Consider the following 102,653-nt stretch of genomic DNA (forward strand, 5'->3'; position numbering starts at 1 on the left):
CAGCCGCGCCCAGCGTTCACGTGTCACATAGTTCGTTTCGGGATCGATGCCCGGCACGGTCAGGTCTTCGTCGCGGTGATGCTCGAGGTGCGTGTCGCGATACAGCGTGTACGGATACCAGACCGTCAGCGGCGGATAGGCGAGCAGCTTGTTCACGAAGGCGGAACGCGTCGGATGGCCGTGCAGCAGTTCGTGTTGCAGCGACAGGTGCCACGCGCCGAGCAGGATCAGCGGCGGTGTCGCGGCGGCGAGAGACAGGTGCCCGGCGCGCACGAGCAGCAACACGGCGAGCCAGCCGCCGTAGATGACGACGACGAGCAGCCAGGTCGGCCACTCGGTGCGGGCGGTGAAACGGGCGTCGAGCGCGGCGATCGCGCGCGCGTGATCGACGTCGAAGTATTCGGCCATGGCGTTGAGGCAGGATGGATCGGGCGGTGCGGGGAACGAGCGATGGAACCGGGGCGCTCGGCCCGGGTGCGCTGGTGTCTCGCGGATCACGGTCGGCCCGCCCGGCATCGCGCACGATGGCGGCGCCGGCAGGCATTCGAACGGTACCGGCACGGCGCGGCTACGCCAACCAATCGATTCGCATTTGCTTATCGTGTGGCAGCCGATAAGCATCCGGCCCCTCGCCGATGCGTAAAATGCCCGCATGAGCTCCTGGATTGCAGTTTTGCCGATGTACAACGTGACGCCGCGCCATGCCGCGCTGTGGCGCGCGTTGCTGCGCGACGTGCTCGCTGCGTTCGCGGACGCAGGCGGGCCGGCCGACGTCGCGCAGCCCGACGCGCCGCTCGACGACCTGCCTGCACTGTGGCGGCGCGACGATCTGCTGCTGTCGCAGACCTGCGGCTACCCGTATCGGATGCTCGGCTTGCGCGATGTCGTGCGATTGGTTGCGACCCCCGTTTTCGACGCGGACGGCTGCGACGGTGCGCGCTACAGCAGCGTGCTGGTCGTGTCGGCGCGCGTGCATGCGGGCGGCGCGACGACGCTCGCCGCCTGCCGGGGGTTGCGGGCCGCGTTCAACGGCGAGGATTCGCACAGCGGGGTGAACGCCTTCCGGCACGCAGTGGCGCCGCATGCGCACGACGGACGGTTCTTCGGCTCGGTCACGCCGTTCGGTTCGCACCTGAACGTGCTGCGTGCGCTGGCATCGGGAGAGGCCGATTGCGCGGCGATCGACTGCGTGACTTTCGCGTATGTGCGCGACGCGCTGCCCGATCTGCTCGAGGACATCCGCGTGATCGGCATGACGGCATCGGCGCCGGGCTTGCCGTTCATCGCATCGCGGGCGCTGGCGCACGTTCGGGTCGGCGCGTTGCAGGATGCGCTCGATCGCGCGGTCGCCGTCGATGCGGAACGGGCGCGCGTGCTGAGGCTGAAGGGATTCGACCGGCTGTCGCCGGCCGACTACGACACGATTGCGCGGTTCGCGCAGGCAGCCGCCGCGCACGGCTATCCCGAACTCGCGTGACGCACGGAACGGGCGCACGGCGGTGCGGCGACCACCCCGCGCCGCGCCCCGCTTACTCCTCGTCCATCAAGCGGACCTTGACCCGCTTGCCCTTGATCTTTCCCGCATTGAGCTTGCGCAGCGCGTCGCGCGCGACGCCGCGCTCGATCGCGACATAGGTCGAGAACTCGGTCACGTTGATCTTGCCGATCTGCTTGCCGTCGAATCCGGCGTCGCCGGTCAGCGCGCCGAGCACGTCGCCCGGACGGATCTTGTCCTTGCGCCCGCCAAGGATCTGCAGCGTTTCCATCGGCGGCAGCAGCACGCTGTCGTCCGCGGGCTTGAGCTCGGCGAGCGGATGCCATTCGACCTCGCGCTTCTGAGCCTGTTCGATCGCGCCGACGCGGCCCATCTCGTCCATGCTCGCGAGGCTGAGCGCCCAGCCGTCCTGATCCGCGCGGCCCGTGCGGCCGATGCGGTGCACGTGCACTTCCGGGTCGGGCGTCACGTCGACGTTGATCACCGCCTCGAGCTGCGCGATGTCGAGCCCGCGCGCGGCGACGTCGGTCGCCACCAGCACCGAGCAGCTGCGGTTCGCGAACTGGATCAGCACCTGGTCGCGCTCGCGCTGGTCGAGCTCGCCGTGCAGCGCGAGCGCGTGGAAGCCCTGCGCGTGCAGCACGTCGAGCAGGTCGCGGCACTGCTGCTTGGTGTTGCAGAACGCGATCGTGCTCACCGGCCGGTAGTGGTTCAGCAACTGGCCGACCGCATGCAGCCGCTCGTCCTCGGTCACTTCATAGAAGCGCTGGCGGATCTTGCTGTCGTCGTGGCGTTCCGCGAGCTTGATTTCCTTCGGATTGCGCAGGAACTGCTGGCTCAGCTTCGCGATGCCGTCCGGATAGGTCGCGGAGAACAGCAGCGTCTGGCGCGTCGTCGGGCACATCCGCGCGACCTTCGCGATGTCGTCGAAGAAGCCCATGTCGAGCATCCGGTCGGCTTCGTCGAGCACCAGCGTGTTCAGCGCATCGAGCTTCAGGTTGCCGCGATCGAGGTGATCCATGATGCGGCCCGGCGTGCCGACGACGATATGCGCGCCGTGCTCGAGGCTCTGTGCCTGCGGACGCATCGGCGTGCCGCCGCACAGCGTCAGCACCTTCACGTTCTCCTCGGCGCGCGCGAGGCGGCGCACTTCCTGCGCGACCTGGTCGGCGAGTTCGCGCGTCGGGCACAGGATCATCGCTTGCACGTCGAAACTGCGCACGTCGAGGCGGGCGAGCAGCGCGAGCGAGAACGCGGCGGTCTTGCCGCTGCCCGTCTTCGCCTGCGCGATCAGGTCCTGGCCGGCGAGCGCGACCGGCAGGCTCGCGGCCTGGATCGGCGTCATGTCGACATAGCCGAGCTGCGCGAGGTTCGCGAGCGTGGCGGGCGTCAGCGGCAGCGCGCTGAACGGCGTGGCGGTCGGTGGGGTCAAGACAGGTCTCCGAGGTAGGGGCGGCCTTCCATCTGCTCGTAGACGACGTTGCCTTCATCGTCCTCGAAGCGTTCGAGATAGTTGCGGGCGCCGCACAGCGGGCAGCGGAACAGCAGCCCCTGGCCTTCGTCCTTGATGACGACGTCGGACTGCTCCCACTGCGTGCCGCAGCTCTGGTTTCGGCAGGTAAACACGGTCTTTCTCCAGCTGAATTCGGTTGATGGCGCGCCCGGGCGGGCGCGGCCACGGCGGGCGGCGCTCGCGCGGCTCGGGCGCGGGCCGCACCGGCGGTGGCTCGGGTTGTGTCGATGCGGATGATGGATCGGGCGGCGACGGGGTCGCGCGTGCCGCAATTCTAGCGGAAGCCGGTGCTTCCGCCCGGCGCGCGCCACGAAAAACGGCCGCCCCGGAGGGCGGCCGTGTCGGGCGGCATGACAGTGGCGCGCGGGTGCCGGGCAGGTGCCGCGCGGCGTCGGACGCGTTACAGCGCCATGTCGGCCGATGCCTTCGCCGGGCGGGCCGGCGCGGCGCCGTTGGCCTGCGACGGCACGCCGAGGTCGATCTTCGGCGGCGGCGACAGTTGCAGCACGTCGCTCGTGTAGGTCCATTCGTCGACGACCTTCGCCGGGCTGTCGTTCAGCTTCGTGCCGTAGCTCGGCACGATCTGGCGGATCTTCTGCTGCCACTCGGGCGTCGCGACCTTGTCCTTGAACACCTTCTTCATGAGATTCAGCATGATCGGCGCGGCGGTCGACGCACCCGGCGACGCGCCGAGCAGGCCCGCGATGCTGCCGTCCTGCGACGCGACGATCTCGGTGCCGAGCTTCAGCACGCCGCCCTTGACCGGGTCGCGCTTGATGATCTGCACGCGCTGGCCGGCCTGCCACAGGCGCCAGTCTTCCTTCTTCGCGTTCGGGAAGTATTCCTTCAGCGCGTTGAAGCGGTCGTCGTCGGTCAGCATCAGCTGGCCGGCGAGGTACTGCACCAGCGGGAATTCGTCGACGCCCACGCGCATCATCGGCGCGACGTTGTGCAGGTTGGTGCTCTTCGCGAGGTCGAAGTACGAACCGTTCTTCAGGAACTTGGTCGAGAACGTCGCGAACGGCCCGAACAGGATGATCTTCTTGCCGTCGATGATCCGCGTGTCGAGGTGCGGCACCGACATCGGCGGCGAGCCGACCGACGCCTTGCCGTAGGCCTTCGCGAGGTGCTGCTTCACGACTTCGGGGTTGTCGGTCACGAGGAACGAGCCGCCGACCGGGAACGCGCCGTAGTCCTTCGCTTCCGGGATGCCCGACGCCTGCAGCAGGTGCAGCGCACCGCCGCCCGCGCCGATGAACACGAACTTCGCGTCGACGGCTTGCGGCGGTTCGTCCGAGTGCAGCTTGACCCACGACACGTGCCACGTGCCGTCGGCATTGCGCGAGATCTCGCGCACTTCGCTCGACAGCGACAGCGTGAAGTTCGGCTGCGTCTTCAGGTAGCCGACGAACTGGCGCGTGATCTCGCCGAAGTTCACGTCGGTGCCGATCGGCGTCCACGTCGCGGCCACCTTCTGGTTGCGGTCGCGGCCTTCCATCATCAGCGGCACCCACTGCTTGATCTGGTCGTAGTCTTCCGAATACTGCATCCCGCGGAACAGCGGGCTCGCCTGCAGCGCTTCGTAGCGCTTCTTCAGGAAGCGGACGTTGTCGTCGCCCCACACGAAGCTCATGTGCGGCGTCGAGTTGATGAACGAGTGCGGGTTCTTCAGCACGCCTTGCTTGACCTGCCATGCCCAGAACTGGCGCGAAATCTGGAACGACTCGTTGATCTCGATCGCCTTCGAGATGTCGACCTTGCCGTCCGCCTTCTCCGGCGTGTAGTTCAACTCGGCGAGCGCCGAGTGGCCGGTGCCGGCGTTGTTCCAGCCGTTCGAGCTTTCCAGCGCGACGCCGTCGAGGCGCTCGACCATCGTCATCGACCAGTCGGGCTGGAGTTCGTGCAGCCAGACGCCCAGCGTCGAGCTCATGATGCCGCCGCCCACCAGCAGGACGTCGACCTTCTTCGTATCGGCGGCGTGCGCGGACGATGTCACGACGCACAGCGCGAGCGCCGACAGTATTACCCGTAACGTTTTGATCACAGCAGATCCCTTTTTCAACTTGGATGCATCGATTTGCCATGCCGCCCGGCGCGCGGTCCCGTTGTGCGGAAACACGGGTCCGGAGATCCGGATCGCGAATCCGGAATTCCGGATCGGCGCTGCACGCCGTTGCATTTGCGCACGCGAAGCCATTCGGAAGGACACCTTCGGATTGGCCTCCCGGGAGCGGGCAAGCGCATGCGTCGCGACGGTGCGCCACGCGCAGGGCCCTGACGGCAAGCCCGAGCGGACGGCGTTTCAGGCTGCGTTGAACGAGGCCGCGCGCGACGCGTTTTGCGGGGGCGGGGTGGCAAGGGGCGCGTAATATAACCGAACTCGGACAATGTGTCGCAGACGACGAATATCCCTGTTTTCGTGGGGTTTTTTGTGCGCCCGGGTTTCCGGAATGACGGTCCGCGGCGCGGGAAAATCGATCGGGATCGGCGGGATGGAATGTGTGCGGTGGGCATGCGATGCACCAGACCGGAACCTCATCGGATCGCGGCGTTGCACCGCGATCCGTTCACAGTGACATCAGTTCACTTCGCTTCGCTCCGCCGTTCCGGCAGATGTGACGTCGTGGGCAGGGCGTCGTGCGCCGCCTTGCGACACCCGCATGCGCGCGCCGTCCGCCCGGCGCTCCGCGTCGTGCACGATGTGCAGCTCCCGCGTGCGGATCGGCAGCGCGCAGTCCGCATCGGCGAGCGTCTTGCGTACCTGGCGCGCGAGGCGCCAGCGCAGCGCCCAGAACGTGTCGGTATGCGTCCACACGCGCATGTTCGCGACGGCGGTGCTGTCGTCGAAGCGCATCACCATCACGTCCGGCGCGGGATCCTGCAGCACGTCGGGATCGGCCGCGGCCAGCGCACGCAGCGCGTCGAGCGCGCGATCGATATCGTCATGCACGGATACTTCTACTTCAAGATCGAGACGGCGCGTCGGGTTGCGCGTGTAGTTGCGGATCGAGCTGCCCCACAGCGCGCTGTTCGGCACGTACTCGCAGATGCCGTCCGGCTTCGTGAGGCGCGTCATGAAGAGCCCGACTTCGTCGACGGTGCCCGCGACGCCCGAGCCGCCGTCGATGTAGTCGCCGACCTTGAACGGCCGCAGCAGCAGAAGCATGATGCCGGCCGCGATGTTCTGCATCGTGCCCTGCAGCGCGAGCCCGATGGCGAGGCCGGCCGCACCGAGCACCGCGACGATGCTCGCGGTTTCGATGCCGAGCTGCGACAGCGCGCCGACGATCGCGACGATGCGGATGCCCCACACCGCGACGTCGCAGAGGATCGGCCGCAGCGTGTCGTCGACGCGTTCCTTGTTCGAGAGCAGCCGGTTCAGCCAGTTGCCGACGCGTTTCGACAGCCACCAGCCGGCGACGAGCAGCGCCAGGCCGGCGGACAGCTTGACGGAGAGGGTGGACAACGCGTTCCACAGGAACGTCCAGCGTTCCGGATGAAGATGATCGAGAAACATGACGGGATTCCGGTGTTGAAGACAGAGTGCGCGGCGCATGTCGCGCGCCGGCAGCCCTCGACTGTACACGGCGCCGCGGGCTTCGCGCGAATGCGTGGCGTCCCGGTTGCGTTGATTTAGTACGAGTATTAAGCGGCTTTTCAATAAAATAAGACGAGTCCTATTCAGCCGTTTCGACCACGCCGATACACTCGCTCTCGAGTAGCCGGATCGCGACGATCGTTCCTCCGCGATGTCCGGTTTTTTCCCGATTTTTCATCGAATAGCGAGTGACGACGTCATGCGGTCAGACCTGCGTTTCCGTGTCGCACGCGAGCAAGGTCGACCCGCCCCCCGCGGCGTCCACCGTTTCCCGATTGGCCATGCGTTACTGCGCGGCATCGTCGCGGCGGCCTGTGTGGCCGGCGCACAGGGCGCGGCAGCGCAGGCGTTTCACGACGCCGCGCCCGTCGCGCCCGCGACGGCGGAAACCACCGACCTTGACGACGTGCCTTTCTTCAATTCCGCGCGTACGACGTGGGGCCGCCTGCATGCATCGTCCGCGCCGCTCGACGTCGCATACGTGTCGCACGCGTTGAACGTGTCGACCGGCGCCGGGCGCGGCGATCCGGAGGCCCGCTTCGGCGCCTGCGTCGCGTATCGCGTGCTGTGCGAGACCGCGCGCGACGCGGTCGAACGCAGCTATGCGTCGCGGTTCGATTACAGGCTGGCGTCGGCGCTGCCGGCGCCGGGCGCGCAACCGGCGTTCGCGCGAGGGGCGGGCGATCTGGCATCCGCCGAGCCGTTCACGCTCGCGCAGCCGGATCGCGGTACGCGGGCCGGTGCGATCGTCGGCAGCCTGCGCGCGTCGCTGGCGCGCGCCGATCTGCCGGCCGGCGTCGCCGCGCAGATCGTTCGCATGCTGGCCGGGCGCGTCGATCCGAAGCAGCACGGCGCGCATGGCGATACTTTCCGCGTGGCATTCGAGCCCGACCACGACGCAGTGCGGCCGGGCCGCGCACGTGTGACGGCGCTCGACGTCCGCTTTCGCGGGCAGCACGTCGCGGCCGTGTGGTTCGCGCCGCAGGCCGGCTCGCCGGGCGCCTATTACGAACTGGACGGCATGCCGCTCGCCGGCGCGCGCTTCGCGATGCCGGTCGCCGCGACGCGCATCAGCTCGCCATTCGGCACGCGTGTGCATCCGGTGAGCGGGGCGCGTCACGTGCATTCGGGCGTCGATCTCGCGGCGCCTGCCGGCCGCGCCGTGCATGCGGCGGAGCGCGGCGTGGTGACGTTCATCGGCACCGAGCCGAGCGGCTACGGCAAGTACGTGGTGATTCGCCACGACGGCGGCTACGCGTCGTACTACGCGCACCTGTCCGCATTCGAGCCGACGCTGCGCACCGGCGCGCGCGTCATGCGCGGTCAACGCGTCGGCGCGGTCGGCAGCACGGGCACGGCGACCGGCCCGCATCTGCATTTCGAGGTGCGCAGGCATGCCCGCCTCGTCGATCCGATCGAACTCGTGCAGGCAGCCAAGGCGGCGAAACTGAAGGGCGCGCAGCGCGTGGCGTTCAACCGCGTGGCGCGTGACGCGCGCACGCAGCTCGCGGCGGCCGTCTGGTCGCAGCCTGTTGCGATGTCGAAGCGCGCCGCATCGCATGCCGGGTGACGGCTAATCGCCGATCTCCCCGTCATGCCGGCCGCGATGGCCGGCATCGTTGCATGGGCCAAACCGGCGTCCGCCATGGCGGCATGCCGGCAACGGTGACGCGCACGCGGCCGGACTGGTCCTACATCCCGTCGGCGATTTCAGCCTGGTCTGATGGTCCCGTTTTTACCTCGTCGCTAAGATTTTCGTATCCAAGCGCGTAGCGATTTCCGCAGCGGATCATCGCGACCGCGTTCGTACCTCAATCGACTCGATCGTGGGCGCGCGTGAGCGCGCCCACGCGCTTCATGCATCGACGGCCGCCGCGCCACGCGAAACACGGCGCGACACGCACGACGACACAACGGGATGAAACACCATCTATGTCAAAACTGGATCTCACATCGAAACGCACGTGGGGAGCGCTGGCGGCGATCGCCGTCGTTGCCGGCGCGTTGACGTCGGCCTTTGCGTGGGCGGCGGGTTGGATCGGCTCGCGCACGACCAGCGTATCGCTGGTGTCGGAAACCCCGCAGCCGTTTCCGCCGGGGTTCCGCCGCGCGCACGGCAAGGGCGTCTGCTTCGCCGGCACCTTCCGTCCCGACCGCGCGGCGGTGCCCTTGTCGACCGCGCGTGTCTTCACGCAGGCGGACATCCCGGTCGTCGGGCGGCTCTCGATCGGCACCGGCAGTCCGTACGCGGCGGACAGCTCCACGACGACGCTCAGCATGGCCCTGCTGCTGACGACCGACGACAAGCAGCAATGGCGCATGGCGATGAACAACCAGCCGTACTTCCCGACGCATGAACCGGAGGGTTTTCTGGCCATGCAGCAGGCGACCGCGCCTGATCCCGCCACCGGCCGGGCCGACCCGGCGCGCGTATCCGCCTTCCTGAAGGCGTACCCGGAGGCGGAGAAGTTCATGAAATGGGCGGCCCGGGAACCGGCGCCCGGCAGTTTCGCGGGCGCGACGTTCTACAGCGTCAATGCGTTCTATCTGGTGGCCGCCGACGGTCACCGGCAGCCGGTGCGCTGGATGATGCGCCCGCATGATCCGTTCGTGCCGGTGAGCGATGCGCAACGGCAGCAGGCCGACCACGACTTCCTGTTTGAAGGCGTGCGCGAGCGGCTCGCGCGGAAGCCGCTCTATTGGGACTACGTGCTGCAACTGGCGCGGCCGGGCGATCCGGTAGACGACGCATCGCAGCCGTGGCCGGCCGATCGCAAGCAGCTCGTCGCCGGCACGCTGGAAATGACGCGTGTCGTCGAGCAGGCCGAGGGCGCGTGCCGTGACATCAACTTCGATCCGTCGATCGTGCCCGCGGGCGTCGAGGTGTCGAACGATCCAATCCTGAACGCGCGTTCGGGGGCGTACGCGCATTCGTTCAATCGCCGCGAGCGGGAAATCGGCTACGGCAAGGCGACCGAGGCGGTCGGCAAGCAGGAGGTCAAATGACGAGGCGGAAGACCACGAGCGGCGGCGCACCGCGCCATTTCAACGCGCTGGCGCGCGGTTTGCACTGGCTGATGGCCGCGATGATCCTGGCCATGCTGTTCATCGGCGCCGGCATGATGACGTCGTTGCATCACCGGATCTGGCTGATCGATCTGCATCGGCCGCTGGGTATCGCGATTCTCGTGCTGGCGCTGCTGCGCGTCGCGAACCGGCTGTGGAGCCGGCCGCCCGCACTGCCGGGGAGCCTGCCGCGGTGGCAGGTGCTCGCAGCGAAGACATCGCATTGGGCGCTGTATGCGCTGATGCTGGCATTGCCGGTGATCGGCTGGGCGTTGTTGTCGGCGGGCGGTTTCCCGATAGTCCTGTTCAAGGGCGTCAACCTGCCTGCGATCGTACCGGCCAGTCCGACGCTCTTTGCATGGTTGCGCGATGCGCATGGCCTGTTGGCGCGGCTGCTGTTCGTCGTCGTGCTGGCCCATCTGTCGGCTGCCCTGGTCCATGCGTGGATTTATCGGGACGGCGTTTTCTCCAGCATGGCAAAAGGCGGACGGCAGCGCGGGTAAGCCGCCCGCTGTTCGAGCGTCGTCGCGCCTGCCGAGTGGCGGGCGCGACGGCGATCGTCCAGCTATCCGAAATATGGGTCGTCCGGTTGGACGATCGCATGGACCGGAATGTCCGGCGACGCCGTTGCCCGGACGCGCGCGGCATCGCATCGTGCAAAGCAGCATCGGCAGCTTGCCGATAGGCAATGCGCGGCCCGTCGATTACGGGATCGCGTTATATTTTCCGATTTCCCGAATCCCGTTGCCCACGGTTTCTCAGGAATTGCGTGACAATCGGCAAGTTCAACCGGTTTTGCGTCATTTAGCGCCACGATGTCCGGCGCGCAAAGGGTTTTCGCATCGCAACAAAGCCCCCTTTTTCTTTATTTCCCATTCCGAAACGAATTGCGGCGTGATTTTCGATATTACGCATTTCGATCTTGCGATTGTTTCAAGACAGGTGCTATAACCCGTTCCACGCACCGATTTGCAGCAATAACGTCACCAATAAACGCGAGCGGAAAAATGAAAAGAAAGGCGCGGAACCTGGGTTTGGGCGGAATGGCGCTCCTGAGCGGCGCGGTACCGGTCAGTGCGTACGCGGCGTGTTCGGCTACCGCGCCGGGCAGCGGCACGACGGTGACGTGTACGGGTGCGAATGCGCCGTCGGTCGTGGCCGCGGCCGGCAGCACCAACGTGACGATCAACCTCGATTCGACCGTGACGGGCAGCTATGTGCTGACGTCCACGTCGACGCCGTTCTCCGTAGACACGTCGAGCACGATCACCAACAACGGCAACCTGTCGATGTCCGGCAATGGCACGGGCGTTGCGAATCGCGGCGCGGTGCTGCTCGGCGTGAACAACGGCAACGCGCTGACCAATGCGGCGACCGGCGTGATTTCGACGTCGGGCACCTACAACGACGGGATGGCCGCGAACGGCAACAACAACACGCTCGTCAACAACGGCACGATCACGACCACCGGCAACAACGCGTACGGGATGACGGCCGCGTGGGGGCAAAGTAATCCCGGCGCATCGGGCAACCAGATCGTCAACACGGGCAACGTGACGACATTCGGCAACAACGCGCGCGCCGCGTCGCTGCTCGGCGGCAACGGCACGATCGCCAACAGCGGCACGCTGACGTCGAACGGCCGCGATGCGCCGGCGGTCTATATGCAGGGCAATAACGACACGCTGGTCAACAGCGGCACGATCCAGACCACCGGCACCGCGACGAGCGGCGGCAGCGTCGACGCGGTCGTGTCGAACACGCTCGGCAGCTCGTTTACCGCGACGATCACGAATCAGGTCGGCGGCCGGATCATCAGCAACAACGGCATCGGCGTGCGTTCGACCAATGGCGCGACGACGATCACCAACGCGGGGCTGATCCAGGGCGGCGGCGGCACCGCGATCCAGGGCGGCAACGGCAACGTGACGCTGATCCTGCAGACCGGCTCGCAGATCGTCGGAACGGCCAATGGCGGCGCCGGCATCAATACCGTGACGTTGCAGGGCACGGGCACCGCGTCGAATCCGTTCACGAATTTCCAGAGCCTGACGATGGCCGGCACCGACTGGACGTGGGCCGGGCCCGGCACGTTCTCGACCGCGCTGGTGCAGAGCGGCACGCTGAACCTCACGGGCACGCTCGGCACGACGACGGCATCGGTCGTCGCGACCGTCAACGCGGGTGCGACGTTGCAGGCGAATGCATCGAACCTGCCGCTATCCGTCACCGACAACGGGCTCGTGCGCTTCCAGCAGGACAGCGCCGGCAAGTACACGGGTACGATCGGCGGGGCGGGCGCCGTCGAGAAAACCGGCGCAGGAACGCTGACGGTCGCGCCTTCATCGGCCGGCGGCAACACTTATTCGGGTGGCACGACGATCACGCAGGGTACGCTGGCGGTTGCCGCGGACAATGCGTTCGGCGCGGCGTCGGGCGGGCTCGCGCTCAATGGCGGCACGCTGCAACTCGGCAGCGCGTTCGATCTTGCTTCGAGCCGGTCGGTATCGATCACGTCGAACAACGGCACGATCGATACGCAGGGTTTCAACTCGACGCTGACGCAAGGCATCACGGGCGCGGGCTCGCTGACGAAGCTCGGCAGCGGCACGTTGACGCTGAACGGCACGAACGGCTACGCGGGCGGCACGAACGTCAATGCGGGCACCGTGATCGTCGGTGACGCGACGAGCGCGTCGGCGGCACTGGGCGGAGGCGGACCGGTGGCCGTGGCATCGGGCGCGACGCTCGGCGGCTATGGCAGCGTGACCGGCAACGTGACGAACAACGGCACGCTGTCGGTCGCGAACGCGCTGGCGAGCCTCGCGAGCGGCGCGACCGGCAATTTCCGGATCAACGGCAAGCTGACCAACGCGGGGCACGTGCAGCTCGGCGGCAGCGGCGTGGGCAACACGCTGACGGTCGCGGGCAACTACGTCGGCCAGAACGCGACGCTCGCGATGAACACGACGCTTGCCGGCGACGGAGCGCCATCGGACAAACTGATCGTCAGCGGCGGCACGGCGAGCGGCTCGAGCACGCTGAAGGTGACGAACGTCGGCGGCGCGGGCGCGCGGACGACAGGCGACGGCATCCAGGTCGTGCAGGCCGCGAACGGCGCGACGACGAGCGCGGGCGCGTTCACGCTCTCCGGCGGGACGGTCAGCGCAGGCGCCTATACGTATTTCCTCGCGAAGGGCGGCGAGTCGGCCGGCACCGGCGACAACTGGTACCTGCGCAACACGGTGCCGCCGAAGCCGGAATCGCCCGTTGTTCAGCCCGGCCAGCCGACGCCGCCGGCCGAGCCGCCGGTCATCGCAGCCGAAGGCACGCCCGAATCGATCGTCGAAGCGGTCGATCATGCGGGTATCGGCGGCCATCCGGAGCCGGTCTATCGCCCCGAAGTGCCGCTATACGCGGAAGCGCCGGCCGTCGCGCGCCAGCTCGGCCTGCTGCAGATCGATACGTTCCACGACCGTCAAGGCGCGCAAGGGCTGCTCGCCGAAAACGGCTCGGTACCCGCGTCGTGGGCGCGCGTGTGGGGCGGCAACAGCAAGCTCAAGCAGAAGGGCGACGCGACGCCGTCGTTCGACGGCACGGTGTGGGGGATGCAGGTCGGGCAGGACCTTTACGCCGATACGACCGCGAGCGGCCATCGCAATCACTACGGCTTCTTCCTCGGCTTCTCGCGCGCGGTCGGCGACGTGAGCGGCTTCGCGCTCGCGCAGCCGGACCTGGGCGTCGGCTCGCTGCAGGTCAATGCGTACGACCTCGGCGGCTACTGGACGCATATCGGTCCGGGCGGGTGGTACACGGACGCGGTGCTGATGGGCAGCGCGCTCACGGTGCGCACGCATTCGAATGACAACGTGAGCGGCTCGACGAACGGCAACGCGTTCACGGGTTCCGTCGAAGCCGGGCTGCCGATCGCGCTCGGCAACGGATTGACGCTCGAGCCGCAGGCGCAGCTCGTGTGGCAATGGCTGTCGCTCGATCGCTTCAACGACGGTGTGTCGAGCATCGCGTGGAACAACGGCAACACGTTCGTCGGCCGGATCGGCGCGCGGCTGCAATACGCGTTCGATGCGAACGGCGTGAGCTGGAAGCCCTACTTGCGCGTGAACGTGCTGCGCGCGTTCGGCGCCGACGACAAGACGACGTTCGGCGGCTCGACGACGATCGGCACGCAGGTCGGGCAGACGGCCGGGCAGATCGGCGCGGGGCTCGTCGCGCAGCTGACGAAGCGCGGCAGCGTGTATGCGACGGTCAGCTACCTGACGAACCTCGGCGGCGAGCATCAGCGCACGATTGTCGGGAATGCGGGTGTGCGGTGGGCGTGGTGATTTGACGAGGACGACACGGAGATCGACCGGCCGCGGCGTGTATCGTCGCGGCCGACCGCATGCGTGCCGCGCGAGCTTGGCTTCGCGGATGACGGACGCGCACCGGCCGGTCGCCACGCCGGGCGGCGTGGCGACGCTCGTCAGGCTGCCGCGTTCAACCCAGCGGCCAGTTCAGGATCGCGATGCCGTCGTTGTAGTCGCCGTCGCCGCCATCTTCGGATCCAACCAAACCGAAGTAGGTTTTCTTGAAGATGTCGACCTGACGCGAGCCGATCTTCGACGGCTTGCCGTTCGCCGTCACGACCACGCGCACCTTCCCCTTGCCGGAGTTCACGATCTGCGTGTTCAGGTTCGCGTCCTGCGTGCCGGCGCCCTGGAACGTCGCGGCCGGCTTCGGGTTGTCGTCGACGAAGACCTCGATCGTCTGCGGGGCGGACGAATTGACCAGCGCGGTCACGCCGAACGCGATGTTCGGCGGCAGGTTGAAGACGCCGTCGCGTTCGCCGCCGCCGGTCGGCACGGGCTCCGGCTGCACGGGTTGCGGTGTCGCTTTCGAGAAGTAATTGACGACCGCGCCGACGCCGAACTTCGCCGCGGCACCGGGCAACACACCGGGCGCGCCGGCCCACGTCACCGTGCACGCAACGACCTCGCCTGCCGCATCGGTTTTCACCTTGTTCTGCCAGCTGCCGACGTCGAAGCTGTACGGGATCGTCGCGATATCGACGAATACGTCGTACTGCGGCAGTTTCTCGACGAGCTGCGTGGTCATGAACTGACGCATCCGGTCGAGCACGGCCTGATCGCCGTTGGCCTGCACGGCGGTGGCGTCGTTGCCTGCGAGTTGCAGCAGCGCGTACAGGTCGTCGTGGGTAAAGGGTTGTGACATGTCGTCCTCGTCTCGATGGTAGGTCTCGCGTCGCGCGCCGGCGAACGGATTTCACCGGGCCGCGCGCGGAGCAAAGCGTGGGACTGCGAATGACTGCTCGAACGATTCGCAATGCGTGGTCGGCCCCGTCGCCATTGCGATGTTTCGCGATTGCCGCCGCTCAGCCGAGCGGCCAGTTCAGGAACACGATGCCGTCGTTGTAATCGTCGTCGGCGCCGTCTTCCGACCCGACGATCCCGAAGTACGACTTCTTGAAGAGATCGACCTGCCGCGAGCCGAGGCGCGACGGCTTGCCGTTCGCCATCACGATCACGCGCACGCGTCCCTTGCCGGAGTCGAGCACCTTCGTGCCGAGGTTCTGGTCCTGCACGCCGGCGCCCTTGAACGTCGCGGCGGGTTTCGGGTCGTCGTCGATGTAGATGTCGATCGTCTGGTCGTTCGCCGCGTTGGTGAGCGCGGTCACGCCGAACTTGACGTTCGGCGGCAGGTTGAACGTGCCGTCGCGTTCGCCGCCGCCGCCGATGTTGCCCGATCCGCCGCCACCGGTTTCGGCGCCCGGACTGCCGCCGCCTTGCGACGACGATGGCGCGGCCGTTTCACCGATCGCGGAAAGGCTCGCGTACGAATCGATATGCATCGCGCTGCCGCGCACGCTTTTCCACTGGCCCTTCACGAACGTGACGCCGCTGCCGACGTCGATCGTCGCGACGAGCGTGAACGGCATGCGTCCGGTGCTTTCGGGCACCTTCGACGAATAGGTGAAGCAGCCGTTCGCGACGACGCCGTTGTCGGTCGCGATCGCGAAATAGATGCCTGGGAAGTTGTTGCCCGTCGCGTAAGGCGTCGGCACGTTGAGGATGACCTGCAGTTTTCCGTCGCGAATCTCGGCCTTCGCGATGTCGATGTACAGGCCCGGGATATCGACGTAGGTCTCCGACGTCACGACGGGCGCGCTGACGATCGAAGCCGAAAGGAGGGGCATGGGAGTCTCCGGGGATGAGGCGGTATGAGGGGCCGCGGAACGCGGCGTAAACCCGCCGGCCGCCACGGAGGCGGCCGGCAGCGGTCGACCGTCGATCGCGCGTCAGGTCAGCCGATCGGCCACTGGAGCACGACGATGCCGTCGTTGTAGTCGCTGTCGTGGCCGTCTTCCGACACGACGATCCCGAAATTGACCGTGAACGGCGAGCCATCCGATTTCTTGCCGTTGATCGGCGCGAGGCGCGCGTCGGTCGGCGACGGCTTGCCGTTCACCGACACTTCGAAGCGGATCTTGCCGTTGCCGGAATTCAGCTTCGCTTCGCGCGGGCCGTCGCGCGTCGTCAGCTTGTGATACGCGGCGGGTTCCTGGCTGTCGCCGATAAACAGCTTGATGTGCTGTTGCTCGGCTGCATTCGCGAAGAAAATCGCGCGAAAATCGGTATTCGGCGGAATCGAAAATTCGCCGGCGCGGTTGGATGACGTTTGAGAATCGGCCATGCTTGCCTCCTGAGAAGTATTGGATAAGGCGCGAGCCTTGCCGCGCAAACGTTTGCCATTTGAAACGCGGCTTGCAAAGCATGGCAAAAAATAAATAAAAAAATATTCGGATGGGAATGGTTATTGTTCAGTAAATCGAAAGATGGCGCTAATCGATTTAATGAAATGTGCTTAATGAAGCCGATTTCGATATATTCAATAAATTATATCGATGTGTGTATCGATTTCTTGAACGATGCGCGAGCGCGCAACGCGGAGCGAGAGCGGCGAGGCACAATCGGGCTTCGGAGCAGACGCTCGGCGTTCGCATATGGCAGCGTTTCGTTTCAACATCGACATCTCTGTCGTGGCCGCGCCCACCGGCCACCGCCGAACGCCCACGCCGAAGCCCGATTGCGAGGGAGGGGTGTGCGGCGACCGGCGAAGAGGATGGACCGACTCACTCCGAACATGAATAGGACCTCACCGGCGCCGCACCCGTGAAGCATAGCGACGGGGGAGGCTGCCGCCTATCGGACGGGACTGATTCTGCGCGAATGCGCGTATCGCGGAATGGAGCGGGATGCAAGCGCACCCGGTTGACAGCCGTGGTCACCCTGTGATTTGATGCCGGCCATGCACGCCGCCCAGTTCCTCTTCTCGCTACGACTACTAGCCCGTTTCTCCGGGCTGGGTCTGCGGCTGCGCGCGTTCCATCTGCTTCTTTCCTGAAGCGCCAGATTTTCCCCGCATCACCGACCTGGCCCCGGTTGTCGACCGGCGCCTGAGTTCGTCTTTTTTCCGTCATCGCTCCGCTCCGTCCCGGTCGCTCAACCGTCAAGGCTGTCGTTTGCCGTACCGCTTTGCCGTTGTGCCGCTTTCTTGCCGTTTTCACCGCTGCGCGCGCAGCCGGCTTCTGACGCCGATGGCTACCGCGCCGCGCTTCACCGACAAACAGACCGAGGACCGACATCATGATGCTGAAAAATCCCGCGACGAAATACCGACCGTTCACGCCCGTCAACCTGCCCGACCGCACGTGGCCGTCGCGCACGATCACGCAGGCGCCGATCTGGATGAGCACCGACCTGCGCGACGGCAACCAGGCGCTGTTCGAACCGATGGACGCCACGCGCAAGATGCGGATGTTCAAGACGCTGGTCGCGATCGGCTTCAAGGAGATCGAGGTCGCATTCCCGTCCGCGTCCGAAACCGATTTCAACTTCGTCCGCGAACTGATCGAAGGCGGCCACATCCCCGACGACGTGACGATCGAAGTGCTGACGCAAGCGCGCGACGACCTGATCGAGCGCACCTTCGCATCGCTGCGCGGCGCGAAGCGCGCGATCGTGCACCTGTACAACGCGACCGCGCCGGAATTCCGCAAGATCGTGTTCGGCCTCGATCGTGACGGCGTGAAGCAGCTCGCGGTGAATGCGGCGCGCACGATCAAGCGGTGCGCCGATGCGGCGACCGACACGCAATTCACGCTGCAGTACAGCCCGGAAACGTTTACGGCGACCGAACTCGATTTCGCGAAGGAAGTTTGCGACGCGGTGTTCGACGTGTGGCAGCCGACGCCCGAGCGCAAGTCGATCGTGAACCTGCCGGCCACGGTGGAAATCGGCACGCCGAATTACTATGCGGACCAGATCGAATGGATGCACCGGAACCTCGCGCGCCGAGATTCGCTGATCCTGTCCGTGCATCCGCACAACGATCGCGGCACCGCGGTCGCGGCGGCCGAGCTCGCGGTGATGGCCGGCGCCGACCGGATCGAGGGCTGCCTGTTCGGCAACGGCGAGCGCACCGGCAACGTCGATCTCGTGACGCTCGCGCTGAACCTGTACACGCAGGGCGTCGATCCGGGCCTCGATTTCTCGCAGATCAACGAAGTCGCGCGCACGGCCGAGGAATGTACGCAGTTGCCGATCCACCCGCGCCATCCGTATGTCGGCGATCTCGTGTTCACCGCGTTCTCCGGCTCGCACCAGGACGCGATCAAGAAGGGCTTTGCCGTGCAGAAGCCCGACGCCGTGTGGGAGATGCCGTACCTGCCGATCGATCCGAACGACCTCGGCCGCACGTACGATTCGATCATTCGCGTGAACAGCCAGTCCGGCAAGGGCGGTATCGCGTACCTGCTCGAACAGGGCTACGGTGTCGTGCTGCCGCGCCGCATGCAGGTCGATTTCAGCGCGGCCGTGCAGCGCCTGACCGACGACAGCGGCCACGAGGTGACGAGCGCGCAGATCTGGTCGCTGTTCCAGCAGGAATATGTCGAAAGCGATACGCCGCTGCGCTATGTCGGCCACGAGCTGACCGAGCGCGACGGCCGCGAATCGATCGTGCTGACCGCCGACGTGCAGGGCGAGCGCCGGGTGCTGCGCGGCGAGGGCAACGGCCCGCTCGACGCGCTGATGCACGCGCTGCACACGCCGCTGCGAATTCAGCATTACGAGGAACGCGCGCTGTCGCAGGGCGCCGATGCGAAGGCGATCGCGATCGCCGAGCTGGCCGGCACGGGCGTGCGCGGCAGCGCGTTCGGTGTCGGCGTCGACGCGAACCTGACGACCGCGTCGATTCGTGCGGTGATCAGCGGCGTGAACCGCGCGTATGCGCGTGCGGACGCTGCGGTGCAGGCGACGTTCTTCGACGTGGCGCAGGCGGTGAAGGCCGTGGCGTAACGGCGGCAGGGGCGGTCGCGTCGGGATGCTTCGGCGCGGCTGCGTCGCCGGCAGGGTCGCTGCACCGCCTGCCGAGTGCAGCGCCTGCTTCACGAGATCCACCGCTGCGCGCGTCTTCGCATCGAGATGCCGGCGCGCGACGGATACACCAGGAACACCCCACGTCGTCCACGGCGCAGTGGCGGAGGGGGGGCGCGGCTGGCGCAGGGTGCGTGCACGCGTGGCGCGCCGACACGGGAACGAACGTGCTCGGACCAGTCCGATGGTGGCGGGCGCGGGGCTCTGCAACAATGCACGGTCGGCCGCGATGCCCCGTTTCCGCCGGCCGTGCGCGTGCATTCGTTCCGCAGCGCGTCGTGCGCCGCCGGCATTCCCGATCGTTCTCTCGTCCATGCTCCGGATTTCCACGCTGTTCTTCGCCGCCGCACTGTGTTTCGCGGCACTGCCGTCGGCCCGTGCCGACGACCGCGCACGCTGGCCGGATAGTCTCGACGGCCGGCCGCGTGTCGGCGTCCAGGTGAAGATCCAGTCGTTTACGCCCGACGATGCGCGGCAGATCCGGCAGACCGGCTTCGACTTCGTCCGCTTCGGCGTATGGACCGATCGTCTCGATCGTCCGGACTATCGCCGCCAGCTCGACGACGCATTGGCGGCGGCGCGCTCGACTCACCTGCCGGTGTTGCTGACCGTGCGCACGCTCGCGCCGTTCGGGCGAGCGGACGGGCAGCGCGACACGAAGACGGACCGCGCCTCGCTCGCGGCTGCCGGTGCCCGCCTTGCCGGCACGGTGACGCGGCTCGCCGCCCAATACGGCCATGCGCTGGTGGCGGTCGAGCTCTGGAACGAACCCGACCTGGGCCGCTATTGGCCGACCGGCGATGTCGTGCACACGTTTCCGCCGTTTGCCGAAGGGCTGTGCCGCGGCCTGGCCGCGCGCCGGCCGGACGTTCCGGTCGTCGGCTTCGGATTCGCCCGCCCGCCGCTGCCTGGCAGCGTGCCCGACCGTCTGCTGGCCGGCGTGTACGCCGCCGCACCGGCCTGTCTCGACGCCGCGTCGTACCACGCGTACGGCATGACGCCGATGCAGATCCGCGATGCCGCGCACGGTATCCGTGCACGCTACGGTCTGCCGGCACTCGTGACCGAAGACGGTGCAGCGTCGATGGGCGTCGATGGCAACGAGCGGCAAGCGCGACGTCTGCGCACGCTGCTCGACGCGCGCGCGACGCTCGGCACGCCTCTGTTGTCGATCTACGAATGGGCCGATACCGCGAACGCGAACGATGCGGCGCAGCGCAGCTACGGGCTCGTGCGTGCGGACCGGTCGCCGAAGCCCGCGCTCGATGCGGCCCGCGCGTTGCTGCGCGCGACGGCGTCGAAGCCGTAGCCGCCCGTCAAGCCGGCCCGCGCGTACGGATCGTCCACAGCACGACGGCGAACAATGCGACGCTGGACAGGTGCCGCAGGTAGCTGCCGAGATCCGGCTCGAACAGCATCGATACCGCGACATGGCCGAGCAGCAGGCACGCGAGCAGTTCGCCGTTGCAGGGCAGGCCGTTCGTGCGTTCACCGGTGCGCTGCGTCGGCGCGCGTCGCCACGCGGCGCCGAGAAACAGCGCGACCAGCGCCTGCATCGCGAATCCCTTCGGATCGAACGAGAACAGCACCGGCAGGTTGAGCCGCACGAGCGAATACGCATAGTTGCCCGCGAAATGGACGAACGAATCGGGCGGGAACGGGTTGTAGAAACTCGTGCGCGCGCCGAACGGCGACGCATACACGAGATAGTCGACCGCGAGGTCGCGCGGCTGCTGAAGCAGCGTATAAGCGGCATTCGGCAGCGCGAGCAGCACGGCCGCGACCAACAGCGCCCCGGCCAGCCTCGGCAGTGTCGATACCCGGCGCCACACCCATGCCGCAAGCGCGATCGCGACGATCAACGCGAAGTAGCTGCGGATCGTCGCCGCGTAGCCGAGATACAGCAGCACGGCGATCGTCATCGCCCCCGCCGTGCCGCGTACGCGCGCAGCGGCGAGGACGACGATCGACATCGCGACGACGAGCGTGTCCTTGCTCGCGACGAACAGGTTGAAGAACAGGCACGGCGCAATCAACGCGAGATGGGCGGCCAGCGCGCCGAGCCGCCGTGTCGCGCGCAACGCGATCCAGATCGTCGCGACGCCCAGCGCGACCACGAATACGGCCGTGCCGGCGCTGCCGAGCGCCTGGTACAGCTTGCCGACCGCATCGAACGACGAGCCGTCGTAGGTCGAGCCGCCGCCGATCTGCGTCTGGATCTTGTCCGAGTCGCGGAAGATGAATTCCGGCAGCAGCACGCGCGCGTTCGCATAGACGCCGACGTACAGCAGCGCGAGACACGCGGCGATCGTATCGCGCAAGCCGCGGCTCAGCAGCGGACCGCTCGCGATCAGGTTACGCAGCATCGGCCGCTCCGGGCCGGGTGGCGCGGCGCGCCGTCGGGGCGCGAGACGACACGATCCACACGAGCCACGCGGCCACCGCGATGCTCGCGACGAGATGCGCGACGGCCGCGCCGATCGCGCGCCCGTCATGCACGAGTGCGATCGTCATCGGGACGCACGCGAGCGTCAGAACGGCCATCACGCCGGCGACCACGCGGCCTGCCCTCAACGCGACGGCGGCAGCCCACAGTACGTCGCAGATCGCGCGCAGCACGAACGACAGCAGCAGGATCGCGAGGAGGACGGTTGACGGCAGGTCGCCGCCTTCGTGCGCGAGCCGGAACAGCCACGGATGCACCGTGACGATCGCGAGCGCGGTCGCACCGGTCAGGATCGCCGACCCGCGCAGCGCCCGCGCGAGTTCGCTGCGAAATGCCCGCGGTGCGCTTCGCGGACAGTCGAGCGCACGCACGAGACGCGGCGCGGCGACCGCCGCGACGGTGGCCGACGCGATCGTCTGAATCGCGTTCGCGATCGACCATACGAACACGTAGCGGCCGAGCTCGCTCGCGTCGAGTATCGCGGACGCGACGAAACGTTCGAGATACTGCAGCACCGACAGCAGCAGCAATGCGACGAAGAACGGCGCGCCGCTGCGCCAGACCGTCGCGAGCGGCAAGCGCGTGGCCGACAGCGCGGGCATCGCCGGCAGCCGGCTAGCCGCGCCCGATATCAGCAGCCCGCCGAGCGCGACGACGAGCACGTCGCCGGCGAGCCAGATCGCGAGCACGCCGTCGATCGACTCGACCACGCGCGCCGCGAGTGCGGCGACCGCGACGCCGGCCCACGCGCCGGTCCGCACGAACAGCAGCCACGACGCCGCGCGGACGCGATGCAGCGAGAACAGCCATGTATTGACCTCGAGCGCCGCATGTTCGGCGCATGCGACGAGCATCACCAGCGCGAGCGGCACGTCGGCCAGCGCGCCTGCCCGCGGCAGCCCGAAGAACGCGCCGACTGGCAGCGCGGCCGCGCCGCACAGCACGGCATAGACGCCCGCATACAGTACCGACAGCCGCATGCAGGCCCGGATCGCGTCGCGCGGATCGGGGCCGGCGAGCCGGCGGTTGATTTCGGTGCTGAAGCCGAGCCCGAGCACCTTCGATCCGACGACCGATACCGCCAGCGCGACACCATAGACGGCGACCGCATCGAAGCCGAGCATGCGCGCGGCGACGATCGTCAGCACGAACTTCAGCCCGAGCGCGGCGATCCGCAGCGCGAGGCGCGACGAGGCGGCCTTCATCGTGCGGCTCCGTCGTAGAGCGCGGCCCTCAGCGCGGTGACGATCCGGTCACGCTCGCGGCCGAGCCGCACGATGCCGGTGTCGGTCTGCGCCCAGAAGCGGCGCAGCGCATCGGGCGCGAACAGCGTGTCGCATACCGCATTCGCATCGAAATCGGCGGCGTTCGCGACCCAGTGGCCGACGCCGAGATCGGCATACGCGCCGAACCCCTTGCGCTCGTAGCTCAGGTGGTAGGCCGGCACGCCGTGCAGGATCGACTCGAGCGCGCCGTGCAGGCGCACGGAGACGACCGCGTCGGGCGTGTCGCGGGCGAGCACGTCCTTCAGCGTGCGCGTGTCGTCGAAGCCGCGTTCGCGATAGTACGCGGCGTCGTCGTTGCCGCGCCCGGTGCTTTGCACGGCGAACGTGATGCGACAGAACGCGCCGAGCCGTTCGATCAGCGCTTCCGTCTGCGCGTGGTAACGCGCGCATTGCGCGGCGCTCCACGCGGGCGGACGGCGCAGCACCAGCGCGATATGGTCGGGGCGGGCCGGCGGCACATGCGCGTGCTCGCGCTGACCGGCCGCACGCCGGCCGAATTCGAGCACCGCGAGATCGGGCGCTCGCCGCGTGTTCGGGTTGGCGGCGAGCAGCGCCATCGAGCGGTCATCGCGTACGAACACGGTGTGGAAGCCCGCAAGCAGCGACGTCAGATGGGCGGCGAGCATCGCATTGCCGGCGGCCGGGCCGATGCTCTGCGGCAGGTAGACGGCAGGCTTGCGCGCCGCACGAGCCGCACGCATCTGCATGAGGTGCCCGGCTTCGAGCTTGAGCGCCTCGACGCTGTTGCGCGCGCGCAGGTAGCCGCCGCCGACGCCGACGATCAGGTCGACCTGCTTCAGCAGGCCGCGCAGGTCGGCCAGTGCCGGATTGGCGCCGACGGGCAGCGCGGCCATCGCCGCGCCGATCAGCCGCCCGGCGCCGCCGGCAGCGAGCACGGGCGCGGGCCGCACGTCCGGATGACCGGGGAACGATGCGGGATCGGCCGCGACGACGGACACGCGGGTGTCCGTGCCGAACGCGCCGCGCAGCAACGCGACCGACAGTTCGACGAGCAACCCGTCGCCGGCGTTGCGTGCGCTGTACGCGTGCAGCAGGGCTACGTGAACGGGGCGGCTCATCATGCGTTCTCCCGGAGCAGGTCGCGATAGACGGCGAGCGTGCGATCGACCATTGCCTCCGCCGAAAAATGGGGGTAGGCGCGGGCGCACTGATCGCGCATCAGCCGGTGCGCGGCCGGGTGCTCGACGAGGCGACCGACCATCGACGCGAACGCGGTCGGGTCGTCGCTGTTCGATACCGTCAGCCCGACGCGATGTTCGGCAATCAGCTCGGTCGCGCCCGACACCTGCGTGGCCACGATCGGCACCTGTGCGGCGACGGCTTCGAGGCATACGTACGGAAAACCTTCGTAGCGGCTCGGCAACGCGAGCAGGTCGAACGCGGAGAAGTAGCGGCGCGCCGCGTCGACGCGGCCCGCGACGCGCAGGTTCGCCGGCAGGTCGTGCGCTTCGTCGCCAGCGGCCCGGTCGAAATCGCCGGAGCCGATCGCGACGACCTGCACGCGGTCGCCGAAGCGTTCGTCCAGTACGCGCGCGATCCGCACGAGGCGGTCGACGCCCTTCTGATGATCGAATCGCCCGACGAACCCGACGACGAACGGGTGATCGGCCAACCCCAGCGCGATCCGTGCTGCCTGGCGCGCGAGCAGCGTCGGCGGCGTGACGCCGTTCTCGACGAGCCGGATGCGGCCGCGCGCGATGCCGAGCGCATGCAGGTGATCGGCTTCGTCCTGCGACACGGCGATCACCGCGTCCGAGCACGCGTTGCCGAGCACGCGCTCGATGCCGCCGTAGAACGCGCGCTTCGCGGGCGACAGCGTCGGGTTCAGCGTATAGACCGCATGCGGCGTATAGACCTGCTGCCATGGCCCGCGGCACAGGCGCGCGAGCGCGCCGGCTTTCGAGCTGTGGCTGTGCACGATGTCGGGGCCGATCCGGCGCAACAGCCGGCGCAGCGCAAGTACGCCGCGCAGGTCGTGGGCGCCGACCGCGCGCTGCAGCGGCAGCCGGTGGAACGTCTTGCACTGCGCGGCCGCGCCGGCCAGCATCGCGTCGTCGAAGCGTTCGCCGCGCGGCGCGATCAGGTGGATTTCCGCGTGTCCGCGTGCGTGCAGCCCGGCGATCAGGTCGGTCAGGTGGACGGCGACGCCGCCGCCGGCCGCTTCGACGACGAGCGCGATGCGCAGCGGCGGCGCGGCGGTCGCCGGGGGCGCCGGCGGGTTCGTATCGGGTTGAAGGGTCACGCGATCGTCGAGTGAAGGCGCGAATGCGATGTCGCTCATGCGGACCTCCGCAGCAGACGTTGAAGTGCCGCGCGTAGGCGGGCGAGGTGCGTACAGCGCTGCGTGTCGCACGTGTAGCGGTAGGCTTCGTAGCGATAGCCGCCGTATTTCGAGCCGAAGGCCGATGCGCCCGCGCGCGGATCGAGGCCGTTCAGCACGACGCCGGGCTGTGCGTCGGGCCGCTGCGGCAGGCGTTTCGCGGCTTCGACGAGTTCGCCGGCCCGCGTCGAGCCCGCGCGTGCGACGAGCAGCGTCGCGTCGGCATGGGCGCCGAGCCAGGTCGAGTCGGTGGCGGCGAGCAGGGGAGCGGAATCGACGATGACGAGGTCGTAGCGCGCGCGCAGCGACGCAAGCAGCGCGCCGAGGCCGGCCTGCTGCAGCAGCGCGGTCGGCGCGGGCGGCAGTTCGCCGGTCGGCAGGAGATCGAGATTCGGCGCGACGTTGCGCTGGATGACCTCGTCGGCGCTCGCATGGCCGCCGAGCAATGCCGCGAAGCCCGCGCCGCGTGCGAGTCCGAAGTACTGGTGCAGGTAACCCTTGCGCAGATCGCCGTCGATCAGCAGCACGCGCCGGCCGCTCGCCGCGTGCACCGCCGCGAGGTTGACCGACACGAACGACTTGCCGGTGCCGGGTGCGGGACCCGTGACCAGCACGAGCGGATGCGCGCAATCGGCGAGCGCGAAATGCAGCGCGGTTTGCAGGCTGCGCAGCCCTTCGATCGCCGGCTCGTACGGATCGTCGTAGGCGAGCACATGCCGGCCAGCGTCGTGTTGCTCGATCGCACGCATCAGCTTGCGCTGGCGGGCGGCCGCAGGCAGCACCGCACGCACCGGCAGCGACGTGTGGCGTTCGATCTCGTCGACGGCGGTCAGGCCGCCGTACAGGAATTCGCGCGCGAACGCGGCGATCAGCCCGAGCGCGAGGCCGGCGAGCGCGGCGGCGGCGATCACGACCGGCCGGTTCGGCCGCACCGGATCGGCCGGCGCGACGGCCGCATCGACCACGCGCACGCTCGCCGTCCTGCCGGCCTGCACGAGTTCGAGCTGCTGGGTGTTGTTCAGCAGCGCGGTGTACAGGTCCGCGTTCACCTTCACGTCCAGGCGGGCGCGCACTTCCTCGCTTTGCTGCGCGGGCAGCCGCGCGATGCGCGCGTCAAGCGCGCCCTGCTGGCGCTTCAACGTCGCGAGCTGCGCGTCGAGCGCGGCCATGTCGGGGTGCGTCGGCAGGAAGCGGCGCGACAGTTCGTCGTGCTTCTGCTGCAGTTCGAGCACGCGCGTCTGCAGGTCGGCGCCCTGCTGCAGGACGACCTTGCCTTCTTCCTCGAGATCGACCGAGCCGGTGCGGCTGCGCAGGGTCGCGTAACGCGTTTCCGCGCGCTCGAGCTGACCTTTCACGATCGGCAACTGCTCGTTCAGGAACGCGAGCGATTGCGCGGCCTCGGCCGTGCGGCGCGCGATGTTCTGTTCGACGTAACGGTTGGCGATCGCGTTGAGCGTCGCGCTGATGTCGACGGGATCGTGGCCGCGCAGCGATGCGACGAGCACGCCCGATTGCTTCACCTTCTCCTGGACGTCGAGCGCATTGCGCAGCGTGTCGATCGTTTCCGCGCGCGATTGACGTACCAGCGCGAAGCGCGTGCCGGGCAGCGCGTCGAAGCCGGTGATGTCGATGTGCAGCGGGCCGTGGCGCGTGTCGAAGGTTTCCGCGCGGCCGATCGTGCCGACCGCATCGGCCTTCATGTCCGCGCCGGTGAGCCGGTAACGCGTGGCGTCGAGCCGCACGACCTGGAACGTGTCGCCTTCCGCACGCGTCGGGACGTCGAAGCGCACGACGTCGATCCGCTCCTGTCCCCATGCATAGCCGCCGAAGCCGAACAGGCCCGGCTTCACCGCGCCGTCGTTGAAGCGCGCGACGAACGCGCCGATCACCGGCACGCGTGCGGGCGTCGCGACGATATAGGCGCGCAGGTCTTCCACCGCGCGCGTGACGACGAGCCGCGACGACAGGATCTGCGCCTCGGCCGACGCGGGCGACGCGACGTTGAAGAACGACGCGGCGTCGCCGAGCAGGTTCTTCGATGCGGCGTCGGTCGCATCGTCGGTCTGGATCATCAGGTCGGCCTGGTAGGTCGGCGGCGCGACGAACGCATACAGCGCGCCGGCGGCGACGCAGGCCGCCGTGATCGACGCGATCGTCCAGCGTGCCTGGCGCAGGACGTCGAGCACGCGGATCAGGTCGATCTCGCGTTCGGGAGAAGCGGAACTCGTCATGGCTGGGATTCGGAGAAAGAGGCGGTGACGTGCGGCCAGCGCGCGGCGAGCCGCGGTAGCCAGCTGCCGACCGCGAGATCGATCAGCGCCGCGCAGCGCACGAAATCGTCGCGCGTGCCGCGATAGGGATCGGGGACGTCGAGGCCGATCGGCGCACCGTCGGCTATTCGCGCGTATTCGCCGAGACGGAACACGCGGCCGCGCAGGAACGGGTGACGCGCTTCGAGCACGCGGCGCTGCTTGCCGTCCATCACGAAGATCAGGTCGGCCTGCGCGCACAGCGCGGCCGTCACCGGCCGGGCCATGTGCGCGTCGAGGCTCAGCCCGCGCGCGGCGGCCATGTCGCGGGCCAGCGGGTCGGCCGGCCGGCCGTTCGGCGGCGCGAGGCCGGCCGAGCCGGTCCGCGCGTGCGGCAGCTTCGCCGCGAGCAGGGCGGCCGCCAGCGGGCTGCGGCACACGTTGCCTTCGCAGACGACGAGCAGGAACGGGGGCGGGTTCGGCATCATTTCGTGGCGATCCCGGCGGCGACGCCCGTGTTCACGCTGGGCAGCAACAGGCTCAGCACGCGGCTGATGCGGACGAGCCCGTTGCCGTCGACGTAGACGATGTCCCTCGGCTCCAGCTCGAACTGGTTCGCGAGCACCATCGCGACAGGTGAGCGCGCGTCGAGATGGAACACCGTCGGCGTGCGGCCCTGCGCGCCGCGGATCACGAACATCTGCGCGGCATCGGCGGTATTGGAATTGATGCTGCCGGCTTGCAGCAGCGCGTCGCTCAACGTCAGGCGGCCGTCGCGCTTCGGCAGCGCGAGCATCGGGCGGTTCACCTCGCCCATCACGTACACGCCGTTGCTGTCTCGCGCACCGACGCGCAGCAGGTCGCCGCCGCGCAGCACGATGCGCGACGGGTCGCGGTGGCGTTCGATCAGGCGCGCCAGGTCGATGCGCACGGGCGTGCCGTCGCGCACGATCGTCACGTCGCTCTGATCGGCGCCGGGCGTGAAGCCGCCGGCGCGCGCGATCGCGTCGGCGAGCGTCATCGGCACGTCGTTGACGGGCAGCGCGCCCGGCGTGTGGACTTCGCCGTCGACGTACACCTGCTGCGAACGGAACGACGCGATGCGCAGCGTGACCTGCGGCTCGCGGTAGAGCTTGCCGAGCGCCTGCTTCACGCGCGCCTGCGCGTCGGCGGCGGTCAGCCCGGCGACCTTCAGCACGCCGGCATACGGGAACGTCAGGTTGCCGCGATCGTCGACGACGAAGCCGGCAACCGGGTCGGCCGACCGCGGCGGCGTCTGCTGTGCGCCGCCTTGGGCTGCCGCGAGTTCCGGGTGATCCCACACGGTGATCTGCAGCACGTCGCCCGGCCCGATCCGGTAGGCCGACGACGCGCGCGATGCGGCCGGCGTGTCGAACGACGCCGCGGCCGCATCGCGGGCCGCGCGCTGGCGCGCGATCAGCGACGGATCGATGTCGACGATCGGCGGCGTGGCGACGGCATCCCCGCCCGCGGGCTGCGCACGAGCCGGCGTGCCGGCCGTGGTCGACGCGGCCGCGGCGCGTGCTTCGGCCACGCGCGAGTCGGCCGCGGCCGGCGCGGGCGCGCCGTCCTCCGGCGCGTCGGCGAGCCAGCCGAGATACGACGTGTTCATCTTCATGCCGGGCGCGAACGCGCATCCGGACAGCGCTACGCAGGCCGTCAGGACGAGCGCGAGCGCACCGTGGCGGCGCGCGGCCGCCGATGCGATCGAGGGTGTCATGAGTTCCTTCCAGTTGCGCCGCGCGTCGGGAGACGGCGGCGGCGCGGGAGCGGGTCTGCCGAAGCAGGGGCCGCCGGGTCAATCGAAGCAGCCGCGGCGGCGATGCCGCTGCGGCGAACGGCATGCGCCGTTCAGTACGCGTTGGGATGCACGATCCCTTTCAGCACCGTCGCGCCGATGATTCGCAGGTCGAGCGCGAACGACCAGTTGCGCAGGTAGTACAGGTCGTACTCGACGCGCGACTGCATGCTTTCGAGCTGTTCGGTCGCGCCGCGCAGCCCGTTGACCTGCGCCCAGCCGGTGATGCCCGGCTTGATCCGGTAGCGATGGATGTAGCCGTCGACGAGCGTGCGGTACTGCGCGTCGTGTTCCACCGCATGCGGACGCGGACCGACCACCGACATGTCGCCGAACAGCACGTTGATGAACTGCGGCAGTTCGTCGAGGCTCGTGCGGCGCAGGAACGCACCGACCTTCGTCACGCGAGGGTCGTTGCGGGTCGCCTGCTCGACCTTGCCCGGTTGCGCGGCATGCACGCGCATCGTGCGGAACTTGTAGATGTCGAACGTGCGGCCGTCGCCGCCGCGTCGCTTCTGCGTAAACATCACCGGGCCCGGCGAGCTCAGCTTGATCGCCGCGGCGATCGCGAGCAGCAGCGGCATCAACACGATCAGCACGGCAGTCGCGAATGCGCGATCGAATACCGCCTTCACCCACAGCGCGCCGCGCGACAGCGGCGGCGCGGCGAGCGAGATCGCCGGTTCGCCGAGGATTTCGTCGACCTGGCTGCCGAACAGCGCGTGCTGGCTCACGTCGGGCATCAGGCGCAGTTCGACGAAATCGCTGCGGAATTCGTCGATCACGCGCGTGATCGCGGCGTCTTCCGCGAGCGGCAGCGCGATCCACACTTCGTCCGCGCGCTGGCGGCGCGCGCATGCGGCAAACGATGCGAGATCGGTCGTGACGAGCGCGTCGCCGGCGAGCGTCAATTCGCGGCCGCCCGTGCAATACGCGCTGACGAGCCGGTAGCGCGTACTGCCGGCCGCGTCGAGCGACGCGACGATTCGCGCGAGGCGCTCGCCGCTGCCGACGACCGCGATGCGGGCGGGCGTCGCCGGCACGCGCAGGCTGCGCCGGCGCGCGATGCTCAGTGCGATCCGGAACACGACCAGCACGATCCCGACCTCGATCGTCCAGTCGAAGAACCACGTCAGCATCATCACGGTCGCGGTGGTCAGCGCGATCATCTTCAGGAACACGAAACCCTGCACGACGAGCCACAGCGCGAGCGTGCGGACCGCATAGCGCGTCGCTGGGCGCGGCCGGCCATCGAGGCCGATGCCCGCCAGGCGCAGCAGGAACGCCGCGAGCAGCGCGCTCACGCCGATCAGCAGCCATTCGATCGCAAGCGCGTCGAGATTCCACAGCGAACCCTGGTGCGTGAGTACCGCGATCGCGACGATCGCCGCGACATCGACCATGCAGACGACGATTTCGCCGCGCGGCCCGTGCTTCTTGTTCATTTCATCCGCCATCCTTGCCGTTGCGCACCGTCCGGAATGGCGGTGCGTCCGCGTTCGTGCAACGCTCCGCAGAGCGGTCTGCTGCCCGGCGTGTTGCACGATGCGTTCGGGCAGTACGGCGAGTCTAGGAGCGATGACGGGGCGAGACCATCGGACTGCGGGCGGTCCGCAAGGGCACTTCGATCGGACTGCGCCTCAACGGGCTAGGACTCGTTCCCGATGACGTCAGGGATTGTCAAACCGCCTGTGGACAGGCGATTGGCACACGCTGTCGGAACGCTGTGGCGATGGCGATGGCGATGGCGGCTCGCGATGCGGCGTCGTCATGCCGCCACCGACTGCGCGGCCAGCAACGGTGCGAGCGATCGGGCTTGCGGATGGCGGCCGATCGTTGCCAGCGCGTCGGCTTCGAGCCGGCGACGCTGCGCGGCATCGCGAACGAGTTCGGCGCAGGCATCCACCAGCGCGTCATATGGCGCCGCGCGGAAGCCGTTGGCGTAATCGGGATCGACCGACGTCGTCGGCGACACTTCGCCCACGATCGCCTTGCCGTTCGTCATCAGATAGAACGCGCGCACCACCTCGAAAATGTGCGACGCGTAGTGATGCAGATTCAGCACGACCTTCGCACGCGCGATGAACGCGTCGCGCTCGGCGCCGTAGATGCCGCCGCTGACGATCCCGACGTTCAGCCCGCGCGCCTGCAGCGCGTCGAGGATCGCCGCGCGGCGCGGGCCGATCGTGCCGTAAAACAGCACGTCGATATCCTGCTCGACGTCATCCGGAATGCGGCGCAGCTTCGGATGGAAACCGAGTTTCAGGTAGCGCGCATGCTCGATGCCGAGGCTATGCAGTTTCGCGAGATTGCGCGCGCTGTAATCCCAGGTTTCGTATCGCGACGCCCATCGATAGATGTTCCGGTTCCACGGCTGTTCGTCGACATGCAGCTGCTCGGTATTGACGACGATCGTGTCGTCCGGCACGTGCTCGGTCACGCCTGGATCGGCGAGATGGCAGCCGATCAGGATGTTCCGTGCATCGGACATCATGGTGTTCTCGTTGAAGTGAACCGCGTGGCCGAGATCTTCGAGCCCGTACGCGATCGCCTCGGCGAGTTCCGTGAAGGCGCCCGAATGCGCGTAGCCGGGCGGGCGGACGATGCAGAGGTTGTAATCCATGACGAATCTCCTGTCGGGGCGGCGACCGTCAGCCGGCCAGGCGGCGAAGATCGGCGGCGACCGCATCCATGACCGGCTGCCAGTCCGCGAACGTCGTCTGCCGATACAGCGACGCACTCGGGTAGAACGGGCTGTCGCGGCGGTCGTGCTGCCAGACCCAGTGCGGGTTCGCATCGAGCAGCACCCACGTGCGCTGGCCGAGCGCGCCGCTCAGGTGTGCGGCCGACGTGCAGACGGTGATCACGAGATCGAGTGCGCCGACGAATGCGGCGGTGTCGTCGACCGTGCGCCATTCGCGCGTGCAGTCATTCACGACGAAACCGGCCGCGCGGGCGGCTTCGATGTCGTGCTGCGCGCCCGGTTGCAGCGAGTAGAACGCGACGTCCTGCTGCAGGCCGCCGAACGCTTCGGTAAAACGCTCGAGGCCGACGCGGCGAAAGCGGTTGCGCTGGTGCGACAGACTGCCCGTCCACGCGAGGCCGACCTTCAGCCGCTTTTCGCCCGCGAGCGCCGTGCGCCACGCATCGGTGGCTGCCGGGTCGGCGTGGAGGTACGGCGCCGTCGTGGCGAGCGCGTCGCCGTCGAGGCCGAGCATTCCGGGGATGTTCATCAGCGGCAGCTCGACATCGAATGCGGGCAGATCCTCGATGCGCGTGCTGGTGTCGAACACGTCGACATGCGTTGCCAGGCTGCGCCCGAACAGGTCGCCCATCACCGGAAACGCATTCCACACGATCCGGCCGCCGTCGCGATGCACGCGTTCCGCAAGCAGCGGCATGTAGCGGCAGAATTGCAGTGCGTCGCCGAGACCCTGTTCGCCCCACACGAGCAGCGTCTTGCCCTTCAGCGATTCGCCGCGCCAGCGCGGAGCGGCAAACGCCGGCAGTTTGCCGCGCAGTTCGGCCGAGCCTTCCCAGCGCGCTTCGTAATGGGGCCAGCCCGACGCGAAGTCGCCGCGCGCAAGCTGGAGCAGCGACAGATTGTGGCGATACGTCGGGTTGTGCGGCGCGAGTTCGACGGCGCGTTGCGCGTGCGCCTCGGCCTGGCCCCACCATTGCGCTTCCTTCATGGCCGTCGCCGCGTTGTTCGCGGCCAGCGCGCTGTCGGGCGCCAGCGCGACCGCACGGGTAGCCGCGCGCAATGCGCCATCGAGATCGAAACGGTCGATGCGCGTGACGACCGCATTGATCCACGCGCGTGCGTCGTCGGGGTCGTCGTCGAGCGCGCCTTCGATGAGCGCGAATTCCAGATCGGGATCGCCTTCCGTCAGCCGGATCGCGAGCGCGAGATTGTTCTTCAGCGACGGCCACGCGGGTGCGAGTTCGAGTGTGCGGCGATAGGGCGCGATCGCATCCGCGTGGCGTCCCGCCATCTGCATCGCGTAGCCGCAGTTGAATGCCGCTGCCGGCGAGTCCGGACGCAGTTTCCAATGGGCGGCGGCCAGATGGGCGGCGCTCGCCGTTTCACCGCGATCGATCAGCGTTTGCGTGGCGGTGGCGACGGCGTTGTCGTCGATATCGACCGAGGCGGCATCGGCTCGCGTGGCGAGCGTCGTGTCGTCGGTGTCGGCGAGCGTGGGCGTGTCGTGGGGCGTGATCTGCATGTCGGGGCTCCGGAGGGGCCGGCCGCGTTCGAGGCAGCGGCCGGTGGCGGGGTTTGTCGTGAGGGCGCCAGCGGCTTGCACGCATGGGCACAAGCAGCATGGCGCCGGCTTGACGTCCACTTTATGGATCTGCACCCGGCAACTGAATAAGACCAGTCCGAATCGATGAGGCCCAGCGATGCGTCCCCCGGTCGCGAACGCGCCGTTCGGTCACGTTTGTAGTCCCAGTCCTATTTTTGGGTTCGCCGTTCGCCAATAAGACTCGTCTGATAGAGATCGCGTGCAGCGATCTTTGTAATACGCAGTATTCCGGCCGACGTCGTTCGGCAACTATCAGACAGGGAGTACTGACGATGAGCGCAGCAGATTTTCTGGTGAAAGGCACCGTGATCGGGATGGTCGCGAGCGCGGCCACGGTCGGGATGGTCCACGTGGCGGTCGAGTTCGGCACGCGTTGGTCGTCGAGCGGGATGGTCGTGACGACGGCGACCGCCTTGCTGATGGCGATGCTGCTGCTCGTGCCGCCGCTCGTTACCGCATGGCGGAACCGCAAGGACGTGGTCGATCCGCTCTACGAGCCGGCGGCATTGAAGCCGACGCTGCAAGGGCGGACGATCGGCATTGTCGTCGGCATCGTGTTCGGCATCTCGATCGTGACGGGGTGGTGACGATGTCGATGCCCGTTACCGATCTTCGCGACGCAACCATGGCGCCGGTACGCGCTTCCGCCGTCGATGTGCCGTCCGTCTTCAACACGCTTCGCGTGATCTCGCTGCAAGGCGAGCGTGGCCGCCGCGACGCGTTTCGTGCGAACAATCCGACGCTCGCATTCGAATTCGTCGACGCGGTCGACGGCCGTGCGCTGTCGGACGACGATATCGCACGAAGCGGCCTGTTCGCGCCGGCGCTGCCGTACACGCGCGGCGCGATCGGCATCGCGATGACCACGCATCGCCTGTGGACCGACATTGCCGCAGGCAACGAGCTCGTGACGATCGTCGAGGACGACGCGATCTTCCGCCCGGACTTCGACGAGACGGCGATGCAGTTCCTCGCCGCCCATGCCGGCCGTTACGACTTCGTCGCATGGGGCTACAACTTCGACTCGATCCTGCGCGGTGCGATCTTCAACAGCCGCGCGCCGGTGACGATGCGCTTCGACGAAGCGGCGCTCGCGCAGGCCGTCGACGATTTCCGCACCGACCGCGGGCCCGTGCTGGTGATGGACCTGCTCGAGTTCTACGGGATCTGCGCGTACACGATTTCTCCGGCCGGCGCGCGGTTCCTGCTCGACCATTGCTTTCCGCTGCAACCGGAGACGCTGTTCTCGCACGGGCTCGGCCGCACGCTGCCGAACTACGGGATCGATGTCGCGATGAACAAGTTCTATGGCGCGATGCGCAGCGTCGCCGCCTTTCCGCCGCTCGCCGTGACGATGAACGCGCGCGAGATGTCGACGATTCAACGGTGACGTCGTGCGGAATAGGACCAGGCTGATTGTGCAGACGCCGTATGCGCTTCGACAATGCGAACGTCGGGCAACTGCATGGTACGCGCCCGATACCTCGTATCCGAAGCCACGCTTCGTTGGACGCGCTGCCCGTTCGCCGGGCAGCGCATTTTTCTCCGCGCGAGGCCGACGCGAGCGACGTTGCCGGCGCGGCCCGGTCAGGATGGCGAGAGGTGAATGCCTTGCGGCGACCGGTGGGCTCGGTCGCATCTGCACCGTTCGGGTCGCAGGTTGGGAGAACGCTGCCACATGCGAGCGCAGGGCATTCATCTCTGTCGTTTCCTCCGTCGATCGTCGGTGTGCTGCCGGCGATGGCCGTTCTGCAAGACGACATGCGGCCGGTTCGCCCGGTTCGCACTTCAGGTCCGGCCGCGGCGCGATCGCACGCGCGGCCTGTCAGGCGCCGACCGGGTCGGTTGCCCGCGGTGAAGCTGCCGCATCTCCTCCTGGCCGCCATCGCGTGCGGCATCTCCCTCCATCGATGAAGGAATCGTCATGAAGAAGCATCACATTTCCATTATTTCCACGCTGATCGCACTCGCGTGCGCCTGCGGCGCCCCTGTCGCACGCGCCGCAGGCACCAAAACCGAAACGCCGCTGCCGCCGGGCGTCGAAGCGGTCGTCAACGACACCCCCATCGCGCGCAGCGACGTGGACAGCATGATCGAAGCCACCGGGCAGGCCGCCACGCCCGAATTGCGCGCGCAGGCCAAACGCGAGCTGATCGCTCAGCACCTGGTCGAGCAAGCGGCGGAAAAGGCCAACTATGGTAGCCGCCCCGAAGTGAATCGCGTCGTGATGCGGGCGCGCACGGTCGCGGCGACGGATCTCTACCTGCGCGACAACCTGCACCCGCAAGCGGTGACCGACGTGCAGGTGAAGGCGCGTTACGACGACGTCGTCGCGAATGCCGCGCAGTTCGAATATCGCGCGGACGTGATCGCCGTGGCCGATCCGGCCGAAGTGAACGCGCTGGTCGCGGAGCTGAAGCAGGGTGCGGCGTTCGACGCGGTGGCGAAGAAGTACAACACGACGCCGAACGGCGGCGTCGCGCAGTGGGTCGAGCTGCGCACGCCGGTGGCCGAGGGGAAGACGGGCGGTTTGCCGTTGCCGCTCGCGCAGGCGATCACGTCGCTGCAGCCGGGTGCTGTCGCAGGCCCGATCCGGGTCGGCAACGCGTTCGCGATCGTGAAACTCGACGAGAAGCGTGCGACGGTCGTGCCGACCTTCGAGGCGGCGAAGAACGTGCTGCGTCAGCAGCTGGAAGCGCAGGCGCAGCAGCGCGCGATGACGGCGCTGGTCGACAAGCTGGCCGGGCAGGCGACGATCCAGCAGTAAGCGGCTCGCGGTTCAGGCATGCCTCATGAATATCGGCCCGTTGCTCGAATCGAGTACGGGCCGATTTTATTTCGGCGCATGACCGAACAGTCTCGGGTCGAGTGTGAAGGGCACAGTGCCGACTACCTTGACGGCTTTCATGTCCGGATGCGACGGGTTCAACAATAGATTGAAATCGGTCGGACACACTACCGACGGCACACGCATAGCCAGTTGTTTGCCGGCCTCCAGCCACTGCTGACCCAGCTCCATCGTGGCTTCGGGATCGCGCGTCAAGTCCGCCCAGCCATCCGGTGGTGTCGGAATGAACGCCTCGTCATAAATGACGTCTGGTAATTCCAATGTCACTAAGTGATACCCGCCGGCCGGCATCAAGCCAGCCATGTGTACTAGCGCTTCGAGCAGTGCGGTTGAAGCATGAAGACATGTGTACACAACGCGCATTCCGCGCGGGTTCCAACGTCCGCCGGCCAACGCGGCACCATTGCCGCTCAAGTCATCGGCCCGGTAGTAGCCGCGCCGCTCCTTGGCGAGCCGATACAGTTTCATGCGCCAATTCCGTAAATGACGCGCATCAGCAGATCCCGTACTCGGTCATATCCAGGTTGGGAATCCAGGACTTCGAGCGGCCGCAACCCGGCAAGCTCGGCATGTGGCAGTTGCATCCATTCTGCGGCAAGCGCTTCGTTCTCGAATACGTCCATCGCGAGCCGAAAGACGTAGAGCACGCGTGCGACACGATCGGATTCTGCAGGGGATAGACGTTCCTCGCGCGCGATCTTGCGCAGGATCGTGGAACTCGGAAGGCCGAGTCCAGCGAGCAGCGTTTGGACTGGCACATTCAAGAGATTCTTCGCGACACGATCGATAATGCTGGCCTCCATCCCTTCACGAATTTGCCGGCGTTGCTCAAGGGCATCGAACTGGCCGAGGAACATCTCGATATCGCGACCGTGAGAGCCGAGTTGTTTAGAGCCGACGGTCGGCTTGGCCGCTTTCACGGCAGCCGGGCGAGTAGCTGATTGCCGGCCAGCGGATTGATTCCGTGCCATGATGATGTGCCTCTCAAATGAGAATTTCGACATTCTCATTGTAGAGTCGTTCAAGTGAGAGTCAAGACTTTCCCGTTTGGTAAGCATGCTGATGCTCCAGAGGTGGGGGCAACCGACTATGGCCAGGGGCAGCACTGTGGGAGAAGAATCAGCCCAGTCCGATTGGTTGTAACGATTGTTCACGTTAAATTGAACGAGTGTGGCGCCGAAGTCGCTTCGGCGGCGGCCGTTGGGCCCGGCCGTCGTCATGCTATGTATTTGATAGCACCTACTCCTAACGCTGCCTCATGCGAGCGCCGAGGCGCTTCCGGCCGCCACACATTTCTTTAAGCCTGCGTCGCAGGCCGTCAGACCGAAACCGTAATCCCCGCCGGCCCGAATTCCCCCGCCGGCTTCACCACGATCTCCACATGCTGGCCGAACGATGCCAGCGTCAGCATCAGTTGATCCAGCGTTACGTTCCGGAGCCGCTCGCGCTGCTCGGGCGTGACGACCGGCCGGGCCATTTCGGCGAGCGCCGCCGCCTCTTCTTCGGTCAGGCCGCGAGACACCATCAATGCATTGAGTTTCAGTACGAGCACGGATTTGGCCGCCAGTTCGCCGACGTCGTAATAGTCGAAATCGTCCGGCACGTTGTCGGCGTGTTGATTCGATGTGTCGTAGTTCATTACGCTTCCTCCGTCAACACCGACAGTTGCCGCTGTTGCCCGCTGCCGCAATCGACATCGGGGAATCCATCCTTTCCGGCAGGGCTCGGGTCCGCCTCATCGATCGGCGTGATCACCAGCCGCTTGTGCGATACCTCGATATGCAGACGCTGTTCGGGATCGAAACCCGCCGCCTCGATCCATCGGCCGGACAACTTCATCCACAGATGCACGACAGGCGGCGCCATTTCGGCGAGCCTGATATGCGGGACGATACGGCGGGATTGAAGAGACGAACGAGGGGAGACAAAACGATCGCGGAAATACATCGGTGCGTTATGATTCGCGCCAGCCATGATTAACTCTCCGGTGTGGAGTTGGTTGTGGTCAGCGGCCCGCAGGTGCTGTTTCACCTGCGGGCCGCGCTCGTTTACGCACCGGATTTCGAGTACCGCTCCGTCACATGCATCGCATGTCGAAGCGGCCTGAGAATCCTGGCGAAAACGTGCAACCACTGTAGTCGAGAACATCCGGCGTCAGGGATCAGTCACGTACGAATTCATCGGTGTTGGCCATCAGGCCAGTACGTCAAACGCTTGCTGCATAACGAATCCAGCGCGATCACGTCGGCTGACCACATCGTCAATTAATTCCCGATGTGTCAGAAATCGTTTCAATCGACGATTCGATCAGCCCGCCGCACGCCGCATCAGGATCTCGTTCGCGCTCTGTCGATAGCGCTCGAACTCCCGCGCGAACGCCGCCGCATCCCCTGCGAGCGCCAGCGCTTCCATCGACGCGCAGAGCCCTGAAATCTCCCGCTCGCCGATCATCGCGAATGCGCCGCGCATGCTGTGAATCTCCGATCGCGCGACCTTCAGGTCGCCGTCCTGCAACGCCCGCGCGATGGTCGTGCTCGAGCGTCGCGTCGCATCGACGAGCACCGTATGCAGGTCTTTCGGCAGCGGGCCGGACGCGCGCGCCGGTACCGGCGGATACACCGGCCGCCGCCACGTGCCGGCGTACTTCGCGATCGCCTGTTCGAGCGATTTCAGCGACGTCGGCTTCGTCACGATCTCGTCGATACCCGCTTCCCACGCCAGCCGCAACTCGTCCGGTTCGGCATGCGCGGTGACCGCCAGGACCGGCTGCACGCGGCCGCGCTCGCGCAGCACGCGGGCGAACGCGTAGCCGTCGAGGCCCGGCATGTTGAGGTCGGTGAGCACGACCGCATAGTCGTGGCGGTCCACCAGATCGAGCGCGTCGGCGACGTTCGACGCGATATCGGCCTGATAGCCGAGTACGTCCAGCTGATCGTGGACGAGCGAACGGTTGACCGGATTGTCGTCGACGAACAGCACGCGCACGTCCGGCGCATCCTCGGCCGACCGCGCTTGCGCGGCGCCGGGCTGGCGGTCGAGCGGCAGCGGCAACGTGACCACGAACGTCGAACCCACGCCCGGCACGCTGTTCGCGTCGATGCGCCCGCCCATCGATTCCGCGAGCTTGTAGCTCAGCGCGAGGCCGATGCCCGTGCCGCCGAAGCGGCGCGCGATTGATTCGTCGGCCTGCGCGAACGGCTCGAACACGTGCGCCAACTGATCGGCCGTCATGCCGATGCCCGAATCGCTGACGCGGATCGTCACGGGCGTCGCGTCGCCCGACGGCGCCGACACCGACAACGCGACCGCGCCGCGGTCGGTGAACTTGATCGCGTTGCTGACCAGGTTCACGACGATCTGCCGCACGCGCATCGGGTCGCCGAGATACGTGTGCGCGACCGCGGGATCGACGTCGATGCGCAATGCGATGCCTTTCGCGCCGGCCACCGGCTCGAACAGGTCCGCGACGTCGCGCATCAGCTCGTCGATCCGAAAGCCGGTCGCTTCGAGCGTCATCCGGTCGGCTTCGATCTTCGTCATGTCGAGTACGTTGTTCAGCATGTCGAGCAGCATCCGCGCGGCCGACGTGACCGCATGCAGGCGTGGTTTCTGCCGGCTCGGGTCCGGCGCCTTGTCGAGCAGTTCGAGATTGCCGAGCATCGCGTTCAACGGCGTGCGGATCTCGTGGCTGATCGTCGCGAGGAACGTCGACTTCGCGCGGTTCGCGCTGTCGAGCGCGCGTTCGGCGTCGGCGCGCGTCGTGATGTCGGAGAAGCTGCACAGCAGCGCGTCCTTGCCCTTGTAGCGCACGCGCACGAAGTTGACGAGCAGGTCGCGCGCGCGGCCGTCGCCGAGCGTCAGCGGCAGTTCGACGTCGAGCTGGACGGGCGATGCGTCCGCGTGTTCGCGATAGCGCGCCAGCAGTCGCTCGTGCAGCGGCGGATCGCCGGCCTCGCGTTCGTACAGTTCGAGCATCCGGTTGCGCAGCAGCACCTGTCGCGTGTCGGGTGATACGAGGCCGATGCCGAACGGCGCGGTCGCGACGATCGTGCGGCTCATCCGCTCGCTTTCGAACACGCGGCGCGAGCGGCGAAACAGCGGCGCGAACACCCGGAGATCGAACGCGATCACGAGCGTCCACAGCACGATGAGGATCGTTGCAGTGGTGCCGAACTCGCGCAGCATCGTCGACCAGATCGCAAAGGCGATCGTGCGCCACGAGTACGCATAGACGATCGCGTAGCCGGTGTCCGAAATCCGGTCGCTGATCGTGAACACGCCGTGACGGTAGCTTTCGTCGAAATGCGCGAGGCCGCGCCGCCACGTGCCTTCGGCCAGTGCGTGCTTCATCAGCGCGGCGCCGTCCTCCGCGTCGCCGGTGCGGTCGACATCGAGCAGCACGCGGCCGTTTTCGTCGATCAGCATCGCGACCGCGTCGGCCGGCGCGTGCTTCATGCGATCGGCGATCACGTCGACGTCGAAGTCGCTCACGAAGGTCATGAAATGTTGCTGACCGTCGAAGGCGGGCTCGACGAGACGGAAGACCGTCTTGCCGGTCAGCGGATCGATCGCCGGCGCCTGCCACGCGATCCGGCGCGACAGGCGCCAGTAGCGCGCGACGGCCGGATCGGACCAGTCGGCCACGTCGAACGCGAGGTGCTGGATCAACGCATGCGTGTCGCGCACGCCGATGCGCGCGAGCAGGTCGGGATACGGCATCGACGGCGGCGGCGTGATCGCGATCACGTTGCGGTCGGGGCTGTATGCATAGCCGCGCACCGCGCGGCCGGTCTGCCGCTCGGCAGCCGCGACCGAAATCGTCTGGCGCTCCATCAACTGCACGTAGCGATCGGTTTCGTGGTCGGCCAGCGCCTTCGGCGACGCGGCCACGAAGATCTCGCTCACGCCGGGCATCGGCGCGAGCAGCACGTGCCCGTCTTTTCTCAGTGCATCGGAGGCTTCGCGCGCATGCGGCGGATGGCCGTTCCACAACAGCTCGGCATTGATCACCGCGCGGCGCATCGATGCCTGTTTCGCATCCATTTCCAGTTGCACGAGCGCCTTGTGCGTCGCGAACAGGTCGCGGCGCTCGGCGATGTAGTCGCGCACCGACCCGACCAGCAGGATGCCGGCCGCGATCAGGATCACGAGGGACAGCACGACCGCGCCGCCGTACAGCGTGAAGCGCTGATACCGGTTCAGCAGGCTCAGGTCGTGCGCATCGTCGTCGATCGACGCGAACGGCGCGCTGGCGTCCGTATGGGACGCGAAGAGATGGCGGATGGGCATGAGACGAAGACCGGTGAATCAATGCGCAAATCGGGAGACGCGCTACGGCGATGCCGGAACGCGGACGATATCCGCGAGCCGCACGACGGCGGCGCGATGCGCGGCCGGCTCGGGGAACGGGAAAATTATCGGGATAGCGGGCGGGTCTGTATGTAGGGCAGTCCGAAACACTCGCGCGCGATGGATAGGACCAGTCCTATTCAGGCAATCGGCGGCGCGGTGCGTATATAAGGCTTGCCGCGCGCTCGTGTCAAACGGAATCGTTCAGGAAAACGGCGGGTCGTGCCGTGTCTGGCACGGCCGATTGTCAAGCAACGTCATGTTAGGACTGGGCCTACGAAATAAGTCGTTGCACGTCCAGCCGTCTGATTATCGAAATGACAGGCGATCAATACATTGGCATCTGTGGACGAGGAGCGTCCTTCTCCCTTTTTCTCTACAGAGGCAATCAGCATGAACAAGAGTTATCGCACCGTCTGGAACGCGACGACGGGTACATGGACGGCGGCAGCCGAAACGGCGCGGATGCGCACGAAATCGAAGTCGAATACGACGATGAAGTCGTCGGTCACGGCGGCGGTCGCGGTGATGGCCGGCGTGGGCGGCGGTGCGATGTCGGCCGATGCGAATGCGCAGGCGGCGAATGGCGGCGGGTCGTTGTCGCTGTGTGCGCCTGGTGGCACGCAGGGGATGCTCTTTGGTGGCGGCAGCGCGACCGGCACCCGCAATACGGGCTCGAACTGCGGTGCGCCGATCGCCAACTGGCGGCTCAGCGAAGGTCACGCGAGATCGTTCCAGCTGTACAACCATGCCAACGCCAATGGCTCCGGTGTCGGTCAGGCCAGCGCGGCGACCGAAGCCGGCATCAGCGGCACCGTCGACGGCCATCTGTTCCTGCTGGGCGGCTCGGGCGTGCACCTGCGCGGCCCGGTGGACGTCGACAGCAACTTCAACATGACGAACCACCGCATCAACAACTTGGCCGCCGGTACGGCCGGGACGGATGCCGTTAACGTCAATCAACTGAACGCGGCGATCAAGGCGGCAGGGACGGCGAACCCGTACGTCGTGACCAATACGGGTACGTATGCGGCCGCGACGGCGGCGCGCGCAGGCGGCAGCGCGACGGCAATCGGGGCGAACGCGAATGCCGGTGGTACGTCGGCCGTGGCGCTCGGCGGGAATACCGTTGCAACCGGCCAGAATGCCGTCGCGCTCGGCACGCTCGCGAACGCGACGGGCAGTGAGACCGTCGCGGTCGGCGTGAGCGCACGTGCGACGGGGAACAATTCGACGGCGATGGGCCGGGGCGCGGCGGCGGTGTCGTCCAATGCGACTTCCGTCGGCTATGGCACCTATGCGGGCGCCGACGGCGCTACGGCACTTGGCACGACGGCGAGCGCCGTGGGTGCGAACGCCATCGCAGTTGGTCGCGGCGCGAGCACCAGCGGAACCTACGGCTCCGCGATCGGCTATTCCGCCAATGCAACCACGAACGCCGTTGCGATCGGTGTGCTCGCGAAAGCGACCTCGGCGTCGAGCGTTGCATTGGGCGAGCGCGCGAGCGCGACGGGCGCGACTGCGACCGCACTCGGTCGCGGGGCGCTGGCCAGCGGGACGAATTCGGTCGCGCTCGGCGCGAACTCGGTTGGCGATCGCAACAATGCTGTGTCGGTCGGGTCGACGTCGCAGCAGCGACAGATCGTCAACGTGGCCGCCGGTACGCAGAATACGGACGCCGTGAACCTCGGCCAGATGAATACCGCGTTGTCGACCAAGGTCGACAACACGTACATCAAGATCGATACGCGCAACGGCACGGCCGCCGCGCAAGCAGGATCGGGCTCGGTTGCCATCGGCACGAATACGAGTGCGTCCGGATCTTACGCGACGGCGTTCGGCAATAGTGCGCGGGCCAACGGGGACAACAGCACGGCGCTCGGCTTCCAGGCAAGCAGTGCGGGCGGCGCCGCCGTCGCGATCGGCAATGGTGCGAACGCAAGCGGTTCGCATGGCGTTGCGCTGGGTGTCAACGCTGTGGCATCCCATACCGATTCGGTGGCGCTTGGTGCCCTGTCGTCGACGGACCGCAACAACAGCGTATCCGTCGGCTCGTCGACGCTGCGTCGGCAGATCACCAACGTGGCCGCCGGCACGCAAGAAACCGACGCCGTGAACGTCGGCCAACTGAATGCCGCGATCGCGGCAGGTTCGAACCCGTATGTAGCGGTGCGTGGCTCGACCGCGGCGCGCGCTTCCGGCAGCCAGTCGATTGCGATCGGCGACGGTGCGATTGCGAATGCCACGGACATCAACGGTGGTCAGACGAACATCGCCATCGGTGCCAAGGCGTACACGTCGGGCGGGTTCGGGCAACTGGCGATCGGCGAGGGTGCATCCACGACGAACACCAATGCCGGCGGGGCGATTGCGATCGGTCGCGGGGCCAAAACCACGCAACGCGGCGTGGCGCTCGGCGATGGCGCATCGGTGACGGCTCAATACGGTGTCGCGTTGGGTGACACGTCGGTCGCCGATCGAGCAAATAGCGTGTCAGTGGGTTCGGCGACGCTGCAACGGCAGATCACGAACGTGGCTGCCGGCACGCAAGACACGGACGCAGTGAACGTCGGCCAGCTGAAGGACTCGGGCCTGATCGGAGACGACGGCAAGTCGATCGCCGCGGTGACGTACGACCGCAATGCGGACGGCACGCCGAACTACGGCACGGTGACGTTGGGTAACGGCGCGGGTCCGACGCAGATCAAGAACGTCGCGGATGCGACGGACGACCACGACGCACTGAACCTCGGTCAGCTGAAGGACGCGGGCCTGGTGGGCGACGACGGCAAGGGCAACCTGACGTCGATGGCGGTGACGTACGACGGCGCCGCACGCGACAAGGTCACGCTGGCCGGCGCAGGCGGCACGACGCTGTCGAACGTGAAGGCGGGCGTGGCGGACATGGACGCGGTGAACGTAGGCCAGCTGAAGGATTCGGGCCTGATCGGCGACGACGGCAAGTCGATTGCCGCGGTGACGTACGACCGTAACGCGGACGGCACGCCGAACTATGGCACGGTGACGCTGGGTAACGGCGCGGGCCCGACGCAGATCAAGAACGTCGCGGATGCGACGGACGATCACGACGCACTGAACCTCGGCCAGCTGAAGGATGCGGGCCTGGTGGGCGACGACGGCAAGGGCAACTTGACGTCGATGGCGGTCACGTACGACGGCGCGGCACGCGACAAGGTGACGCTGGCCGGCACGGACGGCACGACGCTTGCGAACGTGAAGGCCGGCGTGGCGAACATGGACGCGGTGAACGTAGGCCAGTTGAAGGACTCGGGCCTGATCGGAGACGACGGCAAGTCGATCGCCGCGGTCACGTACGACCGTAACGCGGACGGTACGCCGAACATGGGTTCGGTGACGCTGGGCGGCGCGGGTGCAACGACGCCGGTCGCGCTGAAGAACGTCGCGGACGCGAAGGACGATCACGACGCACTGAACCTCGGCCAGCTGAAGGATGCGGGCCTGGTGGGCGATGACGGCAAGGGCAACCTGACGTCGATGGCAGTGACGTACGACGGTGCGGCGAAGGACAGCGTGACGCTGGGCGGCGTTGGCGCGACCACGCCGGTGGCGATCCACAACGTCAAGGATGGCGAACTGTCGGCGACGAGCAAGGATGCCGTGAACGGTTCGCAGCTGTTCGCGACGAACCAGAACCTGAGCGACCTGAAGGATTCGCTGAAGGATGGCGGCGTGATCGACCCGGTGACGGGCGAATCGCTGGCTGTCGTGTACGACAGCAACGCGAAGGACACGGTCACGCTGAAGGGCGCGGACGGCACGACGTTGTCGAACGTGAAGGCCGGCGTGGCCGACAAGGACGCGGTGAACGTGAGCCAACTGAAGGATTCGGGCCTGATCGGCGACGACGGCAAGTCGATCGCCGCGGTGACGTACGACCGTAACGCGGACGGCACGCCGAACTACGGCACGGTGACGCTGGGTAACGGCGCGGGTCCGACGCAGATCAAGAATGTCGCGACGGGCGTCGACGACCTCGACGCAGTCAACGTCAAGCAACTGAACACGGGCTTGTCGGACCTCCGCGACGAGATGTCCGGCGGCAACCTGCGCTTCGTCAAGGTCAATGCCGACCCGGTCACGGGCACGCCGGCTGTCGCAAGCGGCGCGCTCGCCGTCGCCATCGGCTCCGACGCACGGGCGACCAGCGCCAACTCGCTGGCGCTCGGCAGCGGCGCGCGCGTGACCGGCAACGGTTCGGTCGCGATCGGCTACAACTCGGTCGCGAACCAGAACAACGTCGTGTCGGTCGGCGACGTGGGCCGCGAACGCAAGATCGTCAACGTGGCGGACGGCGACGTCGCATTCCAGAGCACGGACGCGGTCAACGGCGGCCAGCTGTATGCGGCGCTGAACGACCTGTCGACGTCGGTGAGCTCGAAGACGCAACAGGCGATCGACAGCTTCTCGTCGGAGATCGACAAGAAGACGAAGGCTGCCATCGACGAGGTGAGCTCGCGCTCGATGCAGACGATGGACGTCAGCGACCCGCTCGTCGCGATCGAAGGCCTGCAGGGCAATAACGTCGCTTCGCTGAACGGCGCGGATCCGACCAAGGCAACGGCGGCCGCGATCGGCTCGTCGACGGCGGCAAGCGGCGCCAATGCGGTGGCGGTCGGCCTCCAGAGCGGCGCGGGTTCGAACAACTCGGTCGCAATCGGCAGCTTCGCGCAAACCGGCGCCGGCCAGGACTACTCGGTCGCCGTGGGTTCGAACGTCCAGACGAACGGCACGCAGGCCGTCGCGCTGGGTGCGAACGCGCAGGCGAATGGCGAGTACGCGCTGGCCGTCGGCAACAACGGTGCGCAGGCGATCGGCGACGGCTCGATCGCGGTCGGTAACGCCGCGAACGTGCGAGCCGGCTCGACCAACGCGATCGCGATGGGTACCGGTGCAAACGTGGCGCGCAGCGTCGAAGGCGCGATGGCGCTCGGCGCGAACACGACCGCGGGCGCGGCCAACAGCGTCGCGCTCGGCGCGAACGCGTTCTCGAATCGTGCGAACACGGTGTCCGTCGGTCGGGCGGGCGCGGAACGTCAGGTCGTCAACGTCGCGGCTGGTACGCAGGCGACCGATGCGGTCAACGTCAGCCAGTTGAAGGGCGTGACCGACGCGCTCGGCGGCGGTGCGGCAGTGGGCGCGGACGGCACGGTGACGAGCCCGACGTACTCGCTGGCAGACCCGGCGGATGCATCGCAGTCGAAGTCGTACAACAACGTGGGCGACGCGCTGTCGAACCTCGACGGCCGTACGACGATGAACACGCAAAACATCACCGTGATCAACAAGCAGCTGGCCGATTCGGGTCTGGTCGATCCGGTGACCGGGCAGTCGATCACGGCGGTGACGTACGACCGTAACGCGGACGGCACGCCGAACCTCGGTTCGGTGACGCTGGGCGGCGCGGGCGCAACGACGCCGGTGGCGCTGAAGAACGTCGCGGACGCGAAGGACAACCACGATGCGCTGAACCTTGGCCAGCTGAAAGACGCGGGCCTGGTGGGCGACGACGGCGCGGGCAACCTGACGTCGATGGCGGTCACGTACGACGGCGCGGCGAAGGACAAGGTGACGCTGGCCGGCACGAACGGCACGACGCTTGCGAACGTGAAGGCCGGCGTGGCCGACATGGACGCGGTGAACGTTTCGCAGCTGAAGGGCTCGGGCCTGATCGGCGACGACGGCAAGGCGATCGCCGCGGTCACGTACGACCGTAACGCGGACGGCACGCCGAACTACGGTTCGGTGACGCTCGGCAACGGCGCCGGCCCGACGCAGCTGAAGAACGTGGCCGATGCGACGGACGACGGCGACGCGCTGAACCTCGGCCAGCTGAAGGATGCGGGCCTGGTGGGCGACGACGGCACGGGCAATCTGACGTCGCTGGCGGTGACGTACGACGGCGCGGCGAAGGACAGCATCACGCTGGGCGGCACGGGCGCGACCACGCCGGTGGCGATCCACAACGTCAAGGATGGCGAACTGTCGGCGACGAGCAAGGATGCCGTGAACGGTTCGCAGCTGTTCGCGACGAACACGCGTGTTGGCAATCTCGAAGACTCGCTGAAGGATGGCGGCGTGATCGATCCGGTCACGGGCGAATCGCTGGCCGTGGTGTACGACGGCAATGCGAAGGACACCGTGACGCTGGCCGGCACGAACGGCACGACGCTTGCGAACGTGAAGGCCGGCGTGGCGGACATGGACGCGGTGAACGTTTCGCAGCTGAAGGGTTCTGGCTTGATCGGCGACGACGGCAAGTCGATCGCCGCGGTCACGTACGACCGTCTCGCGGACGGCACGCCGAACTATGGCTCGGTGACGCTGGGTAACGGCGCAGGCCCGACGCAGATCAAGAACGTCGCGGATGCGACGGACGACCATGACGCGATCAACTACAACCAGTTGAAGCAGTACGTCGCGGACAACTCGGGCGGTTCGGGCAATCCGCTGGCCGTCGGCTATGACGACGACACCAAGGCTCGCGTCACGCTGCAAGGCGGCGCGGACGGCACGACGATCACGAACGTGAAGGCGGGCGCGGTCACGGCCACGAGCACGGACGCGATCAACGGTGCGCAGCTGCACGGCACGGCGCAGAGCGTGGCCGATTCGCTGGGCGGCGGCGCGACCGTGGGCGCGGACGGCAAGGTGACGAACCCGACGTACTCGCTGGCCGATCCGGCGGATGCGTCGCAGTCGAAGTCGTACAACAACGTGGGCGACGCACTGTCGAACCTCGACGGCCGTACGACGACGAACACGCAGAACATCACCGTGATCAACAAGCAGTTGGCCGATTCGGGTCTGGTGGACCCGGCAACGGGCCAGTCGATCGCGGCGGTGACGTACGACCGTAATGCGGACGGCACGCCGAACCTCGGTTCGGTGACGCTGGGCGGCGCGGGCGCGACGACGCCGGTGGCGTTGAAGAACGTTGCGGACGGCGTCGATCGTCACGACGCGATCAACGTGGGCCAGTTGCAGGACGCGGGCCTGGTTGCGCCGGTCGACCCGGCGAACCCGGGCGCGGGCCTGACGTCGCTCGCCGTCGCGTACGACGGTGTCGCGAAGGACACGGTCACGCTGAAGGGCGCGAACGGCACGACGCTCGCGAACGTGAAGGCCGGCGTGGCCGATATGGACGCGGTGAACGTGAGCCAGCTGAAGGGCTCCGGCCTGATCGGCGACGACGGCAAGGCAGTCGCTGCGGTGACGTACGACCGTAACGCGGACGGCACGCCGAACTACGGTTCGGTGACGCTGGGCCACGGCACCGGCCCGACGCAGATCAAGAACGTTGCGAATGCGACGGACGACGGCGATGCGTTGAACCTCGGCCAGCTGAAGAGCGCGGGCGTGGTGGGCGACGACGGCAAGGGCAACCTGACGTCGATGGCGGTGACGTACGACGGCGCGGCGAAGGACACCGTGACGCTGGGCGGTGCGGGCGCGACGACGCCGGTCGCACTGAAGAACGTTGCGGACGGCACGGAGCGTCACGACGCGATCAACCTCGGCCAGTTGCAGGATGCGGGCCTGGTTGCGCCGGTCGACCCGACGAACCCGGGTGCGGGCCTGACGTCGCTGGCCGTCGCCTACGACGGCGCCGCGAAGGACACGGTCACGCTGAAGGGCGCGGACGGCACGACGATCACGAACGTGAAGGCGGGCGCGGTCACGGCCACGAGCACGGACGCGATCAACGGTGCGCAGCTGCACGGCACGGCGCAGAGCGTGGCCGATTCGCTGGGCGGCGGCGCGACCGTGGGCGCGGACGGCAAGGTGACGAACCCGACGTACTCGCTGGCGGACCCGGCGGATGCGTCGCAGTCGAAGTCGTACAACAACGTGGGCGATGCACTGTCGAACCTCGACGGCCGTACGACGACGAACACGCAGAACATCACCGTGATCAACAAGCAGCTGGCCGATTCGGGTCTGGTGGATCCGGTGACCGGGCAGTCGATTACGGCGGTGACGTACGACCGCAACGCGGACGGCACGCCGAACCTCGGTTCGGTGACGCTGGGCGGCGCGGGCGCGACGACGCCGGTGGCGTTGAAGAACGTCGCGGACGGCGTGGACAAGCATGACGCGGTGAACGTCGGTCAGCTGCAGAGCGCGGGCGTGCTGACGCCGATCGATCCGACGAATCCGGGCAAGGGCCTGACGTCGCTCGCCGTGACGTACGACAAGCACGCGGACGGTTCGGCGAACTTCGACCAGATCACGCTGAAGGGCGCGAACGGCACGACGCTGTCGAACGTCAAGGCCGGCGCGGTGAACGCGACCAGCATGGACGCGGTGAACGGCTCGCAACTGTACGGCGCGTCGAAGAGCGTGGCGGATGCGCTGGGCGGCGGCTCGACCGTCGACGCGAACGGCAACGTGACGAACCCGACGTACACCGTCAACGACAAGACGTACAACAACGTCGGCGATGCGATCGAGAACATCTCGAGCAGCCTCGTCCACGGCTCGATCGGCCTCGTCCAGCAGGACGCGGACACGCGCGAGATCACGGTCGCGAAGGACACGGACGGCACGTCCGTGAACTTCACGGGTACGGCGGGCGACCGCGTGCTGACCGGCGTGGGCGCGGGTGCGGTGAGCGCGACGAGCCGCGACGCGATCAACGGTGCGCAACTGCACGGCACCGCGCAGAGCGTGGCCGACGTGATCGGCGGCGGGACGACGGTCGATGCGGACGGCAAGCTCGCGGATACGTCGATCGAAGTGAACGGCAGCAAGTACAAGACCGTGGCCGAAGCAGTCCAGGCGGCGGCGCAGTACGGCGCGACCGATTCGCTCGCGGTGCGTTACGACCTGAACAAGGACGGCACGCCGAACTACGGCTCGGTGACCCTCGGCGGCTCAGGCGCGGCGCCGGTGCGCCTCGGCAACGTCGCGGACGGCTCGAGCCGGTATGACGCGGTGAACTTCGGGCAGTTGAGCGAACTGAACGACAAGATCGGCGGCCTCGACGACCGCGTCGGCGAACTGGAGCGGAACCCGGGCACGGGCAATCCGGGCGACGGCGGCGCCGGCAACGACTACTTCGCCGGCACCGACGTGGGTACGGACGGCACGACGAAGGCGAACGCGGGCGGCGGCACGGGCAACACGGCCGCGGGTTCGGGCGCGACGATCGGCACGGGCGCGAACAACGCCACGGTCGTGGGTTCCAACGCGAACGTATCGGGCAGCAACGGTACGGCAATCGGTTCGGGCTCGAAGAGCAGCGCCGAAGGCGCGACCGCGATCGGCAGCAGCGCGAACGCATCGGGCGAGAAGTCGACGGCGATCGGCGACGGTGCGAACGCGTCGGGCAAGAACTCCGTCGCGCTGGGCGCCGGCTCGGTGGCGTCGAGCGACAACACCGTGTCCGTCGGTACGGCCGATCAGAAGCGCACGATCTCGAACCTGGCCGATGGCGTGAACGCGTCCGACGCGGCGACGAAGGGCCAGATGGATCGCGCGATCGGCGGCGTGCAAGGTCAGGTCAACGACCTGTCGCGCAACGCGTACTCCGGTATCGCCGCGGCCACCGCGCTGACGATGATTCCGGGCGTCGATCCGGGCAAGACGGTGTCGTTCGGTATTGGCGGCGCGACCTACAAGGGCTATCAGGCGGTGGCGTTCGGCGGCGAGGCCCGCATCACGCAGAACCTGAAGATGAAGGCCGGCGTGGGCATGTCGAGCGGCGGCAACACCGTCGGTGTGGGCGCTTCGTATCAGTGGTAAGCCGCCGGGCGGGGCGCGAGCCCCGCCCGCTCTCCGGCCTGACTCAGGCCTGACCCAATCCATTCAACTTTTTTCAGGCGTCCGCCTTCACGGCGGACGTTTCACCATGACCATGAAAACCTTGTTGTTGCGCGCCGCGTCGATCGGCGCGATCGCGATGGCGCTCGGTGCGTGTACGACGCAATCGGGCGTCACCTACGACATCCGCGCGGTGTCGATTCCCGGCAAGCCGGACACCGTATTCCGCGTGAGTTGCGACGGGCTGCTCGGCAGCGCGAACGCCTGCGCCCGCGCGGCGGAGGAATTCTGCCAGGGCAAGGGCTTCACGCCGCTCGAGATGATCGACCGCGTGTACAGCCGCGCGCCGATGAAGGACCCGCGCGAAATCACGTTCATGTGCGGCAAGCCGCAGCCGGTCGTGCAGGCCGCGCCGCCGGCGCCGCAACCGCAACCGGCGCCGCAGCCGGTCCCGCAGCGCCAGGTGCTGCTGCAGGGCGATGCGAACTTCGCGTTCGACAGCGCGGTGCTGACGCCGGACGCGCGTAGCCAGCTCGACCGCTTCGTGCAGATCAACAGCGGTGTCGAATTCCGCCGCGTGGCGATCACCGGTTTCACCGATTCGACGGGCAGCAACACGCACAACCTCGCGCTGTCGGCTTCGCGGGCCCGCAACGTGATGAACTACCTGCGCAGCAACGGCTTGAAGGCGCAGTCGTTCGTCTCCGAAGGCCTCGGCGCCGCCGATCCGGTCGCGTCCAACGCGACCGCGGAAGGCCGCGCGCAGAACCGTCGCGTCGAGATCCGGATCGACGCGAAGTAACGCGCAACGGATGACGCTCCACCGGTACGCGCGGGGACCCGGTCGGCGCTGAGCCGACGGAAGGACGCTCCCACCCGCCCGCCCTGTACCTGGAACCGCCCGCTCGTCACGAGCCGGCGGTTTTTTTCATGGCGGTGCGCGGCGCGCCCGCCGCCGCCGGCCGGGGCGATGGCTGATGCGCCCGTTTTCGTGCGAAGATAGCGCCCAATTACGATCCACGACGCCGCGATGCGCGCCGTCGCCGCCCGCCGGGCGGCGAACCGGCCGCGACGATTGCCGCGCAAATCTGGACGACTATGGGAAGCTATCTGATACGCGTGGTACTGGCCGACGACCACCCGGCGATGCTGGTCGGTGTCGAGCACGGCCTGTCGTCGGTGCCGACGATCCAGTTGACCGGCAAGGCCGTCAATTCGACCGAGCTGATCCGGCTCGTCGAGGCCGGCGTGTGCGACGTCGTGGTGTCCGACTATGCGATGCCGGGCAGCGCGCACGGCGACGGCATCACGCTGTTCTCCTATCTCCAGCGCAATCACCCGGCCGTGAAGCTGGTCGTGCTGACCATGCTCGACAACCCGGCCGTGATCGGCGCGCTCACGCGGCTCGGCATCGAATGCATCGTCAGCAAGTCCGACACGATCGATCACCTGATTCCCGCGATTCATGCGGCCGCGACGGGCGGCACCTATTACTCGCCGTCGGTGGAGAAGGTCGTGCGGACGCTCACGTCGCATTCGAGCGCGCGGGCCGCCGACCAGAAGCGCGAGCTCAGCGACCGCGAACTCGAAGTCGTGCGGCTTTATGCGTCGGGCCTCACGGTCAACGAGATCGCCGACAAACTCAGCCGCAGCAAGAAGACGATCAGCACGCAGAAGGCGCGCGCGATGGAAAAGCTCGGGATCGACAAGGACATCGATTTGTTGCGTTACGCGATCGAGCACGGGATCGTCGCCGCATCGGCCAGCGAAGGGCGGGGCGGCGACGTGAAAGAGGAAGGTGGAGTCGATCCGGCCTGACGGCGCGCGACGAGGCCGGCCGCGCGGGATGGCGGCCATGACGAAAGGTGAGCGCGCCTGCCCGTACCGACGCACCGATGCCCCGGCACCATCAGGTTGCCGGGGCTTTTTGTTTCAGGTCGCGGCAGCGGCGTTACGCGCTGGCTTCGTCGCCGCGCACCGGCGGCGCATAGCCGTAGTCGGTCACGAGCCCGCACGCGATCGCATAGCGCACCAGGTCGACGTCGCGCTCGATGCCGAGCTTCTGCATTGCCGAGCTTTTCTGCGTGCTGATCGTTTTCTTGCTGCGATTGAGCTTCTCCGCGATCTCGTTGACCGACAGCCCCGATGCGAAGAGGCGAATCACCTCGACCTCGCGCACCGACAGCGCGGGCGCCCTGCCGCCGACGCTGCCGGTGTTGCGCAGGATCCGGTCCATCGACGGCGACAGGTAGCGGCCGTTCGTATAGGCCGCGTGGATCGCCATCGTCAGGTGATTGGGCATGTCCGACTTGCTGACGATGCACGCGATGCCGATGTCGATCAGCGCGCGCAGCGCCACCGCGTTCTCCATCATCGTCATCACGACGATCTTCAGCCCCGGAAACCGCTTGAGCAGGGTCGTGAACATCGCGAGGCCGTCACCGTATTCGGTGCCGGGCATCGCGTAGTCGGACACCAGCACGTCGCACGGATGAGTCGACAGCGCGTCCATCAGCTCCGTCGAGTTGTGCGCCGTCGCGACCACCGCGACGGTGTTCGTGGCCGACAGTTCGTAGCGGGCGCCGATGACGACGGCCGGATGGTCGTCGGCGATCACGATGCGAATGGGGAAGGTTCTGTTCATATTGGTCTCACGTGTCGCGCCGCGCCCGGCGGCGCGCGTGTCTCGCTCGGTTGAAAGAAGGGAATCGGCGCATGCGGGCTGCCGCGGGGCGCGCCATGCAAGGCCGCGCGTGATGCGGACGCGCCGACGGCCGATGGCGACTCCAGGCGGAATCGGCACCGGCCGTCGGCCGAACGGCGGGGGACGGGGCCCCCGCTTCGGGTCGATGCTCCGCGCGACGCGGAGCGATCGGGTCAGAACTCATAGCCGACTTGAGCACGGACGCCCACGTCGCCGACCGACGTGATCGACGTCGCGCCGTTCACGAGCCAGTTGCCGCTGCGCGACCGGTAGGTGGCGCCGGCGGCGATCGCCGAGCCGCTCTTGAAGTTCGCGGCGCCGACCGCGACGACGGTCTTGCCCGGCTGCGACGGCGTCATGTTCGGCATCGCCATCGCGGCCGCGATACCGGCGTACGCGTTCTTCGCGACGTCGTTGATCGCCCGGTTCGTGTCGTTGAAGCGTGCGTCGACCGATTCCATCGCGCGGTCGAGCTGGCCCTTCGTCGCCGCATCGCTGGCGTTGATGCCGTCCGCGATGTTGACGAGCCGGCGGTTGCCTTCTTCCGTGCCGTTGCCGAACGAAACGGTGTTGGCTTCCGTCGCCACCGAGCCCTGGCCGATCGCGACCGAGCCGCTGCCGGTGGCCGATGCGCCTTGACCCAGCGCCGTGCTGTCCTTGCCCGATGCAACCGCGCCCTGGCCGAGCGCCGTGCCGTTTTCGCCCGACGCGACCGCACCCTGGCCGATGGCCGAACCGTTGTTGCCCGACGCGACCGCGCCCTGGCCGATGGCCGAGCTGTTGCCGCCCGATGCCGTCGAACCCTGGCCGATGGCCGAACCGTTGCTGCCCGATGCGACCGCGCCCTGACCGACGGCCGAACTGTTCTCGCCCGACGCGAGTGCCTTCTCGCCGATTGCCGAGCTGTTTTCGCCCGATGCCACCGCGCCCTCGCCGACGACGGTCGAGCCGTCGCCCGTGCCCGGGCCGCCCGTGCCGGGGTTCGTTTCGAGTTCGCCGAGACGGTCGGACAGATCGTCGAAGCGGTGCGACAGGTCGCCGAACTGGCCGCTCAGCTCGCCGTACTGCTTCGCGAACTGCTCCTGCAGGTCGAACAGCTGGCTGCCGTTGATCGCGTCCATGCTCGTCGCGCTGATTTCGCCCGCGGCGACGCGCTGCAGCTTCGTGCCGAACGTGCCGGCGAACGTCACCGTGTCGAAATTCAGGCCCGAGTCGTACGTGACCGCGCCGACTTCCTTGCCCGTGTAGTCGATCAGGCCGGTGGCGCGGAGCTGCGACACGGTCACGACATCGTCGTCGTCCACACCGTTCGCGACGCCGGACAGCACGCGCGCGCCGCTGGTGCCCGCGAAGTTCACCACCGAGCCGCCGGTGTTCGCGCCGACCGTGATGTCGCCCGTCATCGCGTCCTGCTGGACGAGGCCGAGCGTGCCGCTTTCAAGCTGCTCGGAGAGCTTCTTAAGGCCGCCTTCGTTGGTCGTGACGCGGCCGTCGAGGTTGGTCACGACGTCGCCGACGGAGTTGACGATCTTCGTGCCGCCGCTGCCGTCGCCGACGGTGAAGGACGGGGCGGAGATCGAGCCGTCCGGGTTCACCGTCGAGCCGCCGCCGATCGCCGAGGCGACGCTTTCCGACACGCCGTGCAGTTGCGAACCGTTGACGGCTTCGGTGCTCGTCGCCGACACGTCGCCAGCCGCGACGCCCTTGAGCGTGCGTGCAGTGCCGCCGGTCGCGCTGAAGTCCACGGCGTTGCCGTCGGTGTTCGCGCCGACGGTGATGTCGTCGCCTGCCTTCGCCTGCTGGACGAGGCCGAGCGTGCCGCTGCCGATGTCGTCAGCGAGCTTCTTGATGTCGCCTTCGTTGGTCGTGACACGGCCGTCGAGGTTGGTGACGACGTCGCCGACCGAGTTGACGATCTTCGTGCCGCCGCTGCCGTCGCCGACGGTGAAGGACGGTGCGGAGATCGAGCCGTCCGGGTTCACCGTCGAGCCACCGCCGATTGCCTTCGCGACGCTGTCCGATACGCCGTGCAGTTGCGAACCGTTGACGGCTTCGGTGCTCGTCGCCGACACGTCGCCAGCCGCGACGCCCTTGAGCGTGCGTGCAGTGCCGCCGGTCGCGCTGAAGTCCACGGCGTTGCCGTCGGTGTTCGCGCCGACGGTGATGTCGTCGCCTGCCTTCGCCTGCTGGACGAGGCCGAGCGTGCCGCTGCCGATGTCGTCAGCGAGCTTCTTGATGTCGCCTTCGTTGGTCGTGACACGGCCGTCGAGGTTGGTGACGACGTCGCCGACCGAGTTGACGATCTTCGTGCCGCCGCTGCCGTCGCCGACGGTGAAGGACGGTGCGGAGATCGAGCCGTCCGGGTTCACAGTCGCGCCGCCGCCGATTGCCTTCGCGACGCTGTCCGATACGCCGTGCAGTTGCGAACCGTTGACGGCTTCGGTGCTCGTCGCCGACACGTCGCCTGCCGCGACGCCCTTGAGCGTGCGTGCAGTGCCGCCCGTCGCGCTGAAGTCCACGGCGTTGCCATCGGTATTCGCGCCGACGGTGATGTCATCGCCCGGGTTGGCCTGCTGCACGAGGCCGGTGGTCCCGCTTTCGAGCTTGCTCAGCTTGTCGTCGATGTCCCCGATCTGCTTGGTATGGCCGGCGACGGTGCTGATCGTCGACGACAAGCCGGTACTCAGGCCCGAGACGATGCTGTTGGTCGACGAGAGTCCGGTGCTCAGTCCCGCAACGGTGCTGTTGGTCGACGACAAGCCGGTGCTCAGGCTCGAGACCGTGACGTTGGTCGCGGCGATCGCGTTGTTCGTCTTCGTGAACTCGGCCGTCATCTGGCCGAGGTTCACGGCGTCCATGGGTTGCGTACCGTCAGCCACGTTGGTGATCTGCCGACGCAGCGCCGACGAGCCGACCGATACGCTGTTGTCGCGATCCGTGGTCGCGCCGGCGCCGAGCGCCACCGAATCGGTATGGGACGCCTTTGCGTTGACACCCAGTGCAACGCCATGCGAGCCGCTTGCGTTCGCAGCATTGCCGATCGCGACGGCGGCGCCGCCTGCGCTGCTGGCCTGGAAGCCGAGGGCCGTGCTGTTGTTGCCGCTGGCGAGTGCGCTGTTGCCGACGGCCGTTGCGTAAGATCCCGAGGCGCTGGTGTTCGTGCCGATCGCAAGCGCGGCCGTGCCGGCTTGCGCGGCGACCGTGCTGTTGCTCGTGTCGATCTTGACGTACGTATCGTCGACCTTCGTCGATAACTCCTTATTCATCTGGCCGACGTTCACGGCATCGTTGTCTTCCGTGCCTGCGGCGACGTTGACGATCTGGCGCGTGAATTTGTTGCCGTCGATATTGGGAACACCGGCACCTACGGATACGGTGTTGTCTCGGTCCGCAACCGTGCCGAAGCCCAATGCGACGGCGTTGTTGGCGCCGGCGCTGGACGTGGTGCCAATCGCGACCGAGCCTGTCCCTGTCGACACCGCAGCACGGCCTGTGCCGGTGGCGCTGCCGATTGCAACGCTATAGTTCCCTGTCGCCGTCGAATTGCTGCCGAGCGCCATGCTGGCTAAGCCGGTCGACGAGGCCGATACGCCCAGCGCATTCGAATAATTGTTCGATGCGAAAGCGTTGGACCCGATGGCGGCCGAGTTCGAATTCGCCACACGCGCGTTCATCCCGAGCGCGACGGCATTGTTTGCCCCGCTGGCGACGGCCGCTGTCTGGCCGATAGCTGTCGACCCCGTGCCGCCCGACGTCGCAGTGGCGCCGATCGCCACTGCGCCGGTGTTCGTCGCGGACGCAGCGTGTCCGAGCGCCAGCGCATCTTCGACCGTTGCCGATGCCTGATATCCGATTGCGGTCGTGTACCGCCCGGCGGTTTGCGCGAAACTGCCGATGGCGATCTGCCGGTCGCTGGCGTCGTTGTTCTTGGCACTTGCGCCCAGTGCGATCGAGTGCAGGCCGTTGGCCGTCGTGGCCGAACCCACGGCGACCGAACTCGATCCGCCGGACGTCACGGTTTGTCCGATGGCGACTGCATTGCTGCCCGATGCGACGGCAGCGGTACCGGTGCTATTGACCTTCACATACGTCGTATCATCCGCCGCCATCGTCCCGATCAGGCCCATCGTCCCGACCGCGCCGTCGCTGGCCGCCTTGCACACGCCCGCCGCATCGACCGTTCCGCTCGACCCGTCTTCCGTCGTGCACGTTTCCGCCGCAGCCGCGCCACCGATCGCCGCACCACCGAGTGCGATCGCGATCACCGCTTGCCGTGCCGCGCGCGCCGAGCCCTTCGAATGCGACTTCGCCGTTTCGGCCGCGGCCGTCCACGTGTTGGTCACGGCATTCCAGACGCTGCGATAAGTCTTGTTCATGTCCCTACTCCTTTCAGTTTGTCAGTTCACAAACCGATGGTAGGGATCGGCCTCGTCCTAATCAGTCGTCCCTGGCTGATTCGAGATAGCGACCGTGTAGGCCCAGTCCTACGCGCGCGGCGACGCGCCGCGGGCCTGCGCCGCGGAACGAAAGGCGATGGAGGGAGGAGGCCGGCGCGCGAGGGCCGGCCGTGCGGGAATCAGGCAGCCGGCGCCTGCGTCGAGCGCCGTTGCAGCGCTTCCCTTGCGAGGGTGTCCGCTTCGGCGAGCCGCGCCTCGAACGACGTCAGGTCGCCGCCGTGCACGATGGCCTCGGAGAAGTTGCACAGCTTAACGTCGGAATGACAAGCCGAAATTCGAACGCCGAGTTCGCCTCAACGCGAGTTGATTTTTCCTGAAACGCAGGCCTGCCTGCGACCCGTAGTAATAGCCTGCGGCGGGCACCGTCACGTCGATCGTTGGCGTCACATCGAGCGCTTTCGGATTTCGAACGGCAGCCTTTCTGTTCACCAAAAGCTCGATAGGCTGATGCAAAGGGCGCCTCCATGTGGACGACCTTATTCCCGACCGCGGCGCCTGCGGAGGCTCGCCGCCGCTTCCATTGCCACGGGTTGCGCCGCGCCCGAGCCGTCGGCCCACGATGCGTAGTAGCTTTTCATGTGCTCGACGAACACGCGCACTCTTGACGGCGTATGCCGGTGCCGTGGATAGACCGCGTAGTAGCTCAGCCGCCCGAGCCGGTAGCCGGGCAGGATACGCACGAGCCGGCCTTCGGCAATATCGCGCGCCACCGTGAGGTGCGTGAACGCGGCAATGCCGAGCCCCGCGACCGCTGCGGCGTGAGCGGCGGTAATGGCGTCGATCCGCAGCGCGGCTTGCCCTGCGATGCTCGTCGTGTCGCCGTTGTCGGCCGTCAGCATCCAGTCGCCGTCGCTTTGCGGCTTGCGATGCATCAACAGGTCATGGCCGGCGAGCTCGACCGGCGACCTCGGCAGGCCGCGGCGCGCGACATAGGCGGGCGCGGCGACGAGGATCTCGTCCGAACGCGTCAGCGTCCGCGCGACCAGTTCCGAATCCGACAGCGTCCCGGTGATGCGCAATGCCACGTCGAAGCCGTCCGCGATGAGATTGACGAACCGGTCGCTGCACGAAATATCCAGTTGGACCTTCGGATAGCGCTCCCGGAACGCTGGCAGCCACGCGCCCATTTCGAACGTGCCGACCGCCATCGGTATCGACACGCGCAGCAGTCCACTCGGCTCCGCACGTCCGGTCGACAGCGCGTCGGCTGCGGCATCGACGCGATCGAGAATATCGACACACGACGCGTAGTACCGCTCGCCGTCTTTCGTCAGCGAGAAATGGCGCGTGCTGCGCTGTACGAGCTGCACGCCGAGCACGGCCTCGAGCTGTCGCAACTGGCGCGAGACCGTCGAGTGCGTCATGTCCAGCCGATGGCCCGCGATCGAGAAACTGCGCGCCTCGACCAGCGTGCGGTACACGCGCATTGCAAGCAGTTGATCCATGGAACGGCTCCCCGCGTTTTTCCGGTTCGTCTGTCGGCCCGACGAAGATTGCCGGCGCACATATTATCCCGAGTCGCGGATACGGAAGAAACCGGCGGACTCTCGCCGGCGAACGAATAGGACCGGTCCTATTCAGTCGCCTTCACCGTTGATCGATACTCGATTCGATCGCACGGCCAGGCCCTCCGCAACTGTGCGCTGCGCGCACAGATCATGTGCGCACGCGCGGTAGCCGGATAGAGGCCCGTTCCCTAAACTCGCTTCGTCCATTCATGAACCGGAGTACGACATGTCTCACCCGACCATTCTCGCCATCGTCGGCGCTTCGCAGCCGACCGTCCTGTCCCGCGCCAGCACGGCGCTGCTCGTCATCGACTTCCAGAATGAGTATTTCAGCGGTCGCATGCCGATTCCCGACGGCATGGCGGCCTTGAGCAACGCGAAGCGACTCGTCGACATGGCCGATCGTTACGACATGCCGGTGTATCACGTGCAGCACGTGAACCCGGCTGGCGCGCTGGCATTCGCCGAAGATTCGCCGACCGTCGAATTCCACGATGCCCTTCGACCCGAGCCGCGTCATCGCATCGTGCAGAAGTCCAACGTCAGCGTGTTTCAGGGCACCGACATCGAACAACGGCTGAAGGCCGACGGCACCGGGACCGTGATCATCGCCGGCCTGATGACGCACGCGTGCGTCGCCGGCGCCGCGCGTGATGCGGCGCCGGCCGGGTTCGACGTGATTGTCGCGTCCGATGCGGCGGCGACGCGCGATATCGATTCGCCCGCCGGCGGAACCGTCGGCCATGCCGCGCTGCACGCAGCGTCGCTGGTCACTGTCGCCGATACGTTCGGTGCGGTGATGTCGACGGACGCGATCCTGGCCTTGCGCATGCTCTGATTGGAAGGTCGGCCCATTATCCGGTCGCTTATCCAACAATTTAAGGAATGCAAAATGAAATCGCTATCGAAGTATCTCGCAGCTGCCTCGGCCGTGTTTGCGGTCACCGTGCCGTTTGCCATCGCAACGCACGCCGCGGAACAGGTCAAGGCGGTCCCGCAGCCGCTCGTGTCTTTTCCCGTCTCCGACCTGAAATGGCGTGAGTTGCCGGGCACCGGCGGCATCAAGGTCGCCGACCTGCGCGGCAGCATCACGGGACACGGTCCGTACGACGCATTCGTGATCTTCCCGGCCGGCAAGGACAATCCGTATCACCTGCATACGCAGAACCTGCCGACGGTCGTGCTGAAGGGCACGTTCTACGCGATCATCGACGGCAAGCGTACCGAGTACCCGGCTGGCTCCTTCTACAATTTGCCCGCCGACGTGCCGCATTACAGTGGCTGCGAGAAGGGCGAGGACTGCCTGCTGTTCCAGTACCAGGCCGATCACTTCGATCTCGTATCGGTGGAAAAGAAGTAAGCCGGGCGGCGCTTCCGGAGGTGCGTCTGGATTCAGACGGGTTCTGATAGACGTTGCCGGGGCCGCCGTCGCTTCGATGTAAGGGTTTAGCGTATTGCTTGTGCCCGGAGGGAGCAGGACCGCGAGCGTCCTCCGGCAAAAAGCCGAGACGGATGAGAAAGGCTCTCCAGCCAAGGCTGGCCGAGCCGTATTCAGGCGGACGGCGCTTGCGTTGCACGCCGTTGAAGCGCTTCATTCGCGAGCGTTTCCACCTCCGCGAGTCGCGCATCGAACGACGTCAGGTCGCCGCCGTGCACGATGGCCTGCAGTTCGCCGATTGCATCGGCCACCGCATGTTCGTGAATCGTCGCGAACGCGCCGCGCAGCGAATGCAGTTCGTGACGCAGCGCGGCGATATCGTTGCGCGATGCCGCGTCGTGCATCGCCGCCACCGATTGCGCTCGACTCGCGTCGAGCAGCGCATGCACGTCCGGCGGCAGCGGACCTTGCGCGAGATCGACGAGCGTGCGCGCGGCGGGCGCCTGCGCGGCGGCCGTCTGCGCGTAACGCCGCACGGTGCGATCGATCGTATCGAGCAGCACCGGCTTCACGAGCACCGCGACGATGCCCGCTTCCGCACAGCGCGCATGCTCGGCCGCGCTCGCATGCGCGGTGACGGCGACGATCGGCAGCCCCGGATACTGCGCACGCAGCACGTGCGCGAGCGTATAGCCGTCCATCCCCGGCATGTTCAGATCCGTCATCACGAGGTCGTAGCGCGTATCCGCGCAGCGCCGCAGCGCCGCCGCGCCTTCGTCGGCGGCATCGGCCGCATAGCCGAGCGTGACGAGTTGTCCTTGCAGCAGCGTGCGGTTGACCGGATGATCGTCGACGACGAGCACGCGCGCGGTGACCGGCGGCAGCGCCGCATCGCCGGCCTGCGCGGCATCGTGCTCGGCGATCTGCGCGTCGGTGGCCGCGCGCAGCGGCAGCGTGACGACGAACGTGCTGCCCTTGCCGGGGTCGCTCTTCACGTCGACCGTGCCGTGCATCATCTGCGTGAGCTGCTTCGTCAGCGCGAGGCCGAGCCCCGTGCCGCCGTAACGGCGCGTGATCGACGTATCGGCCTGCGTGAACGGCCGGAACAGCGCCGCGCGCTGCGCGTCGGTCATGCCGATGCCCGTGTCGCTGACGCCGATCGCGACCGGCGATTCTGGGTCCGTATCGTCGCGCAGGTAGACCTCGAGCGTGATTTCTCCGTGGTTCGTGAACTTGATCGCGTTGCCGACGAGATTCGCGGCGATCTGCCGGATGCGCGTCGGGTCGCCGACGTAGCGCGACGCGAGCGCATCGTCGACGAACACGTCGAACTGCAACCCTTTCGCGGCCGCGAGCGGCTCGAACATCGCGCCGGTTTGCCGGATCGTTTCCGCGAGATCGAACGGGATCGCCTCGATCGTCATCTGGCCGGCTTCGATCTTCGACAGGTCGAGGATGTCGTTGATCAGATCGAGCAGCACCGACGACGCGCCCTCGACCGTATGCAGCCGCTCGCGCTGCGAATCGGCGAGCGGTTCGCGGCCGATCAGTTCGAGGTTGCCGAGGATCGCATTGAGCGGCGTGCGGATCTCGTGGCTCATCGTCGCGAGAAACGCCGATTTCGCGTCGTTCGCGGCGTCGGCGGCGCGCGCCGCTTCGTCGAGCCGGCGCTCGATGTTCTTCTGCGACGTGATGTCGGAGAAGTTGCACAGCACGACGTCCCTGTCGCGAAAGCGCGTGCGCACGAGATTGACGAGCAGGTCGACGGCCTCGCCGTCGGCGGTGGGCAGCGTCACGTGCAGATCGGGTTGCCACGCGGCGGCGGCGGGCGAACGGTCGAAGCGGGCGAGCAGCCGCGCCGGCAACGACGGCTCGCCGGCCCGCCGCGCATCGTAGTCGCGCATCGTGTCGTTCTGCAGCAGCACCGCGCCGTCGGCGAGCGACAGCAGCGCGATGCCGGACGGCGCCGCTTCGACGATCGTCCGGTTCAGGTTCTCGCTGTCGATCACGCGGCGCGTGCGCGCGTCGTCGGGCTTCAGCACACGGCGGTCGAAGCGCACGAGCAGCCACCAGACGAGCGCGATCACGGCCAGCATGACCGCGACGTACCAGCCGGCACGCAGGCCGATCGTCGCGAGCAGCGAGCGCAGCGTAAATGCCTGCACGAGCGTCCAGTCGGTTTCGGGAATCGGCTGGCTGAGCGAAAACAGCCCGTCGCCGAACGCCGTGCGCGGGCCGCCGCGGCGCGCGGCCTCGCGTGTATGCGCGGCGAGGCGTTCGATCGCGGCGCGCGTGGCGTCGTCGTCGGCCGCGGTGCCCGCGCGCAGTAACGTTCGGCCGCGAGCATCGACGACGATCGCCGCGTCGGTCGTCTCGCCTGCGGACAAACGCGTGCGCAGCACGTCGACGGGCAGCGTCGACAGGAAAACGGCGCGCGGCGATTGCGCGTCGTAGACGGCGCCGGCGATCCGGAACACGTCGCGCCGCTGCACGGGGTCGTAGACGGGCGGATGCCATTCGTATTGCCCGGGCGGCGGCGTGCCGATGCCGGCGGCGACTTTCGCGACGAGCGTCGCTGCATTGGTCGCGGGCGACGCGGTGAGCGGATCGGGCGGCACCGGTTCGGGAATCACGACCGCGAAGCTGCGGTCGGGGCGATACGCGTAGCCGGCGATCGCGCGATCGGCGTCGTGCTTCGCGACGTACGCGCCGACGCGATAGCTCATGTCGCTCGCCATCGCCAGATCGTGCGCGTAGCTGTCGGCCGGGTGCGCGGGCGACAGGTCGGCCAGCACGAGCGTCGGCGGGAAGGCCGGGCTGCCCTGGATGATCAGCCGGCCGCGACCGGCCGCGAGGGCGGCGACGCGGGCGGGATCGGTGGCACGCGAGTTCCACACGGCTTCGTCGTGCGTGACGAGCGTGTCCATGCCCGTCGTGCGCATCTTGAATTCGATCTGGACCAGGAACTGGCGCACCGCGAAGGTCGTATAGCGGGCCTGGATCGCCTCGCGCGCCATCGTATACAGCATCAGGCCGCTCGCGAGCAGGATCGCGACGGTCACGGCCGCGCCGCCGGCATACAACAGCGCGCGCTGGCGGCGGCCGACGCGGGTCGGCGCGGCGGACGGGTGCGCGGCGGCGGAGCGGGAATGATCGGGTGCGGCGCGGTGGTCCATCGGGAGCGGGGCGGTCGGCCAGGGTGCCCCCATGATAATGGAGTCCGATCAGCGCGCAATGGGGCCTGTCAGGGTTGCCGGGTGCCGGCGGGCCGATCGGCGGGCGGCGATCGCGCCACGGGGCCGGCTATCGGCGCGGCGCCGCTTCGTCGTCGTCGGGCGGCGTGCCCGGCTCGCACGTGACGAGCCGATACCCGAACCCGTACATCGTCATCATCTTCACGCCGTGCCGGCCGTCGAGTTCGAGTCGGTCGCGCAGATACGCGACGTGCGTGTCGAGCCGCCGGCTGGAGGCTGCGACGAGCGACCCCCACACGAGCTGGCTCACGTGCGCGCGGTCGAGTGCGCGGCCCATGTTCAGGAAGAACGCGGTCGCGATCTGGAAATGCTTCTCGGTCAGCACGTGCTCGCGGCCGGCCACGTTCACGCTGCGCGTGGCCGTGTCGAACTCGAACGCACCGATGCGCCAGTGGCGATGATGGGTCGCGCGATGATGCGACCAGCGCAGCCACGTCGCGATGCTCGCGATCAGCGTATCCGGCGGCACGGCGTACGGATGATGCTCGTTCGCGCCGGCGATGAAACACGCGGAGCGCGCGAGCTCCGCGTCGCGCTGGCTGATCGACACGATCGCCACGGTGCCGGCGAAACGCGCGCGCAGTGCATGGATCGCGTCCGTCGTGCGCCGGCAGGCCGTTTCGCATTGCACGACGAACAGGTCGAACGCGCGCGTGTCGCAGGCCGCGAGCAGGTCGGGCAGATATTCGAAGCGCGACGGCCGGTAGCCGGCGCGGCGCAGGATGTCGTCGATGCGCAGGCGGTCGTAGCCGTAGCCGGCGCGACGCAGCCGGTCGTCGAACGTGCCGCGGCTCGGATGGTCGATCGTCAGGATCGCGATGGCGGTGGAAGGGGCGTCGGTCACGATGCGGACGGGTGAAGCCGGTGCGGCGCGGGTGCGGCAGGCGTACGCGGTCGGATGAAAAGAGGCGGGATCATGGCCGGACAGGTTCCGGGCAGTTAGCGGCGTGACGCCGTCCAAAAAAAGTCCCGCCGGGGAGGCGGGAAAAGTATCGACTATGGAGCCTGTACTCCAGGAGGCAACGGAGAACAAGCAAGCCGATTCTGGTCGGTTCGGAGTCTGAAGAAAATCAGCCCAGTCTGAAATTGCAGGCGGTGCAATCGATGTTGCCGCGGTTTGGGACTGGGCTGACAGCCGGCATAACCGGATTCGGACCACGGGCTGCGTCGATTTGCCGACAATGACGACCACCGGCGCAGGGTGCGGCAATCGTCTCGTGCAGTGCCCGGCCCGTTTTCCGGCTTGCCATCGAACATGAAACCGTCTTTCCGAATCGCCGCGCTGGCCGCCTGGCTCGCGCTGAGCCTCGCCGGCACTGCGTTGCTCATCTCGCGCGCCGTGTCCGACGCGTACGGCCGCTTCTTCCAGGATTCGAGCATCACGATCCGATTGCTCGCGCAGAAGGCCGCGCAGCACGAGGCGATCCTCGCGACGCTCGGCGCGTCGTCGCTGGCCGCGCCGCCCGCGCACATGCTCGACAACCTGCGCGAACGGATGCCGCAGCTCGACGGGCTTGCGTACTGGCGGCCCGGCGCGGGCTGGCAGACCGACGGCGGACCGGCCCCCGACGCGCTGCCGCAGCAACGGCCCGGCAAGCCGTTCAGGCTCGCATTCGACGGCCCGGCCGCGTACTGGCTCATCGCCGGGACCGGCTGGGCCGTGCGCGTCGATCCGCGCCGGATGCTGCAGCCGGGCGACTGGTCGACGGCGATTTCATCGGCGGCGCTGGAATTGCGCGACCGCCGCGTCGAGTTGCTGCAGCGCGTGAGCGGCGACGCGACGCCGTTGTGGACGATGCATCTCGAGAAACACCTGCCCGCACAGCCGCAGGCGTTCGTACTGCGCACCACGCGCACGCTGACGGCCGTCGATTTGCCGTGGCTGCCGATCGGGCTGTGGAACGCGGTGGCGGCGCTGCTCGCGGCAGGCGCGCTCGGCGCATGGCGGCTGCGCGAGGCGCGGCGCCGCGAGGATGCGCGGGCGCGCCTCGATCGCTTCGGTCGGCTCGATACCTTCGGCGAAATGGCGGCCGGCCTCGCGCACGAGCTGAACCAGCCGCTGACCGCGATCGTCAGCCACACGCGTGCGGCCGAACGCATGCTCGATCGGCCGACCGAGCGCGACAGCGTGCGCCGCGCGCTGCAGACGAGCGTCGCGCAGGCAAAGCGCGCGGCCGCCATCCTGGAGCGCATGCGCGAAGCGGTGACGACCGCGCATGGCGGCGAGCGCCGCGCGCTCGATCCCGACGCGATCATGCAGACGCTGCTGTTCCTGTACCGCGACGAATGCGCGCGCGAGCACATCGCGCTCGGCTGGCACAACGCGGCGGCGCGCGAGCGGCCGTTCGCGGAGCCGATCGCGGTCGAGCAGATCCTGCACAACCTGATCCAGAACGCGCGCGACGCGCTGGCCGGCGCCGGCGTTGGCACGGGTGCATCGCGTGGCGAGATTCGCGTCAGCGGCGCGCGCGTCGGCAAGCACTACCGCTTCAGCGTGACCGACAACGGCCCGGGCGTGCCGGAAGAGACGCTGCCGCGCCTGTTCGAACCGTTCTTCACGACCCGTGCGCGCGGACTCGGCCTCGGGCTGCCGCTGTGCGACACGCTCGCGCAGCGCCAGGACGGCACGCTCACGGTGCGCAACCTGCCATCGGGCGGCGTCGAAGCCGCGTTGCTGCTGCCGCTGGCCGCGGAGGGCGCATGAACGATTCGCTTCAACCGTCTGCAATCCGCGACGCCTCCGTCGTCGCGATCGTCGACGACGACGAAGCCGTGCGCGACGGCCTCGCGTTGCTGCTGCGCACGGTCGGCGTGCCGACGCGCTGCTATCCGGACGCATCGGCCTTCCTCGCCGATGCCGACGACGCGGCGCTCGGCTGCGTGCTGCTCGACATCCGGATGCCGGGTATGAGCGGCCTCGATGCGCTCGACCAACTGCGCGCGCGGCGCGACCTGCCGGTGATCGTGATGACGGGTCACGGCAACGTCGACGCGTGCCGGCGCGCGTTCAAGCGCGGGGCGCTCGATTTCCTGCGCAAGCCGGTGGACGACGACGAGCTGATCGACACGGTGCAGCAGGCGCTGCGCCGGCAGGCCGCGCGGCGTGGCCAGGACGACGCCGATCAGACCCGCACGGCCCGCCTCGCGACGCTGAGCGCGCGAGAACGCGAGGTGCTGGAAGGGATCGTGCGCGGCGGCAGCAACAAGGAGATCGCCCGCGAACTCGGGCTGTCGCCGCGCACCGTCGAAACCTATCGCGCGAACGTGTTCGACAAGCTGCAGGCCGCGTCGCTGGTCGAACTCGTGCGCGATTACGCGGCGCTCGCGGGCGGCTCGCCTCCGTAGCGCTACGGAGGCGCAACCCGTAGCCGAACGGGTTCAACGATCGCGGCGCGATTCCTACGATGACGGCTTCTCCGATCCGTCATTCATCGTCAAGGATTCGATACACCATGATCAAGCGCTTTGCCCTGCCGTCCACGCTCGCCCTGCTGTTCTCGGGCGCCGCTTTCGCCGATACCGTCGCCGCGCCGGAGACGAAGAAGACCGCCGACGCGAGCGACGCCGGCTACTACGCGACGGGCCGCGTCATCGGCGCGTTCGACAACGCGGTGAACATGGAGCTGACGAGCCCGCGCGTCGCGAGCCGCGTCGGCGGCCCGGAGACGGGTTCGAACGTCACCGGCTCGCTCGGCCTCGGCTACCAGTTCGGCAATGGCTGGCGCGCGGAAGGCGAATACGTGTTCAAGCGCACCAACAACTTCACCAGCTACTGGGCGCCGTTCGACGCGAACGCGAACGAATTCCACGTGTCGGCGCAGCGCCTGATGCTGAACGGCTACAAGGACTTCGATCTCGGCCGCGGCTTCTCCGTGTACGGCACGCTGGGTATCGGTGTCGCGATCGTGTCGGCCGACGGCTGGCAGACCAACGAGTCGCGCCGCTTCGCGTCGAAGACGCAGACCAACCTCGCATACTCGGCCGGCGCGGGCGTGAGCTACGCGATCAACAAGCGTTTCTCGATCGATCTCGGGTATCGCTATGTCGACATGGGCAACGTCGAGACGGGCTTCAACACGTTCGCGAACCGCATCAACGCACGTGACGAACAGCTGAAGTCGAAGCTGTCGTCGAACGAAGTGTTCATTGGCCTGCGCGGCCGGTTCTGATGGAAATCGCGCCCGCGGAGACGCATCGCATGAAGAACATGATCGATACGGGGCGACGCAGGCTCGTGCTGGCGACGACCGCGCTGGCCGCCGTGCCCGCATGGGCAACCGACGGGGCATCCGCGCCGGGCGTCGCGCCCGGTGCGCGGCGCGACGCATCGCCCGATCTGACCGTGCGCATCGTCGACATGCTGAACGGCGTCGCGGCCGAAGGCATGCGCGTCGAGCTGTCGCGCGTCGACGGCGCGCAAGACGTGCCGATGCGTCGTGCGACCGTCGATGCGCGTGGCGGTACCGGCACGCCGCTGCTGGCCGGCGACGCGTATCGCGCGGGCACGTACACGCTGACGCTGCATGTCGGCGAGTACTTTCGTGCACGTGACGTGCCGTCGCCGTTCCTGACGGTCGTGCCGGTCCGCTTTCGAGTCGCGCGCGACGACGAGCGGCTGCATGTCGCGGTGCAGTTCGGCCGCTGGAACTACACGTATTACCGCGGCACGTGATACGGCCGCACCTGCGCAAAAGGAGCACGACATGACGGGCATCAGCACGCATCTGCTGGACGTCGCCACCGGCAGGCCGATCACCGGCGTGCGGATCGAACTCTTCGACCTGGGCGAGCAGCCGCCGGTGCTCGTCGCGCGTGCGGTCAGCAACGCGGAAGGGCGTAACGACGCGCCGATGCTGGACGGCGATCTCGCGCGCCGCGGCGCGTTCGAACTGCGGTTGCATCTCGGCGAGTATTTCCGCGTGGCGGATGCACTGACGGACGTCGTGCCCGTGCGTTTCACCGTGACCGATCCGGCGCGGCACCATCACGTGCCGGTGGCGTGTTCGCCGTGGTACGTGTCGGTGTATCGCGGCAGTTGAGCGTTCGACGGACGGTGCGAGGGTGCGATGCGCGGTACGCGCGGGGAGGCCGCGTCCGTTCGGGCGCCCCCGGCGCGACGGTAGGACCAGGCTGACCGTCGCATCGGACCGAAGGTGACGCAGTCCGATTTACCGGAACCGGGGCGACGGCGATACTCGGAGCCATTCGTTCAACTACGGGAGCACGGATTGCCGCGACGGATGTCGGATGTCGCGCAATGCGTCGTCGACATCATGAGCATGCAGGACATCACCGGGCATTACGCGATTCCGCTCGCGCATCCGTTCTCGGATGTGCCGCCGCCGTACGGCCGCCGACGCCGGCCGTTCGTGGCGAGCCGGCGGGCGCGGCAACACGTGTTCGATATCTACGGCGCGCCGCGCGTGCCGGCACCCGCGGCGAACGGTGGCAACGTCGTCGGCGCTGCTCGGCCCGCCAAGGTCGTGCGCGCCCAGGATTTCGGTTCGGACAACCGCGCATGGGTGCGCCCGCATCCGCTGCGCCGCCGCTGGCGTCTGACGTTGATGACGTGTGCGCTGGTCGGCGCCGCGTGCATCGTCGCGACGCATCTGGTCGACGAACGCCAGCATGCGGCTGAGCATGACGCGGGTTATTCGACTGCGATCGCGGCAGCGCCGACGGCGGCCGTCGCGGCGACGGAAGTCGCGCGGGCCACGGGCCACGCGGCGGAAGTTGCGATCGTGCGACCGGATCGTGCGGCGCCGACGGATGCGCAGATGAAGGCCGCCGCGACGGTGGTGGCGGAAACCGCGTCCGCGGAGGCACGCGCGTTGCACGTCGCGGGTAGCGGGTCGGCGGCTGAACCGGTCGCGGTGGCGATGGCTGTCGCGTCGAATGCTGTCGTCGCGGAAGCCGCGGTGCCGCGTGCCGATCGCGGATCGTCGTCGCGCAAGCCGGTTGCGGTGGCTGCGGCGCGGCCGGCGGCGAAATCCGCAGGGGCGCCGCGTGGCAAGGCGGCGCGTCAGGCTGGCGCGAACGCGCCTGCCGTACAACATGCAGCGATTGCGGCACGCGGCGCGATGCCGCATGCGCAACCGGCTGCCCGAGCGACCGATACGTCGGCGGCCACGCCGGTATCGAGTTCGGCCCAGGCCGTCGGCATGACCGCCGCCGAGTTTACGCAATGGCTCGCCGCGACGCGCGACACGTCGCGGCCGGCAACGGCCGGCGCCGATCTGACGGTTGAATTGCCGAGTCACACACGGTTGGTCGGGCGCTGACCGGCGCGCGTCGCGCGGCCGGTATCGACCGACGGAACGGCCCGGCGGCGCCGTATATCGGCGTCGCTTTCCTGATTTCCATATTTCGACTATTATCGAATTATGGAAATCAACGAAACCATTGCCGCCCTCGCGGCGCTCGCGCATGAATCCCGCCTCGCGGTCTTTCGCGCGCTCGTGCAGGCCGGGCCACAAGGTATGCCGGCCGGCCGGATCGCCACGCTGCTCGACGTGCCGCCGTCCTCGCTGTCCTTTCATCTGAAAGAACTCGCGCACGCGCAGCTCGTGACGAGCCGCCAGGACGGCCGCTTCGTGTTCTATTGCGCGAATTTCGACACGATGAACGGGCTGCTCGGCTATCTCACGGAGAATTGTTGCGGCGGCAATCCATGCTCGCCGGTGTCCGGCTGCTCGCCTTCCGGGAAGATCGATCGTCCCCGTCAATCCTGACGCGCGTTCGCGCGCCTTCGCCCATGACCACGAACGTCCTGATCCTCTGTACCCACAACTCTGCGCGCAGCGTGCTGGCCGAGGGCATGCTCAATCACTGGGCCGCGACGCTCGGCAAGGATGTGCGTGCATACAGTGCCGGCAGCGCGCCGAGCGGCCGTTTGAATCCGTTCGCGCTGGAAGCGCTGACGAATGCCGGTGTCGACGTCGGCGGCTATCGCAGCAAAAGCTGGGACGAGTTCGTCGGCGACGGTGCGCCGGAAATGCGCGTCGTCATCACGGTGTGCGATAGCGCGGCGTCAGAGACGTGCCCGTACTGGCCCGGCACCCCGGTCAACGTGCATTGGGGCTACGTCGATCCGTCGAACGTGACGGGCGACGACGGCAAGCGTCTTGCCTTCGAACTGACGCGGCAGGCGATCGGCTACCGGATGCTGCAGTTGCTGGCGCTGCCGCTCGATCGCATGAGCAACACCGAACTCCAGGTGGCGCTGACCGCTATCTCGCAAAATTGATCGCTTGCGTTGCCATTCGAAGCATCGAGCGGCCAGCCGCCCCTTCAACACCGACGCCCACGCCATGAACAACGTCAACGTCGCCCCGCCGCGCAAGGTTCTCGCGAAGTCGTCCATCAACGTCTTCGAACGCTACCTGACTGTATGGGTGGCGCTGTGCATCGTCGCGGGCATTGTCTTCGGCCAGGCGCTGCCCGGCCTGTTTCAGGCGATTGGCCGGATGACGTACGCGCAGGTCAATCTGCCGGTCGGGTTGCTGATCTGGGTGATGATCGTGCCGATGCTGGTCAAGGTCGACTTCGGCGCGCTGCACGAGGTGCGCCGGCATGTGAAAGGCATCGGCGTCACGCTCGTCGTGAACTGGCTCGTCAAGCCGTTCTCGATGGCGTTCCTCGGCTGGCTGTTCATCCGCCACTTGTTTGCACCGCTGCTGCCGGCGGAGCAGCTCGACAGCTATGTCGCCGGGCTGATCCTGCTGGCTGCCGCGCCGTGCACGGCGATGGTGTTCGTCTGGAGCCGGCTGACAGGGGGCGATCCGCTCTTCACGTTGTCGCAGGTCGCGCTGAACGACGGCATCATGGTGATCGCGTTCGCGCCGCTGGTCGGCCTGCTGCTGGGGATGTCGGCGATCACGGTACCGTGGGCGACGCTGCTCACGTCGGTCGTGCTCTACATCGTCGTTCCGGTCATCTTCGCGCAAATCATGCGCAGGCGGCTGCTCGCGAACGGCCAGGCTGCGTTCGATGCCGCGATGACGAAGATCGGCCCGTGGTCGATCGCCGCGCTGCTGGCCACGCTCGTGTTGCTGTTCGCGTTCCAGGGCGAAGCGATCCTGAAGCAGCCGCTGGTGATCGCGCTGCTCGCGGTGCCGATCCTGATCCAGGTGTTCTTCAATTCGGCGCTTGCGTACTGGCTCAATCGCGCGGTCGGCGAAAGGCACGACATCGCATGCCCGTCGGCACTGATCGGCGCATCCAATTTTTTCGAACTGGCGGTCGCGGCCGCGATCAGCCTGTTCGGCTTTCATTCCGGCGCAGCGCTGGCCACCGTCGTCGGCGTGCTGATCGAGGTGCCGGTGATGTTGCTGGTCGTGCGCATCGTCAACCGGTCGAAGGGCTGGTACGAATGCCGGGTTCGAGATCACGAGAGAACCGCCCCATGACCGACTCCCTGAACGACCTGCCGCAACTCGACGCCACGCTGTTTCGCGTGCCGGACGTCGCGCAACTGCGGCCTGCGGCGCCATCCACGCATCCGCTGCGGTTCCTGCTGCTGTACGGCTCGCTGCGCGAGCGTTCGTTCAGCCGTCTGCTGGTCGAGGAAGCTGCGCGCCTGCTCACGGCGATGGGCGCCGAGGTGCGCATGTTCAATCCGGGCGGATTGCCGCTGCCCGACGACGCGCCGGAGAGCCACCCGAAAGTGGTCGAGCTGCGCGAGCTTGTGATGTGGTCGGAAGGCATGGTGTGGTGTTCGCCCGAACGTCACGGTGCAATGACCGGGATCATGAAAGCGCAGATCGACTGGATTCCGCTGTCAGTCGGCGCCGTGAGGCCGACGCAGGGCAAGACGCTCGCGGTGATGCAGGTGAGCGGCGGCTCGCAATCGTTCAACGCGGTGAACCAGATGCGTGTGCTCGGGCGCTGGATGCGCATGCTGACCATCCCCAACCAGTCGTCGGTGGCGAAGGCCTTCATGGAATTCGACGAAGCGGGGCGGATGAAGCCGTCCGCGTATTTCGATCGCGTCGTGGACGTGACGGAAGAACTTGTGAAGTTTACGCTGCTCACGCGCGATGTCGGTCCCTATCTGGTCGATCGGTATAGCGAGCGGAAGGAAAGCGCGGAAGAACTTTCGAAACGCGTCAATCAAGCGCGTGCCTAGCGTTCGCCATCGAATCGACGCCGGGGCGTTCGGCCAGATTCCGGTGCGCAGGGTTGGATTGGCGTAAGCGTGTCGGATCCAGGGATGTCGCAGCAAACCGGGAGTGCAACCATGGCACATATTCGTCAAGCGACCGAATCCGATCTGGCCTCGATCGAGGCGCTGCTTCGGGTCAGCTGTTTGCCGACCGAGGGCGTCGCCTTGTATCTGCCGCATTTCGTTGTTGCCGATGCGGCATCCGGCATCGTGGGATGTGGCGGAATCGAGTTCCACGGACGTCATGCGCTCGTGCGTTCGATCGCCGTCATCGAACACGCGCGTCGTGCCGGTGTGGGGCGCATGCTGGTGGCCCGTTTGCTCGAACAATGCCGCGCTCGCGCCGTCCGGTCGGTCGGGTTGCTGACCACGACGGCAGAAGACTACTTCGCCGGGCAGGGTTTCGTCCGTATTGCGCGCAAAGATATGCCGGAGCCGTTGTTGGCGTCCAGCCAGTTTCAGGGTGTCTGTCCGGGATCGGCCGTCGCGATGCTGATGGTCTGCGACGACAAAATCAGACTCGACTGATTCCCTTGCCGGTTCACATTCCCGACAATCAAGTTTCTGCGGCCCGGCATACCCCCGTGTGCCGGATCATGGAGATATCTCCTCTTTGCGGCCGGTCTTCTCGACTGGCCGCTTTTTTATTCCCGTTCGTTACCGGAGAGCACGATCGCGATGCAGCTCGACCGCCTGATCCCTGAAATCCTGTTCGGCTTCACGGGCCTGATCGGCATCATCAACCCGTTCGGCATGGCGTTCGTGTTTCTCGAACGCACGCAATCGCTGAGCGAAGCCGAGCGCGCGATCCTGTCGAAGCAGCTCGCGACGAACGTGTTCTTCACGCTGCTCGTGATCTTCTTCGTCGGCGCGCCGGTGCTGAACTTCTTCGGGATCTCGATGGAGGCGTTGCGGATGGGCGGCGGCTTCGCGGTGGCGGTGGCCGGCTGGTCGATGTTGAATGCACCGGACGTCCCGGCCGGCGGCGACGTCGCCATGCATGGCGACGATCTGCAGAAGCTGATGTCGCGCGCGTTCTTTCCGCTGACGGTGCCGCTGACGATCGGCCCCGGCTCGATCGCGGCCGGCATCGCGCTGCATGCCAATCGTGCGCATACGGCGAGCGATTACCTGGTGTCGGGTGTCGTGTCGGTGGCGGTCGCGGCGCTCGTCGCGTTCGCGATCTGGCAGATCTACAGCCGCGCGACGACGCTCGCACGCTATCTCGGCGGCGAAGGGACGAAGGTCGCGATGCGCGTGTCCGCGTTCCTGCTGCTGTGCGTGGGCGTGCAGATCATGCTGACGGGCTTGGCCGCGTTCGTGCAGATGCTGGGCGGGCAGGCGGGGTGAGAAGCGGGCGCTTTCACGGTTTGTGTCGGCGCCCGATAAAAAAGCCGCTCCATCAGGGAGCGGCCGGTTCGCTACATCAGCTTCGCTTGTACCCGCGCAATCCCCTGCAGCGCACACGCTTCGTCGAGATGCCCGCCCGGCGCACCACCGACACCCACGGCGCCGATCACTTCGTCGCCGGCCTTGATCGGCACGCCGCCGCCGAGCACCAGGAAACCGTCGATGGCCGTCATCTGCGCGGCGGCCGGGTTCTTCTGCAGGTTCGTGGCCAATGTGGCGGTCGGCGTTTTCGTCGACAGCGCGGTGTAGGCCTTGCGCTTCGACGCATCCACCGTATGCAGCCCCGCGTTGTCGCCGCGCAGCACCGCGCGCTCGATGCCGCTTCGGTCGATCACGGTGACCGTCACGTTGTAGCCGCTGGCCGAGCAGGCCTGGATCGTCTGCTGCGCGATGTCGGCGGCGAGATTCAACGACAGGTTTTTTTCCTGGAGCACCTGCGCGGAAGCGGTGGTCGTCAGCGTGGCGGCGACGAGCGTCGCGAGGGTAGCGCGAATGATCATGTGAACTCCTCGATGAAATGACGGATGCGAGCGGGGCATTGGGTGGGCGGTTTCATGTGAACTTTCTTGAAAACCGCCAGCGCTTGCGACCGATGCGCAGGCCGTTACGGCCCGGAGCGATCGGTCGCGGTCGTCCGCTCGATGAGTTCAGTGTCGGCCAGTGGGAAGGGAAGCTGAATAGGACAGGGCTTATTCTTGCCGCGGCTATCGCGCGTCGCGGCCTTTGGCGGGCACGCGGCCGTGCGCGGGGGTATCCGCTGTACCTTGCACCGGGAACACGCCACCGCAATGCGGGCAGCACGGCCCGTCGCCGTCGGCGGGCCGCGTATTGGCCCGGCTGCGCTCCAGCGCCGATGCAACCAGCTCCGCGCCCATGATCCCGGTCGGAAACGCGATGATCCCGTAGCCGAGCAGGATCGCGCACGACGTGATCAGCCGGCCGAGCGGCGTGACGGGCGTCAGGTCGCCGTAGCCGGTCGTGCTCATCGTCACCGCTGCCCAGTAGACGCCGACCGGAATGCTCGTGATCCCGTGCTCCGGCCCTTCGACGAGAAAGATCACGGTGCCGAGAATCACGACGAGCACGAACATCCCGCCGATGAACACGAAGATCTTGCGCCGCGCGCGCGTGAGCGCGCGGATCAGCATCTGCCCTTCCTCGAGATAGATCGACAGCCCGAGGATGCGGAACACGCGCAGCAGGCGCAGCAGCCGCACGTCGATCAGCGCGTGCAGGCCGGGGAAGAAGAACGCGAGATAGGTCGGCAGCACCGACACGAGGTCGACGATGCCGAAGAAGCTGCGCGCATACGCGGCCGGCTTCTTCGCGGAGCAAAGGCGCAGCAGATATTCGGCGGAAAACAGCAGCGTGAACGCCCATTCGGCCGCATAAAGCGCGTGGCCGTATTGCTGGTGCAGCTCCTGCACGCTGTCGGCCATCACGACGAGCACGCTCGCGACGATCAGCGCGAGCACCGCGATGTCGAGCTTGCGCAGGAACGAAGGGCGGCGCGCGACACGGGTGACGGCATCGCGCGCCGTATCGAAGGAGGACTGGATCAGCGAAATCATGGGCCCGAGTGTACGGATCGCGTATCGCCGGGCCTATCGGACGAGTCTGATTCGAGCCGCGCCGAATTCCGGCGCCGCGCTTGCGGTCAGATCAGGAGCGTGAGCGTGTGAAACAGCGCGACATCCTCCTTGCGCGCGGAGCGCGCATGCTGGCGGATCACGTGCAGCAGGCAGTCGATGAAGCAACGCGCCGCGTCGAGCCCGGATTTTGGCGGTTTCTCGTTCGGCGGCACGTACAGCTTCAGCAACGACACCGGGTTCGCGAACAACCGGCAGTGGAGCGTCGGCGCGCAGTACGAGCAGGGCGGCCTGCTCGTCGGCGCGGCGTTCCTGAATGCGGACGACCGGGCGCGACGGCCGGCGGCGCGATCGCGGGCGCGGGGTCGGTCGGCGCGGATGCGAACTTCGCGTCAGCGAGATTGCGGATTTTCGGCGCGGGCATCAACTACACCGCAGGGCCCGCGACGGTGGGGTTCGCGTATACGAACAGCAACGTCACGCGGCCGAGCGCGAACGTCGGCTACCTGTTCGGCGACGAGACGATCGAACCGTTGACGGAGCCGCTCGCGGGCGGCACGGTCGCGGCGATCAAGTACCAGAACTTCGAAGTGAACGGCAAGTATCCGTTCACGCCGGCGTTCTTCGTCGGTGCGCAGTATGTGTACACGACCGTGCGTTATGACACGACCATGGGCAGCGCGAAGCCGCAGATCCATTCGATCGGGCTGATGGCCGACTACACGCTGTCGAAGCGCACCGACGTCTATCTGATGGGCGCTTACCAGCGGATCGCCGGCGATGCGACCGGCTCATCGCTCGATCAGGCCTATATCCCCGGGGCGGCCGATCTGTCGTCGACGTCGAGGCAACTGATGGTGCATGCGGGAATTCGGCACAAGTTCTGAGGGCGTGACGCGGGAAGACCGGGGCCGGCATCGCGCCGCGTGCGCGGCGCCGGCCATTGGACGGACATGAGGCATTCGGGCACCTGCCGGGTGGACGTGTCACGCGGTCGATACCGGACAGGTGGGGCGGCTTCCGGTCAGCCGTCGGCCATTACTGCCCGAAGCGTTGCGTGACGGTGTCCTTCAGCCGTGCGGCGGTCAGCTCGCCCATGTGCGATTCGACGAGTTCGCCTTTCGCGTTGAAGAACAACGTGGTCGGCAGCCCGCGCGAGCCATACGCGTGCATCGCATGCAGCGAAGGGTCGAGCAGCACGTGATCGAAGCGCAGGCTCTGCTGTTCGAGGAAAGCGCGAACGGCTTGCGCGCTTTCCCCCTGGTTGAGCATCAGTACCGTGATGCCCGGATGATCGCGCTGCGCCTGTTCGAGGATCGGCATCTCACGGCGGCACGGCGCGCACCACGTCGCCCACAGGTTCACGACGACCGGCTTGCCGACGAAGCCCGCCGGCAATACGGGCGTCGAATCGAGCGCCTGGAGCGGTATCGCGGCGAGCGGCGGCGCGCCGCGTTGCAACGTCGCCAGCGTGCCTTGCGCGATGCCCCACGCACCGAGGCCCGCGACGATGCCGGCCAGCACCGGCCGACGCAGCGCAGGCAGGCGGCGCAGGCGCCAGCCCGCGAACACCAGCGCGGCCGCGATGCCGATGCGCGCGTCGAAGCCGCCGTCGCCGAGCGCGACGATCGCGCGCGGCGCCGCCGCATAGTCCGGCCACCATTGCGCGACGTAACCGGCACGCGCGGCCATCAGCCCGAGCAGCAGCGCGTCGAGGATCAGGCTCGACGCGGTCTTGTGATGCCCGTCCGGCGGGCGGCGCTGGATGACACGCGCGACGAGCCACGCCAGCAGCGCGGCGACGGCGACCGCGACGACGCGGATCGAGAAGGGACCGATGCTCAGCATGAAATAGGAAGAATGGACGTGATCGAGCGGGGCAGAAGACGGGATGGTCCGCCGCGACGATGAAGCCGTCGACGGTCGTGCGGCGTTTCGACCGGTTGCCGCGTATGGGGGTTCCCGCCGAGAACGTAACGGCGTGTTGCGGATCGCGACAGGCGCTCGGGCGGTCAGGACTGCGTGATGTGCACGTCAACGTGCAGCGAATCAGACCGGTCTGATGGTCAGCGGGATACTGTTCATCAACAATACGCAGGCCGGTCTGGTGTGGTGTCCGCCGGTATCCCGCATAGGGATCTCTCCTTGACGGCCGCTCCGCTCGCGAGCGGCCGCTTTTTTTTGCGTCGTGCCAAGCGTCGTTCGCGCGGGTGGGTGGCTTGTGGCGGTCGGTCGGCTGGACCGCATCCGATGCATATCGGCTGGTTCAACGGAATCGGAACGCTGCCAGATGCGAGCACAGGGCATTCATTCGCGCGTTGCGCGACACCCGGTTTGGACCGGCCAGGCCGGTCGTTGGCGGCGGCACCGGGGCTGCCGCCATGGCCCGACGGGCCGCGCATCCACGATCCGTCGGGCGTCGGGTCTTACAGCTTCTTCGACGCTGCCGATGCCGCGTCGCCTTGCGTTGCCGCGGTCGCCGGATCGAGCGTCGCGATCGTCTTCTCGGTGAATTTCTCGTACAGCCAGTCCATGCGCATGCTGTCGATGCCCGCGATACCGCCGAGCGCATACGACGCCGACACCTTGAAGTGATCGAGCGGATGATTGTCGGCATCGGCGAACGTGACGGTGCCGTCGACGTAATCGCTGCCGGCCATGAAGCCGAACATGACGGCCGAGAAACTCGAGCGCACGCGAATGCCGGTGACTTCGACATTCAGGTGCATCGCATCGGTTGCATCCGCTTTGGCCAGCAGCTTGCGTGCGTCCAGTGCGCTTTCGATTTTCTCCTGGAGTTTCTTCGCGTCGAACTTCAGGTTGTCTTTCAACGCTTCCTGCGCGGCGCTGTCGAGCGTGACCTTCACGATCACGGGTTTCTTGCCGAACTGGGGCGTCGATGCGGTCACGGTGGCCCCTGCCGGATCGCGGGCGTCGCGCGTCACGCTGCTGGCGCAACCCGACAGTAGGCCGATCGTCACGAATGCCAGCGCGGCATGGCGGATAACAGATTTCATGATTGGTCTTTTGATTGAGATTATTGGAATGGGCCTTATGGCCGAACGGAAATCTAGCATGGCGCGGTGCGATTCAAATCGTCGAATAGCAGGGGAAATCGATTCGGTATTGGGTCCACGCGGCGGGTTTGCACCGCGGAAGCGTCGAGATAACGTGCGGCGAGCGACGAGCGGCGTCGGAGATTGGCTACTGCTTTCGCGACGGCGTCTCGTCGCGGACGATTACTGGCCGTTGCCCGTTGCCGCTTCACCGAGTCGATACGCGGTAAAGAATTCGTACCACGGCGACCCTTGCGCGACCGGCACGCCGAGTGCCGTCGTGCGCTGTTTCAGCGCGCCGAATACATCGTTGACGAGTGCATTCAGCGCGCTGTCGCGGAATGGAACCGATTGCGTCCGCCCCGCGGCGAACGCGCCGTACGCGATCGCCAGCAGGCGTGCGCGATCGTCCGTGCCCGCGATCGTCGCGTCGATCGTTTCGACGAAGCGCGGCCGGTCCTCTTCGCGCGATGCCGACAGACACAGGAACACGACCGCCGACAGTTCGTGCAGGTCCTGCTCGCGCAGCAGCGCGGGCAGTCGTGCAACGATCCGGTCCACCGGTTCTTCACGCAGCGCATCGCCGAAGTCGAGCACGGCGGCCATCGGGTTCGTGTCTGTTGTCAGGCGATCGAGCGCAGGCGGGGCCGACGACGCGCCGTCTGGCCCCGCAGCGGGCGCGGACCGCAACGCATCGGCCACGTGCCGAGTCCATTCCGGAAAAATCATCCGCACGTTGCCGAACTGCTCGCCGCCTTCCGCGGCCGGATTCCACCGATAGACGATCGTGCCGCCGCGGATGAACGGCGAATACAGGTGCTCGGGCGTTTGCGGCAGCGGCCGCCGGTTGATGGGCAGCCACGCGAGCGTGAGCCAGTCGTAGCGGCCCGTCGCGGGGACGGCCGCGCTCGAACTCGCGACGACCTGCCACGTGCCGCGATTCGCATAGCGGCGGCGTGCGTCGGGTACCGGGACGGTCCGGCCTTTCGCGGTGTCGAAATACGTCTTGCCCGTGACGCTCGCGCCGCTGTCGGCGGCCGGCGCGATCGTCGAGATGACCCACGACGCGCCGTCCGCCGACCGGTAGTCGGACGGCCTCAGCGTCGCCACATCGTGCACCATGCGCGTTTGTGCGGCGACGGCGCTTGGCGGGGCATCGGCGGGCGCGGCGAAGAGACTCGGCATGGCTTTCCTCGGAATCGGGGCGCGCATCGTCGAGCGGGGCGATGCGCGCGGCGCGGGTGGCGTCCTCGTAACTGTAGAACGTCGTGACCTGAAACGGAAACTGGCCGAACGGGGTAATCGATGCACGTTGTCGCCGCTTCGGCTTACCATGCGCATCCTGAGCTGACGACGCACACCGGGCGGGAGCACCCATGACCGACACGAAAGCCATTACCGAACACTGGACGCGGGTTGCCGACCAATGGATCGACTGGGCCGGCAAGCCGGGCCACGATGCGTTCTGGAAATATCGCGCGGGGCTCGCGGCCTACATCGGCCGTGGCACCGGCGCCGCGCTGGAGATCGGCTGTGGCGAAGGTCGCGTGAGCCGCGAGCTGAAGGCGCTCGGCTACGACGTGACCGCGAGCGACGCGGTGCCCGCGATGCTCGATGCGGCGCGTCACGCGGATTCCGCGCATCGCTATCAACTGGCCGATGCGGCGGCACTGCCGTTCGACGCGGCCAGCTTCGACCTCGTGATGGCATACAACGTGCTGATGGATCTCGACGACATGCAGCGCGCGTTGAACGAGGCGCGCCGCGTGCTGAAGCCGGGCGGCACGCTGTTCATCTCGATCGTGCATCCGTTCCGCGACCGCGGCGGCTTTGCCGGGCCGCAGCCCGACGCGCCGTTCGTTTTGACGGGCAGCTATTTCGGGCGAGAGCATTTCGACGGCGTGGAAACGCGCGACGGGCTGTCGATGCACTTCGCGGGCTGGTCGCTGCCGCTGCAGGCCTATATGGAAGCGCTGGAAGCGGCCGGGTTCGCGATCGTGTCGCTGCGCGAGCCGCCGCCCGATCATGCCGATACGGATCTGCTCAAGCAGTGGGCGCGCGTGCCGCTGTTTCTGTGGATCAAGGCGCGGCCGCTGGAGTGAGTGCGGCCGGGGTTCGGTCCGGTGAATCGAATCGGGCGGACAAATTAGCGCGCGGGAATGGTGTCCGTCGGGCTACTGAAAATGAACGGCGGCCCACTCTTGTATCCGCCGGGCGACCGGATAGGCGGCCGTCTCGCAGTGGCGGCACGTGGGCCGGCCTGATGCCGATGCCGTCGCGGCTTACCCGCGCATCGGCGGATTGAGCCGCGCGAACGCCGCCTGCCGGCGATACGGAAAATACGGATACGGCGCTTCCACCGCACTTGCCGCATCGAGCTTCGCGATCTGCGCATCGGTCAGCGCCCACCCCACCGCGCCGAGGTTCTGCCGCAACTGTTCCTCGTTGCGCGCGCCGACGATCACCGACGACACGGTCGGCCGCTGCAGCAGCCAGTTCAGCGCGATCTGCGGCACCGTCTTGCCGGTTTCTTCCGCGATCGCGTCGAGCGCCTCGACCACGTCGTACAGGCGTTCGTCGTCGACCGGCGGCCCGTAGCTGGCCGTTTCGTGCAGGCGGCTGCCTTCGGGCAGCGGCGCATCGCGCCGGATCTTGCCGGTGAGCCGGCCCCAGCCGAGCGGGCTCCACACCAGCGCGCCGAGGCCCTGGTCGGCGCCGAGCGGCATCAGGTCCCATTCGTAGTCGCGGCCGACGAGCGAGTAGTACACCTGGTTCGCCACGTAGCGCGTCCAGCCGTGCCGGTCGGCCGCCGCGAGCGATTTCATGATCTGCCAGCCGGCGAAGTTCGACACGCCGATATAGCGCAGCTTGCCCGCGCGCACGAGATCGTCGAGCGTCGACATCACTTCCTCGACCGGCGTGCCGGCGTCGAACGCGTGCAGTTGCAGCAGGTCGATGTAGTCGGTGTCGAGGCGGCGCAGCGCGTCGTCGACGGCGCGCACGAGCCGTGCGCGCGACGTGCCCGCGTCGTTCGGGCCGTCGCCGGTCGGCAGGCCCGTCTTGGTCGAGATCAGCACCTGGTCGCGGCGCCCCTTGAGCGCGGCGCCGAGCACGCGCTCGGACGCGCCGTCGGAATACACGTCGGCCGTGTCGAACAGGTTGACGCCGGCTTCGAGGCAGATGTCGATCAGGCGGCGTGCTTCATCGACCCCGGTATTGCCCCAGGCACCGAACAGCGGGCCGGTGCCGCCGAACGTGCCGGCGCCGAAGCTCAGGACGGGGACCTTGAGGCCGGAGCGGCCGAGCGTACGGTATTCCATGTGCATGTCCTTTCGTCGTGTGAGCGCGGCGCGGCCGCGCGTCGATCGTCAGGCGACCAATGTACCGTTTGCGACTTTCCCGGATAATCCAGAAGATAGCGAAAATATCCTTCGGAAGGGGCGAACAATGCTGCTCGACAACCTCGCGCTGTTCCTGCGCATCGTGGAGAAGGGCGGGCTGGCCGCGGCGGGCCGCGAGGTCGGCCTGTCGCCGGCCACGGTGTCCGAGCGGCTGACGGCGCTCGAGCGTCACTACGGCGCGGCGCTGCTCACGCGCACGACGCGCGCGATCAGCCTGACCGACGAGGGGCGCACGCTGGCGGAGGGGGCGCGGCGCCTGCTGGCCGAGGCCGACGAGCTCGAAAGCCGTGTGCGGCTGGGCGTGCAGACGCTGTCGGGGCCCGTGCGGCTGAGTGCGCCGGCCGATCTCGGGCGCGAGCGCGTCGTGCCGGTCCTCGACGCGTTCCTGGCCGAACATCCGGGCGTGACGGTCGACCTGCATCTCGGCGACGGGTATGTCGACCTCGTCGGGCAGGGGCTCGATTTCGCGATCCGTCGCGGCACGCTGGCGGACAGCTCCTTGCGCAGCCGCTCGCTCGGCCGTGCGCGGCGCGTGGTGTGCGCGGCGCCCGCGTATCTCGCCGCACACGGCACGCCGACACACCCGGACGAACTCGCCGCACACGACTGCATCGTGATGCGCTTCGGCCAGGAGTTGTATGCCGAATGGCCGTTCAGCATCGATGGCGTATTGAAGCGCATCGTGGTGCGCGGCCGGCGCGTCGCCAACGACGGCGCGCTCGTGCGCGCGTGGTGTATCGCGGGGCACGGCATCGCGCTGAAATCGCTGGTCGACGTCGAACGGGATCTGGCGTCGGGCGCGCTCGTCGAGGTGCTCGGCGCGTTCTCGCCGGGCGATGTGGATCTGCAGATCGTCTATCCGGGGCGTGCCGCGCAGCCGCGGCGCGTGCGCGCGTTGATCGACCGGCTGGCGGAGGCGCTCGCGTAACAGCACGTTGCCCGCGCGCGGCCTGCGAGACGTTGCGACGGCGATCTCGCCGTGAGCGCATCGAATGCGCGACGGTGCGACGGGCGCGCGGCATCGCGGGCTGAAACCGCTGTTCAAATTCGTTGCCCACATTTCGTCATTTAGCTAATATTCAAAACGTCAAGCGAAGCCGAACCCCATGGACGACGTTATCCGCATCAGCGCCTTGGCCAACGAAAGCCGTCTGGCCGTGCTGCGCTGGCTCAAGCAGCCGCGCAAGCATTTCCCGCCGCAGCCGCACGGCGACTTCGACGAACTCGGCGTGTGCTGCACGTATATCACCGAGAAGCTCGGCATCGCGCCGGCCACGACCACGCGCCACATGCGCATCCTCGCGGACGCCGGGCTCGTGCAGGCGACCCGCGTCGGCAAGTTCACGTACTACAAGCGGATCGACGGCGCGCTGCAGCAGCTCGGCCGCGATCTCTCCCAACTCTGACCCTGACCGAGGCACCCGACATGGATGAACTCGCCCTGCTGGCCGACGCCGACCGACGCGCGCACGCGTATCTGGCTGCAACGAACGAACGGCGCGCGTTTCCCGATGCGGCCGCACTGGCCGGCCTCGCCGCGTTCGACGAAGCGCTGCCCGATACGGGACGCCCGGCCGACGACGTGCTGCGCCTGCTCGACGAGCACGGCACACCCGCGACGGTCGCATCGAACGGTCCGAACTACTTCGGCTTCGTGATCGGCGCGACGCTGCCGGCCGCGGCGGCGGCCGAGCGACTGATGCTCGCGTGGGACCAGTGCGCGTCGTCGTACGCGAATTCGCCGGTGGCCGCGACGCTCGAGCGCCAGGCCGCGCGCTGGGTCGTCGAGGCGCTCGGGCTGCCCGAAGGCAGCGCGGTCGGTTTCGGCACCAGCGCGACGGCCTGCACGCTCGTCGCGCTGGTGGCCGCGCGGCGTGCGCTGCTCGCGCGCAAGGGCTGGGATATCGACGAGGACGGCCTGATCGGCGCGCCCGAGGTGAAAGTCGTGATCTCCGCGCTCGCGCACATCACGGTGAAGAAGGCGCTGCGCGTGCTCGGCTTCGGAATGAAGCGCATCGTCGTCGCGCCGGTCGATGCGCACGGCCGGATCGACCCGGCGCAGTTGCCGCCGCTCGACGACATGACGATCTTCTGCGTGCAGGCGGGCGAAGTGAACACCGGCGAATTCGATCCGTTCGCGGCATTGATTCCGCCCGCGAAGGCGGCCGGCGCGTGGGTGCACGTGGACGGCGCGTTCGGCCTGTGGGCGCGGGCGTCGTCGAAGCGCGCGCTGACGGATGGCATCGACGGCGCGGACAGCTGGACGACCGACGGTCACAAATGGCTCAACACGCCGTACGACGGCGCGATGGTGATCTGCCGCGACGCGGCCGCGCTCGCCACCGCGATGAACAGCGACGCCGTCTACCTGAGCGGCGCGCAGGATGCGCAGAAGAACCTGAACCTCGAATTCTCGCGACGCGCGCGCGGCATTCCCGTGTGGGCCGCGCTGCGCTCGCTCGGCCGCGCCGGCGTCGCGACGATGGTCGAGCGGCATTGCGCGCAGGCGGCGCGGGTCGCGGACGGCCTGCGGGCGGCCGGCTACGACGTGCTGAACCGCGTCGTGCTGAACCAGGTGCTCGTACGCGCCGGCACCGACGAGGAAACGGCGGCGATCCTCGAAGCCGCGCAGTCGTCGGGCGACGTGTGGTTCGGCGCGACCGTGTGGCAGGGGCGGCCGGCGTTCCGGATCAGCGTGTCGTCGTGGCGCACCGAGGATGCGCACATCGATCGTCTCGTCGCATTGCTGACGAAGCTGCGCGGCGTGCACGTGAGTTGAGCGTCACGCGTCGTTTGCCGCCTGCATGGATGCGTGTGCAGCTTTATGGTATTCGATGCAGTGCAGTGGAGCCGGCGGGATTTGCGGCACGTCTGCAAGCGTGAAAATATCGGACAATAGTCATTCCGCGCGGGCCGCGCCGGCACCGCGTCCAACCGAAGCATTCACGCTTGCGAGCTCCCCATGTCGACTCCCTGTCCCCGGGAATTGCTGAAGGCTGCCGATATCGCGAAGATGGAACCCACGCGCGCGGTGCATTCGCTCAATCCCAATGCCGTACGTCTCAAGCGGCAGCTCAGCGACCTGACCGGCCTGACGCAATTCGGCGTTCACCTGCTCACGCTGATGCCCGGTCACGAATCGGCCGAGTATCACCGTCACCTGTACGAAGAAGAGTTCGTGTACGTGCTGTCCGGCACCGGCGCGGTGACGATCGGCGAGCACGCCAGTGAAATCGGGCCCGGCGATTTCATCGGCTTTCCGCGCGGCGGCGAAGCGCATACGGTGCAGAACACCGGCAAGGCGCCGCTCGAGTTGCTCGTCGGCGGCCAGCGGCTCGAGCACGACGTGTGCGAATACCCGCGAATCGGCAAGCGGCTTTATATCGCCGGCGAGCTCGAGGAGTATGTCGAGTTGCCGAAACAGCCGTGACGGTCGATTGCACGTATCACCGGAGCAGGCCGTTCGGCCAATGAGGATGAATTCGCTTCCCGCGACCCCGTCGCGCTTATGATGCGGGAACGCCACTGACAAGGTCCCACGCCATGGACGCGCCGCTGCCGCCGATGTCTGCCCCGATCGCCGAAACCGAAACCGCTCCAGAAACCGAAGCCGTCGGCGAGCCGCGCGCGTCGCGCGTGCACCGGCCGGTCGCGCTCGTCACCGGCTCGACGTCGGGGATCGGGGCGGCCGTCGCGCGTCGCCTGGCGGCCGACGGCTATGTGGTGATCCTGCATTCGCGCAGTTCGGCCGACACCGGCCGCGCGATGGCGCGCGAACTCGGCGGCGCGTACGTACAGGCCGATCTCGCCGACGATGCCGAACGCGTGCGGCTGATCCGCGACGCGCTCGCGGTGCACGGCCGGCTCGACGTACTCGTCAACAATGCGGGCGTCAGCCGCGTGATTCCGCATGACGATCTCGCGGCGGCCACGCCCGACGTGTGGCGCGAGATGCACGAAATCAACGTGATCGCGCCGTTCCGGCTGGTGGCCGAAGCGGAGGCCGCGCTGCGCGAGTCGGCGTCGCGCGGGCGGGCCGGGTGCGTCGTGAACGTCAGCTCGCATGCAGGCGTGCGGCCGAAGGGCGCGTCGATTCCGTATGCGGCCGCGAAGGCTGCACTCAATCACACGACGCGGCTGCTCGCGCGCACGCTTGCTCCCGCGATTCGCGTCAATGCGGTCGCGCCGGGGCTCGTCGATACGCCGCTGACCGCCGACTGGACGGAAGCGCAGCAGCTCTGGCGCGAACGCGCGCCGATGCGCCGCGCGGCGACGCCGGACGATATCGCGCAGACGGTCGCGATGCTCGTCGCGTCCGATTACGTGACGGGCGAGATCGTGATGCTCGACGGCGGGTTGAATCTGACGTGATGCGGTCACGCGGCGACATCGCATGCGCAACCGCCGGTGCCATTCGAAGGCGCTTGCGATCAGCCGAGGTTTGACCGCAGCCGCGCGAGCGCCTGATCGTGCGTGCGCTCGAACTTGAGCGGCGTGACCGAGATATACCCTTCGCCGAGCGCGACCGTTTCCGAATCCGCATCGTCGTCGCGCGGTGCGCGCGCGAGCTTCAGCCAGTGATAGTCGATCTCGCGCGGATCGCGTCCCGACACGATCTCGACACCCTGCAGCGTGCCGGCGCCCTGGTTCGTCACCTTCAGGCCGCGCACATCGTCGGCCGGCCGCGGCGGGAAATTCACGTTGAGGCATGCGTCGCTGTCCCAGCCGGCGGCGACGAGCCGGCGGATCACGTCCGGCGCATGCGCGAGCGCCGTTCCCCACGGCACCGCGTTACGATCGATGAAGGCCTGGCTCAGCGCGATGGCCGGCACGCCCACGAGCATGCTCGTCATCGCCGCGCCGACCGTGCCGGAAAACACCGTTTCGGTGCCGAGGTTCGCGCCGCGATTCACACCGGACAGCACGACGTCGGGCCGCGCGCCCTTCATCAGGTGGCTGACCGCGATCGCGACGCAATCGCCGGGCGTGCCGCGCACCGCGAAGCGCCGCTCGCCCTTGCGATGCACGCGCAGCGGTTCATGCAGGCTCAGCGAATGCGACGTGCCGCTCTGGTCCTCGGCTGGAGCTACGATCCACACTTCGCGCGCGAGTGGCGTGGCGACCTGTTCGAGCATGTCGAGGCCGGGCGCGTCGAATCCGTCGTCGTTGGTGAGCAGGACACGGTCGAACAGCGGGCGGGTTGCTTGCATCGGGACGATCCTCGTGAAGGGCAATGAGAGGGGAGTACGGCGTGGCGCAAGCCACAAGGCTAGCACTCCGGCGCGAGGATCGTCGTGTCACGCCCGGGGCGCCGGCTGGCGCGGACGCGAAAACGGGCGCGTCGCGCGCCCGTTTATCGTGTCGTCGAATGTGCGTGCCGGTGTGGCGAGCCGAACCCGCTCAGCCGAGCAGATAACGCAGCAGGCCGGCCGACACGACACCGACGATGACCGTCGGCAGGATCGACAGGCGCGTCGCCGCGACGAGCGTGATCGCGAGCGCGAGCAGGTCGGCCGGGCGCGTCGACACGAACGCCGGCGCGATCACCGAAATCAGTACGCAGCCGGGCACGTTCTCCATCACCGACGCCATCCGCGGGCTCAGCGTGCGGTTGCGCAGCAGCACGTAGCCGAGGATGCGCGACAGGTAGGTGGTCGACGCCATCAGCACGATCGTCGCGACGGTGCTGAAATCCGGAAGCTCAGGCATCGCGCGGCTCCCACAGCAGCGCGGCGACGAGCCCCGCGCCGGCGCCGGCCGCGACATACCACGCGCCGGGCAGCGCGAGATGGGTGGCTGCCGCGACGACGAGGCTCACGAACCACGGGCGGCTCGCACGCACCCCTTTCCACATCCCGCGCAGCAGCACCAGAAACACGGCCGTGAACGCCATGTCGAAGCCGTACTGTTCGACGTTGCCGATCGTCGGGCCGACCGCCGCGCCGAGCGTCGTCATCGAGATCCACGTCAGGTAGAGCCCGATGCAGATGCCCGCGTAGTAGGACACGCTGATGTGCGTCGCCGAGCGCTCGCGCGCGTCGGCGAGCGACATCGCCCAGCTCTCGTCGCACATGAAGAACAGCGCGACGAACGCGCGGCGGCGCGGCAGGCGACGGATATACGGCTCGAACGCGGCGCCCATCAGGATGTGGCGCGAGTTCACGAGGAACGACATCGCGACGATCAGCGCGATGTGCGGCGGCGACGTCCACAGATGGATCGCCGCGAATTCGGAGCCGCCGCCGAAGTTCAGGCCCGTCATCATCGGCACCTCGAACAGGCTCAGCCCTTTCTGCGCGGCCTGCGCGCCCAGCACCAGCGCGAACGGCACGAAACCCAGCATGACGGGCAGCGCCGCGCGCAAACCGCGACCCATCTCGGCGACATAGGCGGGCCTGTCGCGAAGCCCGGACGACGTTGAAACGCTACTGCTCATTACTCCTCCTTCGGGGAAGGGATTGTCTGCTTTTTTGACTCGAATCGGGTTGCGTTGTCGCCAGATTTTTCTCAGAATTTGGCATTGAACGTGGGATACCAGAATTTTTTGGAATCGGATGCCAAATGAAACTTGACGCTATCGACCGCCGGATCCTGAGCGCGCTGCAGCGCGACGGCCGCATGCAGAACGTGGAGCTCGCGCACGAGGTCGGGCTGTCGCCGTCGCCGTGTCTGCGGCGCGTGCGGTTGCTCGAGGAAGCCGGCGTGATCGAGAAATACGTGGCCGTGCTGAACCCGGCGAAGGTCGGCAAGGGGCTGACGATCTTCACGCGCGTATGGCTGAAGGGGCAGGACGCGGAATCGGTGAACCGTTTCGCCGAGGCCGTCCAGCAGATGCCGGAAGTCGTCGAATGCCACCTGATGGCCGGCGACTGCGATTTCCTGCTGCGCGTCGTCGCGGCCGACATCGACGATTACCGGCGCTTCCAGATGGAATACCTGACGCGCATTCCCGGCGTGCTGAGCGTGAAGACCGACATTCCGATGCAGAAGGTCAAGCTCACGTCGGCGCTACCGACCTGAAGCAGGGCGGTAGCGCGGCGGCGTGTCGACGAGCGGTCATGCCGCGGTGACAATCGCCCGATAAACTGGCGGAGCGAGTCGCATCGCATGCATTGCCGGCGCAGTCATGCGGTGTTCGATGCGCAAGCAACTAACGGTCAATGCCGACGCGATCGGCCGAACGGCGCTGCGTGGCGCGCCGGGTCGTGCGTCGCCGTGAATGCGTTTCTTCCTGTCGAGCCCTACATGCAGCCAATCAATACGCCGTGGAATTCGCTGGAAATCGTCAAGCTCGTGCTCGGCGTGCTGACGCCGTTGTCGGTCGCCTGTCTCGGCTGGCTCGTCGCGCGCCGGCTGAAGCGGCTCGAACTCGTGCAGTGGACCAACCAGCGGCTGATCGAGAAGCGGCTCGCGCTGTACGACACGGTCGCGCCGCAGCTCAATGCGCTGCTGTGCTTCTACACGTGGATCGGCTACTGGAAGGACATCTCGCCGGACGACGTGATCCGCGCGAAGCGCGAGCTCGACCGCACGTTCCACATCTACCGCTACCTGTTCGACGACGACGTGTATGACGCGTATCACACGTTCATCCATGCGCTGTTCGAGATGCATACGGGGCCGGGCCGCGACGCGCGGATCCGCTCGCTGATCCAGGCGCCCGACGGCGACCGCAGCGTGCACGGTTCGTATGAGTGGAAGCCGGTGTGGTCCGAGCGTTTTGCGACCGCGAACGTCGTGCCGAAGGACGACGTGCTGCGGCATTACACGCGGTTGATGGAGCGGCTGCGCGTCGCGCTGGGGGCGACGCGCTGACGGCTTCCACGCTTCGGCGCCTTGCGCCTCGTGCCGGTATCGAAATCCGCCACCGGGCGGCGCGGATTCGCACCCCCGCGCATGAAGCGGATGCGGCGCGCGGCAACGCCTGCCATGCTCGCGCCATGTTCACTTGCGCGAGACTCGTATGGTCGTCGACACCGGCCGCCGGCCGTCTCTGGTCCGATCGCCCGACGCACGCCGCGGGCGCCTCCTTTCCGCCGGTTCGCCAGAATCGCATGCGATGCCGTTGCCGGTCGAACCGGAAATCGGCGACATCGTCTTCATCCGCGTCACCGTGCGGCCGTTTCTCGAAGTGGCGAGCGCGACGCGCTCATGGACGAATCACGTTGGAATCGTCGTCGGCGAGCGCGGCGGCGAGGCGCTGATCGCGGAGAGCACGTTTCCGCTGTCGCGCGTCACGACGATGTCGCGGTTTGTCGCGCGTTCCGACCGCGGCGCATGCGTGGTCGCGCGGCTGACGCAGCCGCTCGATGCCGCGCAGCGACGACGGCTCGTCGACGCGGCGATGCGCAGGATCGGCGTGGTGTACGACACGGGTTTCAACCTCGCGTCGCGCCGGCAGTTCTGCTCGCGTTTCGTGCGCGAGATCGTGCGCGATGCCACGCGGATCGTGCTCGGCGACGTCGAGACCTTCGACATGCTGCTGCGCCGGAATCCCGGTCATCCGCTCGGCTTCTGGAAGATCTGGTACTTCGGCCGGATTCCGTGGCGTCGCCGCACGGTGACGCCGGCGAGCTTGTTCGAGAGCGACAAGTTGCGTGTCGTCGCGGATACGCGCGAACGCGAGGCGGATGGTTGAACACGCGCGATCCGGCAGCGGCCGTACATTCGCCGATGCGCTGCGAGGCTTGATGTGGTGCGTGATTCAGGCGAACGAGATCCTGAGCGTCTTGCCGCAAGCCGCCGCATATTTGCGCAGCGTATCGATGGACGGGGAATGCCGCCCCGTGGCGAGCGCGCGCTCGAGTCGAGTAATGGCGGGCGCTTTCGTGCCCATTCGTTCCGCCACATCGGCTTGCGACAAGCCAGCCTCTCGCCGCGCGGCCAGCATCGCGTCGAGCAGCGCGAATTCCTCGCGATTCAATCGCTCGTATTCCGTACGCACGGCGGGGTCGGCCAATGCCCGCTCGCGGAGTTCCTTATACGTTGCCATCCCGAACCTCCTTCAATCGACGACGCGCGATTTCCAGTTCCTTCAGCGGCGTCCTGGGCGTCTTCTTCACGTAGCAGTGGAGCATGACGATACGCCGCTCGGCGATCGCGCAGTAAAACACTCGGGCAATACCTTCCACGCCTTTCAATCGCATTTCGTACAGGCCATTTCCCATCGATCGGGAGTGCGGCTCCCCGAGATTCGGGCCGTACCGTTCCATGCGGTCAGCGAGTGCAAAGTACCGGGCAAGCAGGGTAGTCGGCAACGACGCGCCGCCCGCCGCTACACGCTCGTTGAAGAACTGGATCTCGTAACCATGAGTTGGCATGATAACAAATATGTTATGAAAATGCGAGAGCGGTGGCTGTCCGCAAAGGCGGACAAGCGCGGTGGTCAGACGTGAGGGGAGTTCGCGACCGCCTGTCTTCGGTCGGAGAGATCGGTGACGATGTACGGACCCGAGCGCGCTCGGGAAAACCGGTTCAGGAAGGCCGTGTGATTCGGTGTCAGCGTGGACCGAGTACCACGAATCGCGACGGCGTTAGTTCCGCCCCGCCACCGCGAGCCGCGCCGCGAGCCCCACGAATACCGACCCGAGCAGATACTGCGGCACCTTCGACGGCCGGCGGCGCGCGCCGATCCGCTGGCTCAGCCGGCTCGCGGAAAGAATCACCACGCCGTTCACGACGAGTCCGATCAGGTTGAGCACCGTCGCGAGCACGAGAATCTGCACGGCGATCGAGCCGTGCTCGGGCCGCACGAACTGCGGGAACAGCGCGAGCACGAACAATGCCATCTTCGGATTCAGCAGGTTCGTCGTCAGCCCTTGGCGAAAGATCGTCGCGGTCGAGCGCCGACGTTGCGACGCGACGGGCGACAGCGCGGTCGCATCCGAACGGAAGGTTTTCCACGCGAGATACAGCAGATACGCGGCGCCTGCGAAGCGCACGACGTCATACGCGAGCGGCACCGCGACGAACAACTGCGACAGACCGAACGCGGCCGCGAGCGCGTGGCAGTAGGTGCCGGCCTGAATGCCGGCGAGCGTCGCGAAGCCGGCGCGCCGCCCCTGGCTCACGCTGCGGGACGCGATCAGCAACATGTCGGGGCCGGGCGTAACGGTCAGCGCGAGACACGCGCCGGAGAACAGCGCGAGCGTGGAGAGGTCGATCATGGCAGTCCCTTTTGCGGGTGCGGCGGAAAAGGGAAGTCAGTTTAGGAGGGCGCGCGAGGCCGGTCAATCGAGCGAACGGACGATGGCCGGACGGCACGGATCGCGCGACGCGTGCATCGCGCACGCGCGGCGTGCGCGCCGCTCACTGTTTGCGACAGGCCACCTGATAGTCGATCACGGTATTCGCGGAAGGCCGATCCGGCTCGCCGCCCACCGTCGTGACGCCGAGCACGCCGGCCGCGTTCCGGTAGCGCAGCGCGCAATACCCCATCCCGGTGCCCGAACACGCTTCGGCTTCGACGATGCCGTGCTTCGCGAGCGTCGTCGCGCCGTCCATCGCGTCCGGTTTATCGCGCGGACGCAGCGGTTGCCAGCCATGCGCGATCAGTATCTTGCGAGCCGCGTCGAGCGGCTTGCCGTACACGTTCGGCACGACCGCGCGGCCGTTGCAGTGTGTGCTTTCGGCGGCGACGGGAGTCAGCCGCAGTTCGCCGTTTTGTTCGTGCAGTTCGCCGACGGGCGGCGCCGGGCCGTCGCCGCCCCAGATCAGCAGCGCGCCGTTTTCCAGACGATCGGCCGAGCCGAGCTGCCAGCCGGCCTTGCGTGTGGTGTAGGCGAGCGCGACGAGCGTCGCGCCGTCGAATACGCCGATATTGCCGTTGCGCGCGAAGCAGATCGCGCTCGTGCCGGCGTTGAATCCGCTCGCGAACGTGACGACCGTGTAGCGCCCGAGCGGTGCCTCGGACGTCACGATCCAGTCGCGCTGCGCGACCTCGCGGCCGGCCGCCGTAGTCGTTTTCGCGCGATATCGCGCGCAGAACGGATCGAGCGAACCCTTCTCCGGCGCATGCGGCAGCACGCCGAGCGGCACGAGCGACGCGCCGGCGATCTCGGAGGCCGTCCGCGGCGGACCAGCGGAAGCGGTGCCACCGAGCGCGGTCAAGGCAACGGCCGCGATCGCGTTGGCCATGGCGAAGCGGTGAGCCGAGACCAGAGCAATGAAGCGCGACACGCGGGCGGTCGCCGGAGAAGCGAATACGGACGTGACGATCGCGGTTTTCCGCATGCGCGCCGTCAACGAGTCAGCCCTTCGCGACGACGTCGATGCGCAGCGCTTCGCCGCCGGCGACGATCGCCAGCAGACGATCGACGTTCGGGTGCGCGCCCGGCCGATTGCGTGCGTCGGCCGTATGCTCGGCGAACACCGCGAGGCCGTGTTCGGCCGCCTTCGCGTCGAGCGTGCCGAATACCTGCTTCAGATAGTTGTACACCGCGAGCGAGCCCTGCTTGCCCGGCTGGTTCTCGATGGTCGCGACCACATCGCCGTTCGCGCCGGCGAGATCGATGCGCGCGATACCGTCGATGGCCGGCAGTTGCGCGAGGTTGTCCTTGAATACTGAGGTCGCTTGAATCACTGAAAACACTCCGTCGGTTTGATCATGGAAAGGTAGTCGCCTGTATGTTATCTGATTCGCCGCGATGCTCTTTTCGACGGAACCGAGTGTTTGCACAGGGGCGGACCATCGAATTCGTCGACTCTTCCCCGGAACACTGGCACTGCTTGCAGGTTTGCCGCGAGGCAGCACGAACATGTCGTGAAGTGACGGATGTCATTGAGGATGATGGCGTCTGCACCGGCGACATTGGAGCGCAACCCCGCTAGTGTCGTTCGTCCTCGGTGCTGGTTTTCGATCGTCGATGCGCACGGCGGTCGATTGCAGGCGAGCGGGAACGTCCCGCAAGGCGCGACGGTCGCGATCACACTCTCGAGGCTTGCCCGTCGTCAATTGTTGCGATCAAGGCAACACGGTGAGCGCGTTGGGGGCGCTACTAACGCCAGGAGCCGAAATCTACAATTTGTTTCAGCGCGGGTTGTACACGGCTTGTTCCCGGTCCAACCCGACGTATCGGTCGCAACGAAGCCGGCAACCCGTTCGCTTCGTTCGGCTGGATCGTTCTTGCCTGCCGCGGAAACGCTCTCCTTTTCAACGGAGCACACCATGAAATTCAGTTTCTTTTCACGATCGACCATCTGCTCCGCGATGCTCTTGTCGATCGTGCCGACAATCGCCGTTGCGGGCGTGTTCTCCGTTAAAGTCGATGACCTGAACCATGGCCAGTTCGCGAATGAACAGGTCTACGGCGGATTTGGCTGCCACGGCGGCAACGTCTCGCCACGCATATCGTGGTCTCATCTTCCTCGCGGAACGAAAAGCGTCGTCGTGACCATTCACGACCCCGATGCCCCGACCGGCGGGTTGGGCTGGGCGCATTGGAGCGTCGTCAATATCCCGGCGTCGGAAGCGTCGATCGAAAAGGGCGCCTCCGGCAATCCGAAGCGGATGCCGGTGGGGGCCGTCGAAACGCTGACCGACTTCGGGGCGCCGAAATACGGCGGGCCTTGCCCGCCTCGTGGAGCGTCGCACCGATACATCGTTACGGCGTCGGCGCTTGCCGTTCCAAGTATCGACGTGAACGCCACGTCGAGCCCGGCCCTCGTTGCATATCAGATGCACGGAAAAGTGATTGCGCGGGCACGATACGTTGCGATGTATCACCGCGCCGCAGAGTGAGCGGCCTGGCGTGAAACGACACCATCCGGCTCGCTTCGCGCGCGCTCGATGTCGGGGCTGCGATACCTTGCGTGTCATTTACGAAACGCGCGCACAGGCGTCGCCGGCACCGCGCGGCCTTTTCCGCTACAGTAAGCAATCGAAGGCTGCACCCGCCCGCATCGCGCCGGCGCGCGCAGTCACGTTCCGCCAACGCACACGAGGGTCTGATGGACACCGAGCAACGCTACACCGCCAACGCGCCGACCCGCGCGGAAGTCGACGCACTGGGCGGCGCAACCGTCATCGAATTCGGCGCGAACTGGTGCGGGATCTGCGCAGGCGCGCAGCCCGCGATCACGGCGTCGTTCTCCGCGCATCCTGCCGTGCGGCACCTGAAGATCGAGGACGGCCCCGGCCGTCCGCTCGGTCGCTCGTTCGGGGTGAAGCTGTGGCCGACGCTGGTATTCCTGCGCGATGGGGTCGAAGTCGCGCGCGTGGTTCGCCCCGCCGACGCGAAACAGATCGAAGCCGACGGCTTCTCCGCGCTGGCCTGAGGTCACGACGATGCAACAGGCCATCACGCACGTCGGCGTCGATACACGCGGCGGCGGCCTCGTCGAAGTCACGCAGCAGGTGCGCGCGTTCGTCGACCAGCAGGCGATCCGCACCGGCCTGCTCACCGTGTTCTGCCGTCATACGTCGGCGTCGCTGCTGATCCAGGAGAACGCGGATCCGTCGGTGCAGCGCGATATCGAACGCTATTTCGCGACGCTCGCGCCCGAGGACGACACACGCTACGAGCACGACACCGAAGGTGCCGACGACATGCCCGCGCATCTGCGCACGGCGCTCACGCAGGTGCAACTGTCGATTCCGGTCGAGCACGGGCGCATGGTGCTCGGCACGTGGCAGGGGATCTATCTGTTCGAGCATCGTCGCGCCCCGCATCGTCGCGACATCGTGCTGCATCTGATCGGCGAGTAGCCAAAGCGGGCGAGCAGGCAAGCGGACGGATACGCGCGACGCCGCGCCCGCGCGCGGCTCAAGCGAGCAGCTTCTCGACGAGCGCGCCGAGTTCGCGCAGGTGAACCGGCTTCGGCAGGAACGCGTCGAACGTCCGCTTGTTCTCGCGCAACGCAGCCGATTCATACGCACTGACGCCGAGAATCGCCGGATGCCGGCCGTCGTCGCCGGGCTCCGCCATCGCGCGAATGCGCCGCGCCACGTCGAATCCGCTCAGGTCCGGCAGTTCGAGATCGAGCACGACGAGATCGTAGCGGCCCGTACCGAAGCGCGCGACGCCTTCCTGCCCGGTGCCGCACAGATCGGACTCGACGCCGAGCGCAGACAGCATCGCGCCGAGCGTCTCGCGCGCGTTGTCGTTGTCGTCGACCACCAGCGCGCGCCGGTGCGGCAGCACGGGCGGCAGCGCGGGCACGTCGCCGGCCGCGGTGCCGGCCGTATCGACGCCGGGCACTTCGACCGGCAGCGTCACGACGAACTCGCTGCCTTCGCCGACCGCGCTGCGCACGTCCACATGGCCGCGCAGCGTCGTCACGATTTCGCGCACGACCGCGAGCCCCATGCCGATCCCGTCCACGTGCAGCCCGACCGCGTCGTTCGCGCGATAGAACGGCTCGAAGATCTTCGACAGATGCTGCTTCGCGATGCCGGCGCCGGTATCGCGCACGGCGATCTTCACCTGCTGGCCGGCCGGCGCGTCGGCGAGCGTGATCGCCACCGTGATCGAGCCGCCGGCTGTGTACTTGACCGAGTTCTCGATCAGGTTCGACAGCACCTGCCGCAGCAGCTTGCGATCGGACCGGATCGCGAGGCCCGGTGGCTCGACGCGCTGCGTGACCGTGATCCGTTTCGTCGCGATCCGCTCGCGCAGCGGTTCGAGCGCCTCGGCAAGCAGCGGCGCGATGCCGACGGTATCGAGTTCGGCGACGCGCTTCGTCGAGCGCAGCTTGATGTAGTCGGTGAGGTCCTTGACGAGCGCTTCCAGCGACAGCGCGGAATTCTGCAGTCGCCGGATCGTCTTCAGGTTCGCGTCGGACTGCGGGCGTGCGAGCAGGATCTCGATCGATCCGCAGATCGCCTGCAGCGGCGTACGCAGTTCGTGGCTGACCATCCCGAGGAACGCGTTCTTCGCCTCGATCATCTCGAACGCGCGATCGGACGCCTTGCGTTCCGCGTCGAGCGCCGCGTTTTGCCGCTCGAGCAGGTCGTCGCGCGTGCGCATCGTATAGAACAGCAGCAGGAACAGCGCGCACAGCATCACGCCGAGCACGATGCCGAGGATCAGGATCGCGCGCTGCTTGTCCTTCAGCTGATGGAACGTGAAATCGCGCTGCGCCATTTCGATCGCGCGGAAGTAGTTCGCGAGGCCGTTGACCTTCGGCCAGTACGCATTGACTTCGTCGATCACCTGCCGCGCCTGCTTCGGCGAGTCGCGCAGCAGCGGCACCTCGTGCTTCAGGCGCGTCATGAATTCGCCGAGCGCGTCGATCTCGTTGCGCGCGCGCGGGATGCGCAGCCAGTATTGGGACACCTCCGACGGCCGCTGCAGGAACCCGAACGACACCGACAGGCTGTCGAGCTGCATCTGCACGTGATCGAAATCGTCGTCCTCGCGCGTCGCGTAGAGAATCAGCTGCCGGTCGAAGCGCGTGTAGACGTTGCGGTATTGCGCGGCGGTCCAGAACACGCCTTCGCGCGGCCCCTCGAGCACGCCCTCGTTGACCGAGGTGGCGAGGAGATCCCACAGCAGGAACGCCCACGCGGTGAATCCCATGATCCACAGCGAGCCGAGGATCAGGATGATTTTTCTATTTTTCCATCGCCGCCGCGTCATGTCACTTCACGGTCAGACCGATGATCTGCCACGCGAACTTCGCTTCGCCGAGCGGTGTCTTTAGCTCGTCGGGATACTGGTCGCGCGGATACATGATCCACAGCGGGCCGTAGTTGTCGTTGCCGAGCACCTTGCCGTTCATCGTCCGCGCGAGGATCACGCCGTACTTGGCGGCATCGGACACGGGAATCGTGAACGTGTATTCGTCGATGCAGCGGAATTCGATCTGCGTGCCGTGCGCGCCGACCGTCTTCAGCACGTCGGACAGGCGTGGGCCGGTGAAGGTCGCCTTCGGCGTCCAGCTCGTCGACGTGACGATCGTATGCTGCGGCAGCGCCATCAGCGCCTGCTCGGAAAAGACGTAGGTCATCTTCCCTTGCTGGTTGCTCTTGCTGATCTTGCCGTCGACGGTGAACGTGAACGACGACGCGGCCCATGTCGCGGCGGCCATCCCGAGCAGGCAGGCCGTCAGCAGGCTTTTGGTCCAGATGGTTGAAACGCGCATGTCTTTTCCTCGGTCTGGTGGTTCGTGCAGCGGGTTGTCGTTCCGGTCTCGTGCTCGGTGCCCGGTTCTCAGTTCGCCGCCGTCGGCAGCGCGAGCTTCAGTTCGCGGGCGACTTCCGCGAACAGGATCGGCAGGCGCACCGGTTTTTCTTCGCAGCGCGCGTTGTAGTGCGACACGATGTGCGCGATCTCGTCCTCGCTCGCTTCGCCGGTCGAGATCTTGCCGGTCAGCAGGAAGATCGGCGCGCCGCTGTTCTCGCTCGCGCGGATGCCGCGCACGAGTTCGGCGGCGGTCTGATCGCCGAGCATCCAGTCGAGGATGTAGCCGTCGAAATCCTCGACTTCCAGCGCCTTGCGGAAGCTCGCGCCGTCGAAGTACGGAATCGCGTTCACGCCTTTCTCGATGAAATATTCACAGACCGTCTCGGCGACGTCGTGCGAATCGTCGACCACGGCGATCCGCGCCGCATACACGTTCGGTTGCGCCGAGCGCAGCTCGATCACGTCGACCGGATACGTGCGGCCCTCGCGCGCGTGCTGGCGTTCGGTGACGATCCATTCACCCTGCCACTGCAGCGCGACGAAATCCGTTTCGATCTGGCTGGTGGCCTTCGTCGAGATCGCCGCGCGGCAGCGCAAGCGCTTCGATTCGATCACGAACGTCGCGTCGATCATCTCGGCCGCGGCCGGCTGCGTGCCCTTGTCGTCGAGCAGGATCGCGGGCGGCACGCCGAAGTGCGTCGCGATGTCCTGCAACTGCGACAGGTTCCATGGGATCAGGCCCTTCATCTTGCGCGTGACGACCGAGAAGCTCAGGCCGAGCACGTTCGCGATCGTCGTGTTGTGACTGCGCGGCGGAATGCCGTTCCGGTTCAGGAGATCGCGCACCTTGTTGGCGGTGATGAGATCGACGTTGGCCTGCTCGTTGGTGGACATCTCGATGGGGTCTCCAAGGGTTTGGGCGAGGAAGAGCATATCAAAGCTGACGCGTCACGCAAACTTTAAACGCGCGATGGACCTTGACATGTCTTTTTTCTCCATTATTATTGCTCACCACGTCACTATTGTTTGTTGCGTCATGTTTGGAGATCGATGCCGGCCACGGTCGGGCAGCGAAAAGCGGCGGCAATGAAACAGTGACGGAACGATTCGAAGAGAGCCTGAGAGAGCCTTGGATGCGTGTCGGCGTTGGCGGATGGAATTGTATCCGCTGCGCCGCACGCAAACCGGGTACGAGCTCGCGGGGTGGGATAGCTCGAAGCATTGCGGCGCCAATAAAACTTGAGGAAAGTACCCATGTATCGCCGTTTACTCGCACCGGGGCTGCTGTTGCTGCTGGCCGCGTGCGCGCAGGATCCGTCGATCACCGCCGGCACGGTACGGATTTGCGACGACACAGGTTGTTCCGATCGCCCTAAAGATCAGGTCTCCTATCAAAAAAGGGACGATGCGCAAGACCGCGACGATCCACGCATCGCCGCGCTCAAGCAAACCGCGAAGACCCAGCCGAAGGCCGCCTACGACCTTGGCCTGCGCTATTTCCGCGGCGACGGCGTGCGCCAGGACAGCTACCAGGCGCTCAAGTGGATGCGCGAGGCCGCCGAACGCGGCGACCTGAACGCGCAAAAGGCGCTCGGCGGTTTCTACCTGTTCGGCCTCGAGGAAATGGGCTCGGATGCGCGCGAAGCGGAGAAGTGGCTGTCGATCGCGGCGGGCCGCGGCGACAAGGAATCGAAAAAGCTGCTCGAACTCGCGCGCAAGGCCAAGAAAGAAGACGAAGAAGACTGGAAGTGGCGCACGCAATGGCGTGACACGTATTACGGCTACTGGTACTCGGGCTATCCGTACTACGGCGTCTGGCAACAGACGTACTGGTACTACTGACCGGGTATCGAGCAACGGGGCAGCAGCGGGGAGACCACCATCGCGCGCCACGCCGGGGGGCTTATCGACGTTCGCACGAACACATAAGCCGAACAACGACTCTAATCGACCGACAACGACATGAAGACCAACCTTTCCCAACGTCTCACTCAAGGCGCGCTGGTTGCAGCGCTTGGCGCGTGCGTCGCGGGTTGCGGCGGCGTGGTGACGCCCGGCGGGCAGAACGCCGGCGTGACGGGCGCGGCGGCAGGCGGCGCGAGCGCCGGCGCCGATTCGCAACTGCAGCGCTGTGCGTCGCCGCTGGGCACGATCGCGGTCGACGACGGCCGCAACGCCGACTGGTGGGGCCCGTTCGGCAGCGCGACCAAGGTGACGAGCATCGACCCGCTGCTGCGGCTGGCCGTGCAGCAGTCGAACTGCTTCGTGATCACGTCGATCGGCAACCAGAAGAGCGACGCGCGCCTGTCGCGCATCACGCAGCTGCAGCGCAACTCGGGCGAATACCGCGCGGGCTCGAAGCAGCAGAAGGGCCAGCGCGTCGCGGCCGACTACTACATGGAACCGCAGATCGTGATCAACGATTCGCCGATCGGCGGGATCGGCAGCATGATCGGCGGGCTGATCGGCAACAGCGCGGTGGCGGCGGTGGCGGGCCACCTGCAGACGAAGGCGTCGGTGGTGACGCTGACGCTGTTCGACGTGCGCTCGGCGGTGCAGATCGCGGCGTCGGAAGGCAGCTCGACGGCGACGAACTACGGCGCGGCGCTGGGCGGCCTCGGCGGCGGGGTGGGCGGCGGGCTCGCCGGCTTCTCGACGACGCCGGAAGGCAAGGCGACGGTCGTCGCGTTCATCGACGCGTGGAACAAGATGGTCGTGGCGCTGCGCAGCTACAAGGCGCAGGACGTCAAGGGCGGGCTGGGCCGCGGTGGCCAGCTGCAGGTCAACTGACGTCGCCGGGCCGGCGGGGGCCGCCGGCCGATCCTGATTCGTGATTCGTGATGGTCGGTGCGTGCGGCGTGATCCGCGCGTACGGGCTTCGTTCGTCCTGTTCGTTTGGAAGGTGATCCCGATGAAAGCCGCTGCACTGATTGCATTGACCTGCCTCGCGCTGACCGCTTGCGGCGGCGACGACAATCCCTCGCCCGCTTCGTCGGGCGGCTCGGGCACGAGCAACAACGGCGGCAGCGGCGG

The 102,653-nt window shown here is 67.3% G+C and carries 87 protein-coding genes and 3 pseudogenes (1 of these 90 running past the window's edge); 44 read left to right on the top strand and 46 right to left on the bottom strand.

What is annotated here, in order from left to right; all coding sequences use genetic code 11:
• A protein-coding gene (locus CFB81_RS29200) for a fatty acid desaturase (RefSeq protein ID WP_089437461.1) crosses the window boundary here: on the bottom strand, window positions 1-408 show its 5' end (the start). Its footprint begins 618 nt before the window's first position; only the first 408 of its 1,026 coding nucleotides appear in the window; the start codon lies at window positions 406-408; its stop codon lies beyond the left edge, outside the window.
• Between the two features lie 244 nt (window positions 409-652).
• On the opposite strand from CFB81_RS29200, the gene CFB81_RS29210 reads away from it, so the two are divergent.
• The gene (locus CFB81_RS29210; RefSeq protein ID WP_089437462.1) at window positions 653-1,477 is read left to right on the top strand and encodes a phosphate/phosphite/phosphonate ABC transporter substrate-binding protein; all 825 of its coding nucleotides are present in this window, start codon (window positions 653-655) and stop codon (window positions 1,475-1,477) included.
• Between the two features lie 52 nt (window positions 1,478-1,529).
• On the opposite strand, the gene dbpA is transcribed toward CFB81_RS29210, so the two are convergent.
• The 4 genes and pseudogenes from dbpA to CFB81_RS29235 all read right to left on the bottom strand — a co-directional run.
• On the bottom strand, window positions 1,530-2,927 hold the full coding sequence (gene dbpA, locus CFB81_RS29215; protein ID WP_069617574.1) for an ATP-dependent RNA helicase DbpA: 1,398 nt from the start codon (window positions 2,925-2,927) through the stop codon (window positions 1,530-1,532).
• On the bottom strand, window positions 2,924-3,121 hold the full coding sequence (locus CFB81_RS29220) for a hypothetical protein (protein WP_006483193.1): 198 nt from the start codon (window positions 3,119-3,121) through the stop codon (window positions 2,924-2,926). Before CFB81_RS29220 ends, dbpA begins: the two co-directional genes overlap by 4 nt.
• A 287-nt stretch (window positions 3,122-3,408) precedes the next feature.
• Window positions 3,409-5,052 carry a malate dehydrogenase (quinone) gene (gene mqo, locus CFB81_RS29225; protein ID WP_089437539.1) on the bottom strand — a complete coding sequence of 548 codons (1,644 nt, stop codon included), beginning with the start codon at window positions 5,050-5,052 and terminating at the stop codon, window positions 3,409-3,411.
• 609 nt (window positions 5,053-5,661) lie between these two features.
• A pseudogene (locus CFB81_RS29235) lies at window positions 5,662-6,525 on the bottom strand (mechanosensitive ion channel family protein); the annotation flags it as partial.
• A gap of 280 nt (window positions 6,526-6,805) precedes the next feature.
• Here CFB81_RS29235 and CFB81_RS29240 point away from each other — a divergent pair.
• The 5 genes from CFB81_RS29240 to CFB81_RS29255 all read left to right on the top strand — a co-directional run bounded on the left by CFB81_RS29240 (window position 6,806) and on the right by CFB81_RS29255 (window position 14,015).
• Window positions 6,806-8,176, top strand: coding sequence for a M23 family metallopeptidase (locus tag CFB81_RS29240; RefSeq protein ID WP_089437464.1), 1,371 nt, complete (start codon window positions 6,806-6,808; stop codon window positions 8,174-8,176).
• 362 nt (window positions 8,177-8,538) lie between these two features.
• A complete protein-coding gene (locus tag CFB81_RS29245) occupies window positions 8,539-9,612 on the top strand; it encodes a catalase family peroxidase (protein WP_089437465.1) in 1,074 nt (357 codons plus the stop codon).
• Complete coding sequence (locus CFB81_RS29250) at window positions 9,609-10,175, top strand: cytochrome b (protein WP_089437466.1); 567 nt, start codon at window positions 9,609-9,611, stop codon at window positions 10,173-10,175. The genes CFB81_RS29245 and CFB81_RS29250 overlap by 4 nt, the downstream gene beginning before the upstream one ends.
• 151 nt (window positions 10,176-10,326) lie before the next feature.
• On the top strand, window positions 10,327-10,623 hold the full coding sequence (locus CFB81_RS35830) for a hypothetical protein (protein ID WP_143328647.1): 297 nt from the start codon (window positions 10,327-10,329) through the stop codon (window positions 10,621-10,623).
• Window positions 10,624-10,715: 92 nt separating this feature from the next.
• Window positions 10,716-14,015, top strand: a complete 3,300-nt coding sequence (locus tag CFB81_RS29255; protein WP_089437467.1) for an autotransporter outer membrane beta-barrel domain-containing protein — start codon at window positions 10,716-10,718, stop codon at window positions 14,013-14,015.
• A gap of 154 nt (window positions 14,016-14,169) precedes the next feature.
• Here the strand turns inward: CFB81_RS29255 and CFB81_RS29260 are convergent, their stop codons facing one another.
• The 3 genes from CFB81_RS29260 to CFB81_RS29270 form a co-directional block, all read right to left on the bottom strand.
• Window positions 14,170-14,904 (bottom strand): fucose-binding lectin II, encoded by a 735-nt coding sequence (locus CFB81_RS29260; protein ID WP_089437468.1) that lies wholly within the window; start codon window positions 14,902-14,904, stop codon window positions 14,170-14,172.
• 160 nt (window positions 14,905-15,064) lie between these two features.
• Complete coding sequence (locus tag CFB81_RS29265) at window positions 15,065-15,886, bottom strand: fucose-binding lectin II (RefSeq protein ID WP_089437469.1); 822 nt, start codon at window positions 15,884-15,886, stop codon at window positions 15,065-15,067.
• 107 nt (window positions 15,887-15,993) lie between these two features.
• Entirely contained in the window at window positions 15,994-16,383 is a 390-nt protein-coding gene (locus tag CFB81_RS29270; protein ID WP_023474822.1) for a fucose-binding lectin II, read from the bottom strand.
• A gap of 956 nt (window positions 16,384-17,339) precedes the next feature.
• Here CFB81_RS29270 and leuA point away from each other — a divergent pair.
• Together leuA and CFB81_RS29280 are read left to right on the top strand one after the other, a co-directional pair.
• On the top strand, window positions 17,340-19,049 hold the full coding sequence (gene leuA / locus CFB81_RS29275) for a 2-isopropylmalate synthase (RefSeq protein WP_179236109.1): 1,710 nt from the start codon (window positions 17,340-17,342) through the stop codon (window positions 19,047-19,049).
• Window positions 19,050-19,440: 391 nt separating this feature from the next.
• A complete protein-coding gene (locus tag CFB81_RS29280; protein WP_089437471.1) occupies window positions 19,441-20,436 on the top strand; it encodes a beta-xylosidase in 996 nt (331 codons plus the stop codon).
• A 7-nt stretch (window positions 20,437-20,443) separates the two neighbouring features.
• Here CFB81_RS29280 and CFB81_RS29285 read toward each other — a convergent pair whose 3' ends face one another.
• The 10 genes from CFB81_RS29285 to CFB81_RS29330 form a co-directional block, all read right to left on the bottom strand.
• Complete coding sequence (locus CFB81_RS29285; protein ID WP_089437472.1) at window positions 20,444-21,493, bottom strand: hypothetical protein; 1,050 nt, start codon at window positions 21,491-21,493, stop codon at window positions 20,444-20,446.
• Window positions 21,483-22,778 (bottom strand): lipopolysaccharide biosynthesis protein, encoded by a 1,296-nt coding sequence (locus tag CFB81_RS29290; RefSeq protein WP_089437473.1) that lies wholly within the window; start codon window positions 22,776-22,778, stop codon window positions 21,483-21,485. Before CFB81_RS29290 ends, CFB81_RS29285 begins: the two co-directional genes overlap by 11 nt.
• Window positions 22,775-23,938 carry a polysaccharide pyruvyl transferase family protein gene (locus CFB81_RS29295; RefSeq protein WP_069617584.1) on the bottom strand — a complete coding sequence of 388 codons (1,164 nt, stop codon included), beginning with the start codon at window positions 23,936-23,938 and terminating at the stop codon, window positions 22,775-22,777. The genes CFB81_RS29290 and CFB81_RS29295 overlap by 4 nt, the downstream gene beginning before the upstream one ends.
• On the bottom strand, window positions 23,938-25,161 hold the full coding sequence (locus tag CFB81_RS29300; protein ID WP_089437474.1) for a glycosyltransferase family 4 protein: 1,224 nt from the start codon (window positions 25,159-25,161) through the stop codon (window positions 23,938-23,940). The genes CFB81_RS29295 and CFB81_RS29300 overlap by 1 nt, the downstream gene beginning before the upstream one ends.
• A complete protein-coding gene (locus CFB81_RS29305; RefSeq protein ID WP_089437475.1) occupies window positions 25,158-27,431 on the bottom strand; it encodes a polysaccharide biosynthesis tyrosine autokinase in 2,274 nt (757 codons plus the stop codon). Before CFB81_RS29305 ends, CFB81_RS29300 begins: the two co-directional genes overlap by 4 nt.
• Window positions 27,428-27,934, bottom strand: a complete 507-nt coding sequence (locus tag CFB81_RS29310) for a low molecular weight protein-tyrosine-phosphatase (protein ID WP_089437540.1) — start codon at window positions 27,932-27,934, stop codon at window positions 27,428-27,430. Before CFB81_RS29310 ends, CFB81_RS29305 begins: the two co-directional genes overlap by 4 nt.
• A complete protein-coding gene (locus CFB81_RS29315) occupies window positions 27,934-29,190 on the bottom strand; it encodes a polysaccharide biosynthesis/export family protein (protein WP_089437476.1) in 1,257 nt (418 codons plus the stop codon). Before CFB81_RS29315 ends, CFB81_RS29310 begins: the two co-directional genes overlap by 1 nt.
• A 131-nt stretch (window positions 29,191-29,321) precedes the next feature.
• Entirely contained in the window at window positions 29,322-30,713 is a 1,392-nt protein-coding gene (locus tag CFB81_RS29320) for an undecaprenyl-phosphate glucose phosphotransferase (RefSeq protein ID WP_089437541.1), read from the bottom strand.
• A gap of 323 nt (window positions 30,714-31,036) precedes the next feature.
• Complete coding sequence (locus tag CFB81_RS29325; RefSeq protein ID WP_143329335.1) at window positions 31,037-31,891, bottom strand: glycosyltransferase family 4 protein; 855 nt, start codon at window positions 31,889-31,891, stop codon at window positions 31,037-31,039.
• 28 nt (window positions 31,892-31,919) lie between these two features.
• On the bottom strand, window positions 31,920-33,494 hold the full coding sequence (locus CFB81_RS29330; protein WP_089437477.1) for a hypothetical protein: 1,575 nt from the start codon (window positions 33,492-33,494) through the stop codon (window positions 31,920-31,922).
• A gap of 353 nt (window positions 33,495-33,847) precedes the next feature.
• On the opposite strand from CFB81_RS29330, the gene CFB81_RS29340 reads away from it, so the two are divergent.
• The 3 genes from CFB81_RS29340 to CFB81_RS29350 all read left to right on the top strand — a co-directional run bounded on the left by CFB81_RS29340 (window position 33,848) and on the right by CFB81_RS29350 (window position 36,342).
• The gene (locus CFB81_RS29340) at window positions 33,848-34,162 is read left to right on the top strand and encodes a hypothetical protein (protein WP_069617591.1); all 315 of its coding nucleotides are present in this window, start codon (window positions 33,848-33,850) and stop codon (window positions 34,160-34,162) included.
• 2 nt (window positions 34,163-34,164) lie between these two features.
• Window positions 34,165-34,965 carry a glycosyltransferase family 25 protein gene (locus CFB81_RS29345; protein ID WP_256976365.1) on the top strand — a complete coding sequence of 267 codons (801 nt, stop codon included), beginning with the start codon at window positions 34,165-34,167 and terminating at the stop codon, window positions 34,963-34,965.
• Window positions 34,966-35,499: 534 nt separating this feature from the next.
• Window positions 35,500-36,342 carry a peptidyl-prolyl cis-trans isomerase gene (locus CFB81_RS29350; RefSeq protein ID WP_089437479.1) on the top strand — a complete coding sequence of 281 codons (843 nt, stop codon included), beginning with the start codon at window positions 35,500-35,502 and terminating at the stop codon, window positions 36,340-36,342.
• Window positions 36,343-36,408: 66 nt separating this feature from the next.
• On the opposite strand, the gene CFB81_RS29355 is transcribed toward CFB81_RS29350, so the two are convergent.
• The 5 genes from CFB81_RS29355 to CFB81_RS29375 form a co-directional block, all read right to left on the bottom strand.
• Window positions 36,409-36,891, bottom strand: coding sequence for an RES family NAD+ phosphorylase (locus CFB81_RS29355; protein ID WP_069617594.1), 483 nt, complete (start codon window positions 36,889-36,891; stop codon window positions 36,409-36,411).
• On the bottom strand, window positions 36,888-37,394 hold the full coding sequence (locus tag CFB81_RS29360) for an antitoxin Xre/MbcA/ParS toxin-binding domain-containing protein (RefSeq protein ID WP_069617614.1): 507 nt from the start codon (window positions 37,392-37,394) through the stop codon (window positions 36,888-36,890). Before CFB81_RS29360 ends, CFB81_RS29355 begins: the two co-directional genes overlap by 4 nt.
• Window positions 37,395-37,741: 347 nt before the next feature.
• Entirely contained in the window at window positions 37,742-38,062 is a 321-nt protein-coding gene (locus CFB81_RS29365) for an XRE family transcriptional regulator (protein WP_089437480.1), read from the bottom strand.
• Window positions 38,062-38,454 (bottom strand): type I toxin-antitoxin system SymE family toxin, encoded by a 393-nt coding sequence (locus CFB81_RS29370; protein ID WP_256976366.1) that lies wholly within the window; start codon window positions 38,452-38,454, stop codon window positions 38,062-38,064. The genes CFB81_RS29365 and CFB81_RS29370 overlap by 1 nt, the downstream gene beginning before the upstream one ends.
• A 276-nt stretch (window positions 38,455-38,730) precedes the next feature.
• The gene (locus CFB81_RS29375) at window positions 38,731-41,712 is read right to left on the bottom strand and encodes a sensor histidine kinase (RefSeq protein ID WP_089437481.1); all 2,982 of its coding nucleotides are present in this window, start codon (window positions 41,710-41,712) and stop codon (window positions 38,731-38,733) included.
• A 453-nt stretch (window positions 41,713-42,165) separates the two neighbouring features.
• On the opposite strand from CFB81_RS29375, the gene CFB81_RS29380 reads away from it, so the two are divergent.
• The 3 genes from CFB81_RS29380 to CFB81_RS29395 all read left to right on the top strand — a co-directional run bounded on the left by CFB81_RS29380 (window position 42,166) and on the right by CFB81_RS29395 (window position 53,394).
• Complete coding sequence (locus tag CFB81_RS29380) at window positions 42,166-51,558, top strand: S-layer family protein (protein ID WP_089437543.1); 9,393 nt, start codon at window positions 42,166-42,168, stop codon at window positions 51,556-51,558.
• A gap of 106 nt (window positions 51,559-51,664) precedes the next feature.
• Window positions 51,665-52,378, top strand: coding sequence for an OmpA family protein (locus CFB81_RS29385; protein WP_089437482.1), 714 nt, complete (start codon window positions 51,665-51,667; stop codon window positions 52,376-52,378).
• Window positions 52,379-52,674: 296 nt separating this feature from the next.
• A complete protein-coding gene (locus CFB81_RS29395) occupies window positions 52,675-53,394 on the top strand; it encodes a response regulator transcription factor (RefSeq protein WP_089437483.1) in 720 nt (239 codons plus the stop codon).
• Between the two features lie 133 nt (window positions 53,395-53,527).
• On the opposite strand, the gene CFB81_RS29400 is transcribed toward CFB81_RS29395, so the two are convergent.
• The 3 genes from CFB81_RS29400 to CFB81_RS29410 form a co-directional block, all read right to left on the bottom strand.
• Complete coding sequence (locus CFB81_RS29400) at window positions 53,528-54,220, bottom strand: response regulator (protein WP_059721047.1); 693 nt, start codon at window positions 54,218-54,220, stop codon at window positions 53,528-53,530.
• Window positions 54,221-54,453: 233 nt separating this feature from the next.
• Window positions 54,454-58,656, bottom strand: coding sequence for a YadA family autotransporter adhesin (locus CFB81_RS29405; RefSeq protein WP_089437484.1), 4,203 nt, complete (start codon window positions 58,654-58,656; stop codon window positions 54,454-54,456).
• Window positions 58,657-59,213: 557 nt separating this feature from the next.
• Window positions 59,214-60,182, bottom strand: a complete 969-nt coding sequence (locus tag CFB81_RS29410; protein WP_089437485.1) for a LysR family transcriptional regulator — start codon at window positions 60,180-60,182, stop codon at window positions 59,214-59,216.
• Window positions 60,183-60,471: 289 nt separating this feature from the next.
• On the opposite strand from CFB81_RS29410, the gene CFB81_RS29415 reads away from it, so the two are divergent.
• On the top strand, window positions 60,472-61,083 hold the full coding sequence (locus CFB81_RS29415; protein ID WP_089437486.1) for an isochorismatase family protein: 612 nt from the start codon (window positions 60,472-60,474) through the stop codon (window positions 61,081-61,083).
• A 54-nt stretch (window positions 61,084-61,137) separates the two neighbouring features.
• Entirely contained in the window at window positions 61,138-61,605 is a 468-nt protein-coding gene (locus CFB81_RS29420; protein WP_256976367.1) for a cupin domain-containing protein, read from the top strand.
• A gap of 191 nt (window positions 61,606-61,796) precedes the next feature.
• Here CFB81_RS29420 and CFB81_RS29425 read toward each other — a convergent pair whose 3' ends face one another.
• Both CFB81_RS29425 and CFB81_RS29430 read right to left on the bottom strand, forming a co-directional pair.
• Complete coding sequence (locus CFB81_RS29425; protein ID WP_256976368.1) at window positions 61,797-64,832, bottom strand: ATP-binding protein; 3,036 nt, start codon at window positions 64,830-64,832, stop codon at window positions 61,797-61,799.
• Between the two features lie 94 nt (window positions 64,833-64,926).
• A complete protein-coding gene (locus tag CFB81_RS29430) occupies window positions 64,927-65,721 on the bottom strand; it encodes a winged helix-turn-helix domain-containing protein (RefSeq protein WP_256122082.1) in 795 nt (264 codons plus the stop codon).
• A gap of 411 nt (window positions 65,722-66,132) precedes the next feature.
• Here CFB81_RS29430 and CFB81_RS29435 point away from each other — a divergent pair, with 411 nt between their 5' ends.
• The 12 genes from CFB81_RS29435 (at window position 66,133) to CFB81_RS29490 (ending at window position 75,390) form a co-directional block, all read left to right on the top strand.
• Entirely contained in the window at window positions 66,133-67,581 is a 1,449-nt protein-coding gene (locus CFB81_RS29435) for an ATP-binding protein (RefSeq protein ID WP_089437488.1), read from the top strand.
• Window positions 67,578-68,222, top strand: coding sequence for a response regulator transcription factor (locus CFB81_RS29440; RefSeq protein WP_089437489.1), 645 nt, complete (start codon window positions 67,578-67,580; stop codon window positions 68,220-68,222). Before CFB81_RS29435 ends, CFB81_RS29440 begins: the two co-directional genes overlap by 4 nt.
• Before the next feature lie 107 nt (window positions 68,223-68,329).
• Complete coding sequence (locus CFB81_RS29445; protein ID WP_089437490.1) at window positions 68,330-69,046, top strand: outer membrane protein; 717 nt, start codon at window positions 68,330-68,332, stop codon at window positions 69,044-69,046.
• Window positions 69,047-69,075: 29 nt separating this feature from the next.
• Complete coding sequence (locus CFB81_RS29450; protein WP_179236101.1) at window positions 69,076-69,549, top strand: hydroxyisourate hydrolase; 474 nt, start codon at window positions 69,076-69,078, stop codon at window positions 69,547-69,549.
• Window positions 69,550-69,580: 31 nt separating this feature from the next.
• Window positions 69,581-69,916: a hydroxyisourate hydrolase gene (locus CFB81_RS29455; RefSeq protein WP_089437492.1), complete on the top strand. Its 336-nt coding sequence runs from the start codon at window positions 69,581-69,583 to the stop codon at window positions 69,914-69,916.
• A gap of 201 nt (window positions 69,917-70,117) precedes the next feature.
• Complete coding sequence (locus CFB81_RS29460) at window positions 70,118-71,158, top strand: serine protease (protein ID WP_256976369.1); 1,041 nt, start codon at window positions 70,118-70,120, stop codon at window positions 71,156-71,158.
• Between the two features lie 102 nt (window positions 71,159-71,260).
• Window positions 71,261-71,608 carry a helix-turn-helix transcriptional regulator gene (locus tag CFB81_RS29465; RefSeq protein ID WP_069620346.1) on the top strand — a complete coding sequence of 116 codons (348 nt, stop codon included), beginning with the start codon at window positions 71,261-71,263 and terminating at the stop codon, window positions 71,606-71,608.
• 23 nt (window positions 71,609-71,631) lie between these two features.
• Window positions 71,632-72,123: an arsenate reductase ArsC gene (locus CFB81_RS29470; RefSeq protein ID WP_069620345.1), complete on the top strand. Its 492-nt coding sequence runs from the start codon at window positions 71,632-71,634 to the stop codon at window positions 72,121-72,123.
• A 64-nt stretch (window positions 72,124-72,187) separates the two neighbouring features.
• Window positions 72,188-73,285 (top strand): ACR3 family arsenite efflux transporter, encoded by a 1,098-nt coding sequence (arsB, locus tag CFB81_RS29475; protein ID WP_069620344.1) that lies wholly within the window; start codon window positions 72,188-72,190, stop codon window positions 73,283-73,285.
• The gene (gene arsH / locus CFB81_RS29480; RefSeq protein ID WP_069620343.1) at window positions 73,282-74,004 is read left to right on the top strand and encodes an arsenical resistance protein ArsH; all 723 of its coding nucleotides are present in this window, start codon (window positions 73,282-73,284) and stop codon (window positions 74,002-74,004) included. The genes arsB and arsH overlap by 4 nt, the downstream gene beginning before the upstream one ends.
• Before the next feature lie 84 nt (window positions 74,005-74,088).
• The gene (gene arsN2, locus CFB81_RS29485; protein ID WP_249190352.1) at window positions 74,089-74,568 is read left to right on the top strand and encodes an arsenic resistance N-acetyltransferase ArsN2; all 480 of its coding nucleotides are present in this window, start codon (window positions 74,089-74,091) and stop codon (window positions 74,566-74,568) included.
• A gap of 150 nt (window positions 74,569-74,718) precedes the next feature.
• Window positions 74,719-75,390: a MarC family protein gene (locus tag CFB81_RS29490; protein WP_089437493.1), complete on the top strand. Its 672-nt coding sequence runs from the start codon at window positions 74,719-74,721 to the stop codon at window positions 75,388-75,390.
• Between the two features lie 71 nt (window positions 75,391-75,461).
• Here CFB81_RS29490 and CFB81_RS29495 read toward each other — a convergent pair whose 3' ends face one another.
• The 3 genes and pseudogenes from CFB81_RS29495 to CFB81_RS29505 all read right to left on the bottom strand — a co-directional run.
• Window positions 75,462-75,950, bottom strand: coding sequence for a heme-binding protein (locus CFB81_RS29495; RefSeq protein WP_089437494.1), 489 nt, complete (start codon window positions 75,948-75,950; stop codon window positions 75,462-75,464).
• Between the two features lie 204 nt (window positions 75,951-76,154).
• Window positions 76,155-77,021, bottom strand: coding sequence for an ion transporter (locus tag CFB81_RS29500; RefSeq protein ID WP_089437495.1), 867 nt, complete (start codon window positions 77,019-77,021; stop codon window positions 76,155-76,157).
• Between the two features lie 86 nt (window positions 77,022-77,107).
• A pseudogene (locus CFB81_RS29505) lies at window positions 77,108-77,218 on the bottom strand (LysR family transcriptional regulator); the annotation flags it as partial.
• Here CFB81_RS29505 and CFB81_RS29510 point away from each other — a divergent pair.
• A pseudogene (locus tag CFB81_RS29510) lies at window positions 77,217-77,926 on the top strand (porin); the annotation flags it as partial. The pseudogenes CFB81_RS29505 and CFB81_RS29510 overlap by 2 nt on opposite strands.
• A 151-nt stretch (window positions 77,927-78,077) precedes the next feature.
• On the opposite strand, the gene CFB81_RS29515 reads toward CFB81_RS29510, so the two are convergent.
• The 3 genes from CFB81_RS29515 to CFB81_RS29525 form a co-directional block, all read right to left on the bottom strand.
• Complete coding sequence (locus CFB81_RS29515) at window positions 78,078-78,887, bottom strand: TlpA disulfide reductase family protein (RefSeq protein ID WP_089437496.1); 810 nt, start codon at window positions 78,885-78,887, stop codon at window positions 78,078-78,080.
• 578 nt (window positions 78,888-79,465) lie between these two features.
• Window positions 79,466-80,056 (bottom strand): DUF4410 domain-containing protein, encoded by a 591-nt coding sequence (locus CFB81_RS29520; protein ID WP_069620338.1) that lies wholly within the window; start codon window positions 80,054-80,056, stop codon window positions 79,466-79,468.
• 222 nt (window positions 80,057-80,278) lie between these two features.
• On the bottom strand, window positions 80,279-81,280 hold the full coding sequence (locus CFB81_RS29525) for a hypothetical protein (protein ID WP_089437497.1): 1,002 nt from the start codon (window positions 81,278-81,280) through the stop codon (window positions 80,279-80,281).
• On the opposite strand from CFB81_RS29525, the gene CFB81_RS36315 reads away from it, so the two are divergent.
• Entirely contained in the window at window positions 81,279-81,446 is a 168-nt protein-coding gene (locus CFB81_RS36315) for a hypothetical protein (protein WP_179236103.1), read from the top strand. The two genes, CFB81_RS29525 and CFB81_RS36315, sit on opposite strands and share 2 nt — an antisense overlap.
• A 25-nt stretch (window positions 81,447-81,471) precedes the next feature.
• Window positions 81,472-82,197, top strand: coding sequence for a class I SAM-dependent methyltransferase (locus tag CFB81_RS29530; protein ID WP_089437498.1), 726 nt, complete (start codon window positions 81,472-81,474; stop codon window positions 82,195-82,197).
• A gap of 180 nt (window positions 82,198-82,377) precedes the next feature.
• Here CFB81_RS29530 and CFB81_RS29535 read toward each other — a convergent pair whose 3' ends face one another.
• Window positions 82,378-83,415 (bottom strand): aldo/keto reductase, encoded by a 1,038-nt coding sequence (locus CFB81_RS29535; protein WP_069620335.1) that lies wholly within the window; start codon window positions 83,413-83,415, stop codon window positions 82,378-82,380.
• A gap of 127 nt (window positions 83,416-83,542) precedes the next feature.
• Here CFB81_RS29535 and CFB81_RS29540 point away from each other — a divergent pair, with 127 nt between their 5' ends.
• The 5 genes from CFB81_RS29540 to CFB81_RS29560 all read left to right on the top strand — a co-directional run bounded on the left by CFB81_RS29540 (window position 83,543) and on the right by CFB81_RS29560 (window position 87,867).
• Window positions 83,543-84,424 (top strand): LysR family transcriptional regulator, encoded by an 882-nt coding sequence (locus CFB81_RS29540; RefSeq protein ID WP_089437499.1) that lies wholly within the window; start codon window positions 83,543-83,545, stop codon window positions 84,422-84,424.
• A gap of 178 nt (window positions 84,425-84,602) precedes the next feature.
• Window positions 84,603-84,902, top strand: coding sequence for a helix-turn-helix transcriptional regulator (locus CFB81_RS29545; RefSeq protein ID WP_050017894.1), 300 nt, complete (start codon window positions 84,603-84,605; stop codon window positions 84,900-84,902).
• A gap of 20 nt (window positions 84,903-84,922) precedes the next feature.
• Entirely contained in the window at window positions 84,923-86,275 is a 1,353-nt protein-coding gene (locus CFB81_RS29550; protein WP_089437500.1) for a pyridoxal-dependent decarboxylase, read from the top strand.
• 183 nt (window positions 86,276-86,458) lie between these two features.
• Window positions 86,459-86,926 carry a cupin domain-containing protein gene (locus CFB81_RS29555; protein WP_089437501.1) on the top strand — a complete coding sequence of 156 codons (468 nt, stop codon included), beginning with the start codon at window positions 86,459-86,461 and terminating at the stop codon, window positions 86,924-86,926.
• A 113-nt stretch (window positions 86,927-87,039) separates the two neighbouring features.
• Window positions 87,040-87,867, top strand: coding sequence for an SDR family NAD(P)-dependent oxidoreductase (locus CFB81_RS29560; RefSeq protein WP_089437502.1), 828 nt, complete (start codon window positions 87,040-87,042; stop codon window positions 87,865-87,867).
• Between the two features lie 59 nt (window positions 87,868-87,926).
• On the opposite strand, the gene surE is transcribed toward CFB81_RS29560, so the two are convergent.
• The 3 genes from surE to CFB81_RS29575 all read right to left on the bottom strand — a co-directional run bounded on the left by surE (window position 87,927) and on the right by CFB81_RS29575 (window position 89,932).
• Window positions 87,927-88,706 carry a 5'/3'-nucleotidase SurE gene (gene surE, locus CFB81_RS29565; protein WP_089437503.1) on the bottom strand — a complete coding sequence of 260 codons (780 nt, stop codon included), beginning with the start codon at window positions 88,704-88,706 and terminating at the stop codon, window positions 87,927-87,929.
• 190 nt (window positions 88,707-88,896) lie between these two features.
• On the bottom strand, window positions 88,897-89,205 hold the full coding sequence (locus CFB81_RS29570; protein ID WP_069749621.1) for an AzlD family protein: 309 nt from the start codon (window positions 89,203-89,205) through the stop codon (window positions 88,897-88,899).
• The gene (locus CFB81_RS29575; RefSeq protein ID WP_089437504.1) at window positions 89,198-89,932 is read right to left on the bottom strand and encodes an AzlC family ABC transporter permease; all 735 of its coding nucleotides are present in this window, start codon (window positions 89,930-89,932) and stop codon (window positions 89,198-89,200) included. Before CFB81_RS29575 ends, CFB81_RS29570 begins: the two co-directional genes overlap by 8 nt.
• A 125-nt stretch (window positions 89,933-90,057) precedes the next feature.
• Here CFB81_RS29575 and CFB81_RS29580 point away from each other — a divergent pair, with 125 nt between their 5' ends.
• The 3 genes from CFB81_RS29580 (at window position 90,058) to CFB81_RS29590 (ending at window position 92,134) form a co-directional block, all read left to right on the top strand.
• The gene (locus CFB81_RS29580; protein ID WP_006486309.1) at window positions 90,058-90,516 is read left to right on the top strand and encodes an Lrp/AsnC family transcriptional regulator; all 459 of its coding nucleotides are present in this window, start codon (window positions 90,058-90,060) and stop codon (window positions 90,514-90,516) included.
• Between the two features lie 225 nt (window positions 90,517-90,741).
• On the top strand, window positions 90,742-91,311 hold the full coding sequence (locus tag CFB81_RS29585) for a hypothetical protein (RefSeq protein ID WP_089437505.1): 570 nt from the start codon (window positions 90,742-90,744) through the stop codon (window positions 91,309-91,311).
• Window positions 91,312-91,459: 148 nt separating this feature from the next.
• Window positions 91,460-92,134 carry a YebB family permuted papain-like enzyme gene (locus CFB81_RS29590; RefSeq protein ID WP_089437506.1) on the top strand — a complete coding sequence of 225 codons (675 nt, stop codon included), beginning with the start codon at window positions 91,460-91,462 and terminating at the stop codon, window positions 92,132-92,134.
• Between the two features lie 66 nt (window positions 92,135-92,200).
• Here CFB81_RS29590 and CFB81_RS29595 read toward each other — a convergent pair whose 3' ends face one another.
• The 5 genes from CFB81_RS29595 to CFB81_RS29615 all read right to left on the bottom strand — a co-directional run bounded on the left by CFB81_RS29595 (window position 92,201) and on the right by CFB81_RS29615 (window position 95,077).
• Window positions 92,201-92,488 (bottom strand): helix-turn-helix domain-containing protein, encoded by a 288-nt coding sequence (locus tag CFB81_RS29595; protein ID WP_089437507.1) that lies wholly within the window; start codon window positions 92,486-92,488, stop codon window positions 92,201-92,203.
• On the bottom strand, window positions 92,475-92,816 hold the full coding sequence (locus CFB81_RS29600) for a type II toxin-antitoxin system RelE/ParE family toxin (RefSeq protein WP_089437508.1): 342 nt from the start codon (window positions 92,814-92,816) through the stop codon (window positions 92,475-92,477). The genes CFB81_RS29595 and CFB81_RS29600 overlap by 14 nt, the downstream gene beginning before the upstream one ends.
• Before the next feature lie 213 nt (window positions 92,817-93,029).
• Complete coding sequence (locus tag CFB81_RS29605; RefSeq protein WP_089437509.1) at window positions 93,030-93,662, bottom strand: LysE family translocator; 633 nt, start codon at window positions 93,660-93,662, stop codon at window positions 93,030-93,032.
• A 142-nt stretch (window positions 93,663-93,804) separates the two neighbouring features.
• Window positions 93,805-94,632: a hypothetical protein gene (locus tag CFB81_RS29610; RefSeq protein ID WP_373452660.1), complete on the bottom strand. Its 828-nt coding sequence runs from the start codon at window positions 94,630-94,632 to the stop codon at window positions 93,805-93,807.
• 112 nt (window positions 94,633-94,744) lie between these two features.
• Window positions 94,745-95,077, bottom strand: a complete 333-nt coding sequence (locus CFB81_RS29615) for a DUF2322 family protein (protein WP_069620322.1) — start codon at window positions 95,075-95,077, stop codon at window positions 94,745-94,747.
• Window positions 95,078-95,662: 585 nt separating this feature from the next.
• Between CFB81_RS29615 and CFB81_RS29620 the strand changes: the two genes are divergently transcribed.
• The 3 genes from CFB81_RS29620 to CFB81_RS29630 all read left to right on the top strand — a co-directional run bounded on the left by CFB81_RS29620 (window position 95,663) and on the right by CFB81_RS29630 (window position 97,201).
• Window positions 95,663-96,235: a YbhB/YbcL family Raf kinase inhibitor-like protein gene (locus tag CFB81_RS29620; protein ID WP_089437510.1), complete on the top strand. Its 573-nt coding sequence runs from the start codon at window positions 95,663-95,665 to the stop codon at window positions 96,233-96,235.
• A 209-nt stretch (window positions 96,236-96,444) separates the two neighbouring features.
• Window positions 96,445-96,771: a thioredoxin family protein gene (locus tag CFB81_RS29625; protein WP_069620320.1), complete on the top strand. Its 327-nt coding sequence runs from the start codon at window positions 96,445-96,447 to the stop codon at window positions 96,769-96,771.
• A gap of 10 nt (window positions 96,772-96,781) precedes the next feature.
• Window positions 96,782-97,201 carry a secondary thiamine-phosphate synthase enzyme YjbQ gene (locus CFB81_RS29630; protein WP_089437511.1) on the top strand — a complete coding sequence of 140 codons (420 nt, stop codon included), beginning with the start codon at window positions 96,782-96,784 and terminating at the stop codon, window positions 97,199-97,201.
• Window positions 97,202-97,259: 58 nt separating this feature from the next.
• Here CFB81_RS29630 and atsR read toward each other — a convergent pair whose 3' ends face one another.
• From atsR to CFB81_RS29645, 3 genes are all read right to left on the bottom strand, one after another.
• On the bottom strand, window positions 97,260-99,074 hold the full coding sequence (gene atsR / locus CFB81_RS29635; RefSeq protein WP_089437512.1) for a hybrid sensor histidine kinase/response regulator AtsR: 1,815 nt from the start codon (window positions 99,072-99,074) through the stop codon (window positions 97,260-97,262).
• A 1-nt stretch (window position 99,075) separates the two neighbouring features.
• A complete protein-coding gene (locus CFB81_RS29640) occupies window positions 99,076-99,579 on the bottom strand; it encodes a molybdopterin-dependent oxidoreductase (RefSeq protein WP_069620317.1) in 504 nt (167 codons plus the stop codon).
• A 68-nt stretch (window positions 99,580-99,647) separates the two neighbouring features.
• On the bottom strand, window positions 99,648-100,514 hold the full coding sequence (locus CFB81_RS29645) for a helix-turn-helix domain-containing protein (protein WP_069620316.1): 867 nt from the start codon (window positions 100,512-100,514) through the stop codon (window positions 99,648-99,650).
• A gap of 360 nt (window positions 100,515-100,874) precedes the next feature.
• Between CFB81_RS29645 and CFB81_RS29650 the strand changes: the two genes are divergently transcribed.
• Window positions 100,875-101,462, top strand: a complete 588-nt coding sequence (locus tag CFB81_RS29650) for a tetratricopeptide repeat protein (RefSeq protein WP_089437595.1) — start codon at window positions 100,875-100,877, stop codon at window positions 101,460-101,462.
• A gap of 120 nt (window positions 101,463-101,582) precedes the next feature.
• Entirely contained in the window at window positions 101,583-102,410 is an 828-nt protein-coding gene (locus CFB81_RS29655; RefSeq protein WP_089437596.1) for a hypothetical protein, read from the top strand.
• Window positions 102,411-102,653: the final 243 nt, after the last annotated feature.

It is taken from the genome of Burkholderia sp. AU28863, from assembly GCF_002223195.1.
GTDB classification, from domain to species: domain Bacteria; phylum Pseudomonadota; class Gammaproteobacteria; order Burkholderiales; family Burkholderiaceae; genus Burkholderia; species Burkholderia sola.

Excerpts from the sequence above, each read along its gene's own strand:
- CFB81_RS29465 (WP_069620346.1), top strand. The coding sequence starts at position 71,261 with ATGGAAATCAACGAAACCATTGCCGCCCTCGCGGCGCTCGCGCATGAA.
- CFB81_RS29340 (WP_069617591.1), top strand. The coding sequence starts at position 33,848 with ATGAGCGCAGCAGATTTTCTGGTGAAAGGCACCGTGATCGGGATGGTC.
- CFB81_RS29315 (WP_089437476.1), bottom strand. The coding sequence starts at position 29,190 with ATGACACCCTCGATCGCATCGGCGGCCGCGCGCCGCCACGGTGCGCTC.
- CFB81_RS29350 (WP_089437479.1), top strand. The coding sequence starts at position 35,500 with ATGAAGAAGCATCACATTTCCATTATTTCCACGCTGATCGCACTCGCG.
- leuA (WP_179236109.1), top strand. The coding sequence starts at position 17,340 with ATGCTGAAAAATCCCGCGACGAAATACCGACCGTTCACGCCCGTCAAC.
- CFB81_RS29595 (WP_089437507.1), bottom strand. The coding sequence starts at position 92,488 with ATGGCAACGTATAAGGAACTCCGCGAGCGGGCATTGGCCGACCCCGCC.
- CFB81_RS29450 (WP_179236101.1), top strand. The coding sequence starts at position 69,076 with ATGAAGAACATGATCGATACGGGGCGACGCAGGCTCGTGCTGGCGACG.
- CFB81_RS29575 (WP_089437504.1), bottom strand. The coding sequence starts at position 89,932 with ATGAGCAGTAGCGTTTCAACGTCGTCCGGGCTTCGCGACAGGCCCGCC.
- CFB81_RS29560 (WP_089437502.1), top strand. The coding sequence starts at position 87,040 with ATGGACGCGCCGCTGCCGCCGATGTCTGCCCCGATCGCCGAAACCGAA.
- CFB81_RS29435 (WP_089437488.1), top strand. The coding sequence starts at position 66,133 with ATGAAACCGTCTTTCCGAATCGCCGCGCTGGCCGCCTGGCTCGCGCTG.
- CFB81_RS29280 (WP_089437471.1), top strand. The coding sequence starts at position 19,441 with ATGCTCCGGATTTCCACGCTGTTCTTCGCCGCCGCACTGTGTTTCGCG.
- CFB81_RS29295 (WP_069617584.1), bottom strand. The coding sequence starts at position 23,938 with ATGAGCCGCCCCGTTCACGTAGCCCTGCTGCACGCGTACAGCGCACGC.
- CFB81_RS29580 (WP_006486309.1), top strand. The coding sequence starts at position 90,058 with ATGAAACTTGACGCTATCGACCGCCGGATCCTGAGCGCGCTGCAGCGC.
- CFB81_RS29325 (WP_143329335.1), bottom strand. The coding sequence starts at position 31,891 with ATGGATTACAACCTCTGCATCGTCCGCCCGCCCGGCTACGCGCATTCG.
- CFB81_RS29460 (WP_256976369.1), top strand. The coding sequence starts at position 70,118 with ATGTCGGATGTCGCGCAATGCGTCGTCGACATCATGAGCATGCAGGAC.
- CFB81_RS29285 (WP_089437472.1), bottom strand. The coding sequence starts at position 21,493 with ATGCTGCGTAACCTGATCGCGAGCGGTCCGCTGCTGAGCCGCGGCTTG.
- CFB81_RS29375 (WP_089437481.1), bottom strand. The coding sequence starts at position 41,712 with ATGCCCATCCGCCATCTCTTCGCGTCCCATACGGACGCCAGCGCGCCG.
- CFB81_RS29400 (WP_059721047.1), bottom strand. The coding sequence starts at position 54,220 with ATGAACAGAACCTTCCCCATTCGCATCGTGATCGCCGACGACCATCCG.
- CFB81_RS29380 (WP_089437543.1), top strand. The coding sequence starts at position 42,166 with ATGAACAAGAGTTATCGCACCGTCTGGAACGCGACGACGGGTACATGG.
- surE (WP_089437503.1), bottom strand. The coding sequence starts at position 88,706 with ATGCAAGCAACCCGCCCGCTGTTCGACCGTGTCCTGCTCACCAACGAC.
- CFB81_RS29360 (WP_069617614.1), bottom strand. The coding sequence starts at position 37,394 with ATGGCACGGAATCAATCCGCTGGCCGGCAATCAGCTACTCGCCCGGCT.
- CFB81_RS29445 (WP_089437490.1), top strand. The coding sequence starts at position 68,330 with ATGATCAAGCGCTTTGCCCTGCCGTCCACGCTCGCCCTGCTGTTCTCG.
- atsR (WP_089437512.1), bottom strand. The coding sequence starts at position 99,074 with ATGACGCGGCGGCGATGGAAAAATAGAAAAATCATCCTGATCCTCGGC.
- CFB81_RS29260 (WP_089437468.1), bottom strand. The coding sequence starts at position 14,904 with ATGTCACAACCCTTTACCCACGACGACCTGTACGCGCTGCTGCAACTC.
- CFB81_RS29300 (WP_089437474.1), bottom strand. The coding sequence starts at position 25,161 with ATGAGCGACATCGCATTCGCGCCTTCACTCGACGATCGCGTGACCCTT.
- CFB81_RS29290 (WP_089437473.1), bottom strand. The coding sequence starts at position 22,778 with ATGAAGGCCGCCTCGTCGCGCCTCGCGCTGCGGATCGCCGCGCTCGGG.
- CFB81_RS29395 (WP_089437483.1), top strand. The coding sequence starts at position 52,675 with ATGGGAAGCTATCTGATACGCGTGGTACTGGCCGACGACCACCCGGCG.
- CFB81_RS29515 (WP_089437496.1), bottom strand. The coding sequence starts at position 78,887 with ATGCTGAGCATCGGTCCCTTCTCGATCCGCGTCGTCGCGGTCGCCGTC.
- arsH (WP_069620343.1), top strand. The coding sequence starts at position 73,282 with ATGACCGACTCCCTGAACGACCTGCCGCAACTCGACGCCACGCTGTTT.
- CFB81_RS29470 (WP_069620345.1), top strand. The coding sequence starts at position 71,632 with ATGACCACGAACGTCCTGATCCTCTGTACCCACAACTCTGCGCGCAGC.
- CFB81_RS29600 (WP_089437508.1), bottom strand. The coding sequence starts at position 92,816 with ATGCCAACTCATGGTTACGAGATCCAGTTCTTCAACGAGCGTGTAGCG.
- CFB81_RS29585 (WP_089437505.1), top strand. The coding sequence starts at position 90,742 with ATGCAGCCAATCAATACGCCGTGGAATTCGCTGGAAATCGTCAAGCTC.
- CFB81_RS29610 (WP_373452660.1), bottom strand. The coding sequence starts at position 94,632 with ATGGCCAACGCGATCGCGGCCGTTGCCTTGACCGCGCTCGGTGGCACC.
- CFB81_RS29385 (WP_089437482.1), top strand. The coding sequence starts at position 51,665 with ATGACCATGAAAACCTTGTTGTTGCGCGCCGCGTCGATCGGCGCGATC.
- CFB81_RS29270 (WP_023474822.1), bottom strand. The coding sequence starts at position 16,383 with ATGGCCGATTCTCAAACGTCATCCAACCGCGCCGGCGAATTTTCGATT.
- CFB81_RS29330 (WP_089437477.1), bottom strand. The coding sequence starts at position 33,494 with ATGCAGATCACGCCCCACGACACGCCCACGCTCGCCGACACCGACGAC.
- CFB81_RS29255 (WP_089437467.1), top strand. The coding sequence starts at position 10,716 with ATGGCGCTCCTGAGCGGCGCGGTACCGGTCAGTGCGTACGCGGCGTGT.
- CFB81_RS29655 (WP_089437596.1), top strand. The coding sequence starts at position 101,583 with ATGAAGACCAACCTTTCCCAACGTCTCACTCAAGGCGCGCTGGTTGCA.
- CFB81_RS29570 (WP_069749621.1), bottom strand. The coding sequence starts at position 89,205 with ATGCCTGAGCTTCCGGATTTCAGCACCGTCGCGACGATCGTGCTGATG.
- CFB81_RS29245 (WP_089437465.1), top strand. The coding sequence starts at position 8,539 with ATGTCAAAACTGGATCTCACATCGAAACGCACGTGGGGAGCGCTGGCG.
- CFB81_RS29625 (WP_069620320.1), top strand. The coding sequence starts at position 96,445 with ATGGACACCGAGCAACGCTACACCGCCAACGCGCCGACCCGCGCGGAA.
- CFB81_RS29605 (WP_089437509.1), bottom strand. The coding sequence starts at position 93,662 with ATGATCGACCTCTCCACGCTCGCGCTGTTCTCCGGCGCGTGTCTCGCG.
- CFB81_RS29440 (WP_089437489.1), top strand. The coding sequence starts at position 67,578 with ATGAACGATTCGCTTCAACCGTCTGCAATCCGCGACGCCTCCGTCGTC.
- arsN2 (WP_249190352.1), top strand. The coding sequence starts at position 74,089 with ATGTCGCAGCAAACCGGGAGTGCAACCATGGCACATATTCGTCAAGCG.
- CFB81_RS29500 (WP_089437495.1), bottom strand. The coding sequence starts at position 77,021 with ATGATTTCGCTGATCCAGTCCTCCTTCGATACGGCGCGCGATGCCGTC.
- arsB (WP_069620344.1), top strand. The coding sequence starts at position 72,188 with ATGAACAACGTCAACGTCGCCCCGCCGCGCAAGGTTCTCGCGAAGTCG.
- CFB81_RS29210 (WP_089437462.1), top strand. The coding sequence starts at position 653 with ATGAGCTCCTGGATTGCAGTTTTGCCGATGTACAACGTGACGCCGCGC.
- CFB81_RS29345 (WP_256976365.1), top strand. The coding sequence starts at position 34,165 with ATGTCGATGCCCGTTACCGATCTTCGCGACGCAACCATGGCGCCGGTA.
- CFB81_RS29550 (WP_089437500.1), top strand. The coding sequence starts at position 84,923 with ATGGATGAACTCGCCCTGCTGGCCGACGCCGACCGACGCGCGCACGCG.
- CFB81_RS29425 (WP_256976368.1), bottom strand. The coding sequence starts at position 64,832 with ATGGGGGCACCCTGGCCGACCGCCCCGCTCCCGATGGACCACCGCGCC.
- CFB81_RS29545 (WP_050017894.1), top strand. The coding sequence starts at position 84,603 with ATGGACGACGTTATCCGCATCAGCGCCTTGGCCAACGAAAGCCGTCTG.
- CFB81_RS29410 (WP_089437485.1), bottom strand. The coding sequence starts at position 60,182 with ATGGATCAACTGCTTGCAATGCGCGTGTACCGCACGCTGGTCGAGGCG.
- CFB81_RS29265 (WP_089437469.1), bottom strand. The coding sequence starts at position 15,886 with ATGCCCCTCCTTTCGGCTTCGATCGTCAGCGCGCCCGTCGTGACGTCG.
- CFB81_RS29620 (WP_089437510.1), top strand. The coding sequence starts at position 95,663 with ATGAAATTCAGTTTCTTTTCACGATCGACCATCTGCTCCGCGATGCTC.
- CFB81_RS29320 (WP_089437541.1), bottom strand. The coding sequence starts at position 30,713 with ATGAACAAGAAGCACGGGCCGCGCGGCGAAATCGTCGTCTGCATGGTC.
- CFB81_RS29525 (WP_089437497.1), bottom strand. The coding sequence starts at position 81,280 with ATGCCGAGTCTCTTCGCCGCGCCCGCCGATGCCCCGCCAAGCGCCGTC.
- CFB81_RS29555 (WP_089437501.1), top strand. The coding sequence starts at position 86,459 with ATGTCGACTCCCTGTCCCCGGGAATTGCTGAAGGCTGCCGATATCGCG.
- CFB81_RS29365 (WP_089437480.1), bottom strand. The coding sequence starts at position 38,062 with ATGAACTACGACACATCGAATCAACACGCCGACAACGTGCCGGACGAT.
- CFB81_RS29355 (WP_069617594.1), bottom strand. The coding sequence starts at position 36,891 with ATGAAACTGTATCGGCTCGCCAAGGAGCGGCGCGGCTACTACCGGGCC.
- CFB81_RS29250 (WP_089437466.1), top strand. The coding sequence starts at position 9,609 with ATGACGAGGCGGAAGACCACGAGCGGCGGCGCACCGCGCCATTTCAAC.
- CFB81_RS29630 (WP_089437511.1), top strand. The coding sequence starts at position 96,782 with ATGCAACAGGCCATCACGCACGTCGGCGTCGATACACGCGGCGGCGGC.
- CFB81_RS29495 (WP_089437494.1), bottom strand. The coding sequence starts at position 75,950 with ATGATCATTCGCGCTACCCTCGCGACGCTCGTCGCCGCCACGCTGACG.
- CFB81_RS29650 (WP_089437595.1), top strand. The coding sequence starts at position 100,875 with ATGTATCGCCGTTTACTCGCACCGGGGCTGCTGTTGCTGCTGGCCGCG.
- CFB81_RS29455 (WP_089437492.1), top strand. The coding sequence starts at position 69,581 with ATGACGGGCATCAGCACGCATCTGCTGGACGTCGCCACCGGCAGGCCG.
- CFB81_RS29640 (WP_069620317.1), bottom strand. The coding sequence starts at position 99,579 with ATGCGCGTTTCAACCATCTGGACCAAAAGCCTGCTGACGGCCTGCCTG.
- CFB81_RS29520 (WP_069620338.1), bottom strand. The coding sequence starts at position 80,056 with ATGAAATCTGTTATCCGCCATGCCGCGCTGGCATTCGTGACGATCGGC.
- CFB81_RS29310 (WP_089437540.1), bottom strand. The coding sequence starts at position 27,934 with ATGCCGAACCCGCCCCCGTTCCTGCTCGTCGTCTGCGAAGGCAACGTG.
- CFB81_RS29535 (WP_069620335.1), bottom strand. The coding sequence starts at position 83,415 with ATGGAATACCGTACGCTCGGCCGCTCCGGCCTCAAGGTCCCCGTCCTG.
- CFB81_RS36315 (WP_179236103.1), top strand. The coding sequence starts at position 81,279 with ATGGCTTTCCTCGGAATCGGGGCGCGCATCGTCGAGCGGGGCGATGCG.
- CFB81_RS29420 (WP_256976367.1), top strand. The coding sequence starts at position 61,138 with ATGAAATCGCTATCGAAGTATCTCGCAGCTGCCTCGGCCGTGTTTGCG.
- CFB81_RS29540 (WP_089437499.1), top strand. The coding sequence starts at position 83,543 with ATGCTGCTCGACAACCTCGCGCTGTTCCTGCGCATCGTGGAGAAGGGC.
- CFB81_RS29305 (WP_089437475.1), bottom strand. The coding sequence starts at position 27,431 with ATGACGAGTTCCGCTTCTCCCGAACGCGAGATCGACCTGATCCGCGTG.
- CFB81_RS29405 (WP_089437484.1), bottom strand. The coding sequence starts at position 58,656 with ATGAACAAGACTTATCGCAGCGTCTGGAATGCCGTGACCAACACGTGG.
- CFB81_RS29590 (WP_089437506.1), top strand. The coding sequence starts at position 91,460 with ATGGTCGTCGACACCGGCCGCCGGCCGTCTCTGGTCCGATCGCCCGAC.
- CFB81_RS29530 (WP_089437498.1), top strand. The coding sequence starts at position 81,472 with ATGACCGACACGAAAGCCATTACCGAACACTGGACGCGGGTTGCCGAC.
- CFB81_RS29240 (WP_089437464.1), top strand. The coding sequence starts at position 6,806 with ATGCGGTCAGACCTGCGTTTCCGTGTCGCACGCGAGCAAGGTCGACCC.
- CFB81_RS29645 (WP_069620316.1), bottom strand. The coding sequence starts at position 100,514 with ATGTCCACCAACGAGCAGGCCAACGTCGATCTCATCACCGCCAACAAG.
- CFB81_RS29415 (WP_089437486.1), top strand. The coding sequence starts at position 60,472 with ATGTCTCACCCGACCATTCTCGCCATCGTCGGCGCTTCGCAGCCGACC.
- CFB81_RS29490 (WP_089437493.1), top strand. The coding sequence starts at position 74,719 with ATGCAGCTCGACCGCCTGATCCCTGAAATCCTGTTCGGCTTCACGGGC.